Consider the following 115,343-nt stretch of genomic DNA (forward strand, 5'->3'; position numbering starts at 1 on the left):
TGACGCCGGTCGACGGGCTGATTGCCGCCGGCCAGAGCGCCAAGGCCGAGGTGTTGTCGCTCAAACAGGCGGATCAGACCTTTCAGTTGCTGCTCAAGGTCACGCTGGACAGCGGCCGCCAGACCACCGTGCAGGCAACCAGCAATCTGCCGCTGCCCCAGGGCACCAGCCTGGCGATCACCCAGCCGTCGGCGGGCAATCTGGCGATCACCGTGCAACAGGCCATCGCCAGCAGCGTCGCCACCCTCACCCGCATCGACACCGCGCAACTGCCGGTCGGCACGCTGCTGCAAGGCAAGGTGCTGACCGCTCAGGCCTTGCCACAGGTGCCGGGGCAACCGACGGTGTACCGCTCGATGGTCAGCCTGCTCAACACCGCGTTGAGCGGCAGCACCCTGAGCATCGACAGTCCGCAACCGTTGCGTATCGGCACCCTGCTGTCGGCGCTGGTGCAGGACTCGCAGACCTTGAAGTTCCTGCCGCTGAGCAATCGCCAGGAACAACTGGCGGTCAGCCAGCAACTGGTCAGTCAGCAAAGCCGCCAGGGCTCGCTCGACGGCTTGCTGAAAATGCTCCAGAGCCTGCCCCCCGCCACCGACCAGACCTCCCGGGACTTGCGCGCCGCCGTGGACAAACTGCTCGCCAACCTGCCGGACGCGCAGCAACTGAGCACTCCAAAGGGTCTGGCTCAGGCGCTGGCCAACAGCGGCGTGTTCCTGGAGACCAAACTGCTGACCGGGCAGAACCCGACGCTGGTCCCGGACATGAAAGCCGACCTGCTCAAACTGATCGCCCAGCTCACCCCCGGCCTGCCCGGCAACACCAACCTGAATGCAATCATCGCCGCCAACACACTGGCTCAGGCATTGCCAAGCTTCGTGCGCAACGCCCTCGGCATGCTCGGTCAGGTCAGCGCGAAACCGGTGCCGAGCAGTTTCCCGCTGCCCGACCGACTGCTGCAAAGCCTGGAAGGTGAAGGCGATCTGGAACATCTACTGCGCCTCGCTGCGGCTGCCGTGTCGCGCCTGCAAAGCCATCAGCTGTCGAGCCTGGAACAGACCGGCGTCACCGACGACGGCCGTCTGCTCAGCACCTGGCAACTGGAAATCCCGATGCGCAACCTGCAGGACATCGTGCCGTTGCAGGTCAAATTCCAGCGCGAAGAAGCCCCGGAGAAACAGGAAGCGAACGAACAGCGTCGCGATGAGCGGGAACCGAAACAACAACTGTGGCGCGTCGAGCTGGCGTTCGACATGGAACCGCTTGGGCCGATGCAGATTCAGGCACAGTTGATCAGCGGCAGCCTGTCCAGCCAGTTGTGGGCCGAGCGGCCGTACACTGCGAGCCTGATCGAAAGCAACCTGACCGCACTGCGCCAGCGCCTGCTGGATTCCGGGCTGAACGTCGGCGACCTCGACTGCCACCTCGGCACTCCGCCACAAGGCATCCAAACCCGCCTCGAACACCGCTGGGTCGACGAAACCGCATGAATGACACCACCGCTCCACGCCAGGCCATCGCCCTCAAATACGACGGCAGCCACGCCCCGACCCTCACCGCCAAGGGCGACGAAGAACTGGCCGAAGAAATCCTGCGGATCGCCCGCGACTATGAAGTGCCGATCTACGAAAACGCCGAACTGGTGAAGTTGCTGGCACGGATGGAACTGGGTGACAGCATCCCGGAGGAGCTGTACCGCACGATCGCCGAGATCATCGCGTTTGCCTGGAACCTCAAGGGCAAGTTCCCGGCAGGACACGTCCCGGATGCACCGATGGTCGAGAAAGACATCACCGAGCGTGGCGACGATTACTGAAGGCAAAAAAAAACGCAGTCATCGATGACTGCGTTCTTTCGCTGATTGTTCCCACGCTCTGCGTGGGAACACCCGCCCGTGACGCTCTGCGTCACCGTACACACGCGGAACGCGGAGCGTCCCAAGAGGCATTCCCACGCAGAGCGCGGGAATGATCACGGTGTGACAACTAGTTCTTGTGCAGCTTGCGCATCAACTCTGCCTCAGCCTGGGTCAACCCGCAGGACTGGGTCAGCTCATCGACACTCGCGCCCATCCCCACCAGTTTCGCCGCCTGGGCGAAAGACAGGCTCGAGGGGTCACGCTGTTCGAGCTGGGAAAGCTTGTCCGGAATCGGACTGACCACCGCGCGCAGCTCGTGCAGGGCTTCGCCCATGCGCACATTGCCGTTCTGGTAATCGTCGACACGCTTGGCCAGGTCCTTGATGCGCTGATCACGCAGCGCATCGCCCTGGGCCTGTTGCGCAGCGATTACCCGCTGCGCCTTGATGTACGCCAGAAACATTGCCAGCGTGCCTGCCCAGAACAGGAACAGGACAATGACCGCTACCTCGAGAATCAATCAGATGTTCTCCAGTTCCGACCATTCTTCTTCGCTCATCATCTTGTCCAGCTCGACCAGGATCAGCAACTCGTTGTTCTTGTTGCACACGCCCTGGATGAACTTGGCCGACTCTTCGTTACCGACGTTCGGTGCGGTCTCGATTTCCGACTGACGCAGATAAACCACTTCAGCCACGCTGTCGACCATGATACCGACCACTTGCTTGTCGGCTTCGATGATGACGATACGGGTGTTGTCGCTGATCTCACCGCTCATCAGGCCGAAGCGCTGACGGGTGTCGATCACGGTCACCACGTTGCCGCGCAGGTTGATGATGCCCAGCACGTAGCTTGGCGCACCCGGAACCGGAGCGATCTCGGTGTAGCGCAGGACTTCCTGAACGCGCATCACGTTGATGCCGTAGGTTTCGTTGTCCAGCTTGAAGGTCACCCATTGCAGGATCGGATCTTCGGAACCCTTTGCCGCCGTAGCCTTGTCGTTCATACCCTAGCCCCTCGAAAAACCGCGCCTGGCGGTGTGTGTTCTGTGCGCCGGCTTCAAGGGCCAGCGCCTGTCTGTTATGTAAGCGTTATGTCGGTTTGTGGTTCGGCTTACTGCCGGGCATGTGCTTTGCCCCACCGCTGGCGATCAACTCGGCCAGTGCGGAGACATCGAGCAAGGCGCACATGTGTTCAATCACCGTGCCGGCGAGCCATGGCCGCTGACCCCGGTGACTTCTCCATTTGATTTCATTCGGATCCAGGCGCAACGAGCGACTGACCTGATGCACCGCCAGGCCCCACTCGTAACCCTGCACCGAAATCACGTATTGCAGGCCCTGACGGAAATCATCGCGGTAACGGTCTGGCATGACCCAGCGTGCGGTGTCCAGCACCTTCAGGTTGCCAGCCTGGCTCGGCAAGATGCCGAGGAACCATTCCGGCTGACCGAACAGCGGCGTCAGTTCATGGCCGGCCAGCGAATAGATCGAACCCAGGCACACCAGCGGCACCGCCAGCGTCAGGCCGGCCACGTCGAACAACAGGCATTCGAACGCTTCCGAAGCCCAGGCCGGACGGCCGTCGGTGTCCACCGGTGGCGGCGTGTTGCTGGGCGGCAAGTGCACTTCGACCAGCGGCGCCACCAGGGTCGGTTCGGCCGGGGCTGGCGCAGGCGCTACAGGCTCGGGCTCTGGCTCTGGCTCTGCCGGAACCGGAGGCGTTTGCAGAAGTCGGGTTTGCAGCAGCGGCGCCAGCGTCGATACCACGCGCACCGGCTCAGGCTCTTTGATCAACGTCGCAGGTGCCTTGGCTACCACAGCGGCAGGCGCTGCAACCGGGGCCACCGGCCGGGCGGCTTTTTGCGCATCCCGGGCCTGCTCTTCAAGCACCGCGGCCTGGAATTCATCGAGTGCCGCAGCGGTCTCGACCACCTCGACCGGCGCAACGACTGGTTGCTCGACCTCGTCCGTCACTTCCTGCAGCAAGCCGTCCAGATAGGACTGCAGCGCCAGTTGCGGCTTGGACGTCAGCTTGATCGGCCGATTCATGCTCAAGCCACCTGCGGAACGAGTTGCTGCGCCAGCAGATGCTTGAGCAGCGCGCGATAAGCCAGCACGCCCCGGCTCTTGCCGTCGAACTGCGAAGGGGTGACACCGGCGCGACTGGCGTCGCGCAGACGGGTATCGACCGGGATGTAACCCTGCCAGATCTCGTCAGGGAATTTGTCACGCAGCACGCGCAGGGTGCCCATCGACGCCTGGGTGCGGCGGTCGAACAGGGTCGGCACGATGCTGAACGGCAGCGCCTGTTTGCGCGAGCGGTTGATCATCGCCAGGGTGTTGACCATGCGCTCCAGACCTTTGACGGCCAGGTGCTCGGTCTGCACCGGGATCACCAGTTGCTGACTCGCGGCCAGGGCGTTGACCATCAGCACGCCGAGCAACGGCGGGCTGTCGATGATCGCGTAATCGAAGTCCTGCCACAGCTGCGCCAGACTCTTGGCGATCACCAGGCCCAGGCCGCTCTGCCCCGGCGACTGGCGCTCGAGGGTGGCCAGTGCGGTGCTCGATGGCAACAGAGAAATGCGCTCGTCGCTGGTCGACAGCAGCAACTGGCCCGGCAAACCCTGCGGCACGCCGCCCTTGTGCAGAAACAGGTCGTAGTTGCTGTGCTCCAGGCTGTCGGGGTCGTAACCGAAATAGCTGGTCATCGAGCCGTGCGGGTCGAGATCGACCACGACCACGCGCTTGCCCGCCTCCGCCAGCAACCCGGCTAAAGCGATGGAAGAAGTGGTTTTACCAACACCACCCTTTTGATTGGCGACTGCCCAGACTCTCATTCGGATCGTTCCTCCCGGCCGGGATACTCGGCCGAGACATGGTTCAGCGTATTAATGCGGGCGACGGAGAATTGACGGCACTCTCGCGTCCCGGCGTCTTGACCGGGGTCGGTGCAGTTTGTGTGCCAGCACGCTTCAACGCGGCATCCGGTTGCGCGTGAGCGGTTCCGGTGCCCGTCAGGCTGCGGCGCACATCGAGATTGCGCGACACCACCAGCACCACACGACGGTTCTTCGCCCGGCCTTCGGCGGTGGCATTGTTGGCCACCGGCTGGAATTCGCCGTAGCCCACCGACGCCAGGCGCCCGGGGTTCACCCCCTGCATCGCCAGCATGCGCACGATGCTCGCCGAACGCGCCGAGGACAGTTCCCAGTTGGTCGGGTACTGCGCGGTGCGGATCGGCTGATCGTCGGTGAAGCCTTCGACATGGATCGGGTTGTCGAACGGTTTGAGGATCGCCGCGACCTTGTCGATGATGTTGAACGCGATGTCGCTCGGCATCGCATCACCGCTGCCGAACAACAGGCTGGAGTTGAGTTCGATCTCGACCCACAGCTCGTTGCCGCGCACGGTCATCTGGTTCGAGGAGATCAGGTCGCCGAACGCGGCACTGATGTCATCGGCGATGCTTTTCAGCGGATCACTGGCCCCGGCGATACCGGCGTCGACCTGTTCGGCGTCCTTGACCAGCGGCTTGGCCGGGGTCACGGTCTTCGGTCGTTCTTCACCGATCGGGATCGGCTTGAGCGCGCGGTCGGAGTCGGTGAAGACCCCGATCAACGCTTCGGAGATGATCTTGTACTTGCCTTCGTTGATCGATGAGATGGAGTACATCACCACGAAAAAGGCAAAGAGCAAGGTGATGAAGTCGGCGTAGGAAACCAGCCAGCGTTCATGGTTTACGTGCTCTTCATGCTGGCGACGACGTGCCATGAGGTCAGTCCCTTAATCCATGAAGCCCTGAAGCTTCAACTCGATGGAGCGTGGGTTTTCACCTTCAGCGATCGACAAGATCCCTTCCAACAACATTTCGCGATAACGCGACTGTCGCAACGCGATTGACTTGAGCTTGGCAGCCACCGGCAACAGGATCAGGTTGGCACTGGCCACACCGTAGATGGTGGCGACGAACGCGACCGCGATCCCGTTGCCCAGCTGCGACGGATCGGCCAGGTTGCCCATCACGTGGATCAGGCCCATCACCGCACCGATGATGCCGATGGTCGGCGCGTAGCCGCCCATGCTTTCAAAGACTTTGGCGGCTTCGATGTCGCGGGCTTCCTGGGTGTAGAAATCCACTTCGAGGATGCTGCGGATCGCTTCCGGCTCGGCGCCGTCGACCAGCAGTTGCAGGCCCTTGCGCGAGTAGGCGTCGGGCTCGGCATCCGCCACGCCTTCCAGGCCCAGCAGGCCTTCCTTGCGGGCGGTGAGGCTCCAGTTGACCACGCGGTCGATGCCGCCGGCCAAGTCGACACGCGGCGGAAAAAAGATCCAGGCCAGAATCTGCATGGCGCGCTTGAACGCGCTCATCGGCGATTGCAGCAGCGCGGCACCGATGGTGCCACCGAGCACGATCAGCGCCGCCGGGCCGTTGGCCAGCGCGCCGAGGTGACCACCTTCAAGGTAGTTGCCGCCGATGATGGCGACGAACGCCATGATGATCCCGATAAGGCTTAGAACATCCATCAGACGCACGCCTCGACGATGTGCTTGCCGATATCGTCCAGGCTGTACACCGCGTCGGCGAGGTCAGCCTTGACGATGGCCATCGGCATGCCGTAGATCACGCAACTGGCTTCGTCCTGAGCCCAGACCGTGCTGCCGCCCTGCTTGAGCAGGCGTGCGCCTTCGCGGCCATCGGCGCCCATGCCGGTCAGTACGACCGCCAGAACTTTGTCGCTGTAGGATTTGGCTGCAGAACCGAAAGTGATGTCCACGCACGGCTTGTAGTTCAGACGCTCGTCGCCCGGCAGGATTTTCACCGCGCCACGGCCGTCGATCATCATCTGCTTGCCACCCGGTGCCAGCAGCGCCAGGCCCGGACGCAGGATGTCGCCATCCTCGGCTTCCTTGACGCTGATGCGGCACAGCTTGTCCAGACGCTCGGCGAAGGCCTTGGTGAACGCTGCCGGCATGTGCTGGATCAGCACGATCGGCGCCGGGAAGCTGGCCGGCAACTGGGTCAGGACCCGTTGCAGGGCAACCGGGCCGCCGGTCGATGTACCAATCGCCACGAGCTTGTAGTTCTTGCGTTTCGGCGCCGGCGACGACGCGCTGGCTGCTGGCGCACGCGTCGGTGCAGGCGCAGGTGCCGGACGGGCCGCAGCGCTGCTGTGACTGCTGAAGCTCGACGGCGCAGGAGCCGCCGGCGCAGGCGTCGGTGCAGCGGCAGGCGCCGGCGCACTGTAGGCACTGAAACGACGGTTGCTGCGCGAGATGCTGTGAACCTTCTCGCACAGCAGTTGCTTGACCTTCTCCGGATTACGGGAGATGTCTTCGAAATTCTTCGGCAGGAAATCCACCGCGCCGGCATCCAGCGCATCCAGGGTGACCCGGGCGCCTTCGTGTGTCAGCGAGGAGAACATCAACACCGGCGTCGGGCAGCGCTGCATGATGTGCCGCACGGCCGTGATGCCATCCATCATCGGCATCTCGTAGTCCATGGTGATCACGTCCGGCTTGAGGGCCAGGGCCTGATCGATCGCCTCTTTACCGTTGGTTGCCGTGCCGACAACCTGGATGCTCGGATCCGCTGAAAGAATTTCCGAGACGCGGCGGCGGAAAAAACCCGAATCGTCCACCACCAGGACTTTGACTGCCATAAACACTCCATTAGGTGCGGCGGGACGTCGTCGCCCCGCCACCCCGGATTCAAATACGCCGTGCGGCGTAACGCTTGAGCATGCTCGGAACATCGAGAATCAGTGCAATGCGGCCGTCACCGGTGATGGTGGCGCCGGACATGCCCGGAGTTCCCTGGAGCATCTTGCCCAATGGCTTGATGACCACTTCTTCCTGACCGACCAGTTGATCGACGACGAAGCCGATCCGCTGGGTGCCCACCGAAAGGATCACCACATGGCCTTCGCGCTGCTCTTCGTGAGCGGCGGAGCTGACCAGCCAGCGCTTGAGGTAGAACAATGGCAGCGCCTTGTCCCGCACGATCACCACTTCCTGACCGTCCACCACGTTGGTGGTCGACAGGTCGAGGTGGAAAATTTCGTTGACGTTCACCAGCGGGAACGCGAACGCCTGATTGCCGAGCATCACCATCAGGGTCGGCATGATCGCCAGCGTCAGCGGCACCTTGATGACGATCTTCGAACCCTGGCCCTTGGTCGAGTAGATGTTGATCGAACCGTTGAGCTGGGAAATCTTGGTCTTCACCACGTCCATGCCGACACCGCGGCCGGATACGTCGGAGATCTCGGTCTTGGTCGAGAACCCCGGGGCGAAAATCAGGTTGTAGCACTCGGTATCGCTCAGGCGATCGGCGGCATCCTTGTCCATCACACCGCGTTTCACGGCGATGGCACGCAGGACGTTAGGGTCCATGCCTTTGCCGTCGTCGGAGATCGACAGCAGGATGTGGTCGCCTTCCTGCTCGGCCGCCAGGATCACCTTGCCGCCACGGGCCTTGCCCGAGGCTTCGCGTTCTTCCGGCGACTCGATACCGTGGTCGACCGCGTTGCGCACCAAGTGGACCAGCGGGTCGGCCAGGGCCTCGACGAGGTTCTTGTCCAGGTCGGTCTCTTCGCCCACCAGTTCCAGGTTGATCTCTTTCTTGAGCTGACGCGCCAGGTCGCGAACCAGACGCGGGAAGCGGCCGAAGACTTTCTTGATCGGCTGCATCCGGGTCTTCATCACCGCGGTCTGCAAGTCGGCGGTGACCACGTCGAGGTTCGACACGGCCTTCTGCATCGACTCGTCGCCGCTGTTCAGGCCCAGGCGCACCAGACGGTTACGCACCAGCACCAGCTCGCCGACCATGTTCATGATTTCGTCGAGACGCGCGGTGTCCACACGCACGGTGGTCTCGGCTTCGCTCGCCGGTTTTTCCGGTGGCGGCGTCGCCGGTGCACGGGCCGGAGCCGGTGCCGCAGCGGCGGCTGGCTTGGCCGGTTCGGCTTTCGGTTCAGGCGCTTTCGCAGCAGGTTTTGCCGCAGCGGCCGGGGCCTTCGCAGCCGGCGCTGCAACCGCCGAAGCGTTGCCGGCAGTCACGACGGCACCGGTGGCGACGTCAGTGAACTTGCCTTTGCCATGCAGATCATCGAGCAGCGATTCGAACTCGTGGTCGGTGATCAGATCGCTACCGGCCGCAGCGGCGGCCGGAGCAGCCGGCGCAGGCACCGAAGCAATCGCCGACTCCAGCGCATCGACGGCAAAGTTGCCCTTGCCGTGCAACTGATCGAGCAACGCTTCGAATTCGTCGTCGGTGATGTCCGAGCTGTCGCCCGCCGCCGGAGCAGCAGGCGCAGCGGCCGCCGGAGCCACGGCGTCGGCCGCGAACTGGCCTTTGCCATGCAACTGGTCGAGCAGCGACTCGAACTCGGCGTCGGTGATTTCATCGCTGGCCGCTTCGGCGGAAGCAGGCGCAGCGGCAGCCGCCGGGGCTTCGGCTTCGGCCTTGACGGCATTCAGCGAGTCCAGCAACTGTTCAAATTCGTTATCGGTGATGTCGCCCGAATCGCCTTCGACGACCAGCTCTTCGATCATCTCGGCAACCGGCGAAGCCGGGGCTTCATCCGCCGATTGCGGTTCGGCCAGACGCGCCAGGGCGGCCAGCAGTTCCGGGGTGGCGGCGGTGATCGGGCTGCGATCGCGGACTTCGCTGAACATGCTGTTCACCGCGTCCAGCGCTTCGAGCACCACGTCCATCAGTTCTGCATCGACGCGTCGTTCACCCTTGCGCAGGATGTCGAACACGTTTTCGGCGATGTGACAGCACTCCACCAGCTCGTTGAGCTGAAGGAAGCCGGCGCCCCCTTTTACAGTGTGGAAACCGCGAAAAATTGCGTTGAGCAGATCTGCGTCATCCGGGCGGCTTTCCAGCTCGACCAGTTGTTCGGACAGTTGCTCAAGAATCTCGCCGGCCTCAACCAGGAAATCCTGAAGGATCTCTTCATCGGCGCCGAAGCTCATTAATGGGGTGCTCCTACAGGTCTAAAAACCCAAAAAACCTAGAATTCCAAAACTCTAGAATCCAAGGCTGGATAACAAATCGTCCACATCGTCCTGACCGGACACAACGTCTTCTCGTTTATCGGCATGAATCTGCGGACCTTCACCCTGCGAGAGATGTTTTTGTGGATCTTTTTCAGCAAGCATCGCCGCACGGTCATGTTCGATGCCCGCAAAGCGGTCCACCTGGCTGGCCATGAGCACGAGCTTGAGCAGGTTGCTTTCGACTTCGGTGACCAACTGGGTCACGCGCTTGATCACCTGGCCGGTGAGGTCCTGGTAATCCTGGGCGAGCAGAATGTCGTTCAGATTGCTCGACACCGCGCGGTTGTCCGCGCTGCTGCGTGCCAGAAAACCGTCGACCCGGCGCGCCAGTTCACGGAACTCTTCAGCCCCGACCTCACGGCGCATGAAACGGCCCCAATCGGCGCTCAAGGCCTGGGCTTCGTTAGCCAGGCCATTGACCACAGGGGTCGCGCTTTCCACCAGATCCATGGTGCGGTTGGCGGCAGCTTCGGTCAGTTTGACCACGTAGCCCAGGCGCTCGGTAGCGTCGGTAATCTGCGACACTTCCTCGGCCTGCGGCATGTGCGGATCGATCTGGAAATTGACGATCGCACTGTGCAGTTCACGCGTGAGCTTGCCCACTTCCTGGTACAGGCCACGGTCACGGGTCTGATTGAGCTCATGGATCAGTTGCACCGCGTCGCCGAACTTGCCTTTCTCAAGGCTTTCGACCAGTTCGACCGCGTGTTTTTTCAGGGTCGACTCGAAATCGCCCTGTGAAGATTCGTTATGCTCCATAGCTCCCCCGCGCGTCATCAGCCGATGCGTTCGAAAATCTTCTCGATTTTTTCTTTCAGCGCCTGAGCCGTGAAAGGTTTGACCACGTAGCCGTTCACGCCGGCCTGGGCCGCTTCGATGATCTGCTCGCGCTTGGCTTCAGCGGTCACCATCAGCACCGGCAGGTGCTTGAGCTTTTCATCGGCGCGCACGTGGCGCAGCAGGTCGATGCCGGTCATGCCGGGCATGTTCCAGTCCGTTACCAGAAAGTCGATGCTGCCGCTGTTGAGCACCGGAATGGCAGTGGTGCCATCGTCGGCCTCGACCGTGTTGGTGAACCCCAGATCACGCAACAGATTCTTGATGATCCGCCGCATCGTTGAGAAGTCATCAACGATGAGGATTTTCATGTCTTTGTTCAATTCGACCTCCAAGCAGTCTTAAACGCGCCCAGCACCTGGACGCGCCATTTCAATCAATCCGGCAAAACACTCGATGACTGTCTGGAGCACAACAGAGCAAGACCGGTGCCGTTCACCACCGCACCAGCCTCGTTCACAGTGTCCCCACACTGCCTTCAGCGCGCTCGCCACTCCCCCAAACGCCCCCGCAAGCGGGCCGCGCACTGGCTGTGTAACTGGCTGACCCGCGATTCACTGACGCCAAGGACTTCACCGATCTCCTTGAGGTTCAGCTCTTCGTCGTAGTACAGCGCCAACACCAGTCGCTCACGCTCCGGCAAATTGGCAATCGCGTCCGCCAGCGCGGCCTGGAAACGTTCGTCTTCCAGATCGCGCGACGGCTCCAGATGAGCACTGGCGCCATCCTCGTGCAGCCCTTCGTGTTCGCCGTCCTGCAACAGGTCGTCGAAACTGAACAGGCGGCTGCCCAGGGTGTCGTTCAAAATCCCGTAGTAATCGTCGAGACTCAATTGGAGTTCGGCCGCAACTTCGTGATCTTTAGCGTCACGGCCGGTTTTAGCTTCAATTGCACGAATCGCGTCGCTGACCATACGGGTATTGCGGTGAACCGAGCGTGGCGCCCAGTCCCCCTTGCGTACTTCATCGAGCATCGCGCCGCGGATCCGGATGCCCGCGTATGTCTCAAAACTGGCGCCCTTGCTGGCGTCGTATTTGGTCGAGACTTCGAGCAGGCCGATCATCCCGGCCTGGATCAGGTCTTCGACCTGCACACTGGCCGGCAATCGCGCCAGCAAGTGGTAGGCGATGCGTTTGACCAGTGGCGCGTAACGCTCGATCAGCTCGTACTGCGCGTCACGCGCCGACTTCTTGTAGAAATTCATACCGCTGGCGGTCATAGCACAGGTCCTGCCGTTTGCTGCACGAGGCGCTCGACGAAAAATTCGAGGTGGCCACGCGGGTTGGCGGGCAGCGGCCAGGTGTCGACCTTCTGTGCGATCGCCTTGAACGCCAGCGCGCACTTGGAACGCGGGAAGGCTTCATAGACCGCACGCTGCTTCTGCACCGCCTTGCGCACGCTTTCGTCGTAGGGCACCGCGCCGACGTATTGTAGGGCGACGTCGAGGAAGCGATCCGTGACCTTGGTCAACTTGGCGAACAGATTGCGACCTTCCTGTGGGCTCTGGGCCATGTTGGCCAGGACGCGGAAGCGGTTCATGCCGTAATCGCGGTTCAGCAGTTTGATCAGCGCGTAGGCGTCGGTGATCGAGGTCGGCTCGTCGCACACCACCAGCAACACTTCCTGGGCTGCGCGAACAAAACTGACTACCGAGTCACCAATACCCGCAGCGGTGTCGATCACCAGCACATCGAGATTGTCGCCGATGTCACTGAACGCCTGAATCAGGCCGGCATGCTGGGCCGGGCTCAGGTGAACCATGCTCTGGGTGCCGGAAGCGGCCGGCACGATGCGGATCCCGCCGGGGCCCTGCAACAGCACGTCGCGCAGCTCGCAGCGGCCTTCGATCACGTCGGCCAGGGTGCGTTTGGGTGTGAGGCCCAGCAGAACGTCGACGTTCGCCAGCCCCAGGTCGGCGTCCAGCAGCATGACCCGACGGCCAAGCTCTGCCAGGGCCAGGGACAAGTTCACTGACACATTAGTCTTGCCGACGCCACCTTTGCCGCCGGTCACCGCGATCACCTGTACGGGATGCATGCTGCCCATGTTATTTCTTTACCTTGTCTTGCATAGACGGAGGCCACATTACTGGCTGCGCGTTCACAACCGGAACAATGCATGGCAGACCATCGATGTAGGTACAAAAACGGTTCATTACCTCAGCCAACCTGCTTGGTCGGACTGTGGTAGATATCAGCGAACATGTCAGCCATGGCTTCTTCGCTGGGTTCTTCCTGCATTTGCACACTGACGGCGCGGCTGACCAGTTGATGACGGCGCGGCAGATGCAGATCATCCGGAATACGCGGCCCATCGGTCAGGTAGGCGACCGGCAGTTCGTGACTGATTGCCAGACTCAGCACTTCGCCAAGGCTGGCCGTTTCATCCAGTTTAGTCAGGATGCACCCGGCGAGCCCGCAACGCTTGTAACTGTGATAAGCGGCGGTTAGAACCTGTTTCTGGCTGGTGGTTGCCAGCACCAGATAATTTTTCGACCGAATGCCACGACCGGCCAGACTTTCCAGCTGCATGCGCAGGGCCGGATCGCTGGCTTGCAGGCCGGCGGTATCGATCAGCACCACGCGTTTGCGCAGCAGTGGATCCAGCGCCTGCACCAGGGACTGGCCCGGATCGACGTGGGTCACCGAAACATTGAGGATACGGCCCAGCGTCTTGAGCTGCTCCTGGGCGCCGATACGGAAACTGTCCATGCTCACCAGCGCGATGTTCTGCGCGCCGTACTTGAGCACGTAGCGGGCGGCCAGTTTGGCCAGGGTGGTGGTCTTGCCCATGCCGGCCGGGCCGACCATGGCAATCACCCCGCCCTCTTCCAGCGGCTCGACTTCCGGTACGGCGATCATTCGTGCCAGATGCGCCAGCAGCATGCGCCAGGCCTGACGGGGCTCGTCGATCTCGGTGATCATCGACAGCAGATCGCGGGACAGCGGGCCGGACAAACCGATGCGTTGCAGACGACGGTACAGATTGGCCTGGGCCGGACGGCTGCCTTGCAGTTGGTTCCAGGCCAGGGTGCCGAGTTGCACTTCCATCAGCTCGCGCAGGCTGTTGAGCTCGAAACGCATCGAGTCCAGTGCACGCGGGTCGACGCCTGCGGCAGCCGGTGCAGGCGCCGGTACCGGACGGGCCGGCGCCTCATAGGTCGGTTCGGTCAACGGTTCGGCGGCGGTCAGCGGCAGGCCGGCCGTCAACGGCAGCCCGGCGAACAGCTGGCGATTGGTGTTGCCGTCGGCCTCGCCACGCAGACTCAGTTCGGCCTGGGCGGTAACGATGCGCGACTGGGTCTTGCGCAGCTCGTCCTCGAGCTCCATGTTCGGAACACGCGGGGCCAACGCCGACAGTTTGTAATCGAGCGCCGCCGTCAGCTCGACGCCGCCGGCGATGCGGCGGTTGCCAATGATAGCGGCATCAGCGCCCAGCTCATCACGAACCAGCTTCATGGCCTGACGCATATCGGCGGCAAAAAAACGCTTAACTTGCATAAACCACTACCTCAGCCGTTGGGCCCTACTGTCGCAACGATGGTCACTTGCTTGTTGTCCGGAATTTCCTGGTAGGCCAGCACATGCAGTCCGGGAACTGCCAGGCGACCAAAGCGCGAGAGCATCGCGCGAACCGGGCCTGCTACCAACAGGATCACCGGCTGACCTTGCATTTCCTGGCGCTGCGCCGCTTCGATCAGCGAACGCTGCAGCTTCTCGGCCATGCTCGGCTCCAGCAGAACGCCCTCTTCCGAGCCTTGTCCTGCCTTCTGCAGACTATTGAGCAATATTTGTTCCAACCTTGGCTCCAGCGTGATAACTGGCAGCTCCGACTCAGTCCCTACAATGCTTTGGACGATGGCGCGGGATACGCCGACCCGCACAGCGGCCACCAAAGCGGCGGTATCTTGACTCTTGGCGGCATTGTTGGCGATGGCTTCGGCAATGCTGCGGATATCGCGCACCGGCACGTGTTCGGCCAGCAACGCCTGCAGCACCTTGAGCAATTGCGACAGCGTGACCACGCCCGGCACCAGCTCTTCAGCCAGTTTCGGCGAGCTCTTGGCCAGCAATTGCATCAATTGCTGCACTTCTTCGTGACCGATCAGCTCGCTGGAGTGCTTGTACAGAATCTGGTTCAAGTGCGTGGCGACCACGGTGCTGGCATCGACCACGGTGTAACCGAGCGATTGCGCCTGAGCCCGCTGGCTGACCTCGATCCACACCGCCTCCAGGCCGAAAGCCGGATCTTTGGCGGTGATGCCGTTGAGCGTGCCGTAGACCTGACCCGGGTTGATCGCCAGTTCGCGATCCGGATAGATCTCGGCTTCGGCCAGGATCACGCCCATCAGGGTCAGACGATAGGCGCTCGGCGCCAGGTCGAGGTTGTCGCGAATGTGCACAGTCGGCATCAGGAAGCCCAGATCCTGCGAGAGCTTCTTGCGCACGCCCTTGATCCGCGCCAGCAATTGCCCGCCCTGGTTGCGGTCCACCAATGGAATCAGGCGGTAGCCGACTTCCAGGCCGATCATGTCGATCGGGGTCACGTCGTCCCAGCCCAGCTCCTTGGTTTCCATGGCGCGGGCCGGCGACGGCAGCAGTTCCTGCTGGCGCTTGACCTCTTCCAGCGCGATGACCTTGGCCACGTTCTGCTTCTTCCAGAACAGGTAAGCAGCACCGGCAGCCAGCGCAGCCATGCTCAGGAACGAGAAGTGCGGCATGCCCGGCACCAGGCCCATGACTGCCATCAGACCGGCCGCCACCGCCAGCGCTTTGGGCGAGGCGAACATCTGGCGATTGATCTGCTTGCCCATGTCTTCCGAACCGGAAGCACGGGTCACCATGATCGCTGCTGCTGTAGATAACAACAGTGATGGCAATTGCGCCACTAAACCGTCACCGATGGTCAGCAAGGCGTAGACCTTGCCGGCGTCGGCGAAGCTCATGTTGTGCTGGAAGATACCGACAGCAATGCCGCCGATCAGGTTGATGAACAGAATCAGCAAACCGGCGATGGCGTCACCACGGACGAACTTGCTGGCACCGTCCATCGAACCGTAGAACTCTGCCTCCTGGGCAACTTCCTGACGACGGGCCTTGGCCTGGGCCTGGTCGATCAGGCCGGCGTTGAGGTCGGCGTCGATCGCCATTTGCTTGCCGGGCATCGCATCGAGGGTGAAACGCGCGCTCACCTCGGAAATCCTCCCGGCACCCTTGGTCACCACGACGAAGTTGATGATCATCAAAATCGCGAAGACCACGACACCGACCACGTAGTTACCGCCGATCACCACCTCACCGAAGGCCTGGATCACCTTGCCGGCCGCGGCGTGGCCGTCCTGACCGTGGAGCATCACCACCCGCGTCGACGCCACGTTCAGCGCCAGCCGCAACAACGTCGCCACCAGCAGGATCGTCGGGAACACCGCAAAATCCAGCGGCCGCAAGGCGTACACGCAGACCAGCAGCACGACGATCGACAGGGCAATGTTGAAGGTGAAGAACACGTCGAGCAGGAACGGCGGCACCGGCAACATCATCATCGCCAGCATGACCAGCAGCAACAGCGGCACACCCAGATTGCCCCGGCTGAGGTCGGCAACATTCGAGCGAGCAGTGTTGAATAACTGAGAGCGATCCACCGGTTTTCCCCGTTCCTTTAAAGCAAACTTTTGACGCCCAGAGCGGGCGCAGGGCGGCTATTGCAAGAAGCCTTCCAACTTTTGCCAAGGCGTGAAACAGAGGGGGTGATGAATGCACAAAGGGGCGGCACGCACGTCGTGCGCCCGCCCCTATTCAGCGACGTTCAACGAGAAGAAACCCCGATAGTCAACTGGCTACCAGAATGTGCGCCGAAGTGATCGGACCGAAAGAGAGGGCCGCATTATCCAGATAGCGCGTACCCCTGAACACGCTGTGACCACCGACATCGACAACGTCCTCCTCCGTATACATCAGTACCACCATGGTGACAGGCGCGACATCAGCGGACTTCACATGACCTTCCATCAGGTTCAAGGCCCATTCGAAACGCATGAATGGCAGATCACTGATTTCGATCGGAGGCGCGCCCGCATCCAGTCGAAAGTACTGCCGCGTCGTGATGCGCAATTGGTTGCCGACCACCGTGAACGAGGGTTTTCCATATCGTCGCTCTACGGGCCCGCCATCACTCGCCCACTGGTCCATGTAATAACCAGGGTGGGTGAAGAGAGCGAACAACGACGGGTTATCGCTGATATTACCGGCCGCATCAAAGAAGTAGTTGTAGGAGTAGTGATACGCAAACCCGGCCAGTTCAGGCCGAATCGCATTGATGGGCTTATCCAGATAATTCGGAATGAACTGATTGGCCATGACCAGAAAGTTGAGAAAGTCCAGCTTCAGGTCGAACGTCACCTCATAGAAGATGGTCCGCTCGCCTGCGTCCCTTTCCAGCTTCCCTGAAACGAACTCCATCTCCATGCCCGGCAGTTTTCGGTAAACGCGCCTTGTCATGATCTACCCCGGATTTCCAGTGAATGAGTTATCAACCACTGCGTTCGCAGAGTGCGAATAGGCAACGGCGTGAATTCCGGGTTTATGAGGCGCCAGGGAACAACACGCGTCTACTGTCAGAACTAACAGGTGGAGGGACTTTTCAGACCGGCGGCACCAAGCGCTCCTTAAACTGCGGTGTTTAAAAGACACCTTCAGACACGCCTTCGAGGCTACGATTCCTTGCGCCGTTGCCTACAGCTACGCCAGAATCCGCCGGCTTGTGCGCCTTGGGGTCGGGTTCTATTGTGGATCGGTCGCTGACGAATCAGCGATCGGGTTTAGCGACTCGGTTCGAATTAAAGGTGCACCAGCGTTCCAGGCTTCGTTGCGGATCTGTATGTCTGCAATTTCGTTATGGTGGCTGTATGCGGGAGACCCTTGCGGTCTACCGGGTGCCTTTGACCGGTTCGCTAACCTGCGTACAGCCGCCACCCTTCCTGTTTAGCGACTGGACTTGGCGGCTTCACCCCAAAGGAGCTTCACCATGATCAAACCCACACCCAACCCACCCGTAACCGACCCCGCCTCGCCCTACGAATCCCTCGATTCCAGAAAGCTTCACGAAGCCGCCGACCGCGCCCTCGATCACTATCTCTGCCCGCCCGGCTCCACCCCACCACCGCGCAAGACCCGCAGAATGTATGCCGTCACCGCGGACTTCAAAAACGAAGAGCTGCTGGCCGATGCCTGCGAAACCCTCGCTTCGGCCAGAGCCATCGTCAATGACTTCGCCCACCTCATGCCCGCCCCGCAGCGCAGGACGCTGATCGGCATTGGGCAACTGATCATGCTCGGCGAGCTGGCAGCGAATCGGGTGCTGGATAATCTGGAAATACCGCCGTCGCAAACTTCCACATAAGGGCTGAGAGATGTGTCGTGGCGGTTGACGCCTGCTCGCGAAAGCGGCCTCACAGCCAACACATTTCATCAGGCCTGAAAAAACCGCCACCGGGTATCACCAGATGGCGGTTTTTTTGTTTCATCAGCATCAGGAATCGCGCCGCAGATCCGGCGGAATCGGCAAATCATCCTTGAGCGGTTCCGGGAACTTGCCCTTGCCTGCGCGGTGCTGGCGGATCTGGTAGACGTAGGCCAGGACCTGGGCGACCGCCAGGTACAGGCCGCCGGGGATTTCTTCTTCCAGTTCCGTGGAGTAATAGATCGAACGCGCCAGCGCTGGCGATTCGAGGAGCATGACGTTGTTGGCCACGGCGATTTCGCGGATCTTCAGCGCCAGGAAGTCGCTGCCCTTGGCCAGCAGCATCGGCGCCCCGCCCTTCTCCGCGTCGTACTTGAGTGCCACGGCGTAGTGGGTCGGGTTGGTGATGACCACGTCGGCATCCGGAATCGCCGCCATCATCCGCCGCTGCGACATCTCGCGCTGGAGCTGGCGAATGCGCTGCTTGACCTCCGGCCGACCTTCCTGATCCTTGTGCTCGTCGCGCACTTCCTGCTTGGTCATCTTGAGCTTTTTGATGCTTTCCCAGATCTGCACGGGCACGTCGACAGCCGCGATGATGATCAAACCGCACGCCAGCCACAAAGAGCTCCAGCCCACCAGTTGCAGGCTGTGAATGATCGCCCGGTCCAGCGGTTCGTGGGCGATGCGCAGCAGGTCGTCGATGTCCGCATTGAGCACCACCAGCGCCACGCCCAAGGTGATGAGAAACTTGGCCAGCGCCTTGAGCAGCTCGATCACAGCCTTCATCGAGAACATCCGCTTGAGGCCCGCCGCCGGGTTCATCCGGCTGAATTTCGGGGCCAGCGAGCCGGCGGCGAACAACCAGCCACCCAGCGCAATCGGCCCGAGGAAAGCGGCCAGCAACAAGGTGATCATGATCGGCTGAATCGCCAGCAATGCCTGCAACCCGGAGTTCATCAGGAACGTGGCCATGGAGCGCTCGTCCATGATCACTTCCCGCGACAGTGTGAAGTTCTGGCGCATCAGGTCCATCAACTCCTGCGCCAGCATCCCGCCAAAAACCAACAGCGCACCCGCACCGGCCATCATGACCGCCAGGGTATTGAGTTCCTTGGAGCGCGCAATCTCACCCTTTTCCCGGGAGTCCTTCTTGCGCTTCTCCGTGGGGTCTTCTGTTTTGTCCTGACCGCTTTCGCTTTCAGCCATGACTCAGCGCGCCTTTGCCAGTTCGCGTAAAAACTGCAAGGCCTCGGTGGCCAGCGGTTGATACTGATTGAGAATGTCCGCCAGCCCGACCCAGACAATGAACAGGCCCAGCACCAGGGTCAGCGGGAAACCGATGGAGAAGATGTTGAGTTGCGGTGCGGCGCGAGTCATCACGCCAAAGGCGATGTTGACCACCAGCAGCGCAGTGACCGCCGGCAGCACCAGCAATAACGCGGCGCCCAGCACCCAGCCGAGTTTGCCGGCCAACTCCCAGTAATGCGTGGTCATCAGCCCGCCGCCGACCGGCAGCGTGGTGAAGCTTTCGGTGAGCACTTCGAAGACCACCAGATGCCCGTTCATCGACAGGAACAGCAAGGTCACCAGCATCGTGAAGAACTGCCCGATCACCGCCACCGACACGCCGTTGGTAGGGTCGATCATCGACGCGAAGCCCATGCCCATCTGGATCGCGACAATCTGCCCGGCCACCACGAAAGCCTGAAAGAACAATTGCAGTGAGAAGCCCAGCACCGCGCCAACCAGAATCTGTTCGGCAATCAGCAGCAGACCGCTGAGATCCAGAGGGCTGACCGCCGGCATCGGCGGCAGGTTGGGCGTGATCACCACGGTGATCGCAAAGGCGAAGTACAGACGGATCCGCCGGGGCACCAGCGTGGTTCCGAAGACCGGCATCACCATCAACATCGAGGCGATGCGAAACAGCGGCAGCATGAACGTCGCCACCCAGGTACTGATCTGGGTGTCGGTCAGCTGAAGCAGCGATTGCATGGCTTAGCCGATGACCATCGGAATGTTTTTGTACAACTGGGTGATGTATTCCATGAACGTCTGCACCAGCCACGGGCCGACGACGATCAGCGTTACCAGCATCACCAGCAGACGCGGCAGGAAACTCAGGGTCTGTTCGTTGATCTGGGTGGCGGCCTGGAACATCGACACCAGCAGACCCACCAAAAGGCTCGGGACCACCAGGATCGCCACCATCATGGTGGTCAGCCACAGGGCCTCGCGGAAGATGTCGACCGCTACTTCTGGCGTCATGGCGATACACCTCCGAAACTGCTGGCCAGGGTGCCAATGATCAGCGCCCAGCCATCCACCAGCACGAACAGCATGATTTTGAACGGCAGGGAAATGATCAGCGGCGACAGCATCATCATGCCCATCGCCATCAGCACGCTCGCGACCACCAGGTCGATGATCAGGAACGGGATGAAGATCATGAAGCCGATCTGGAACGCGGTCTTCAGTTCAGACGTCACGAACGCCGGCACCAGAATCGTCAGCGGCGCAGCATCCGGAGTCGCGATGTCGGTGCGCTTGGACAGGCGCATGAACAGCTCCAGATCGCTGGAACGGGTCTGGGCGAGCATGAAGTCCTTGATCGGCACCTGCGCCTTTTCCACCGCCTGCTGGGCGGTCAGCGTTTCCGCGAGATAGGGCTGCAAGGCATCGTTGTTCACGCGGTCGAACACCGGCGCCATGATGAACAGCGTCAGGAACAGCGCCATGCCGGTGAGGATCTGGTTCGACGGCGTCTGCTGCAGGCCCAGGGCCTGACGCAGGATCGAGAAGACGATGATGATCCGGGTGAAACTGGTCATCAGAATGACGGCGGCCGGAATGAAGCTCAGCGCCGTCATGATCAGCAGAATCTGCAGGCTGACCGAATATTCCTGCGCGCCCTCGGCGTTGGTGCCCAGGGTGATCGCCGGGATCGACAACGGATCGGCGGCGAATGCCAGCGGCGCCGCCAACATCAACGCCAGGGTCAAGACGATGCGCAACGCACCCATTACTTCTTATCCTTCTGATCCTTGCCGAGGATCTTCAACAGATGCTGGGCAAATTCCGGAGTCGCTTTGTCGGCGGTGCTCGGCACCTCGACCGGCTCTTTGAGCACGTGCAGCGCAGTGATGGTTCCGGGGCTGAGGCCGAGCAGGATCTGCTCGTTGCCGACCTGCACCAGCATCAGACGGTCACGCGGCCCGAGCGCGCGGGAACCGATCAACTCGATCACCTGGCCCTTGCCGGCGGGACCTGCCTGCTGCACCCGGCGCAACAGCCAGGCGAGGAAGAAGATCAGCCCCAGCACCAGCAACAGCCCCAGCACCAACTGAGTCAGCTGTCCGGCCACGCCGCTGTTGACGGCCGGCGCAGCAGCGGCTGCGGTGGTCGCCACCGGCTCGGCCGCCAGCACGCTGAACGGCAACGCCAGTGCCAGGCCGAACAAAGCACCCAGAAGCTTTTTCACTCAGCGCAGCTTCTTGATGCGTTCGCTCGGGCTGATCACGTCAGTCAGACGGATGCCGAACTTTTCGTTGACCACGACCACTTCACCGTGAGCGATCAGGGTGCCGTTGACCAGCACGTCCAGCGGCTCGCCGGCCAGACGATCAAGCTCGATCACCGAACCCTGGTTGAGTTGCAGCAGGTTGCGGATGTTGATGTCGGTGCTGCCCACTTCCATCGAGATCGACACCGGGATATCGAGAATCACGTCCAGGTTCGGACCGTCGAGGGTCACCGGATCGTTGTTCTTCGGCACACTGCCGAACTCTTCCATCGGCAGACGGTTGGAGCTCGAAGCACCGGCATCGGCGGCCAGCAGCGCGTCGATGTCGGCCTGCCCGGCTTCACCGGTTTCTTCCAGGGCGGCAGCCCATTCATCGGCCAGTGCCTGATCGTCCTGGGTGTTCATATCGTCGTTCATCATTTGTCCTCGGCGGGCAAAAAACCGGTAAAAAAATCAGGGAATGAGGGCGCCGCTTCAGCGGCGCTCGATCGGCTCGATCACTTGCAACGCGAGGTTGCCTTTGTGCGAGCCCATCTTGACCTTGAAGGCCGGCACGCCGTTGGCGCGCATGATCATGTCTTCCGGCATCTCGACCGGGATCACGTCACCCGGCTGCATGTGCAGGATGTCGCGCAGCTTCAACTGGCGGCGGGCCACGGTGGCACCGATCGGCACGTCGACGTCGAGCACGTCCTGACGCAGGGCGTTGACCCAGCGCTCGTCCTGGTCGTCGAGGTCCGACTGGAAACCGGCGTCGAGCATTTCGCGCACTGGCTCGATCATCGAGTACGGCATGGTCACGTGCAGATCGCCGCCACCGCCGTCGAGTTCGATGTGGAACGTGGAGACCACGATCGCTTCGCTCGGGCCGACGATGTTGGCCATGGCCGGGTTCACTTCCGAGTTGATGTACTCGAAGTTGACTTCCATGATCGCCTGCCAGGCTTCTTTCAGGTCGACGAACGCCTGTTCCAGCACCATGCGCACCACGCGCAGTTCGGTCGGGGTGAATTCACGCCCTTCGATCTTGGCGTGACGGCCGTCGCCGCCGAAGAAGTTGTCCACCAGTTTGAACACCAGTTTGGCGTCGAGGATGAACAGCGCGGTGCCACGCAGGGGTTTGATCTTGACCAGGTTGAGGCTGGTCGGCACGTACAGCGAGTGCACGTATTCGCCGAACTTCATCACCTGTACGCCACCGACGGCAACGTCCGCCGAGCGGCGCAGCATGTTGAACATGCTGATGCGGGTGTAGCGGGCAAAACGCTCGTTGATCATTTCCAGAGTCGGCATGCGTCCGCGGACGATGCGATCCTGGCTGGTCAGGTCGTAGCTTTTGACACTGCCGGGTTCGGCAGCGTTATCGGTCTGTACCAGACCATCGTCGACGCCATGCAACAGCGCGTCGATTTCATCCTGGGACAGCAGATCCTGCACGGCCATGTCGTGTTCCTACTGCAGTACGAAATTAGTGAAAAGCAACTGTTCGATCACCACTTTGCCCAGCTCTTTCTGCGCCACTTCCTGGACGCTGGCCGTGGCCTTCTGGCGCAACATCTCTTGACCGACCGGGGTCGCCAGCGTGGCGAAATCCTGACCGGAGAAGAGCATCACCAGGTTGTTGCGGATCACCGGCATGTGCACTTTGAGCGCTTCCAGATCAGCCTGATTGCGCGCCAGCATGGTGATGCTCACCTGCATGTAGCGCTGACGGCCGTTCTGGTTGTAGTTGGCCACGAAGGCCGGTGCCATCGGCTCGAAAATCGCCGGTTGCTTGCCGACCGGGGCCGCGTCGGCGGCCGCCGCAGGCTTGCTCTGGGCACTGTGCATGAAGAACCAGGTCGCCCCCACGGACGTGCCGATCGCCAGCAACAGACCCAGCACGATCACGATGATCAGCTTGAGTTTGCCTTTGGTTGCGGGGTCTTTTACTGCTGCAGCTTCGCTCTTCGCCATGCCAATAATCCGTCACTAATCGGGTTTTCACAGTCGCACGGCAAGGCAAGAGCAAGTGTTATGCCAGAAGTGTCGGAGGGAGAAATCGGGCGCACCGCAAAGCAATGTGGGAGCGGGCTTGCTCGCGAATGCGGTTCAACATTCAACAGATGTGTTGTTTGTCTTACCGATTTCGCGAGCAAGCCCGCTCCCACAGGAGTACAGCGTCGTGTCAGGCGTAGTAGTCGACGGCGCTGCTGCCGATCACGCTAGTGGTTTGCGCGGCGGCTTCAGCCACGGCTGCCGGCGTCAACTCTTCTTCAGCCGAATCCAGGCGACCGCCGGCAGCGCTGGTGCGACCGCTCTGCCCCTGTTGCGCCTGCTCCTGACCTTGGCCCTGCCAGCCACGGTTCTGATCGGAAACGTTGACGTCGACCTGACCCATGCCTTGCTGGTTGAACATGTCGCGCAGGCGGTGCATCTGACCGTCGAGGGCTTCACGCACGCTCGGATGCGCGCTCATGAAGGTCACCTGGGTCTGCTGGTCCGGCACCATGTTCACCCGGATATCCAGACGCCCAAGTTCCGCTGGCTGCAACTGGATGTCAGCGGCCTTCAGGTTGTTGCTCGACAGGTACATGACCCGGTTGACCACTTCTTCGGTCCAGCCGTTCTGGTGCATGGCAATCGGCTGGTTCACCGGCACCGCGTTGGCGGTTTTCGGCGTGGCAGCCTGGGTCAGCGCCGCCAGACGGTTGGCAAAATCATCCACGCGGGTGTCGCTGGTGGCGGTCTTCAGGTCTTTCAGGCCGTCATCGATCAGACCGCTGAACGCCTTTTCGCCGCCCTGACTGGTGCTGTCCTTGTCAGCCTGCACATCGAGCATGCTGGCCATGCCGGCAGCGAAGTTCTGCGCCGAGGTCAATTCGCCGTCAGCCTGAGCCTGGGCCGAGGTGGCCTTGGGCTGGGACTGGCTGGAAGCAGAAATGTGGCCACTCTGCTCCATGGCCATGCGTACGGCGGGAAGCGAATCCAGCGGATCCGCTTCGGGGTCGAAAGCCGGATCGGTGGCCGGCGCCGGATCCTTGACCATACCCGGCAATGCCGCCACGGCAGGTTTGTCGGTTTCAGGTTGCGCAGCGGTCTCGACGACCGGCGTGACTACCACCGGTGCCGTGACGACGGGCTGCACCGCCGCCACCAGTGCCGGATCCACCGGCGCCGTATCGGCAACGGGAGCCGGCGCCGTTTCAGCCGTTTCGTCATCGGCAGTGGTCTTGCCGTCCGTTGCCGCCGTCGCCGGTTTGTCGGCGGGCAAGGCTTTGCCGCTATCGGCAACCGCCGGCGCCGGGGCGGCAGACTGATCCTTGCCGAGGTCTTTCTTGCCGCCGTTGTCGGCGACCTTGTCACGGGAAGGTTTTGCCGAATTGTCGACGGTCACCGAAGGCTTGTTCGGGCCTTGATCGGCGAACACCTGAGCGAAGCTGGAGGCCTTGTCCCCGGGCTCTGCGGCCACTGCCGATGATTTGGCAGAGGCGGCTTGCGCCTTGGCCTGGGCGGCGGTCTGAAGAAGAATGTTGGGGCTTGCAGGCATGGCACGGTCTCCGCTGCACTGGATCGTAGGTACAGTTGGGATAGATAACTGCAAGTGCCGGGCCAGTTTCGTCAGAACTTCGACAAAGCCGCCCGGCGGCAGGATCAGTGCATCAGCGAGCGCTGCCGCTCGGCGACATAAACGGGCCGCACATCGGCAAATTCGCTGTGAATATCGGCGACCAGTTTGATGATCTCAGAAGGACTTTTGTCTTTGGCGTGCTGCTCCAGCTCCTGGCACAGCACGGCAAGACGGGTCGCACCCATATTGCTGCTGCTGCCCTTGAAGCTGTGCGCAACGGAGGACAATGCGTCGGCATCGGCAGTCTGCTGCAACTCCCGCAGGCGATTTTCGGAATCGGCAAGAAAGGTATCCAGCAGTTCCGGATAGCTGTCTTCCATCACTTCCCGCAGCGCGCTCAGCGCCTCGTGGTCCACATGTGTATCAGCCACTTGTTCACTCCTTGATCAAGAATGCGCGGATTATGCCAGAGCCTCCCAGAAAAACTCCACGCGGGCACTGCGCCCATCGTCCGACCAGCTGGCATTTCTGCCCAACTGCCGGATCAGACTGACACCGCGTCCCGACAGACGGACTTCGTCAAGCGGCCGTTGCATCACGCGCGAGACGTCAAATCCCTGGCCGCTGTCCTCGACTTGCACCACCAGACAACCGCCCTCGCCTTCCGGCCGCACCTGCAAATGCACGCGCACGAAACCGTCCTGCAAGGCCTCGAGGCGCGCATTGCGCTGCTCATAATAACGGGCGAAACCTGGCGCATCGCGCTTGAGGCTCGAATCCAGCCCCAGCACGCCATGCTCCAGCGCGTTGGAATAAAGCTCGGCCAGCACGCTGTACAGTGCGCCACTCTGCGCCCGCAATCCATGTACTTCCAGCAGCAACTGCAACAGGTAAGGCAACGGATTGAAACGCTTGAGCGTGGCACCGCGAAATTCGAAGCTCACCGACCAGTCCAGCGGGCAGGACTGGCCGCTGTCGGAATACACCGGTGCCGACGGATGGATCTGCTCGGCCTCCAGCAGGCTGACCTCGACCATGCTCACATCGTCCCGGGCCTCCCCGCGAAAGTCCTGCAGCGCCTGTTCGATGTCCTCGAACAGCCGATCCGGCTGGCGATTGGCGGCGAACACCTTGTGCAAACGCTCGACACCGAACAACTGATCGTTGGCATCGCAGGTGTCGATGACCCCGTCCGAAAGCAGGAACACCCGATCGCCCACTGCCATCGGGTGAACCTCGGTGCGGTCATCGAAGTCCTGCGGGCTGAGCACCCCCAACGGCAGGTGACGGGCCGCCAGCGGTGTGCGCGTGCCCGTGGCGAGGCAATGCAGATAGCCGTCGGGCATGCCGCCATTCCAGACTTCCACCGAGCGCCGCTGAAAACTCAGGCACAACAGCGTCGCGCAGCAGAACATGTCCACCGGCAGGATGCGCTTGAGCTTGGCGTTCATTTCCCGCAGGGTCTCGGCCAGGCCGTAACCCTTGGCAGTCATGCCGTAAAACACCTCGGCCAGCGGCATCGCGCCGACCGCCGCGGGCAATCCATGACCGGTGAAGTCACCGAGCAACACGTGCATGTCGCCGGCCGGGGTGTACGCAGCCAACAGCAGATCGCCGTTGAACAGCGCATAGGGTGATTGCAGGTAACGGATGTTCGGCGCGCTCAGGCACCCGGAATGCGCGACCTTGTCGAACACGGCCTTGGCGACCCGCTGCTCGTTGAGCAGATAGTCGTGGTGTTTGGCGATCAGGTCGCGCTGCTGAAGAACCGTGGCCTGCAAACGCCGCAAGCGATCCATCGCCTTGATTTTGGCGGCGAGGATCACCTGGTTGTACGGCTTCGCCAGAAAGTCGTCACCGCCGGCCTCAAGGCAACGGGCCAGCGCTTCACTTTCCGTCAGCGAGGTGAGGAAGATGATCGGCACCAGATTCTCACCCGCCAGCCTCTTGATCTGCCGTGCGGCTTCGAACCCGTCCATCACCGGCATCATGGCGTCCATCAGCACCAGATGCGGCTTTTGCCGGATGAATGTCTCGACCGCCTCCGCACCGTGGGTGGCCGTCAGCACCTCGTGCCCCTGGCGACGGACGATGGTCGACAACAGCAGCCGGTCGGCGGCGCTGTCTTCGGCGATCAGGATCGTCAGCGGCTCTTGCGGCTGCATGGCCGTCAACTGATGTCGAACAGTTTGTCGAAGTTGGAGATGGCGAGGATTTTCTTCACGTCGGAACTGCTGTTGACCACGCGGATTTCCGAATCGTCACCGCCGACATGATCACGCAGCAGAAGCAGCATGCCGAGCGCCGAACTGTCGAGATAGGTCGCCTCCTTGAGGTCGACAATCACCGATTCGGGCTGCTCTTTTTCGTAGGATTGGCGAAATTCCTGATGCTTGGCGAAATCGAATCGCCCCTTGACCGAAATCGTCAGCTTTTTCTTGTCCGCGGACACTTCTGTAACGACTGACATTTACTGGCTTCCTTGTCATTGACGAACTTGTACAAGGTTTAGCACCTGCCGGGGCCATGGGCAAGGCGCGATGGCGTCGGGAGCTGTCAGAGATCGGCTCGTCAAAACACCTCGTGACGCGGCAAACGCTGGGACAATTCGTCCAGCAGCTTCTGTTCGCGCTTGTCTTCGGCACGCTGGGCCTCGTCGCGGTAGCGCTGGACAAGTTTGCGCAAACCTTCGACCCGGGCAAACGCCTGCTGCCAGGCATCGCGAGCCTTGTCCAGGTTGTTCTGGTGCCATTGCAGGCTCTGGCGCTGCTGATCGACGGCAGTGTCAAGTTGCGCCAGGAAGCCCTGAAAACCCAGCAGCCACTGACCGGTCACGCCGGTGCTGCCGCGCACGATCCACTGCTGCGAATAATCCAGACGAAAGGCGTTGAGGTCGGCGAGTTTGCTTTCGGCCACTTTCACCTGCCCCTGAAAGTAACCCAGGCGCTGCACGGCGGTTTTTTCGGCCTTCTCGGCCATGTCCACCACCGGCGCCAGGCGCGCGGCTCGACTCAGGGCCATGACCGGTTACCCGCCGGCCGCCGGGGCGAAAATCGTTTCGAGGTACGCCTCGCTTTCACCCAGGCTGATTTTGTCGTTGAGGCCCTGACGCAGGTATCTGACCAGTTGCGGCTGCAGGTTGATGGCAAGGTCCGTCTCGCGATCACCGCCCGCGACATAGGCGCCGACGCTGATCAGGTCGCGACTCTGTTGATAGCGCGACCACAGTTGCTTGAAGTATTGCGCGCGCTGCATGTGTTCCGGCGCCACGACGGCAGGCATCACCCGGCTGATCGAAGCTTCGATGTCGATGGCCGGGTAATGCCCCTCCTCGGCCAGCCGCCGCGACAGCACGATGTGCCCGTCGAGCACGCCCCGCGCCGAGTCGGCAATCGGGTCCTGCTGGTCATCGCCCTCGGACAGCACGGTATAGAACGCTGTGATCGAACCTCCGCCCTTCTCTGCATTACCGGCACGCTCCACCAGTTTCGGCAGTTTGGCGAATACCGACGGCGGATAACCCTTGGTTGCCGGCGGCTCGCCGATGGCCAGGGCGATTTCCCGCTGGGCCTGGGCAAAACGGGTCAGGGAATCCATCAGCAACAGGACGTTCTTGCCCTTGTCGCGGAAATATTCGGCGATCCGCGTGCAGTACATCGCCGCGCGCAGACGCATCAGCGGCGCGTCGTCAGCCGGGGACGCCACGACCACGGAACGCTTGAGGCCTTCTTCACCAAGAATGTGCTCGATGAATTCTTTAACTTCCCGACCCCGCTCACCGATCAGGCCGACGACGATGATGTCGGCCTCGGTGAAGCGGGTCATCATGCCCAGCAACACCGATTTACCGACACCGGTACCGGCGAACAGGCCCAGACGCTGACCGCGACCGACCGTCAACAATCCGTTGATGCTACGGATCCCGACATCCAGCGGCTCGCTGATCGGGTCTCGGTTGAGCGGGTTGATCGTCGGGCCGTCCATCGGCACCCAGTCTTCAGCCTTCATGCCGCCCTTGCCGTCCAGCGCACGTCCGGCGCCGTCGAGCACGCGACCGAGCATGCTCATGCCCATCGGCAAGCGGCCGGTGTCGGCCAGCGGCACCACGCGGGCACCCGGCGCAATGCCGGCCACGCTGCCGACCGGCATCAGGAACACCTTGCTGCCGGAAAAGCCCATGACTTCGGCTTCCACCTGGGACGGGTGATAGGTGTCGTCGTTGATCACCATGCAGCGAGTGCCCATGGCGGCGCGCAGGCCTTCGGCTTCAAGCGTCAGGCCGACCATGCGCAGCAGGCGCCCTTCGAGAATCGGCGCACCGGCGATTTCGGTGGCCTCGGCATAAGTGCTCAGGCGCTTGGCGAAGCTGGTGCGTTCAAGGCGCATCGGGGGCGTCCGCGAGCGGCTCGTCAATGACAGGGGCCGGTTTCGGCGTTTCCGGCAAGTCCAGGCTCAGGTCCGGCGCGGCCGGGTGCAGAGCCTGCTCGTGCAACTGGTCGAACAGCTTGGCCATGACCTGGCTGACGCGGGTTTCGATGCTGGCGTCGATCCGGCTATGGTCGGTCTCGACCCGGCAACCGCCTGGCAACAGGGTTTCGTCCTCGACGATGCGCCAGGTTTCCTCATGACGTTCGCGCAGGGCTTTGACCTGTTCGAAATCCTGCGGATTGACGTACAGCCGCACATTGCCCACGCCCAGCGGCAACAGCTTGAGGGCGTCGCGCATGACGTGTTCGATCTGCGTCGAGTCGATGGCCAGCTCGCGCTGAATCACCTGACGGGCGATGTGCTGCACGAGGTTGACCAGCGACTTTTCGATCTGGGTGTCTTGCTCGGCAATGGGCTCGAACAGGTGGCCCATCAGTTGCTCGAGGCTCTCGACCTTAGCCGTCAGGACCCCTTCGGCTTCCTGGCGCACCTTGAGGGTGGCGCTGTGAAAGCCTTCCTTTTCACCGATGGCGAAGCCCTCGTTGTAGGCCTCCTGACGGATGCTTTCGAGCTCTTCGAGCGTCAGTGGCTGGACTTCCTCCAGCGGCACTTCTTCCATTTCCGGCGGTTCAGGCTCCGGTTCCGGCTCGGGTTCCGGTGCCGGCGGATCGAAGCTTGGGATTGCCCAAGTTTCGAAACCGCGGACGTCCCGGGCACGGATCAGGTCCGTCACGTCGTCGTCATGCTTGTCCATGGGCTTAGATCATTTCCTCGCCGCCCTTGCCACCGAGCACGATTTCTCCGGCTTCGGCCATACGGCGGGCGATGGTGAGGATTTCCTTCTGCGCGGTCTCCACGTCGCTGACGCGCACCGGGCCTTTGGCCTCGAGGTCGTCGCGCAGCAGTTCGGCGGCACGCTTGGACATGTTCTTGAAAATCTTTTCCTTGACGCCTTCGTCCGAACCCTTGAGGGCCAGCACCAGCACGTCGGAGGAGACTTCGCGCAGCAGCGCCTGGATACCGCGGTCGTCGACATCGGCCAGGTTGTTGAACACGAACATGAGGTCTTCGATCTGACCGGACAGGTCTTCGTCGACTTCGCGGATCGAGTCCATGAGCTGGCCTTCGATCGAGCTGTCGAGGAAGTTCATGATGTCCGCCGCCCGCTTGATGCCACCCAGGGTGGTGCGCGAAGCGTTCGAGTTGCCGGAGAACTGCTTCTCGAGGATCTGGTTCAATTCTTTCAGTGCGGCCGGCTGTACGGTGTTCAACGACGAGACGCGCAGGATGATGTCCAGACGTACCTTGTGGTCGAAGTTGCCGAGCACTTCACCGGCCTGATCCGGGTCGAGGTACGCCACCACGATCGCCTGGATCTGCGGGTGCTCGTAACGGATCACGTCGGCAACGGCGCGCGGCTCCATCCATTTCAGGCTGTCGAGGCCGCTGGTGTTGCCGCCCAGCAGAATGCGGTCGATCAGGCCGTTGGCCTTGTCTTCACCCAGGGCCTGGGTGAGCATTTTGCGCACGTAGTCGTCGGAGCCGACGCCCAGGCTGGTCTGGTCGCCGACAATGTCGACGAACTCGCTCATGACCTGCTCGACCTGCTCACGGTGGACGTTGCCCATCTGGGCCATGGCCACGCCAACCCGCTGAACCTCTTTGGGGCCCATGTGGCGCAGCACTTGTGCGGCATCGGTCGAACCCAGGGACAGCAGCAGAATCGCGGCTTTATCGACCCGGGACAGTTTGGCGACGGCGGCTCGGTTATCACTCATCTGCGTTAATCCACTCTTTCACGACCTGGGCCACACGACCCGGGTCTTCTGCCACCAGACTCTTGATTGCGTTCAACTGAGCGTCATAGCCCTCGCTCGGGCTCGGCAGCAGGATGCTGGTCGGGCCGCCGAGGCTGACGCGATCGTTGGACAGTTCACCGTCCAGACCGCCCATGCCACCGAGTTCCATGTCGCCGCCCAGACCGGCCAGCTCCTTGCTTTTGCCGCCACCGGTGATGTTGTTGAGCACCGGACGCAGCACGCCGAACACCAGCACCAGGATGAACAGCACGCCCAGCACTTGTTTGACGATGTCCCAGAACCATGGCTGGGAGTAGAACGGAATGTCGGCGATCACTTCGCCGCGTTCGGCGGAGAACGGCATGTTGATCACGCTGACGCTGTCGCCACGGCTGGCGTCGAAGCCGACGGCGTCCTGTACCAGACGGGTGAAGCGCGCCAATTCGTCGGCGCTCCACGGCGCACGGGTGGTTTCGCCGTTGGCCGGGTTGATCTTGACCTGATCGTCCACCACCACCGACACCGACAGGCGATTCAGGCGACCCTGCTGCTGTTTGGTGTGGCTGATGGAACGGTCGAGCTCGAAGTTCTTGGTGGATTGTTGACGTTTGTCCGCCGGGTACGGCGCAAGCATTGGCTGGCCGGTGGCCGGGTCCATGATCTGCTGACCGTTGGCATCAACCAGTGGCTGACCTGGCTGCACCATGCTCGCCGGGGCGGCTGCGCCACCGGTGGTCTGCGGCGCCGAAGCCGGCGACGGCGGCTGGTTGCTCAGGGCACCCGGCACACCTTGCGGGCCATTGCTGGCGGTGCGTTGTTCGTTGACCGACTGTTCGCTGCGCAGGGCCGGTTGATCCGGGTTGAACTGCTCGGCTGTCGACTCGACGGCACTGAAATCGACATCGGCCGAGACTTCAGCCTTGTAGCGATCGTTGCCCAGTACCGGTTGCAGAATGTTGTGCACGCGCTGAGTGAGCATGCTTTCCATGCGGCGGCTGTAGTCGAACTGCTTGCCGGCCATGGTCATTTCGGAATTTTCCGCCTGATCCGACAGCAGGTTGCCCTTCTGGTCGACGACGGTGATCTGCGATTTGCTCAGCTCGGGAACGGAAGTCGCCACCAGGTTGATGATTGCAACCACCTGGCCCGGCTCCAGCGAACGACCGGAGTACAACTCGACCAGTACCGATGCGCTTGGCTTGCGCTCGTCACGGACGAACACCGAGCTTTTCGGGATCGCCAGGTGAACGCGCGCGCCCTTGACGTTGTTCAGGCTGGAGATGGTGCGGGCCAGTTCGCCCTCGAGGCCGCGACGATAACGGGTCGCTTCCATGAACTGGCTGGTGCCCAGCCCCTGTTCCTTGTCGAGGATTTCGAAACCGATGTTGCCGTCGCTGGGAGTGACACCAGCGGCCGCGAGCTTGAGCCGCGCACGGGACAGGTCATCGGCCTTGACCAGCAAGGCGCCGGAATTCGGTTCGACGGTGTAGGGAATGTCGGCGGAGGCCAGGGTGTCCATGACCTGCTTGGCATCCATGCCGGCAAGGCTGCCGTACAGAGGCCGGTAGTCCGGCTGCTGCGACCACAGCACCACGGCAAAGCCAATCGCCACGCTCGCGGCCAGGCCGACCAACAGGCCCACCTGACGCAGCACGGTCATCTCGGAGAGGTTTTCCAGGAAGGACAGGCCGAACAACGGCGGTTTGCCGTCTATCGGGGTGGCCTTGGCCGGAACGTTATCGGCGACTGCTTCTGCCATGACTCAATCTCGTCCTTAAACCGGCATCTGCATGATGTCTTGATAAGCCTGAACCAGCTTGTTGCGCACCTGGGTCAGAGCCTGGAACGACACACTGGCTTTCTGCGAGGCGATCATCACATCCGTCAGATCGACGCCGCTCTTGCCGATCTCGAACGCGTTGGCCAATTGGCTCGACGCCTGCTGGGTATCGTTCACTTTGTTGATGGCCTGACCGAGCATGTCGGAAAAGCTGCTGCCTGCCACTTCCGGGACGGCAGCAGTCGATTTCGGCTTCGACATGGCGTCCATTTGCATGGCCTTCATGTCCATCATCAACCGATTAAATTCAATACCTTGGCTCATGGTCTACTCTCTTGGGCGGCCCGCAATTTTTTGACACTCACTCGGCGGGTACTCAGGTGTTAGCAACAACGGTGCCAGCTCACGGGCACCGCTTTGAGAAAAGCCGTTTCAAACGTTTGCGCCACCGGTCAGGTGGCGAACAGGTAGCCTTCGACATCCATGCCCGCATCGCGCATTTGCGCCAGTTTGTAACGCAAGGTGCGCGGGCTGATGCCGAGCTTTTCCGCAGCTTCCTTGCGCCGGCCGCGCTCGGTACGCAGGGTGTCGATGATCATCTGGAATTCGCGGCGACGCAGGTCATCGCCCAGCGCACCGGCCGAATCCGCTTCGATCTCGACTTCGCGAATGACCGGAGCGACCGGCACCGTAGCCGGTAATGGAGCAAACAGCGCCGGCCCGGAGAGACAGAAATCCTGCGGCTGGATGAGGCCGCCCTGCTGCAGAATCAAGGCCCGCTGGACCGCGTTATCCAGCTCGCGCACGTTGCCCGGCCACGGATAAGCGATCAGGCACGCTTGCGCCTCGGGTGAGAACTTCGCCATCGCGTGCTTCATTTTATTGACGTGCTTGACCAGCAGACGCTCGGCCAGCGGCAGGATATCGGCGGTGCGCTCGCGCAACGGACGCCAGGCCAGCGGAAATACCGACAGACGATAATAAAGGTCTTCGCGGAACCGCCCTGCCGCGACCTCACCGGCCAGATCACGGTTGGTGGTCGCCACCACGCGAATATCGAGAGTGATCGGCTTGCGCGCCCCCACCCGCTCCACTTCCCGCTCCTGCAACACCCGCAGCAGCTTGGCTTGCAGGCCCAGAGGCATTTCGGAAATTTCATCCAGCAGAATGGTGCCGCCATCCGCCTGTTCGAACTTGCCGGCCTGGGCGGCGATGGCGCCGGTGAACGAGCCTTTTTCGTGACCGAACAAAGTGGCTTCGAGCATGTTGTCCGGAATCGCCGCACAGTTGATCGCAATGAACGGCTGACTGGCGCGATGGGATTGCTGGTGGATGTAGCGTGCCAGCACTTCCTTGCCAGTGCCGGACTCGCCGGAAATCAGCACGGTGGAATCACTGCGTGCGACCCGCGCCGCCAGTTCCAGCAATTGAGCACTGGCAGGTTCGACTGCGACCGGCCCTTCGGCATCACTGGTGCCGAGACTGCCCAAGGCATGACGCGCCACCAGATCCAGCAGAGCCTTGGGCTCGAACGGTTTGACCAAATAATCCGCCGCACCCTGGCGCATCGCATCGACCGCGCGCTCGACCGCGCCATGAGCGGTCATCAGCAGCACCGGCAACTGTGGTTGCCGCGCGCGCAACAGCCCGAGCAATTGATGGCCGTCCATGCCCGGCATGTTGACGTCGCTGACCACCAGACTGAACGCTTCGCGCTCCACGGCCTTCAGCGCCTCTTCGGCCGAACCCACCGCGTGATAGTCGTGACCGGCCAGCAACAGGGTATCGGCCAGCGCCTCGCGCAACGAGCGATCATCCTCGACCAGCAGAACCTTGATGCCCATGACCCTCACTCAACTCCCTGTACAGCGGAAAACAACGGCAGGATGACCTGCGCGCACGTACCGCGCCCGACCCGCGAACGCAGCTGCAATTCTCCCTGATGCGCACGCGCCACGGCCTTGACCACGGTCAGGCCCAGGCCGGTCCCGGTAACCTTGGTGGTGAAAAACGGCTCGCCCAGCCGCGCCAGCACTGCTGCATCAATACCGCTGCCGCTGTCACTGACGCACAAACGCAGGGTGTTGTCGCGGGTATAACAATGCACCTTCAGACGCACCTCACCGGCACTCGCCTGAATCGCGTTTTCAATCAGATTGAGCAGCGCCCCGACCAGCGTGTCGCGATTGCACAGCAACTCACCGGCATGGCTGTCGCACTGCCAGCGGATCGGCAGATCCTGCACGTGGGTCAGCGCCGCGGCCTGCAACGACTGCATCAAGGCATTCGGCGTGACACGGTCGGTCAGCGGCAACTCACCGCGGGCAAACACCAGCATGTCACGCACCTGATGCTCCAGCTCATGCAGGCGCTCCTTGAGGCGCCCGGCAAAACGCTGCTGGGTGGCGACCGGCAATTCCTGCTCGGTCAAATGGCTGGCGTACAGCAATGCGGCGGACAACGGCGTGCGGATCTGATGCGCCAGCGACGCGACCATCCGCCCCAGGGACGACAGGCGCTCGTGGCGCGCCAGTTGATCCTGCAGGTGACGGGTTTCAGTCAGGTCGTTGAGCAGCACCAACTGTCCTGGCTCGGCATCCAGCGAGCGAGTGGCAATCGACAGGCGTCGACCGTTTTTCAGGGAAATTTCGTGACCGTCGTCTTCACGGGGCGCGAAGCAACGGGCGATGACATGGCGCCACAGCTCGCCTTCCAACGGCAGGCCGAGCAATTCGATGGCGGCAGGATTGGCCTCGCACACAATGCCGTGACCGTCGATGACGATGACGCCACCGGGCAACAGATCGAGGAGGTTTTGCAGACGGTTGGCCAGGCGTTCTTTTTCCGCCAGTTCCTGCATGCGCTGGGCGCTGACCACGGCCAGCTCGCCCTTGAGCTCGGTGACCCGGGCTTCGAGCATGCTGTAGGAGTCGGTCAACTGGCTGGACATCTGGTTGAACAGGGCGAACGCCTGCTCAAGCCCCTGGCGGCTCGCCTGCTCTACGGACGGCAGTTGCCCCGAGGACTCGGGAACAGAAGACATCTGGGAGGCTTGGGGCATTGTGCTCTCTCGCTTGGCTGACCGTCAGTTAAACGGAACGTTGCGAGGGACGTAGCAATACCCGTGCCTAAAAAAAACCGCTTATAAATGAAGCGGTTGAAAAACAGGCGTCAATCATCCGCCTGTTCATCTCCTTCACGGCGGCTCATGCCGTACTTGCGCATCTTCTCCACCAGCGTGGTGCGGCGAATACGCAGGCGTTCGGCGGCACGGGCCACGATGCCGTTGGCGTCGTCCAGCGCCTGCTGGATCAGCCCCTGCTCCAGACCACCGAGGTAGTCCTTCAGATCGAGACCTTCCGGCGGCAGCATGGCGTTGGCGGTGAAGTCCGGCGTGTGGCCGTTGATCGCCACGCGCTCTTCCAGATCGCTGCGCAGGCTGTCGACCATTTGCTCGTCTTCGTCGTCGACGTAGCGGAATTTCTTCGGCAACTCGACCACGCCGATCACCCCGTACGGATGCATGATCGCCATGCGCTCCACCAGGTTGGCCAGCTCGCGGACGTTACCCGGCCAGCCGTGGCGGCACAGAGACATGATCGCAGCAGAGTTGAAGCGGATCGAACCGCGCTTCTCGTGCTCCATGCGCGAGATCAGTTCGTTCATCAGCAGCGGAATGTCTTCGACGCGCTCACGCAGCGGTGCCATCTCGATCGGGAACACGTTCAGGCGATAGTAGAGGTCTTCGCGGAAGGTGCCGATCTCGATCATGCTTTCGAGGTTCTTGTGGGTCGCGGCAATGATCCGTACATCGACGCTCTGGGTCTTGTTGCTGCCCACGCGCTCGAAGGTGCGTTCCTGCAGTACACGCAGCAGCTTGACCTGCATCGGCAGCGGCATGTCGCCAATTTCATCGAGAAACAGCGTACCGCCGTTGGCCAGTTCGAAGCGGCCGGCACGGCTGGTGATCGCGCCGGTGAAGGCGCCCTTCTCGTGACCGAACAGTTCGCTTTCCAGCAATTCGGCCGGGATCGCCCCGCAATTGACCGGCACGAATGGCGCGTCGCGGCGCTTGGAATGGTAATGCAGGTTGCGCGCAACCACTTCCTTGCCGGTCCCGGACTCGCCGAGGATCAGGACGCTGGCATCGGTGTCGGCCACTTGCTGCATCATCTGGCGCACGTGCTGGATCGCGCGGCTGGTGCCGACGAGGCTGCGGAACAGGTTGGGTTCGCGATGCCGGCCGCGTTCGCGGGCCTGGTCGTACATTTCGCGATAGACCTGGGCACGGTGCAGGGAATCCAGCAGTTTGCTGTAGCTCGGCGGCATTTCGAGGGTCGAAAGCACCCGGCGGCGCTGATCTTCGGGCAGGTCCACCGAAGAATTATCGCCCATCAGCAAAACAGGAAGGAACTCATCCCAGGTTGAGAGTGTCTTTAACAGGCCCAAAAGCGCACCAGGAGCATTGACCGTCCCGATCAGTACGCAAATGACCTCACGACTAGACGACAAAGAGCCGACTGCCTGCTGCCAGTCATGGCTTCCGCAGGGTAAATTTTCTTCGCCAAGAAAATTTAAGATCACCGCCAGGTCGCGGCGGCGGACGCTATCGTCATCGATCAGCAGAATTTTGGTTTCACGCCACATGCAATAGCAACTTCCCTAGTCAACTCAATGCCCAAAATGAGGGGCAAGCGAGACGCTTGCAGGACACCTTGTGCCTGTAGACGCCTGAAATCTGAAAACAGCCACTAGTTAAGTCAAAAAACCGTGCACAGTCAAATTTATGGCGCACATGTCTGGATTAACTGAGGGTTAACTAACCAAACAGATGGTAAACCTTTGCCGCATTCTGCGCTTGGGTGATCTGCGACATCTCGTCGACTATCGCCTGACGCTCACCCATCGCCACTTCAAGCAGTTGCTTGTAGACATGCAGCAACTCTTCAAGGTTATCGCGCAACGCGACCTCGTCCACCGAGGCTTCACTCAAGACATCTTCCATGCAGGAACGGCAATCCAGATCCAGTTGACCGATCGCCTCCCAGTTTCGCTCGGCCAGGGCTCCGACCAAGGCTACTCGGGTTTCTTCAATTCGCTGCAAAACAAGACTCATGGTGATCTCCTCAGAACTGCGGAGCGGGCGCAGGTGCGATCGCATCCCAGCCTTCCTTGACGGTGCTCAGCAAGCCGGCAACCTCATCAAGAATGCGCGGATCGCTGCTGATGTTCGCCTCGGCGAGGCGCTTCATCATGTAGATATACAGACCGTCCAGATCAGCCAGCGTATCGGCGCAGTTTTCCAGATCCAAACCTTCACGCAGTCCGCTGACGATGCCGATGGCCTTGCTGATCGACGTGCACTTGGCAGGAATGTCCTTGCGCTCGATCGCACCCTTGGCCTGGGCGATGCGGTCCAGGCCGCCTTCCATCAGCATTTGCACCAGGCGATGCGGGCTCGCTTCAGATGTCTGAGCGTGGGCACCTACTTTCTGGTATTGCCGAAGGGCTAACATCGGATTCATGTTCTACCTCATTTGCCACAATGACTCGTATGAACAGTGTATCGCCAGCGAGTCGAAAAACTTTAGACCACAAGACAAAAACCCGGCACACGCTCGAAAGCGTAGCCGGGTTTTTGTCGCTCTTGCATGTTACTTCGCGGATTGCTGAGCGTTGAGCGAGGCGAAGAACGATGTGATGTTGCTCGCCGTAGACTTCATCTGACCCACCAGCAAGTCCATGGCGTTGTATTTTGCAGTCAACGTCTTGGTCAGGTTGGCAACACGCAGATCGAGCGCCAGTTGCTGACTGGTCAGGCTCCTGGTGTTGTTGTTCAGGATGGCCATGCGCTGATCAAGCAAGCCTGTGGCGGTAGGGAGACTGCCGGCAGGAGGCTTCAGATACGGATCCACCGCCTTGCTCATGCGCGCCAAAAGACCGTTGGTGTCGGTGGTCCCCGTAAACATCTGCTGGACCTGACCGGTCATGCCCGGCGTGGACATGGTCTTGTTGAATGCAACAGTGTCAAATGTCAGGTTACCGGTGAGCTTGTCGGTCATCACCCCCAATTGCGACAAGTAGGCCATCGGACCGCTGCCGGTTCCGCTCGGCATGGTCAACTGGCTACGGATATCGGCAATCAGCGAACGCGGCAGGGAGTCACCGGTAAAAGCCGCTTGAACAGTCAGCTTGCCATCTTCGTCCGGCGTCGCCTTGGACAGACTGTCGATGGTGGTCTTCAGCGTGTTGTAGGCATCAACGAAAGCCTGGACAGACGTCTGCAGACCTTTGGTGTTGGCGTCGACACTCACCACAACAGGCGTGCCTGGCGGATTCGGGACAGTCAGCAGGTTCATCGACAAGCCACTGATGGCGCCGGTCACCGTGTTGCTCTTGCTGGTCACTGTCAGCCCGTCGATGGTCAGCGACGCATCTTTGGCGAGCCCGTTGACCGCTCCGGAATCACCCGCCGCCGGAGTGGCACCCATCGTTTGGGTGCCATCGATTTCCAGACCGGCAATGCCGCTGACGCTCAAGTCAGAGCCTGCGCCCGTCTTGCTCGAACTGATCACCAGACGTGAAGCACCGGTGCTGTCCGTCACAATGTTGGCGGAAATACCATTGACACCCTGAGCCGTGTTGATGGCATCACGAGTACTCTGCAGGGTCGCGTTGGCCGGAATCGTGACATTGTAATCAGTGCCATTCTGACTGATTTTCAGGGTACCACTCGGAATGGCACTGGCCGCACCGCCGGCAAAGGACGCACTGGCCACTTTCGAGCCGGTAGCCAGGTTATTCACAACAACACTGTAAGTACCCGAGACCGCGGTGTTATCTGAAGTAGCGCCCAGAACAGTCGGGGTACTCGAGGTCGCCGTATAACCGGCAAACGCTGGGTTGGTCTTGCTGCCAAGGTTCGTCATCGCTGTCTGGAATGCGGTCAATGCACTCTTCAACGTGCCGACACCGGAAATCTTCAGCGTGTTGGTCTTGGTCGCGGTATCGATCTGCGTCTGCTTCGGCGACTTGTCGGCGTTGACCAACGCAGTAACGATTGCACCGATGTCCAGGCCGGAACCCAGGCCCGAACCCGGTAAAATTGGACTTGCCATGTGCATCTCCCTTGGGTTGTTGCCAGTCTTTTGACCACTACCTGCGCCTAAAGAACTTCAAACACTATTCATGCCAGCTATCAGACTTTGGCGTCGAACAACACGTGACTCGCGTTGGCCAGACTATCTGCCAGCTTGAGCGCTTCTGCGGAAGGGATCTGTCGTACGACCTCGCCCGTCTCGCTTGCAATCACCTTGACGATGACCTTTCCGGAGTGCTCGTCGATCGAGAATTCCAGATTGCGCTTGATCGACTGAACGAACTTCTCGATCTCCTGCACCGCCAGCTTCAGCTTGGTTTCATCTGCTTCCTGGCTCTTTTTCGAGGCGGGAACAGCATCAACGGTCAGAGGCTTGGTCTCCGACGGCTTGTCGGTGACGGTATTGGCTGGCTTGGGAGCCGGATAAGACACGTTAAGCTTGACGCTCATGTCCATGCTCATCACCTCATAACGTAAAAAGCGAGAGAGCACGCAAGCGCACTCCCCCGCTAAAACTCATTCCGAAATTACTGAAGCAGCTTCAGTACAGCGGAAGGCAGTTGGTTGGCTTGAGCCAGAACAGAGGTCGAAGCCTGTTGCAGGGTTTGCTGTTTGGTCAGGTTAGCAGTCTCTGCGGCGAAGTCGGTATCTTGTACGCGACCTTGTGCAGCAGTGGTGTTCTCAGTGATGTTCTGCAGGTTGGAGATGGTGCTGGTCAGACGGTTTTGCGAAGCACCCAGGCTGGCACGAGTTGCACCGATGGCAGCGATAGCGGCGTCGATTGCGGTGATCGCGTTGTCGATGTTCTGCGAAGCAGAACCAGCACCAGTACCCGAAGTACCGGTCAGAACTACAGTGCCGCTACCTACGGACAGGCTGACGGCGTCGAACTTGGAGCTCAGTACCAGGTCGATGTGGTTAGCCGAACCGGTGTTTGCGCCCACTTGCAGGGTCACAGTACCAGCCGAACCGTCCAGCAGGTTTTTGCCGTTCAGGTTGGTAGCAGCCGAGATACGGGTGATCTCGTCGGACATCTGAGCGAATTCAGCGTTGGTAGCGGTCTGGTCAGCAGTGCCGTTGGTACCGTTACGTGCTTTAACAGCCAGTTCACGCATACGCTGCAGAATGTCGGTCGAAGCCTGCAGAGCGCCTTCAGCGGTCTGAGCAACGGAGATACCGTCGTTGGCGTTCTGGATGGCCTGGGTGTTACCGCGGATCTGGGAAGACATACGGTTGGAGATCTGCAGGCCAGCGGCGTCGTCTTTAGCGCTGTTGATTTTCAGGCCGGAAGACAGGCGCTGCATCGAAGTCGACAGAGCGTCGGAAGCGCGGTTCAGGTTTTTCTGAACGTTCAACGACGTGGTGTTGGTGTTTACTGTTAAAGCCATGACGAATTCCTCGTTGGTTGGGTACTGCGGCTTCCGGCCCTGGCAACCGCCGGGTATGGCCTAGAGAACCTTCGTAATAGTTATCGTCGGGTTTGCAGGTTGCTTGAGGGCTTTTTTGAAAAAATTTGCCATCACCCTGCCACCCCCTAGAAAACAAAGACTTAGCAGCACTTTCCCTTCGAAAAAATGACGTCATAAAACCGTCCGTGGCGCAAACCCGCGGGCCAGCGCCTTCGACCTTCTTCAGGTGGACGGTTCTTCCAGCAACTGGATCAACTCGTACTCCATGAAATCGGCAAGCCCCAACCAGTCCTGACGCTCCTGGCACTCGAGCATTTGCGTGAGCAACTGCGCCCAGACTTGCTGCGTCTGCGCGCCGGCCAACAGCAATGACTGCTGCGCGCCCTCGAACACATCGACCATGGTCAATGCCGCCTCGACATCGCGCCCCAGGCGGAACAGCCCGGCGCACTGGTGGCATTCGTCTACCCAGCGTTGCAGCGCACTCATTGCACGAACTCCTGATTGAAACCCGTCCCGGCAATCTGCGCACCCGCCCGGCTGCTGTTGAAAAACGCCACGTGCGGCTGACTGGCGATGTATCGCTCCAGCACACAGAGATAACCGCGAAAATTGAGCTGGGTACTGACGCGCTGACCATGCCCGTCACGCACCCAGTGCCGCGCCTGATTCACCGACGGCCCCAGGTCACCATCACTCCAGCCGGCATGGGTCTTGTTCATCGGAAAGGCAAAATCGGCGCCGAACAGGGTGATGCGTGCGGCGCCCATCTTCACCGCCAGATCCACGGCCGGGTGAATCACGCTGCCGCCCATATGCAACAGCGCCCGCGGGTACTGTTCACGCAATGCCGCATAGACCGGGCTGGCCGAGTAACCGCCATAACGCTTGCCCTTCCAGGCCCTGAGTACCTCAGGATCACTCATGGGCAGGTACACCAGCGGGATGCCGTCGGACGCCTCGGAAGGCAAATGCCGAAAGCTGATGCGCTGATCGATGCTCACCACATAGTCGGGTACGACCCCGTGCTCGCGCAGCGGTCGGTACGCGGTGTCGACACAAATGAACAAAGGACGCTCGACCCGCGCGCGGATCGCCGCCAGACGTTCGAAATGCTGTTCCAGCGTCGGCCCGGTGCCGATCACATAGATCTCCCGACCGGCACAGGTGCCGAACAAGGTCGCCACATCATCATCGGCGAGCAACACAGGCAAGCAGTCGCGCAGACGCTGTTGAATGAACGGTGACTGCGGATCGAATTCACGATTGTTGAAGCTCAGGTGCACTTCGCTGACCAGCCGATCACGAATCTTCGCGTTGAAGTCATCGGCCAGCAGCATCTCGGCGGGCAAGGCGAAAAACGGCGTGCAGATGTCGGACAGGTCGCCGGCGTAGAGCAATTCAACTCGCGGATCCTGCAGCCACTCGCGCTGATCGATCAATTGCAGCACCAGGGCGAACAGCGCGCCGTTGAGGATGTGCACATACAAGCGCTCAAGCCCGGTGCGCTCCAGCAGCACCGTGGGCAAGTCCCCAAGGCCGGTGCCGTAGACATGCAGTTGCGGCTTGTCCGCCGGCAGGCTGGCAGCCTGAATCTGCGCCTCGCGGACACGGTCATGCCGGCTGGTGAGCTGAATGCCGCCAATGCTCAGCGTCGAGCCCAGCCCCTGCGTCAGCTCAGCCTCGATCGCCGAACTGTCTTCGTTCAGCAATCGTGCGAACAGCGCTGGCCAGCGTTGCTCGATGACTTCAGCGTTGGCCTGGAAAAACTCACTCATGGCGCCTCGCGCTCCCTTCAGGCAAAAAAATAGCGTTCAAGGTTAACCCTTGAACGCTATTTTTGTATCCGTCGTTCTTGCCAGGTTCAAGGACGATAAATAATCGCTGAACCCCACGACAGACCGACGCCGAAACCACTGATCGCGATGCGGCTCCAGTCGGAATCCATCACGTGTTTTTCCAGCAGCAAAGGCACACTGGACGACACGGTATTACCGGTCTCGACCATGTCCTTGATGAACTTCTCCGGCTCGCCTTCGAAGCGCCGCGCCACGGCGTCGACAATCGCCGCACTGCCCTGGTGGATGCAGAAGGCATCGATGTCATCGGCCTTCAGGCCGGAATCGTCGAGCAGTTCGTGCAAGTGCGCCGGCACTTTGAGCAGCGCGAAGTTGAACACCTGACGGCCGTTCATGAAGAACACGCCATCGGTCACTTTCAAGTGCGGTGCGCCGGAACCGTCGGTGCCAAACTTGGCCTTGCCCAGCGCCCAGGTCGGGTCTTCACCCATCCAGGTGGCGGTGGCGGCATCGCCGAACAGCATGGTGGTGTTGCGGTCTTCCGGATCGACGATCTTCGAATACGGATCAGCAGTGATCAGCAGACCGTTCTTCAGACCGGCGGCTTCCATGAAGCCTTTGATCGCGTAAATGCCGTAGACGTAGCCGGAACAACCCAGGGAAATGTCGAACGCCGCGACATGGGTCGGCAGGCCGAGTTTGTCCTGGACGATGGCCGCGGTGTGCGGCAGGCCTTCTTCATCACCGTTCTGGGTGACGACGATCAGCGCATCGATGGATTCACGTTTCAGTTCAGGGTTGTTGGCAAACAGCGCATTGGCCGCTTCAACGCACAGATCGGAGGTTTCCTGTTCCGCGTCTTTGCGTGGGAGGAAGGCCGAACCGATCTTGCCGAGGATGAATTCTTCATCCTTCTCGAATTTTGCACCTTGTGCGTAATTGTCCACGCCGGCTACAGGAACGTAGCTCGCAATGCTTTTTATGCCAATCATTACGGCTTCCCAATAATAAACAGCCCAATACCACCGCTCGCAAGGATTCGAGGGGCGCCGACAAACAGAAAACGGCCGCCACAACGGGCAGCCACGGGGAGCGCAAAGGGCTATCACTGGAACCGAAAACGGGCCAGGCGCCATCTCCCCGGTCATTACAATACAGTGAAGATGCGCGTTATGACTCGCAGGTCACGCTATTTTGCCGAATCGGTGACAGATCGGGTCATTCGACCAATGACCAGTCCAGCGGCGTACCGCGTTTGATCGGCTGGCGCGCATGGCGCCCGAGGACCGCATCGGTGTGCTTGGGCGGCAGACCGAGACCGGGACGAATGGCGCGCACATTGGCCGCCGTGAAAGGTTCACCGGCCGCCATATCGGCCGTGACGTACAGCGACCGGCGGTAGACCAGCGACTTTTTCTCGGCCTCGGTCACCCCGTAATGCACCTGGCCCATGGCCTGCCAGGCGCGCTCGGTCTCGACCACCAGGCTGGCCAGTTCCGCCGGTTCCAGCGAGAAACTGGCGTCCACCCCACCGGCTGAACGGTCGAGGGTGAAGTGTTTTTCCACCACCGTCGCGCCCAGCGCCACCGCTGCCACCGACACGCCGACCCCCATCGAATGATCTGACAGACCGACCTCACAGCCGAACAACTCGCGCAGATGCGGGATCGTGCGCACGTTGCTGTTGATCGGGGTCGCCGGGTAGGTGCTGGTGCATTTGAGCAGCACCAGATCCTTGCAGCCGGCTTCGCGGGCAGCGCGCACGGTTTCGTCGAGTTCGGCGAGGCTGGCCATGCCGGTGGAAATGATCAGCGGTTTGCCAGTCGCTGCGACACGCCGGATCAACGGCAGATCGGTGTTTTCGAAACTGGCGATCTTGTAGGCCGGCACATCGAGGCTTTCGAGAAAGTCCACGGCGCTGTCGTCAAACGGCGTCGAAAACGCGAGCATGCCCAGCTCCCTGGCCCGGGCGAAGATCGGCGCATGCCATTCCCAGGGCGTGTGGGCCTTTTCATACAGGTCGTAGAGCGAGGTGCCCGCCCACAGACTGTTCGGATCCTTGATGAAGAACTCGCCTTGCGCCAGATCCAGGGTCATGGTTTCGGCGGTGTAGGTTTGCAGCTTCAGGGCGTGCGCACCGGCCTTTGCTGCCGCTTCGACAATCTGCAGGGCTACGTCCAGCGACTGGTTATGGTTGCCGCTCATTTCCGCGATGATGAACGGCGGCGCATCGGCACCGATCTGACGGTTGCCGATCTTGAAACTGCTCATTGACGGGATTCCTTCAAAACCTTGGTGAACGCGCAGGCACTCTGAGTGAACCCGGCGTCACGAAAAACATTCATCGAGGGCCGATTGGCCGGCAACACCTGAGCGGTGATGGCGGTCATTTGCGGCCAGTGCGCCGCCACAAAGGCTTCACCCTGCGCCAGCAGCGCCCTGCCCCAGCCGAGGCCGAAACGCCCCTCAAGCAGATACAGCGAAACCTCCGCCTCAAAGCCGCGCAAATCGTAGCGCAGGACACCGACCGGGCCGTCATCCGCCTCGGCCACCAGCAGCAACCGCTGAGGATTGCGCAGGCTCGCGCCCAACCAGTTCACATGCTGCGTCCAATCAATCGTCCCACTGTCCAGCGACCAGCGGCGCACCGTCTCGGCATTGCGGCCATCGAACAGCAACTGCGCGTCATCCGGCGTCGCCGGACGCAACTTGAGCACCGCGCCGGCCAGTGCCGCCGCCACCCGCAGCGCACCGCGTCCATCGACCAGTTGCCGCGAACGCTCGGCCAGGCTCTGGCGCAGATAAAAATTGCCCACGACAAAGCCGATGGCATCGCGCAGTTGCTCGACGCTGACCTGCTCCCGCGCGCCCATGAACACATGCGCCCCGGCCGCCGCCATCACCTCACCGTTGGCCTGCTGATTGTTCGACACCGCGATGCAGATCGTCGGCAGGCCCAGGGCCGCGCGCTCCCAACTGGTGCCGCCGCCGGCGCCGATAAACAGGTCGGCCTCGGTCATGCGCCGATGAAAATCGCTGACGAAACTGTGCAGGCGCCAGTGCGGCCGCGCTTCGGCCAGCGCCTGCATCTCTGCCCAGGCCGGGTTGTCGGCGCCGGCGACAAAATCCACTTCAAGCGCCGAAAAATCCGCCAGCGCCAGCATCGCGTGATGAGTCTGGCGCGCCGCATCGAAGCCGCCGAAATTCACCAGCACCCGGCGCGCCACCGGCTTGATGTCGATGGCCGGGCCACTGAACTCTTCGCGCAGCATGGCGAAGCGCGGGCCGAGCAGTGTTCGGCAACCGGCCGGCAGCAGCGGCTGATAGTTTTCGCTGAGCCCGGAGAGGTTCTGATTGAGCAGCAGGTCCACGCTGTAACGGCGGGTCCCCAGATCGTCGACGGCGGCGATCCGTGGGGCGAAGCGACGAGCTGCGGTCTGCCAGTGATGGTCGAGGCCGTAGTGATCGGCGATGACCCAGTCAAATCCGGGCTGCCCTTCCAGCTGCGCCGCCAGTGCATCGATATCCGCCTGCCACGGCAGCATCGATTCGATGGCCTGCTCCGGGTCTTCACCGGCATAGCGCTCCGGCAACGCGAAGGTCTCGAAGCCTTCGCTCTGCAACGCCTCGAGCCGATGGCCGGGTAGACGACGACAGGCGAACGCGACATGACTGCCTTGCGTGCGCAACACCCGCGCCAGCGTCAGGCACCGGGCGATATGGCCGCTGCCGATGGTCGGTGAGGCGTCGGCGCGGATCAGCACTCTCATTGCAGTTCTCCGCCGGCCTTGAGTGCCGCGTAAAGGTACTCGGCACGCTTCCAGTCTTCGACGGTATCGATGTCCTGCACCAGATACCGGGGCAGGATCACCGGCAGACTGACCGGCGAATACAGCACCTCGCCACCCAGCCAGGCCTCACTACGACCCCAATAGAACTGGCCGGCATCCTGAAAGGCAGCCGGCAGATCCTGCGAACGGGTATTGCGAAATTCGGGGTACAACGCCGTCAGGCCGCCCTGCCCGTCGAGGGTCAAGGCGCGCTGCACCGGAAAGCCGAAATCGGTGACCGAAAAAGCAAAGGACTTGTCCGGGTGTCGCTTCAGCAATTCAAAGCCCTGACGCAGAAACCGCGCCTGCAACAGCGGCGCCGTGGCGTACACACAGCAGGCGTATTCGAAGGCCGGCAGTTGCTGCAAGGCATGCACGATCACCGCCGCGGTGCCGGTGAAATCATCGGCCAGTTCCGCCGGACGTATGAACGGCACGTGAGCACCGTTGGCTCGCGCCACGTCTGCGATCTCTGCGTCGTCGGTGCTGACCACCACTTGCTCGAACAACCCGGAATCGAGGGCCGTGCGAATCGAACGGACAATCATCGGCACACCGTCGAACGGCGCAAGATTCTTGCGCGGGATGCGTTTGCTGCCCCCGCGGGCCGGGATGATTGCGACGTTGTTCAAGGACGTTTTTCCGGCAGGATCACCCATTACCATTTCCATCCACCGCCGCGACAATCATTCAGTCAACCGACGCAATTGCTCGACCACGTAATCCTGCTGCTGATCGCTCAGCAACGGGAACAGCGGCAGGCTGATCGCTTCGGCGTAATAGCGTTCGGCTTCGGGGAAGTCACCCTCGGCGAAACCCAGGTCACGATAGTACGGCTGCAAATGCAGCGGAATGTAGTGCAGGTTCACGCCGACGCCGGCGGCACGCAAGCCTTCGAACACCTGACGGTGGCTGAGGCTGATACGCTCGGTCTGCAAACGCACCACATAAAGATGCCAGGCCGATTCGGCCTCCGGCTGGAGGCTCGGCACGGTGACCGGCAAGTACGCCAGCAGACGGTCGTAACGCGCCGCCAGCGCCCGGCGCCGGGCAATGAATTCGTCCAGTTTGCCCAGCTGCGACAGGCCCAGTGCGGCTTGCAGATCGGTGATCCGGTAATTGAACCCCAGCTCGACCTGCTGGTAATACCAAGGGCCGTGGCTGGGTTCGGTCATCTGCTGCGGATCGCGGGTCATGCCGTGGCTGCGCAGGCGTTGCAGACGCTCGGCCAGTTCCGGGCGATTGGTCAGCACCATGCCGCCTTCGCCGCTGGTGATGATCTTCACCGGATGAAAGCTGAACACGGTCATCGCGGCAAATTCACCGCAGCCCACCGGACGCCCGGCATAGCTTGCGCCAACCGCGTGGGAAGCGTCTTCGATCACCGTGAAGTTGTAGCGCTCGGCCAGTTCGGCAATCCGCCGCATGTCGCAGCTCTGCCCGGAGAACGCCACCGCCACCAGCACTTTGGGCAGCGTGCCGTCGCGTTCGGCCGCATCGAGTTTGCTCGCCAGAACCTCGGCATCGAGGTTCCAGGTCAGCGGATCGATGTCCACAAAGTCGACGTCGGCACCGCAATAACGGCCGCAGTTGGCCGACGCGAGAAAGGTGTTGGGCGTGGTCCACAAACGGTCACCCGCTCCGAGCCCTGCCGCCAGACAGGCAATGTGCAGCGCCGCCGTGGCGTTGCACACCGCCACGGCGAAATCAGCCTGGCAACGCTCGGCCATCGCCTGCTCGAAACGTTCGATGGTCGGCCCCTGGGTCAACCAGTCGGACTGCAACACCTCGACGACCGCGTCGATGTCCGCCTGGTCGAGGCTCTGCCGACCGTACGGAATCATACCGACAGCTTCGCGTGCAGTTCGGCGATCTGCCCCACCGAGAGGAAGTGCGGGTTGGTGTCGGAGCGGTATTCGAAGTCTTCGCCGACCGGCACGCCACGCTCACCGAGTTTGTCCTCGGCAAAATCCACATCGACGCTGGTGAAGCGAATCGACGGCTGGATCGTGTAGTGATCGGCAAACTCCAGAGTCATCCGCGCATCGTCCAGCGGCACCATCAACTCGTGCAGTTTCTCGCCGGGACGGATGCCGACGTTCTTGTGCGGCAGGTGCTCGGCCATTCCCCGCGCGAGATCGACCACACGGATAGACGGAATCTTCGGCACGAACACTTCGCCGCCGTGCATCCGCGCAAAGCTGTCGAGTACGAATTGCACGCCGTGATCGAGGGTGATCCAGAAGCGGGTCATGCGCTCGTCGGTGATCGGCAGCTCTGTCGCGCCGTCAGCGATCAGCTTGCTGAAGAACGGCACGACCGAGCCGCGCGAACCGGCGACATTGCCGTAGCGCACCACGGCAAAACGCGTTTGTTGCTCACCGGCAATGTTGTTGGCCGCGACGAACAACTTGTCCGACAGCAACTTGGTCGCGCCGTACAGATTGATCGGGCTTGCGGCCTTGTCGGTGGACAGCGCGACGACTTTCTTCACCCCGTTGTCGATGGCGGCGGCGATGATATTTTCCGCGCCGTTGACGTTGGTGCGGATGCATTCGGTCGGGTTGTATTCCGCCGCCGGCACCTGCTTCAACGCAGCGGCATGCACCACGTAATCGATGCCGCGCATGGCCTGGCGCAGGCGATCGGCGTCGCGCACGTCACCGAGGAAGTAACGCATGCACGGCGCGTTGAACGTCTGCTGCATTTCGTATTGCTTGAGCTCATCCCGGGAGAACACCACCACGCGCTTGGGCTGGTATTGCTCGAGCAGGCGCGCGATGAACGTGCGCCCGAACGAGCCGGTGCCGCCGGAGATGAAAATCGATTTGCCGTTGAACATGTCTTGAGTCCTGTTCCTTGTGCGCCAGACCTAGGCGATCAGTTGCGCCCAATTCAGCGAAGCGCTGTCGTTCAGCACAAAGCCTTTGCCAGTCAGACTCAGGTTCGCGTTGTACGCCTGATCCCGGGCGAACGCCGCCGCCCATTTTTCCTGCAGCGCAGTCAGTGCCTGGCTGGTCTGTGCGATATCGCCCTGATGGATGACTTGCACCGATGGCGTCCAGACAGTCAGGTAGCCGGCCTCGCCGGCCCTCAGGCACAGATCGACATCGCTAAAGCCGGCAGCGAACGTGCTGTCGTCCAGACCGCCCAGCGCCTCGAACAGCTCTTTGCGTACCATCAGGCATATGTCGGAAACCGCCGAGTAGTTCTGGTCCACGGACAACCGATACAAATAGCCTTCGGCGTCGTGTTTCTCGCCGATGAATGCAGAGCCGACACCACCGTTCATGCCCAGGATCAGGCCAGCCTGGCTGACCTTGCCGTCGCGGTTGACCAGTTTGGGGCCGACCACACCGATTTCCGGGCGTAGCGCATGGTTGAGCAGCGAGTCGAGCCAGTTCGGATTGACCACTTCCGCATCCGCTGCCAACAGCACCAGAAACTCGCCTTGAGCCTGCTGGCTGGCCGCGTTGCACAGCGCAGCCGTGCTGAGCGATTGATCGGCGCGTAGCACGCTGACTTTCGGGTGCTGATAAGTCCCGAGCCAGTCATTGACCTCGGCCGATTGCGAAGCCGTGGTTGCAATCAGGATTTCGTACTTGTGATAGCGGGTGCGCAGCTGCACACCTTCCAGGCAGCGTTGCAGCGCAGACAGATCGTCCCCGGCCGGGATAACGATCGAAACCAGAGGGCGATCACTATGGTGATAATCGATCTGGTAGACCCCCGGCACCGCCGACGTGACCTTGGCCTTGTAACCGCGATTGCCCAGATGACGCAGCAATGCCAGACGCTCATGCGCATTCTCTTGCAGCTCCGGTGCCTGAGTGATCAGCAGCGGTTCATCGAGGTGCGCCAGACTGTTCAGGCCACCCTGCTCAATGATGCGCAGCAGCAGATCGAACTCCAGCGCCTTGCTGAAATCGGCACGGTAGCCGTCAACGTTCAGCAAAACTTCGCGACGGATCAGCCAATGCCGCGCCATCAACCCCGGCAGGCTCAGCAACAGGTCGAGATTGAAGCCCGGACGGAACACGTCCATCAGCGCCCCGTTTTCCCGCCGCTGTATCTCGTCCGTGGAAACGGCGCTGATACCGCCGGCATTCATCAGCTCCAGGCTGGCGCGCAACAGGCCGCCGGCGGTGAACTCATCCCCTGCCTCAGCCAGCAGCAACCAGTCGCAAGGCGACTGACGAGCACTCTGATTGAGTTTGTCGACGAGATTGTCAGGCGTCACGCGGACAAAGTGCAGGGTGTTCTGCGCAGTGGTCGCCACCGGTGCTTCACCGGTGGTGAACACGACAATGCGGAACGCCTTGCATTGACCCTCGAGCAGACTGTCGAGACTGACCTGCAACTTGTCGATATCGTTATCCATATCCAGCAGGAAGATGCCGAACTGCGGGCCACCACCGTTGACGGCCAGGTGCTCGGCAATCGACGCGATCTGCCCGGCATCGGCCTGACGCGACTCCAGCCACTTGAGCAGACGGCCGGACTGCATCTTGTCGAATACCGAGTGGTGATCGGCAACGGTCAGCGTTTCCAGGCGTGCGATCCAGTCACGCATCTTCTGCGCTTCTTCATGCTCGCCAGCCAGTTCCAGTTGCGCGGCCAGGCGTTTGGCGACCGTGCGGTTGAACGCATTGAGGTCATGGGCCTGCCACAGACGGTCGAGCACACTTTCAGGGGTGTCGTTGTTGCGCGCCTGGATCAGATGCGCCTGACGGGTCCACACCCCTTCCAGACCTTCGAGTTGAATACGCCCCGCCGGCATTGCGTGCAGCATGAATTCAAACTGTTCGAGGCGATCGAAGAACTCCTTGTTGTAGAACGGCATTTCGACATACTGCAGAGGTCCGAAACGGCGATCCGGATGTTTGAGCTCCTGGTTCCAGGTGGACTGGATGATCAGCTCGGCCGTCAGGGCCCGATTGGTTTGAAGGCTGTCGACCATCGCCTCGAAGCTTCTCAAGGCAAACGCCTTGCCCTGCTCCGGGTTCAAATCCTTGATACCGGTCGGCAACGATGCCAGGAATTCGGCGAAGGCCTCGCGCTCGGCCACCGATTTGGGATCGATATAGGTCAGCGAGTGATACACCTCGGTGCTGTGCTCGGAGGCGCCATAGTTGATCTCGCGCACCACATACGGGATCGGCAGGATCCGCGCCTTGGCACTGGCCAGCAGGAAGTACACGTGGCCGATTTCCTGCCACTGGAAACTGGTGCCCGGCGGCAATGCCGAATGCCAGGTTTTCATCAGGTCGGTACGGGTCACCGCGTAGAACGGCGGGATGTACTGACTCATGTAATCCACGACCCGGTCCTGCGCCCGCTCGGACGCGTAGTCCTCCTGCACTTTCTTGTCGCGGCGGTAGTAGCTCACGCCACCGGCCAGCGCCAGGTACATCATGCAGTAGCCATGGCACATGCCGTAGTCAGGGTTCGCCTGCAGGAAGCCCACCGACTCGGCCAGCGAATCGTGCAGGATGAAATCGTCGTCGGCTGCCAGCACCATGTACGGCGTGGTCAGTTGCTCCGCGCCATAGGCCAGCTTGGCCTGCATACCCCAGTAGGCGAACTGCGGCACATGGTGGTAATCGACCGCGGAAAAGTCGCCTTCTGGCCGCTCGGCGGTGGAGTCCAGCACCATGATTCTGCAGGGCAAGCTGCTGTAATACTTCACCGCCCGACGCAGGAACGCCGGACGATTGTGCGTAATCAGCACCACGGTCAACAGCTCGTTGAGCGGTAGCGTCAATTCAGAACTGAACTTGCCTTGCATAACTTTCTCCACAACCGGCGATCCGCCGAGATAACGCTTGGGTGATGTTGCGAATTAACGAACGCGGCGCAGATAGCCGTCCGGCGCCACGGTGATCAACAGCTTGTTCTGCAACTGAACATCGATCTCGAAATCCTTGCTCTCTTCCAGGTATTTCCACACGGCGGTTTTCGGGTTGTCGCCCGGGCCCCACGGACGATCCGGGAAGAAATCAGCCGGCATGTCTTCAACCACGGTGTCCATCACCACGCAGTAGCTGTCGACCGAAACCAGTGGCGCGTAGAGGCGCAGCTCTTCGAGCACGTGGTCGTGGGTGTGGTTGGAATCGAGCACCAGAATGACTTTCTTGCCTTCAGCGGCAGCGCGAACCTGAGCGGCGATGGCCGGGTCGATGCTCGAACCTTCGATCATCTTGATGCGCTTGCTCATCGGGTGGCTTTCGATGGCTTCGCGGTTGTGCGCACGGATGTCCAGATCGATGCCCAGCACTTCGCCGTGACCTTGCAGTTCCAGCAGGGAGGCGTAGTAGATAATCGAACCGCCGTGGGCGATGCCGCACTCGATGACCAGATCCGGCTTCACCTGCCAGATGATTTCCTGCATGGCCATCATGTCTTGCGGCAGCTGGATGATCGGACGGCCCATCCACGAGAAGTGGTAGCTGTACTTGTGCTTGGCTGATTCGTTGAAGAAATCGCGGGCCAGGCCGGTGAGTTTCTGGTCGTCACCCTGCTGGGCGATCTGCTCGCGGCATTCGGCTTCAAAAGCTTTGTTGATGCTGTTGTCGGTCATTTTCAAAATCTCAAGGGTCACTGGAACGAAGCGCTGTCGACGGCGTGATAGACGTAACGTCCACCGGTCATCCGCTTGATCTCTTCGAGGTAATTGGAATTCATCACAAACAGGTTGGCGCCCTCGGGCAAGGCGTCCATCGCCTCTTGCGGCGAGGACACCCGGGCGCCGCTCAGGGGCAGGTAACGCCCCTGCTTGGCCGGGTTGATGTCGACCACCCGATCCACCGCCACGCCGGCGCGTTGCAGGAACAGCGAATAGATCACGCCTTTGGACGAGGCGCCCCAGATCGCCGAACCCTGCTCGGGCGCGCCCTGGATGATCTGCACCGCGCGCTCGAGGCTGGCGGTGAAATCGTCCGGCAAGGCCAGGCGTGGCACCGGTTGTTCCGGAGTCAGGCGCAACGTGGCGAGGTCAGCGACGATGTACAGGTACTGGCCACCGAACAGGTGACCGGCCTCGTGCACCGTGCCGAACATCCGGCGCAGGTCGTCGAGGCGGAAATAATTGACGTGCTCGTAGAACAGGTCGAACCAGGCGCGGTGTTCGAGGATCCAGTCGAAGCACGGCACTTCGATGTAGATCTGCCCGCCGCCCTGGTTGGCTTCAGCAATCACCGCCAGAAAGCTCAGCGGATCCTGAATGTGTTCCAGCACATGACGCAGCACGATGGCGTCCGCCGCAAGGCCCAGGCCTCGGGTGAACGGGGCCTTGATCACGTCGGCGTTCTCGCCTTCGTAGGCCGGGTCGATGCCGGTGATGTGGTAACCCAGGCCCTTGAGCAGCTCCAGGAAATAACCTTTGCCGCAGCCGACTTCGATCAGTTCCTGGCCCTTGAAGTGCCGGGCAATGATGCCTTCGACATCGCTCAGGTGTTTCTGGAACTGGCCGGAATGCGCCTGCTCGTTCTGGTAATCAGCGTCATAGCTGAGCTTGTCGGCGTCGAACGCCGCATTGAAGATCAGACCGCTGCGTTCATCCTGCACCAGCAACATGTCGGCGCTGGCCGAGGCCTTCGCCGATTCGGGATCGGCAAAGGTGCGGTTCTGCAACACCGGCAAGTCGGTGACCCGATACAACTCGTGCCTCATTGCGGCTCTCCCAATAACTGTTGCAAGCGCTCGGTCACCGCCCAGAACGCCAGCGGTTCGTGGGTCGGATACGGGTAGTGGCCGAGGTTCAGGCCGATGGTCGCGCCGCGTTCACGTACGCGCAGCTCAACCAGTGCCCGCACCGAAACCGGCTGGCCGCTGGCGCAGTTGATCGTGCCGTCGAAGTCGCGTTTGTGCAGGATCGCGGCGAGGTACGCGGTAGCCGTTTCAATCGCCAGGAAGTCCCGCAGCTGTTCACCGGCCGACATGTTGAACGTCGCATCGCCGGCATCGATGGCCCGGTCCAGCGCCGCCAACAGACTGCTGGGGTTCTGCCCTTCGCCGTGCAAATAGAACAGGCGCGCCCACTGCAAAGTGAATGGACGCTCCTGCTGCAGATGCTGCAGAAACAGGTGCAGGGTGTGCTTGGCCAACCCGTAAGGATTGCTCGGCTGCGGCGCCGTGCTTTCGCTGAGCGGGCCGCTCTGCATGCCGTACTCGAAGCAGGTGCCGGTCACCAGCACCTGCTTCACGCCCGCCTCTACCGCGCCTTTGATGAAGCGGTAGTCGGCCATCAGGTTGTGCTCGAAATGGAACAGCGCCCGATAGTTCGGCAACCCCGGCCAGGCCAGGTGCGCGAGTGCATCGACCCCTTCGGTGAGCGCCGCGACATTCAGATCCGCCGCGTGAATATCCGCGCTCACGAACTCGACGTCCTTGATCCACGGCATGTCCGCGGCTTTCTGCGCGTCGCGTGCAACCGCCCGCACTGTGCAACCACGGGCCAGCAACGCTGCGACCAGATGCCGACCGACGAAGCCTGTGGCACCGGTGACCAACACCTTCACAGCACGCTCAACTCAGGCACGGCGATCACGAAGCGGCCATCCCACTGACGCACCTGAGCCAGCTGCTGACTGACTTCGTGCAGCAGGTTCCATGGCAGCACCAGCACGTAATCCGGTTTCTCGATATCGATCTGCGCTGGCGCGACAATCGGAATGCGGCTGCCCGGCAGAAACTTGCCCTGTTTGTGCGGGTTGGCATCGGCGACCCAGGCCAACAGATCCGGCTTGACCCCGGCGTAGTTGAGCAGAGTGTTGCCTTTGGCAGCAGCGCCATAACCGACCACACGCTTGCCGTCGGCTTTGGCCTGCAACAGGAAACGCAGCAGGTCGTGCTTGATGCGTTCGGCGGCGGGCGCCAGCGTCGCGTAGTAGTCGGTGGTTTTCACGCCTGCGTCGAGTTCGGCCTGCAATTGCTGTTGCACCGCTGGCTGCACGGCGCGGCGTGCACCGTCCTTGCGCTGCACGAACACCCGCAGCGATCCGCCATGGGTGGACAACTGGCTGACGTCAAACACTTCCAGACCATTGCGTTCGCACAGTGACTGCACGGCGGTCAACGACAGGTAGGAATAGTGTTCGTGATACAGCGTGTCGAACTGCGCGCCCGCCATCAGCGTCAGCAGTTGCGGGAATTCGAAGGTGGCGACGCCGGTCGGCTTGAGCAGGGTGGCGAAACCACCGAGGAAATCGTTGATGTCCGGCACATGGGCCAGCACGTTGTTGGCGGCCATCAGGTCGGCGGCCCAGCCTTCGCTTTTCAGCTGGGCGGCGGTGTCGCGACCGAAGAACAGTTCACGGATCTCCAGGCCTTTTTCCCGTGCCGCCTGCGCGGTGCTGCGGGTCGGCTCGACGCCCAGGCACGGGATGCCGCGACCGGCCACGTATTGCAGCAGGTAGCCGTCGTTGGCCGCGACTTCCACCACGCGGCTGTCGGCGGTCAGGCCAAAGCGCTCGACCATCTCGGCCACGTAGCGCTCGGCGTGAGCCAGCCAGGTACTAGAGAACGAACTGAAGTAGGCATAATCGGCGTCGAACAGGCTGTCGGCCGAGGTGTAATCCTCGGTCTGCACCAGCCAGCATTGCTGGCACACGGCGACCTTCAGCGGCACCCATTGTTCGGCCTGCTCCAGCCGATCGGCATGCACGTAGGCGTTGGACGGTGGCGAGGTGCCGAGGTCGATCAGCGGCAAGCTCAGCGGTGCAGCGCACCCACGGCAGTTCATAGACGCACTCCAGCAAAGTGTTGATCAAGCGCGGGATGGCTGGAATCCCGGGCTGACAAATTATTGACAGGCAACGGCCAGGCGATCGCCAGCCGTGGATCGTTCACCGACAGCCCGCCCTCGTGCTCCGGCGCGTAATCGGCGCTGTGCAGGTAAAGCAGTTCAGCGTCGTCGGTGAGGGTCTGGAAACCGTGGGCGAAGCCGGCCGGAATCAACAGGCTGCGTCCGTCGCCGGCCTTCAGGTGCTCGGCGTGCCAGTGCAGGAAGGTTTCCGAGTCCGGGCGCAGATCCACCGCCACGTCCCACACTTCACCGCGCAGGCAGGTGATCAACTTGGCTTCCGGGGCGTTGGCGTCCTGATAATGCAGACCGCGCACGCTGCCCTTCTCGCGGGTGCAGGAATGGTTGATCTGGCGAATGTGAAATTCACTGCCGAACGCCTTCAGGCTGCCCTCGCAGAACAGCCGGGCGAAATGGCCGCGCTGATCTTCGAAGCGTTTGTGCTGGACGCTGAACAATCCGGCCAGCGGTAGCTGTTTCAAGGAAAACTCGCTCACAGCGCGCCCCGGTACAGGTTCAGTTGGCCGAGGGTCACGGTGCGCATGTCGTCGCCGTTCTGCCACGCCAGGTGCCAGTCGAGGGTCTGGGTCAGGCATTGCTGCAACGTCCAGCGCGGTTGCCAGCCCAGCACCTGACGGGCGCGGCTGCTGTCCAGGCGCAACAGGCCGGCTTCGTGCAGGTCACTCTTTTCGAGGCGCAGGCCACGGGCCTGAGGCCAGCGATTGGCGAGCAGTTCGACCACTTCGCCGACGCTGCACATGTCCGCCTCGCCCGGGCCGAAGTTCCACGCTCCGGCGTATTCCGGGCCTTGTTCGTAGAGCCCGGCGGCCAGTTGCAGGTAGCCGGCCAGTGGCTCCAGCGCGTGCTGCCACGGGCGCACGGCTTGCGGGTAACGTAGCGTCACCGGCTCGTCTGCCGTCCAGGCTCTGAGCACGTCGGGGATCAGACGCTCAGGGGCGAAGTCGCCGCCGCCCAACACATTGCCGGCGCGTGCGGTGGCCAGGGCCAGACCGTGCTCGGCGTACTTGTCAGCCGGGAAGAACGACGCCGCGTAAGACTGCGCCAGCAACTCGCAGCAGGCCTTGCTGCTGCTGTAAGGATCGTGGCCACCGAGGGCTTCGTCCTCGCGGTACGGCCACAGCCATTCCTTGTTGGCGTAGACCTTGTCGGTGGTCACCAGCACACAGGCGCGCACGCAACCGACCTGACGAATCGCTTCGAGCAGGTTGAGGGTGCCCATGACGTTGCTGGAATAGGTGCCCAGCGGATCGCGATAACCTTCACGCACCAGCGGCTGGGCCGCCAAATGCAGGACGATCTCCGGTTCGGTGTCGGCGATGATCTCGAGCAAGGCGCCGAGGTCCCGCAGGTCGCCGCGCTGATCGTTGATGCCTTCGCTCACGCGCGCCAGTTCGAACAGGCTCGGCTCGGTCGACGGGTCGAGGGAAAAGCCGCTGACTTGCGCACCGAGGCTTTGCAGCCACAGGGTCAGCCAACTGCCCTTGAAACCGGTGTGCCCGGTAATCAGAACCCGCTTGCCGCGCCAGAACTCAGGACTCAGGCCCATTGCTTCCATGGGGCCTCCCCGCTCTGCCACAGCGCTTCGAGATGATTCTTGTCGCGCAGGGTGTCCATCGGATGCCAGAAACCTTCGTGTTCGAAGGCTTTCAGCTGTTCATCCTCGGCCAGTCGAGCCAGCGGTTCGGCTTCCCAGGTGGTTTCGTCGCCCGCGATGTACGACAGCACTTTCGGCGACAGCACGAAGAAGCCGCCATTGATCCAGCCGCCGTCGCCGCGCGGTTTTTCGGTGAAGCCGAGGACCTGATCACCATGCCGTTCAAGGGCGCCGTAACGGCCCGGCGGCTGCACGGCGGTGACGGTCGCCAGACGGCCGTGGCCTTTGTGGTAGTCGACCAGTTGCGCAATGTTGATGTCGGAGACGCCGTCGCCGTAGGTGAAGCAGAACGCCTCTTCATCCTTGAGGTAACGACCGGCCCGCAACAGACGGCCACCGGTCATGGTTTCCTCGCCGGTGTCGATCAGGGTGACGCTCCACGGCTCGCTGTAGTTCTGGTGAACGTCCATGCGGTTGTTGCGCATGTCGAACGTGACGTCGGAGGTGTGCAGAAAGTAGTTGGCGAAGAAGTCCTTGATCGCGTAGCCCTTGTAACCAAGACAGATCACGAAGTCGTGGATTCCGTGGGCGGAATACTGCTTCATGATGTGCCAGAGAATTGGCTTGCCGCCGATCTCGATCATTGGCTTGGGCTTGAGGTGCGACTCTTCACTGATGCGCGTGCCGAGGCCACCCGCCAAAATAACTGCCTTCATCGTCTCCCCTCTTCTACGTCACAGGGCTTGGCCTCGCTGTTGCAGGCCTTTGCGGCTGAACCTTTGCCAGTCCGGGCGCGGGTGAATGACCGCGAGCGCTCGTTTTATGGCGATTTGAGGGGGACTTGCAGGAAACGCGCCAGCTCCGTCAGCCCCGCGTCGGCGGGAGTTCAAGGCATGAAAAAAGGATGAGTCCGTTGCGGGACTCACCCTTTTCATCAAGCTTCTTCAATGAATGGGACGGATCAGCCAAACATCGCGAATCCATCGACCGTGGCCGGCAGGTCGTAGACCTGGCCGTCAGCGGTCTGCAGATGCTCGATGTTGTTGTACCCGGCGTACCAGCCCTGCAGCTTCACGCCACTGTCGGGAACGCCAGTGCTGCCGTCGTTGGCACCATGCAGATAGGCGTCGTCACCGATGCGGGTGACGTTCAAGTGGCTGAGATTGGCGATGGTGTTCAGGATCAGGGTGTCATTGATATCCCAGCCCTCGTCCTGAATCGATACCAGCCCGGTGGTGTTCACCACGTAGGTGTCATCACCCGTACCGCCATAGGCACTGCCGCCAGAATGCAACTGACCGGCAAGATTGAGGATCAGCAGATCATTACCCTCATCGCCGGTCAGCAGGTAGTTGCGCTCTGCGCCCGTCAGGACATCGTTACCCGCCCCGCCGCGAGCATCCCCGCCGAACACTGTAATGGTGTCATTACCCTCGTCGCCACTGGCGAGGGTGTTCGTATCATGGGAATCGCTGATGATGACGTCGTCACCGGCGCCCCCCGACAACAAATCGGAGTTGTAGCCTTGCTCATCGAGACCGGACGCCAGACCGCCATAAATGCGGTCGTTGCCATCCCCACCAAAAATGAAGTCGAAGCCAGCGCCACCCTCAAGGATGTTGTTACCCGAGTCACCGTACAGGTGATCATCAAACCGGCTGCCGCGCAGGCCTTCGATATCGATAAAGGTGTCACCGAGGGCGATGCCGGTCTGCATGCTCCAGTTCAAAACAGCGTACAACCCTTCAGTGCTGTCGTCGTAGCTGACGATGTCGATACCCGCACCACCTTCGAAGCGATCCGCACCTGCACCACCTGACAGGACGTCATTGCCGGCACCGGAGATGATGGTGTTTTCCAGGTCGTTACCATACCCGGTGAAGTCTGCAGTACCGGTATACGTCATGTTCTCGACGAACGCTGCCATATGCATCGACGACACACTGGTGTTCAGTTGATCGGTGCCACCGGGGAAATTCTGCTCGACGATGATCACATCCTCGCTGTTGATCGTGTAAACGTCATCGCCCGCCCCACCCACCAGGGTCAGACCGCCGACGTTGGCGGTGAGATGGTCGCTGAACCAGGTGCCGATGACCTTCTCCACATTCAGCAGTCTGGCGTCAGTTGTTCCGCCGCCATTGCCGATCTGGATGTCGACCCCGTCAAAGGCGTTGAGATAACTCACAATGTCATAACCATCGGCGCCATCGACGATCATCGCACCATCAAACAGGTACAGGGCGTCGTCGAAGTTTGAACCCTGAATCGCTTCAATGCTGGTGAAGCTATCGCCATAGGCGATGCTCGACCCGTCGTTAGTCCAGTCAGAAATCCTCACACCTTCAAGGCTGTCGCTATAGCTGACGGTATCGAAGCCATCGCCACCCACGAAGTGATCAGCGCCGGCGCCACCCCACAGCCAGTCGTTGCCGGCGCCACCGATGATCTCGTTGTCGCTGGCATTGCCGTAACCCTTGAAATCGCCCGTGCCGGTAAAGGTCAGCTTCTCGATGAACGGGTCCATCTTGATGGTGTTGAGACTGGTGCGCAGCTCGTCGTAGCCGAGATAGTTTTCCTCGATGATCGTCACACCCTCGCTGCCGACGATATACACATCGTCACCTACACTGCCTTCCAGCGTCACGCCGGCCACATTGCTGGTGAAGGTGTCATTTTGAAAAGTGCCGAAGACCTTCTCCACGCCGATCAGCGTATCGACCTTGCCGTCAGCGGCAGTGACGGTCGTCGAGGTATCGTTGAACTCGACGCTAACCCCCGAGGACAAGGCGTAATAATTCGCCGTATCAAAACCTTCACCGCCATCCAGCACGTCTGATCCCGCAGTGGCGAACAGCAGATCATCCGACTCCAGTCCATAGAGTTCGTCATTGCCATCGGTGCCCCACAGGCCGTCCGCATCACTCGTTCCATTCACTACTGACATTTGCGTCTTCCTTGCGTTGTTGTTGAATCGGGAAACCTGCCTCACGGGCACAGGCCGATCACGCCAGCAGCAACCGTCCGAGGTCAGCGAATAGAGAAGTATCGACAGGGAAATCGCGATGCTTGAGGCTCTGCGGTAAAAAAGTGTCGATACTGATACAAACAGGATATTGAAGACGCAAAAAAGGCGACTCGAAAGTCGCCTTTTTCAGCAGTGCCGGTCAGTCCGCCAGCCAGCCGTTTTCCCAGTACCGCAGGTTGTCGCCCCGCAGTACGTAGTCGCGCAATACGATTTCTCGCAGTTCATCGCCCATGCGATAGCTCGCATCGGGATCGGCCAGGTGCATGCGGATTGCCTGCAGCCACTCGTCCGTGGAGTTGGTCTTGACCCGGGTGCACGGCAGGTAACCCTGATAGGCCTCGGTGTCGGTGCAGACCACCGGATAGCCGCACGCGCCGTACTCCAGCAGGCGCAGGTTGCTCTTGCAGTCGTTGAAGATGTGGAACTCCAGCGGTGCGAGGGCCAGGTCGAGGTTGAGGCTGGCCAGTTTCGCCGGATACACATCCAGCGGGATCACGCCGTGAAACTCATGCATGTACGGGCGCAAGTCATCCGGGCACATGCCGAAAAACACCCAATCGACCTCGTTTGCCAGCTCACGGACCACATCGGCAATCACCGCCAGATCTCCGTGGTGACTGGTGCCGCCACCCCAGCCGACCCGCGGCTTTTTCGAGGTGCGACGCTGGCTGTGCAAGTCAGTCCACAAGTGCCGCGACAACATGTTCGGTACCACCCGGATGTCGTGATGCATGTCCGACAGAACGTTGGCCAGCGGCTGGGTAGACACCACCACACGATCGCACAGACCGATCGCCCGCCGCACCAGCCGCTCCATTTCCTGCTTGTTCGGCATGTTGCGGATGTGCGCGTTGCGATGAGGGACATCGATGACATAGTCGTCAAGTTCGTAGATCCGCCGGGCGTTGAAAAAGTTTTTCAACGGCGGAATTTCCTCGATGGCACCTTCCGAGTAACGCCCTTGCAATACGATCACGTCGGGCGACTGACGCTCGATATCGATGATCGAAGGCAAGCCATAGCAAATCCGCCCTTCGGCACGATTGGCCGCCTCCAGCTCGATCATCGGCTGGCTGATGCGATAGTGGCCGATAGCGGAAGCGTTGATCGGTACCGCCAGCACATTCGGCAGCTGCGTGCACGAAAACGGGCTCCAACCGGTACGCAGGCCCGGCTCCAGACTGAAGCTGGTCGCACCGACCCCCTGCACCGCCAGATTGACGTTAAACGCAGGATCGCGCGCAATCACTGGCAACCAGCGCTTGTAGAACGTTTCGTGCTCCTGAATCTGCAGTTGCTCTTCTTCTGCCGTGGCCTCGGCCGTCGGCCGCGCGCCCAGGGCCAGCATGGCATAAGGTGTCCAGACCACCAAGTAACCTTCCCGGCCGACGCGCAGACACAGATCCGCCACATTGAGGGCCTGCGCCAGATCCTGTTCGTCGAGCCCGTCGACAGCTTCGTAGACAGTCTTGCGAATCATCAGGCAATCACCGCCGACCGCACTCAGGTCATGCACCGCCTGCAAGCGGAACATGTACCCGTCCGCCTGCAGCGACTGACCATAGAAGGGCAATCCCACGGCGCCCTGCATGCCCAGAATCAGGCCGGCATGCAGCACGCAACCGTCCGGATTGTACAACTTGGCGCCGACGACCCCGACTTCCGGACGCTGCGCATGATTGAGCAGTTCGTCCAGCCAGTCGGACTGGGTAATCACCGCAAAGGTATTGAGCATCAGCACGTATTCGCCGCGGGCCTGCCCTACCGCAAAGTTGTGCGTGGCGGCGGCATTGCCCTGCTGCGCAAAGCTCAGCACGCGAACCCGGTCACTGCCCAGTTGCGCCATGCCGTCCAGCCAGGCCAGCGCTTCGGCGCTGGTGCTGCCGTTATCGACCAGCAGCAGCTCGTATTCGGTGTAGGCAGTTTTTTCCAGCAGCGTCTCGACACAGCGCTGCAAGGCGGCGGTCTGGTCTTTGGTCACGATAATGATCGAGACCAACGGACGCCGTGCGTGATGATAGTCGACGCGATTGAGCAGTTCGGAGCTGCCACGGCGAATGTCATGGGCCAGACCGAGCCGTTGCAGATGCGCCTGGAGCACCCGCGGATTCTGTTCGAGGACGCCCGGGGCCACGAGCCATCTGGACAGGTCAAAAGGCGATTCCAGCATGACCTCGGCGATGTGGCCGACAACCTGTGTGCCGTCGTTCTCGACCAGTCGCCACAACACATCGTGCGGCGCCAGCTGAGCGAAGTCAGGAGCGAAACCACCCAGCGCCAGAAAACGCTCACGCTCGAATGCCAATGCCCGACCGACATAGGGGTAGCTGCGCATCAGGTCGAGGTTGAAATCCGGCTTGAATGCAGGCTCTGCGGACTCCCCGTTACGCAAGCTGCCCTCGTCGCTGTACAGACATTTCAGTGACGGGTAATGCACGATGCGCTCGGCCATGACCAGCAATGCCGGTGCCACCAGCCGATCACCGGCCTGCAGCAGGTAAAACCAGTCGGCTCCCGCCAATTGTGGCAGCAGCGTATTGATCTGTTCCATGCCGTCGTCTTGCAAAGGCATGCGGAACACCCGCCCGTCCAGCTCGGTTTCGGTACACGAGGCGGACAGGACAAGGATCAGCTCCGGCGGATAATCCTGGGCGGCAAGCGATGCCAGCGTGCGTTCGACACCGTCACGACTGCCCTGCCCGTCGATGACGATCGGCACGATCCGGGGTTGATGCGACCAGCCGGCCAGGGTTTCCGGCAACAACGTGCGCTGACCTTCGGTCAGTACCCGGCAATTGAGCCACTGCGCGTAGAGTTCGGCAAAACTCCAGCTGTCGATGCCGACACTCCACTCCTGGCGGCTCTGCTTGGAGCCCAGAGTGCGACTCAGCGGCAGTTCCTCCCAGACCCGGGGAGACTCGTCGGCCTTGCTCAGCGGAACATAGCGAACCCATCCCGGCGCCGGCGCTGCTTCGCCGCTGCGCGATTTGAGCATCTGCAGCATCCACTCACGCTCGACCTCGAGCGCGTCTTTCATCGACTGTTGCGCACTCAGGCGTTCCGGGTACAGCCGCTCGGCGCTGAGCACGTTGTTGGACACCGCCAGATTGCCGCGCCGCAGCAGGCAGACGTACAGAGCAAAATCCAGCGAAGCGATGAAACAGTGACCTTCCTGAGTCAGCGCCGGCAACAACGCTTCAACGTCGGCACGCCGGAACATCGCGTTAGTAAACCCGCCGAGGACATTGACCGGGAATTTCTCGAAGATGCCCAGCAAGTCGTCGCCCTTGAACAGACCGCTGTGCGGCGACAACGATGTGTTTTCCAGGCGCGCGGGCAGGATGATGTCCTGCGCATCCCACAACAGTCGCTGGGCCAGTACCAGACTGACCTCTTCACGCATCATCTCCTGGGCCTGCTGCCGGATGCAGTCGGCATACAAGTGATCGTCGTCGCACAGGAACTTGATGAACTCACCCCGCGCCTGACTCAGGCACGCCTTGAGGTTGCCGATCATTCCCAGAGTGCGCGGATTGCGCACATAACGTACCTCGACGCCGGACTGCTCGATGACCGAGGCTACGATGCGTTCGATCTCGGGACCCCGACTGTCATCGCAGACGATAATTTCCAGAGGGCTGTAAGTCTGGCTGACAGCACTGTTCAATGTCCGCTCGAAAAAGCGTGGATTGAAGGCAGGAATGACGACGCTGACAAGGGGAAGTGAATTCACGGCGGACTCGCAAGCGGCGGGAACCCGCCCGGAACAGCGAGCCCTTTGAAACCGCAGAAAAAGACAAAGGATACAGAGCGATCGGAGCAAGCGGGCGCTTGCGCGCCCGTTCAGGCTTCAGATCTTGTTGAACAGACCCAACTGAGAGATTTTGCTGAACGCCAGTTGCGAGGCCTGCAGCATGGTCTGCTGCAAGGTCAGGCGGGTCATCACTTCGGCCGGATCCGAATCACGGATCGTGCCCTGGGTGCTGGCGTTTGCCAGTTGCAGGCTCTGGTTGGTGGTGCTCTGGTCATCCAGCGACTGCCCGCGGGCACCGATGGACGTCACCGCACTGCCGATCTGGTTGGCGGCGCTGTCAATGTTGCCCAGCGCCGACTCCATCGCCCCCTGGAATTTCTGCTTGGCCACCGGATCACCGTCGATCGGGGTGTTCAGCGCCGTGACCATCTGGCCCAGGGTGTCGAGCACGTTCTGAGTCTGATGGTTGTTGGACTGGATCGAGAACTGGTCACCGGCCGCTGGCGTGCCACCGAGGGCAAAGGTCACGCCTGCTGCCGTGGCGTTGCCGCCGGCCACAGTACCCGACGAGATCGGCTTGCTGTCGGCGGTGACAGGCGCCGCGTACAGGTCGAAGTCCGTGGCGCTGGTGAATTTCAGCACCGCGCCGCCGCCGGACGGGAAGGCCGACGTGTAGGCTGCCTGGTTGGTCACGCTGGAACCGGTGATGACCGCCGTCGACGGGTTGCCCGGGCTGCGTGAGGTGGTGAACGAATCCGGCGAAGCCGACAGCTGGAAGCTGTGACCGGCAATGACTGCGTCCGGGTTGGTGTCACCGGCCTTGAGGTTGATGTTCAACTTCATGTCGACGCCACGGAAGCTGACCGTCTGGTTGGCGCCGTTGCTGTTGCTGATCAGACCGTTCTGGCTGGCTTCGGCCGTCACATCGTTGCCCAAGGCATCGGTGATCTTCAGCTGAGTGCTGCTGATGAAGTCCACGGTGTACGGCTGGCCGGCCGTGAACTTGGCGTTATACGTCGCGGCGGTGCCTACGATACCGTTGGTCAACACCACGCGACCGTCATCAACGGCCGGAGCCGTCATATTGGTCTGGGTGCGGGCAGTATTGATGGTCTGCTGGAAAGCATCCCAACCGGTGGTGTTGGTGGCCACCGACAGGCCGTCGCCAATGCCCAGGTTGATCTGGGTCTGGTCACCGTTGTAGGTGTAGGTGCCGTCGGCATTCTGCGAGTACGGCGCGGTATCGGTTTTCGAACCGGAGAACAGATAGTTGCCGTTGGCATCCTTGGAGTTCATCAGCCCCAGCACCTGTTGCTGGATCTGGCTCAGTTCGGCGGCGTAAGCCTGGCGGTCCTTGTCGGTGGCGATGCCGTTGTTGGCTGCCAGCCCGATTTCCTTGGCGCGCTGCAAGGCGTCGGTGATGGCCGTCAGCGTGGACTCCTGAACGGTCAGCGAGCTCTTGGTGGTGTCGATGTTGCCTTTGTACTGATCAAGCATCGCGGCTTGCTGACCCAGGCGCAGCAAACGACCCGCTCCGATCGGATCGTCGGCGGCGGTGTTGATGCGCTGCAGGCTGCTGGCTTCGTTGGCGGTCGCGACCGTCTTGCTGTAGTTGCGCTGATATTGGGCAGCTTGCGTCGCGTAATACTGGGCGGTGGAAATGCGCATGAATTACGGCTCCTTAAAGACTGTTGATCAGCGTGGCGAAGGTTTCCTGCGCAGCTTTGATGATCTGCGAAGACGCTGTGTAGTACTGCTGATACTTGACCAGGTTGCCGGTCTCTTCGTCCAGGTTGACCTGGGACAGCGAGTCCCGCGCCCCCTGGGCCTGATCCAGGATCACCGTGGTGGCCGCGCTGTCGGACTTGCCCTGGGCGGCCTGGGTACCGACGTTGGTCACCAGTTTGTTGTAGGCGTCGGTCAGGCTGATGCCCTTGCTCGCCGTGCCGGTGTCCACGGTCTGCTTGGTCTGCAAACCGACCAGCGCCTGGGCGTTGCGGTTGTCTGAAGAAGCTGCGCCGGTCAGGTTGATGGTGAAGGTTTCGCCGGACTTCGGCGTCGCGCCCACGGTGGTCTGCACGGTGAAGGTCTTTTGCACGTTCGGAATGACGGTGGTGTCCATCACCGGAGCACCGGTGGAATCGACCATGCCGATCTTCAGGTTCAGGGTGTTCGCCTGACCAGGAACGATGACGCCGGAGCCGATCGTGGCGCCCTTGGCGTCAACCATGTTGTAAGTCTGACTGCCGCTGGTGGTGGCGCCGAATACCAGTTTGACCGGGGTCGAATACTTGAGCGCGTTCTGCAGCTCCGCCTGGGCCGCCGGGTTGTAGATGTCGACAACGTCGGTCAGCGTCGGCTGAGTGTAGGTGCCCGAGTTGTTGGCACTGGCCACGCCGGTCAACGGTGCGGCTGCGGCGATTTTCTTCGGGTCGGTGAGCACGGTCTGGATGCTGGCCGCCGCGTTGCGGGTCGGGGTGATCTTGAACGTGTCGCCGGCGCTCAGGGCACCACCGTTGAGGGCCAGGGTAAAGCCGTCGATCACCGGAGGCGGTGTGGTCGTGGTGCTGAACGAACCCATGTCGGTGCCGTCGGAGCGCTTGACCGTGTAGTTGGTCGCGCTGGTGAAGGTGACCTGGTAGTCGCTGGTGGTCAGCTTGCCGGTGTCCTTGATGGTGACGTCAAGGTTGCCCGAACCTGCGCTGTTGCCGGACTGGGCAATACTGCGCTGGCTGATCAGGGCGGCACTGTTGATGTCGTTGAAAATCGCCGCGCCAAAGTCACCGTTCTTGTCGATGCCCTGGGCTTGCTGGCGGTTGATCTGGTCGGCAACGACCAGCGCCACACGGCCCAGTTCATTGAGTGCAGGATCGAGCACTTCCTTGCGATAGGTCAGAAGGCCGCCGATTTCACCACCGGTCATCGCCGAGGTGATGTCGATGGTGCTCGAACCACGATCCATCTGAATGCCCATGCGCGACGGGTCACCCTTGACCGGCACGGTGCTCAGGGTATTGGTGGTATTGCCGATGACCAACGGCTGGCCGCTGCCGATGTAGATGTCGAAGCTGGTGCCACGTTCAACGACTTGCGCGCCAGTCAGCTCGGAGAGCTGACGCACGGCTTCGTTACGGCTGTCGAGCAGATCGTTCGGCTGGCCGCCGCTGGTGGAGATCTCGCCGATCTTCTGGTTCAGCGTGGCAATCGAGGTTGCCAGTTTGTTCACCTGGGACGCCATGTCGGACAGGTTGCCATTGAGCGTGGCGTTCTGATCGTTCATCTGCTTGGCCAGCGCATTGAAGCGACTGGTCAGGGCCTGCGCGCCGGTCAGCACCGACTGGCGGGAAGTGTCGTCGGTGGCCGAGGTCGATACGCCTTGCATCGACGTGAAGAACTTCTGCAGCACACCGGTCAGGCCGGTATTGGTGTCGGACAGCGAGCCGTCCAGCGCGGTCGCCTGCGCACCGAAAGCGGCGGCTTCGCTATTGAGCGACGTGGCGGTACGCAGCTGAGATTCAAGGTAGGAGTTGTACACCCGGCGCACGTCGGCCAGGGTCGTACCGGTACCGATGAACACGTTGCCATACTGGATCGAGGACTTGGTGCCCTGCACGGTTTGCTGGCGTGAATAACCGGCGGTGTCGACGTTGGCAATGTTGTTACCCGTCACAGCCAGAGAGGACGAACTCGCGGCCAGTCCCGACATCCCGATATTGAGCAAACTCATGATTCAAACCTTACCTTGTGTTTATAAGGGCGTCGTTGAAACGCCGGCCGCAGCGTAGTTCTGATTGACCGTCATCTGCCTGGCAATCTGCGAAATCTTCGTCGCGTAGTTCGGGTCGGTCGCGTAACCGGCCTTTTGCAATTCGCGTACAAACTGTTCTGGGTTATCGGCCGACTTCAGCACATCTTGATAGCGATTATTGCTCTGCAGCAAAGTCACCAGATCGTGGAAGCTGTCCTTGTACGAGGCGTAGGAACGGAACTCGGCCGTCTCCTTGACCATCTGCCCGTTGCGGAATTCGCTGGTGATCGCCCGGGCCGAATCGCCCTTCCAGTTGCTGCTCGCCTTGATGCCGAACAGGTTGTGACTGCTGCTGCCGTCCTGGGCGCGCATGACCGATTTGCCCCAGCCGGTTTCCAGCGCAGCCTGAGCCACCAGGTAACGCGGATCGACGCCAATTCGCGCGGCGGCTTCCTGCGCCATCGGCAGCATGGTGTTGACGAACTGGTCGGCGTTGCTGAATGCGCGCTTGGCGGGCGCCAGCGGGATCTGCGCCATGGCTCGGCCGTAAATCTGCATCTGCCCGCCGGAAGCCTTGTCTGCCTCGGCACGGTCCAGCCAGTCGCCGTTGTACAGCGGGCCGGAACCGGTAACAGCGGCAGTCGTGGCGCGTTGCGGCAGTTGAGTGGTCGCTGCCGGCGTGGCCGACGGCACCAGACCGGCGAGCAAGCGATCCGCCAGTTTCGGCGGCAATGCCAGACGACGCTGGTTGATCATTTCCATGTCATTGCGATGGGTCAGTTCGGTGTTCGGCGCATGCACCGAACGCGACGCCCACAGTGGACGCTCGCCGTTGAGTCGCGACAACGGGCCATTGGTGGCCACGGTGCCGGCGGCAATCGGCGTGGCTACGGCAGCGGCCTTGGCTTTGGCTTCTTCCTGCTTGGCGGCGGATGCGGCCGCAGCCTCGCCTGGCGCCATCGGTTTGTTCTTCGACATCTGCTTGATCAGCACGTCGGCCAGACCGATACCACCGCCCTCGCGGGACATGGAAACCGCCAGTTGCTGGTCGTACATTTCCTGATACTGCTTGGCGGCCGGCGTGTTGAGCGGGTTGTCCTGGCCCAGCGCTTCGGTGGCCGAACGCATCGACTTGAGCATTTCACCGAGGAACAGCGATTCGAATTCCTGCGCGACCTTGCGCATGTTCGCATCGCTGTTCTTGTCGCCGACCTTGAGCTGGTTCAGACGATTGAGGTCAGAGTACGAACCCGAATCGCTGCTGCTGACCAGACCGCTTTTGCGCATATCCATGGTCGCCGTCCTCAGATCACGATCAGGTCGGCTTGCAACGCGCCGGCCTGCTTCAGTGCTTCAAGGATGGCCATCAGGTCACCCGGCGCGGCGCCGACCTGGTTCACCGCACGGACGATCTCGTCGAGGGTGGTGCCCGGGCCGAACTTGAACATCGGCTTGGCTTCCTGTTCGGCATTCACCCGCGAGCGCGGCACCACGGCGGTCTGACCGTTGGACAGCGGGCCCGGCTGGCTGACGATCGGGTCTTCGGTGATGGTCACGGTCAGGCTGCCGTGAGTCACGGCGGCCGGCGACACCTTCACGTTCTGGCCGATGACGATGGTGCCGGTACGCGAGTTGATGATGACTTTCGCCACCGCCTGACCCGGATCGACTTCGAGGTTTTCCAGGATCGACAGGTAGTCGACGCGCTGGCTCGGATCGAGCGGCGCGGTCACACGGATCGAACCGCCATCGATGGCCTGGGCCACGCCCGGGCCGAGCATGTCGTTGATCTTGTCGACGATGCGCTTGGCGGTGGTGAAGTCGGAGCGGTTGAGGTTCAGCGTCAGGCTGTTGCCCTGGTTGAAACCGCTCGGCACCGAACGCTCGACCGACGCCCCGCCAGGGATGCGACCGGCCGACGGAACGTTGACGGTGATCTTCGAACCATCACGACCTTCAGCATCGAAACCGCCGACCACCAGGTTGCCCTGGGCGATGGCGTAGACGTTGCCGTCGATACCCTTGAGCGGGGTCAGCAACAGGGTGCCGCCGCGCAGGCTCTTGGAGTTACCGATGGACGACACGGTGATATCGACCTGCTGACCCGGTTTGGCGAACGCCGGCAGATCGGCACTCACCGACACTGCCGCAACGTTTTTCAGCTGCACGTTGCCCGATCCCGGCGGCACCTTGATGCCGAACTGCGAGAGCATGTTGTTGAAGGTCTGCAGGGTGAACGGGGTCTGCGTGGTCTGGTCGCCGGTGCCGTTAAGACCGACCACCAGGCCGTAACCGATCAACTGGTTGGAACGCACGCCGGAAATGCTGGCGATGTCCTTCAACCGTTCGGCTTGTGCATTGAAGGCCGCCGACAACAAAAATGCGGCCACCATGAGGCTTCTGAAATTCAACGTAGCCACCTAGAAAGGGAACAGCGGGCTGAGGAAGAAACGGTCGAACCAGCCTGGCTGACTCGCATCGGCGAACGAGCCGGTGCCCGAGTAGGTGATGCGCGCATCGGCGACCCGGGTCGAAGACACGGTGTTGTCGGTGGCGATGTCATCGGCACGCACGAGACCGGCGATCCGCACCAGCTCGTCGCCGGTGTTGAGGGTCATCCACTTTTCGCCACGCACGGCGATGATGCCGTTGGGCAGCACGTCGGCGACGGTCACGGTGATCGAGCCGGTCAGGGTATTGCCCTGGGCCGCCTTGCTGTCACCCTTGGTCGCGCGGTCGCCTTCGTAGCTGGCGCTCAGGCTCAGGTCATTGCTGCCGATCGGGTTGTTGGTGGTTGCACTGCTGCCGAACAGCGACGTCAGGCCGATGCCGGTCTTGCTGTTCTTGGCCACCTGCGAGTTGGCGTTCTTGCTGGCCTGGGTTCTTTCGTTGAGGGTGATGGTGATGATGTCACCGACCCGAAAAGCCTTGCGGTCGCTGTACAGGTTCTGCTCGAAACCGGCCTGATAGATCGAGCCGTTGTTGGCGGCCGACGGCAACGGTGTGCGCGGCAACACCGGGGCGTAGTAAGGATCATTGGGCTTGGGCGTCGGAGCGACGCAGCCCGCGAGCGAGACGACCCCACTCAATGCCACAACAGATACAAAGCGCTTCATGACCCTTACCTCACGGTGTTGCAGGCGACCTCATGGCCGCCTCATAGACTTGATTACAGATTCTGCGTTACGAACGAGAGCATCTGGTCGGCGGTGGAGATCACCTTGGAGTTCATCTCGTACGCGCGCTGGGTGGTGATCATGTTGACCATCTCTTCCACGGTGCTGACGTTGGAGGTTTCCAGGGTGTTCTGCAGGGTGGTGCCGAAACCGTTCAGGCCCGGCGTGCCGACTTGCGGCGCACCGGAAGCGGCGGTTTCCAGGAACAGGTTGTTGCCCACCGCTTGCAGACCGGCCGGGTTGATGAAGTCGGCGGTTTGCAGGTTGCCGATCACTTGCGAAGCGGCGTTGCCGGCAACGGTGATCGACACGGTACCGTCGCGGCCGACCGTGAAGGTCTGGGCGTTGTTCGGGATGACGATGGCCGGCTCCAGGGCAAAACCGCTGGCGTTGACGATCTGGCCGTTGGAGTCGAGGTGGAAAGTACCGTCACGGGTGTAGGACGTGGTGCCGTCCGGCTGCAGAATCTGGAAGAAACCGCGCCCGTCGATGGCCATGTCCAGCGGCTGCTCGGTGGTTTGCAGGCTGCCGGCGGTGAAGTTCTTCTGAGTGCCGACGATGCGCACACCGGTCCCCACTTGCAGACCCGACGGCAGTTCGCTGTCCTGGGTCGACTGGGCGCCTGGCTGACGCTTGATCTGGTACAGCAGGTCCTGGAACTCGGCGCGGTCACGTTTGAAACCCGTGGTCGACACGTTTGCCAGGTTGTTGGAAATGGTGGTCAGGTTGGTGTCCTGGGCGGACAGACCGGTTTTGGCAACCCATAGAGCCGGAAGCATTCGATTCTCCTCGTGCGCCTGTTTTACGGCGCGACGTTCTGATAATTAGCTGATCTGCAAGACCCGAGCCATGGCCTGGTCGTCGTCTTTGGCGGTGTTCATCATCTTGACGTGCAACTCGAACTGCTTGGCCAGGGCCAGCACCGACGTCATCTCTTCCACGGCATTGACGTTGCTCGACTCCAGGAAACCCGACACCAGCTTGACGTTGGCATCGGCCGGCGCAGGCTGGCCGTCCTTGGTGTAGATCGAACCGTCCAGGCCCTTGTTCATGTTCTTGATGTCCGGGTTGACCAGCTTGATCCGGTCGACTTCAGCCATGACGCGCGGGCCTTCGCCCATCGCACGAATGCTGATGGTGCCGTCTTCACCGACTTCCACCTGCTGCTCCGGCGGTACGGCGATCGGCCCGCCATTGCCCATGACCGGCATGCCGTTGCCGGCACGCAACACACCAAGGGCATCGATATTGAGGCTGCCGGTGCGCACATAGCTTTCACCGCCGTTGGGGTTCTGCACGGCGATCCAGCCATTGCCCGACACGGCGACGTCGAGGTCACGGCCGGTCTGCACCAGCGAACCCGGCGTGAAGTCGGTGGCGGGCCGTTCGCTCATGGCAAACGCACGCGCCGGAAAGCTGTCACCGAACACCGGCATCGAACGCGCCTGCTCCAGGTCGCGCTGAAAACCATTGGTGGAGATGTTCGCCAGGTTGTTGGCATGAGCCTTTTGCGCCAGTGCGTTCTGGCTGGCGCCGGTCATTGCCACATAAAGGTACTTGTCCACACTCTTTCCTCTGCATGCCGGACGTTTGCCGCCCACCGCTGTACTGCTGAGCCATAAGCAATTTGCAGACCAACTTTTTTCTGGCGGCCGACACCCCGGTAAACAAAGGACTTGAGGGGTTTTGCGCAAAGGAGGGAAATGTATCGAAGACGAAAAACCGGCGGTGTCATGCCGCTTGGCGGCAAACACCTGACCCTGATCGCGGATCGTTCCCACGTTGAAGCGTCGAACCGTCCGCGTGGGAATGCAGCCCGGGACGCTCCGCGTCCCAAAGCGGACGCAGAGCGTCCATTGAGGCATTCCCACGCAGAGCGTGGGAACGATCAGCGTGGGTGTGATCAGGCGCTGCCTGACTCCTTACCGACTTCGTACTCACGCAACTTGTTGGCAATCGTGGTGTGAGAAACCCCCAGCCGCTTGCCCAGTTGCCGACTGCTCGGGTGCTCGGAATACAAACGCTCCAGCACCGCCTTCTCGAAGCGCCCGACAATCTCGTCGAGCCCGCCTTCGAGGGAAAAATCGCCAAGCGGCTGACGCACACCGTAATCCGGCAAGCGAATGTGCTCGGCCTTGACCGTGCCGCCGTCGCACAGCGAAACCGCCTGAAACAGCACGTTCTCCAGTTGCCGCACGTTGCCCGGCCAATGGTAGTGACTGAGTCGGTCCATCGCCGCTGGCGCCAACCTCGGCAGCGCGCAGCCGATCTGCCGGCTGGCCTGATCGAGGAAATGTTCCACCAGCGGCGTCAAACCGTCGAGGCATTCGCGCAGGGGCGGGATATGCAGCGACAGCACGTTCAAGCGGTGATACAAATCCTGGCGAAACTCGCCTCGAGCGCACAGCTCCGACAGGTCCACCTGGGTTGCGCAGATCACCCGCACATCCAGATAAACCTCTTCATCACTGCCCACCCGCCGGAAGCAGCCGTCCTGCAGGAAACGCAGCAATTTCACCTGCAAGCGCGGGCTCATTTCGCCGACGCCATCGAGAAACAGCGTGCCACCCGCTGTCAGCTCCAGCAGCCCGAGCTTGCCTTCGGCCCGCGCCCCTTCAAAGGCACCGGGGCCATAGCCGAACAGCTCGGTCTCGGCCATCGACTCCGGCAACCCCGCGCAGTTGAGCGCCATCAACGGTGACTGCCCACGCGGGCTCGCCAGGTGACAGGCCCGCGCCAGCAATTCCTTGCCGGTGCCGGTTTCACCTTCAATCAGCAGCGGTGCATCCAGCGGCGCCATGCGTCGTGCTTCGCGCACCACCGCCGCCATCACCTTGGAGCTCTGAAAGATGCTGTCGAAGCCACGCAATTCCTGCTTGCGCACGTTGTAGATGCGCTCGCCGACGCGGTCCGCCCGGTGCAAGGTCAGCACGGCACCGGCCATGGCCTCACTGTCATCGTGCTCCGATTGCAGCGGCGCGATGTCGGCCAGAAAGATGTCGCCCTTGACCTTGACCCGCATGCCGTTGATTCGCGATTTGTTGGCGCGCACCAGTTCCGGCAGGTCGAAATCCTCGGCGTAACGCGACAGCGGAATCCCCGGCACCTCGTCCACCCGCACCCCGAGCAACTGCGCCGCCGCCCGGTTGGCGGCGACGATGGAGCCGCCCATGTCGATCGACAGCACCGGAAACTCCAGCGCACCGAGCAGCGCATTCAATTCCATGTGCCGCCGCTCGCTGGGCATCAGCCCTACCCGCTTGACGCCAAAGACCCCGGCAATCGCCTCGAACTTGGGCCGCAGCGCCTGGAACTGAATGTTGATCAGGTTCGGGCAATGCAGGTAGATCGCGTTGCCATGCTCACCACCCACCTCGCCACGGGCGACGTTGATCCCGTACTCCACCAACAGATTGAGAATGTCGCGCAGGATGCCGATGCGGTTCTGGCAGTGGACTTTGATACGCATATAAAGGCCCGAAACAGGTGAGGAGACGGTCTGACACCGGAATTTTCTGCGCAGCGCGCAAGATAGTCGTCAAGATTATGTGACAGCCATCGACCTTTTCAAACCCGACAGTCACCGCAAACAGGACTTAACGCACAAAGCGTAACGAAAACTTTACGAATTAAAGAGATTTTTCCTACTCAACCGATCATCAACCTGCTGCAACAACGAACGCGCTGGGGTATTTCTCAGTCCATCGCAGGACATAACAAGAACGAAATTCCCCTCGCAGGAGAGCAGTATGAAGCAGACGCAATACGTGGCCCGCGAGCCCGATGCGCAAGGTTTTATCGACTACCCCGCCGAAGAACATGCGGTGTGGAACACGCTGATCACCCGCCAGATGAAAGTGATCGAGGGGCGCGCGTGCCAGGAATACCTGGACGGTATCGAAAAACTCGGCCTGCCCCACGACCGCATTCCGCAACTGGGCGAAATCAACAAGGTGCTCGGCCAGACCACCGGTTGGCAGGTCGCCCGCGTCCCGGCGCTGATCCCCTTCCAGACTTTTTTCGAATTGCTCGCCAGCAAGCAGTTTCCGGTGGCCACGTTCATTCGCACCCGTGAAGAACTGGATTACCTGCAAGAGCCGGACATTTTCCACGAGATCTTTGGCCACTGCCCATTGCTGACCAACCCCTGGTTTGCCGAATTCACCCACACCTACGGCAAGCTCGGCCTGCAGGCGACCAAGGAAGAACGCGTTTATCTGGCGCGCCTGTACTGGATGACCATCGAGTTCGGCCTGGTCGACACCCCGCAAGGCAAACGCATCTACGGCGGCGGCATCCTGTCCTCGCCGAAAGAAACCGTTTACTCGCTGTCGGACGAGCCCGAGCATCAGGCCTTCGATCCGCTGGAGGCCATGCGCACGCCGTACCGCATCGACATCCTGCAACCGCTGTATTTTGTCCTGCCGAACCTCAAGCGCCTGTTCGACCTGGCCCACGAAGACATCATGGCCATGGTCAAGCAAGGCATGCAGCTGGGTCTGCACGCTCCGAAGTTTCCGCCTAAACCGAAAGCCGCGTGACCCGCGACTTTTGCTTACAAGTGAGCCTGTCAGTCGTCGCCACTTTGGTTTAGCGTGGCGACTTTGACGGCCAATATAAAAAAACACCTTCAGATTTCAGGAAGTCCACCATGTCCACGTTGAACCAAGCCCATTGCGAAGCCTGCCGTGCCGATGCTCCACAAGTCAGTGACGAAGAATTGCCGATCCTGATCAAGCAGATCCCTGACTGGAACATCGAAGTGCGTGACAGCATCATGCAGCTGGAAAAAGTGTTCCTGTTCAAGAATTTCAAGCACGCGCTGGCTTTCACCAACGCCGTCGGCGAAATCTCCGAGGCCGAAGGTCACCACCCGGGCCTGCTGACCGAGTGGGGCAAAGTCACCGTGACCTGGTGGAGCCACTCGATCAAGGGCCTGCACCGCAACGACTTCATCATGGCCGCGCGCACTGACGAAGTGGCCAAGACCGCAGAAGGACGCAAGTAATGCACTTCGACGCCATCGGCCGGGTGCCCGGCGACCCGATCCTCGGCCTGATGGAGGCCTACGCGCAGGACCCCAACCCGCGCAAGTTCGACCTCGGCGTGGGCGTCTACAAGGATGCCCAGGGCCTGACACCGATCCCCGAGGCGGTGAAAATCGCCGAGGCGCGGCTGGTCGAAAGCCAGGACACCAAGACCTACATCGGTGGCCACGGCAATCCGCTGTTCGGTAAAGTCATCAGCGAATTGGTGCTCGGTGCCGATTCGGCGCTGATCGCCGAGCAACGCGCCGGCGCCACCCAGACCCCGGGCGGCACGGGCGCCCTGCGCCTGGCAGCGGATTTCATCGCGCAATGCCTGCCGGGCAAGGGCGTCTGGCTGAGCAACCCGACCTGGCCGATCCACGAAACGATTTTCGCGGCCGCCGGGGTCAAGATCAGCCATTACCCGTACGTTGGCAGCGACAACCGCCTCGACGTCGATGGCATGCTCGCCGTACTCAACGAAGTGCCGAAAGGCGATGTGGTGCTGCTGCATGCGTGCTGCCACAACCCGACCGGTTTCGACCTGAGCCACGACGACTGGCAGCGGGTGCTGGACGTCGTTCGTCGTCGCGATCTGCTGCCGCTGATCGATTTTGCCTACCAGGGCTTTGGCGACGGTCTGGAGCAGGATGCGTGGTCAACCCGGCTGTTCGCCGCCGAGTTGCCCGAACTGCTGATCACCAGTTCCTGTTCGAAGAACTTCGGCCTGTACCGCGACCGCACCGGTGCGTTGATCGTCAGCGCGAAAACCGCTGACAAGCTCATCGACATCCGCAGCCAGCTGGCGCACATCGCCCGCAACCTGTGGTCGACGCCACCGGATCATGGCGCGGCCGTGGTCGCCACGATCCTCGCCGACCCGGAGCTGAAACGCCGCTGGGCCGACGAAGTCGAAGCCATGCGTCTGCGCATCGCCCAGTTGCGCAGCGGTCTGGTGGAAGCGCTGGAACCGCACGGTCTGCGCGAGCGTTTTGCGCACATTGGCGTGCAACGCGGGATGTTCTCCTACACCGGCCTGTCGCCGGAACAGGTGAAAAACCTGCGCGAGCATCACAGCGTGTACATGGTCAGCTCGGGCCGGGCCAACGTTGCCGGGATTGATGCGACGCGCCTCGACCTGCTGGCCGAAGCGATCGCCAACGTCTGCCAATAACTCCCTCCTGGTCTTGATCGTTCCCACGTCGAGGCGTCCGCGTGGGAACGATCATCGCGAGCAGGCTCGCTCCTACATTTTCCCTGCGTCACCCTGTCGCACTTGTCTAGACAATCCCGCCCGTCGAACCAAATGGATTTAAAAGTCTGATTGTCATTTTTCTTGCTGTATCCTGCTCAAGCTTTCTGAAAGCGCGGATCTACCAGATCTATCAACAGACTTAGCGAGGAGCGCAACCATGCACGAGATTCCGAATCTCCCCTTCCCAAGCCTGCACGAAACTGAGCAGACGACCACGCAACAAGCCGGTGCCCAACAGCCCGAGCCGAAAGAAGCCGCCGAGAGCCGTCCGGCCGACAGCGAAGAGTAAGCAACACCCGCCGTACAGACCGTGTGGAAAGCGCTAACATGCGCTTTCCACACTGCCTGAAACCTGAGTTGCCATGTCCAGAGAATTCGATGAACAACAGGCCGAGATCCTGATCGGTGCCACCGAAAAGATGATCGAGATCTGGAGCCGCCTCTCGCCCGAGAAACAGGCCGCCCTGCTCGCCCGTTTCGGCAGCGAAGAAAACGCGCTGGCCGCCCTGGTCACCACACAATTGGTCGCCCCGGCCAAATAGTTTTACTTTTCCCCGCCCCAGACCCGTCTGCATCGGTATCATGAGCAGCCTATCCAATCTGCTCTTCCCGTGGATCGTTATTCATGTCGCCCTCTATGCCAGAACCCCAGCGCCCACTGGCGGTCACGCTGCAAGTCGTTTCCATTGTCCTGTTCACCTTCATCGGCTACCTGAACATCGGCATTCCGCTGGCGGTGTTGCCCGGCTATGTGCACAGCGACCTGGGCTTCGGCGCGGTCATCGCCGGGCTGGTGATCAGCGTGCAATACCTGGCCACCCTGCTCAGCCGCCCGTATGCCGGCAAGATCATCGACAACCAGGGCAGCAAACATGCGGTGATGATCGGTCTGGCCGGTTGTGGCTTGAGCGGCGTATTCATGTTGATTTCGGCGTGGACACCCCACCTGCCGCTGCTGAGCCTGATCAGCCTGTTCGTCGGCCGCCTGGTGCTGGGCAGTGCTGAAAGCCTGGTCGGGTCAGGCTCGATCGGCTGGGGCATCGGCCGGGTCGGCGCCGCCAACACCGCCAAAGTCATCTCGTGGAACGGCATCGCCAGTTACGGCGCGCTGGCGATCGGTGCGCCGCTTGGAGTGTGGCTGGTCAGCCGTTTTGGTCTGTGGAGCATGGGCGTGAGTATTCTGCTGCTCGCCACGCTGGGGCTGTTGCTGGCCTGGCCGAAGACCGCCGCGCCGATCGTGGCCGGTGAGCGTCTGCCATTCATGCACGTTCTCGGCCGCGTCTTCCCGCACGGCTGCGGGCTGGCGCTGGGCTCGATCGGTTTCGGCACCATCGCCACGTTCATCACCCTGTATTACGCCACGCAGCACTGGGATAACGCGGTGCTGTGCCTGAGCCTGTTCGGCGCCAGCTTCATCGGTGCGCGACTTTTGTTCGGCAACCTGATCAACCGCCTCGGCGGCTTTCGCGTGGCGATTGCCTGCCTGACGGTGGAAACCCTGGGCTTGCTGCTGCTGTGGCTGGCGCCGGACGCGCATTGGGCACTGGCTGGCGCAGCACTGAGCGGTTTCGGTTTCTCGCTGGTGTTTCCGGCGCTGGGGGTGGAAGCCGTGAACCTGGTGCCCGCCTCCAGCCGTGGCGCGGCGGTCGGGGCTTATTCGTTGTTCATCGACTTGTCGCTGGGCATCACCGGACCGCTGGCGGGAGCCATTGCTGCGGGCTTCGGTTTTGCCTCGATCTTCCTGTTCGCCGCCCTCGCAGCGCTGAGCGGCCTGGCCTTGAGCGTCTATCTCTACCGCCACACGACCAAGTACCGCGAAGGCTAGAAATCCACCTTGCCGCGCCCGGCCTTGATACTGCCGCGCTTGGTCTTCAATTCGAGCCGACGCTTTTTTGAACCCAGTGTCGGTTTGGTCGGCCGGCGCTTCTTCTCGACTTTAGTGGCGCTGAGGATCAGCTCGGTCAGACGCTCCAGCGCATCGGCGCGATTCTGTTCCTGCGTGCGGTACTGCTGGGCCTTGATGATCAGCACGCCGTCACCGGTGATGCGACTGTCGCGCAGCGCCAGCAGTCGTTCCTTGTAGAACTCGGGCAAGGACGAGGCCGGAATGTCGAAGCGCAAGTGCACGGCGCTGGAGACCTTGTTGACGTTCTGCCCACCGGCGCCCTGGGCGCGGATGTACGTCAGTTCGATCTCGGCATCCGGCAGATGCACGTTGTTGGAAATCACCAGCATGGAAACTCTACCTTCAAGTCGCTAAGCGACAGACAATCCCAGTTCCGACAACAGCATCGACGCCTGGGCCCGGGAAATCAGCGCCCCTTTGAACAGTTTGGCATCGTTGAGCCGAAAACCGCTCAGATCGGCACCGCGCAGATCAGCATCGGTAAACCTCGCGCCGTTGATACGTGCGTGAGCCAGGCTGCACTCGACGAACTCGGCCTTGCGAAAGTCCGCATCGCTCAAATCCGCATCGGAGAAATCCAGGCCGTTCAATGTCGTGCGGGCGAACGACATACCGGCCAGAAACGCGCTGTTGAGCCGGGTCTCGCTGAACGACAGCCCCAGACTGGACGTGTGACTGAAGTTGGCGCCGGTCAGCTTGCAACCCGTGAAAACAACCTGCGCCAGTTTCGCCCGCTGCCAGCGTGTGTTGTTCAAATCGCAGTTGCTGAACGAGGCCTCCAGCAACTGGGTCGCCTCGAATACTGCGTGAGCCCCACGACAGCCCTTCCATTGAGTCTCCTCCAGGCGAGCCCCCAGCAATAGCGTGCGCAGCAGAATGCAGCGCTGGAACTCGGCGCGATCCAGTTTCAGGCGCGACAGATCGACATCGGTGAAATCCACCCCGATAAACCGCAGCGGCAAGCGCTGGGACGCGATCAACGCCTGCACCTCATCGCGCGTCAACGCGCCCCCCTCGATCTCGCAGTGTGTTTGCACCTGATCCATGCCGACTCCTTCGATTCATTTGGCGCCGGCAGTCTATCGTCACTTCGCGTAGGACCGGGCACAAAAAAGCCGGCAGAAGCCGGCTATTTTGTTGTCATCCGTTGCCTACTTGGCCGCGGCCGAGAGCAACGCGCGTTGATCGCTGCGCTTGTTCTTGATCACGTAGCAGACCCACATGAACACCACCCACACCGGAATCGCGTACACCGAGACCTGAATGCCCGGAATCAGCAGCATCACACCGAGGATGAACAGGACGAACGCCAGGCAGATGTAGTTGCCGTACGGATACCACAGCGCCTTGAACAGCGGCTTCTGGTGGGTCTTGTTCATGTGCTGGCGGAACTTGAAGTGCGAGAAGCTGATCATCGCCCAGTTGATCACCAGCGTCGCAACCACCAGCGACATCAGCAGTTCCAGCGCGTGTTGCGGGATCAGGTAGTTAAGCAGCACGGCCACCAGAGTCACTGCCGCCGACGCCAGGATCGAACGCACCGGCACGCCGCGCTTGTCGATCTTCGCCAGCGCCTTCGGCGCATCGCCCTGCTCGGCCATGCCCAGCAGCATGCGGCTGTTGCAGTAGGTGCCGCTGTTGTACACCGACAAGGCCGCCGTCAGGACCACGAAGTTGAGGATGTGCGCGGCGGTGTTGCTGCCGAGCATCGAGAACACCTGCACGAACGGGCTGCCGCTGTAGGAATCGCCCGAAGCGTTAAGCGTTTCCAGCAGGCTGTCCCACGGGGTCAGCGACAGCAGGATCACCAGTGCGCCGATGTAGAAAATCAGGATCCGGTAGATCACCTGATTGATCGCTTTCGGGATCACGGTTTTCGGCTTGTCGGCTTCGGCTGCGGTGAAACCGAGCATTTCCAGGCCACCGAAGGAGAACATGATGATCGCCATGGCCATCACCAGACCGCTGACGCCGTTCGGGAAAAAGCCGCCGTGGGACCACAGGTTGCTCACCGCCGCCTGCTCGCCACCGTGGCCGCTGACCAGCAGGTAGCTGCCCAGGGCGATCATGCCGACGATCGCCACGACCTTGATGATCGCGAACCAGAATTCGGCTTCACCGAAGACTTTGACGTTGGCCAGGTTGATCGCATTGATCAGCACGAAGAATGCGGCTGCAGTGACCCAGCTCGGGATCTCCGGCGCCCAGTAGTGGATGTATTTGCCGACCGCGGTCAGCTCCGACATGCCCACCAGGATGTACAGGATCCAGCAGTTCCAGCCCGACAGGAAGCCGGCGAAGCCGCCCCAGTATTTGTGTGCAAAGTGACTGAAGGAACCGGCCACCGGCTCTTCGACAATCATCTCGCCGAGCTGGCGCATGATCATGAAGGCGATGAAGCCGCAGATGGCATAGCCGAGGATCATCGACGGCCCGGCGGATTTCAGCACCCCGGCAGAGCCGAGGAACAATCCGGTACCGATCGCGCCACCGAGGGCGATCAGTTGAATATGGCGATTTTTCAGGCCGCGTTTCAGCTCGCCTGATTGCGAGTTTTGTCCACTCATGAAAAAGGTCTCACGCAAGGTTTGATGATGTTCAGTAGACGTTGCTGCAAGGTTGCGATTTCAGCCAACCCTGATCAAACCCCAGCGCAGGCACCAGGAATTCAGCTTTTTTACAACGGTCATGCGTCACCTGTTTGTTTTTATCTGTGACGAAATCGAACCCGACACGCTTGTGACGCGGCGGAGTGAACAAGGCGGATAAACCTTGAGGTTTGCGCGATTACGCAGAGGGTCACAGTTAAAACGCGGCGCATTGTACACCGCTAACCCCCTGCTGCCAGACCTCGCCGGATCAGCGTGTCGGTTGCCGGGATTGCGTGTGTCCACCCCGGGAGGCCCGGGCGGCTGCAAAAATTGAGTCAGGCCTTTGCAGGCCTTCGGCGGGGACGATGGAAAATCCGCCCCACGTGGAGAAGTGGAAATGGATAACGGCGTTCATTGCGCCTCCTTTTTGTTATGCACCTGCACGACAGGCATGCAGCGCATCTCACCTTCCAAACGACGCTGAAACAAGCGCGCCAGCGCACTGCGCAAGGCCCGGCGCGCCTGGCTGCGGCAGATTTTCCTTACAGCCGGACAACGCCACCTGATTCACGGGACCACGGCGGCTTTTTCGTAAATATTCACTGACAGTGCGTAACGAAAAATTTCCACCCCAGACCGATCGAAGCCGCGCTTGTGATTGACGTTAGCTGCCTAACTATTTGAAAGGCGGTGAGTTTTTTTGTTTTAAAACAAGAAAACACACCCAAAAAAAGAAATAAAAAGTCCAAAAAAAAACGCCAACCCTGAGGTTGGCGTTTCTGTTTTCAGCCTGGAGCTTACCGCTCGAAGCTTACAACGGCCTTATTCCGGCTTCTTGCGACCGAAACCCGGACGCTGGCCGGAACCGGCCGGTGCGCCACGGCGCTTGCCCGACGGCTTGTCATCGTCAGCCAGCTTGATGCCTGGACGCTTCGGCGCCGGCTTGGCCGGGCGCTTGGTCTCGGCTGGACGATCGGCCACCGGCGTACCGCGACCTGCGCCACGCTCGGTACGGCCATTGGCCGGACGCGGCGTGCGTGGACCGCGCTCGCCATCCGGGCGCGCTGCCGGCTTGCGACCCGGACGCTCGCCTTCGATCTGCGGCTCGCGGACCGGACGCGAACCGGCGCCAATCGGTGCACCGTTGGCCGGACGCAGGGTACGCACGCGCTCGGTACGGGCCATCGGACGCGACGACTTGCGCTGCATCCGGTCGAGCTTGTCTTTGCTCTTGGCGTTCAGTTGCGGCATGGCTACCGGGGTCAGGCCAACTTCGGCGCTCAGCACGTCGACTTCGTACTGGCTCATTTCGCGCCAGCGGCCCATCGGCAGGTCGGAGTTGAGGAACACCGGACCGAAACGCACGCGCTTCAAGCGGCTGACCACCAGGCCCTGGGATTCCCACAGGCGACGCACTTCACGGTTGCGGCCTTCCATCACCACGCAGTGATACCAGTGGTTGAAGCCTTCGCCGCCCGGTGCCTGTTGAATGTCGGTGAACCGCGCCGGACCGTCTTCCAGCACCACGCCGGCCTTCAGGCGCTCGATCATCTCGTCATCGACTTCACCACGGACACGCACCGCGTATTCACGGTCCATCTCGTAGGACGGGTGCATCAGGCGGTTAGCCAGCTCACCGTCAGTGGTGAACATCAACAGACCGGTGGTGTTGATGTCGAGACGACCGATGTTGATCCAGCGGCCTTCTTTCGGACGCGGCAGCTTGTCGAACACGGTCGGACGGCCTTCCGGGTCGTCACGGGTGCAGATCTCGCCATCGGGCTTGTTGTACATGATGACGCGGCGAACCGACTCGGCGGCTTCTTCACGCTTGATGACCTTGCCATCAATGGTGATGGCGTCGTGCATGTCGACACGCAGGCCGAGGGTGGCGTCTTTGCCATTGACCTTGATCCGGCCCTGGCTGATCCAGGATTCGACGTCGCGGCGCGAGCCGACGCCGATACGGGCGAGGACTTTCTGCAGTTTTTCGCCTGCTGGGCCGATTTCCTGGTCGTCTTTCTGATTGATGTCACTCATCTGGGCACCTCCCGGTGTGGTCTGTTCAGTGGCGCTGAATTGAGCCGCTGAAACGTTGAAATCTGGGTTTTCGGGCGAAGGGATCGCCGAAGGGTCGCGAATCATACGCGGATGTGGCCGCGCGCGCATCAGAGACTAGTCGATCAGGGCAAGGTTATTTCTTTTTCCGCCGACCGGTGGCCCCGAGCTTGATCAGACGCAGCGCGGCTTCGGCCAATACAGTGCGCTTGTCGTCCTTGTCGAGTTTCTTCCAGGCCCGGATCTCACGCTTGCTGCGTCCGCAGCCGAGGCAAATGTCATCGCTGAACTTGCAGACGCTGATGCACGGGTCCTTGGTCGAGCTCATGCTCAATCCTCGAACTCGCGGCGTTCGGCTTCGATGGCTTCGGCCAGGGCGCGGGCCTCGGCTTCTTCTTCGCTCAATTCTTCCTCGGCAGCAGGTTGTGGCGCAGACTGTTCAAGCCGGGCGACGGCGGCCAGCAGTTTTTCCCGGGCTTCGGCCACGCCGAGCACATCGTCTTCCTGCTCGGGCTCTGGCTCAAATACAGACTCACTCTCAGTCTCAAATTCAGGCTCAAATTCAGGTTCTGGCTCATCCTCCTCCGGCGGCTCGACCGGATCGGATTCCACCCCACCCGGCAGCGATTCGCCGTCCACCCCGTCACGCAGCAAGTCGTCGAAGTCGGTCTTGATCCCCTCCTCCATGCTGTCCAGCTCCAGCAGCAGCGTATGGAAACTGGTTTCCTCCTTCGGTTCTTCCGGCTCGGCGCTGGCGTCGGCCAGTTCCTGCAAGCCCGGCGGCACGGGAGCGTCGTCGAAGTCGAGCACCGGATCCGCCTCGATCTCGCGCAGCTCGGCCAGCGGCGGCAGGTCGTCGAGGTTCTTCAGGTTGAAGTGGTCGAGAAACGCCTTGGTGGTGGCGAACATCGCCGGTTTGCCCGGCACGTCACGGTAGCCGACGATGCGGATCCACTCGCGCTCGATCAGCGTTTTGACGATGTTGGTGTTGACCGCCACGCCCCGCACGTCCTCGATCTCGCCCCGGGTGATCGGCTGGCGATAGGCGATCAGCGCCATGGTTTCCAGCAGCGCGCGGGAATAACGCTGCGGACGCTCCTCCCACAAGCGACCAACCCACGGCGCGAACTTCTCGCGGATTTGCAGGCGATAGCCGGAGGCGACTTCCTTGAGCTCGAACGCCCGGCCCTCGCAGGACTTGCCAAGCAGGGTCAGGGCTTTCTTGAAGACCGGCGGCTCCGGGCGCTCACCCTCTTCGAACAATTCATACAGGCGCTCCAGGGATTGCGGCTTTCCCGAGGCCAACAGAAAGGCTTCAAGCAGGGACGCCAGCTCGCGGGGTTCAGTCAGGTTCATATCGGGACTCGTTATTCGGCTCGGGCTCGCACGTGGATCGCGGCGAACGGCTCATTCTGCACCAGCTCGATCAGGGATTCCTTGACCAGTTCAAGGATCGCCATGAAGGTCACCACCACCCCGAGCTTGCCCTCCTCGGCGGTGAACAGCTCGACGAACGGCACAAAGCCGCCGCCCTTGAGCCGCTCCAGCACGTCGCTCATGCGCTCGCGGGTGGACAGCGCCTCGCGGCTGACCTGATGGCTTTCGAACATATCGCCGCGGCGCAGCACTTCGGCCATGGACATCAGGATTTCCTCCAGCGCCACGTCCGGCAACAGCTTGCGCGCGCGGGCTTCCGGGGCGTCGAGCTTGGGCACGATCACGTCGCGACCGACCCGGCTCAGGCCATCGATGCCTTCAGCGGCAGCCTTGAACCGCTCGTACTCTTGCAATCGACGGATCAGCTCGGCACGCGGGTCTTCCTCTTCGTCCTCGACGGTTTCGGCTCGGGGCAGCAGCATCCGCGACTTGATCTCGGCCAGCATCGCGGCCATCACGAGGTATTCGGCGGCCAGTTCCAGGCGCACCGACTGCATCAGTTCGACATAGCCCATGTATTGACGGGTGATTTCCGCTACCGGGATGTCGAGAATGTTGATGTTCTGTTTGCGAATCAGGTACAGCAGCAGGTCGAGCGGGCCTTCGAAGGCTTCGAGGAAGACTTCCAGCGCGTCCGGCGGGATGTACAGATCCAGCGGCATTTCCGTGACCGCCTGGCCATAGACCATGGCAAACGGCAGTTCCTGCTGGGCACCGGCCTGGGGATCAACGGTTTCCACTGCGGACATTCAGGCCTCGACCATGAATGGAGCCGGATCGCCGCAACCGACGCGGATCACTTCCGGATCATCGCCTGTGAGGTCGATCACGGTGGAGGCCTTGATGCCGCCGGAACCGCCGTCGATGATCAGGTCCACCTGATGCTCGAGCAACTGGCGCATTTCGTACGGATCGCTCAACGGGTCTTCATCGCCCGGCATGATCAGGGTCACGCTCATCAGCGGCTCGCCCAGTTCGGCCAGCAGCGCCAGCGCGATCGGATGACTCGGCACCCGCAGTCCGATGGTGCGCTTCTTCGGATGCAGCAACAGGCGCGGCACTTCGCGGGTGGCGTTGAGAATGAAGGTGTACGGCCCCGGCAAATGGGCTTTGAGGATTCGAAACGTCCCGGTGTCGATCTTGGCGTAATTGCCCAGTTGCGACAGGTCGCTGCAGATCAGCGCAAAGTTGTGTTTTTCGTCGAGCTGGCGCAGGCGTCGAACGCGCTCGATGGCGTTCTTGTCGCCGATCTGGCAACCGATTGCGTAGGAGGAGTCCGTTGGATAGACCACCACCCCGCCCTTGCGGATGATCTCGACCGCCTGTTTGATCAGGCGCGCTTGCGGGTTTTCCGGATGAATCTGGAAAAATTGACTCACATTCTCTACCTGTTCAGACGGCGGCAATAACTGGGTCATGTTTGAACCGACCCCACAGGGGTGGAAGGTCCTCCGGCACCGGCCGGTACTGGCCGATCTCGGACCAGCCACCAGGGCCATGGAAATCACTGCCGGCGCTGACCAGCAGACCGAACTCACGGGCAAGGATCGCGAGGCTGCCCACCTGTTCCGCAGGCTGATGACCATTGACCACTTCGATCGCCTGCCCGCCCGCTTGAATATAGTCGGCAATCAGCTTTCGGCGCTTGCTGCGGGTGAAATCGTAGTGCCACGGATGCGCCAGGCTGACCCAGGCCCCGGCGGCGCGCAGCGTGCCGACGGTGTCTTCAAGGGTCGGCCAGTGCAGCTTGACGTCTCCCAGCTTGCCGGCGCCGAGCCATTTGCGAAACGCCTCGGCGCGATCCTTTACAAAACCTTCACGCACCATCCAGTCGGCGAAGTGCGGACGGGCCGGCGCGTTGCCGCTGTCGCCCAATTCCTGCTGGATCTGCCGCGCGCCGTCGAGCGCATTCGGCATGCCCTTGAGGGCGAGCTTGCGGCTTATTTCTTCTGACCGCAGCCAGCGGCCGTCGTGCAACTTAGCAATCGCCTCGACCAACGGCGCGGCATTGACGTCGAAACCGTAGCCGAGCACATGAATGGTCGCCCCGCCCCAGGTGCAGGACAGTTCGACGCCGTTGACCAGTTGCATGCCCAGCGCCTCGGCGGCCGTGCGCGCTTCGGCGAGGCCTTCAAGGGTGTCGTGATCGGTCAGGGCCAGGACTCGCACGCCGTTCTCGAACGCACGCGCAACCAGTGCCGCAGGCGCCAGGGCGCCATCGGAGGCCGTGCTGTGGCAGTGCAAATCAACATTCACGGGGATGTGTTACCTCAAATCAGCTGGCGCTATCGCGCGCCCATATGTTTGTTATTATGCCGCCACATCCAGCTTCTGGCTCTCACTGTGAAACAATTCATCGATTTCATCCCGCTTCTGCTGTTCTTCATCGTCTACAAACTCGATCCACGCACCGTCGATGTTGCCGGCCATGAACTGACGGTAGGCGGCATTTACAGTGCCACCGCCATGCTGATCATCAGTTCCCTGGTGGTGTACGGCGCGCTTTTCATCAAGCAGCGCAAGCTGGAGAAAAGCCAGTGGCTGACCCTGATCGCCTGCCTGGTATTCGGCAGTCTGACTCTGGCCTTCCACAGCGAAACCTTCCTGAAATGGAAGGCGCCGGTGGTCAACTGGCTGTTCGCCCTGGCCTTCATCGGCAGCCATTTCATCGGTGACCGCCTGCTGATCAAGCGCATCATGGGCCACGCGCTGACCCTGCCGGATCCGGTCTGGACCCGACTGAACATCGCCTGGATCGCCTTTTTCCTGTTCTGCGGGGCCGCCAACCTGTTCGTCGCCTTCACCTTCCAGAGCATCTGGGTGGACTTCAAGGTGTTCGGCAGCCTGGGCATGACCGTGCTGTTCCTGGTCGGTCAGGGCATCTACCTGTCCCGTCACCTGCACGACGCCGATACCACAACGCCAAAAACCGAGGACTGACATGCTCTACGCCATCATTGCCACCGACGTTGCCAACTCTCTGGACGCCCGTCTCGCCGCACGTCCGGCACACCTTGAACGCCTGCAGGTGCTCAAGGGCGAAGGCCGCATCGTGCTGGCCGGCCCGCACCCGGCGGTCGACAGCAATGATCCGGGCGCAGCAGGTTTCAGCGGCAGCCTGATCGTCGCCGAATTCGATTCCCTGAGCGCGGCGCAAGCCTGGGCCGATGCCGATCCGTACGTCGCCGCCGGCGTCTACGCCAGTGTTGTCGTCAAGCCGTTCAAGCAAGTCCTGCCGTAACCTCCCCCGCAAAAGCCCTCCGCGCGATGAACCTTGTCGGTTCATCGCGTTCTCAATCGCTCATTATTCTCGTTTGCCGGCCGACAACCTGCCCAATATCCATTTGGAAACAGGAGTCGCGATGCGCAAGGGTCCGTTGTGTCTGATGTTGGTCACGTTGTCGATCATGGCGCCCGCCCATGGTGACGAAAGCACCGAGGGCGGCAGCTCCACGCCGCTTTCATTGAGCGCCGGCAGTCAGATCACCGAGTTGCAGCAGCGCCTGAAGGCCAGTGAGCAGCAACGGGAAGAAATGAGCAAACAACTGCAAAATGCCGACAACACCCGCGAAAGCGCCCAGCTCGCCCGGTTGCGCCAAGAGAACCAGCGCCTGAAGCTGCAACTCAAGGAAGCCCAGGCCAGTCCGCTGCCGCGCCTGCTGACCGAACAGCAGCAATGGTTCGTAACCGGGGCCGGGGTAGCGCTATTGGCGCTGCTGTGCGGTATCTTTGCCAGTGGAGCAAGCCGAAAACGTCGGCAATGGCTAAATTGAGTGAGTCATGAGCGAGCTGTTACTGATTGATGATGACCAGGAGTTGTGTGAACTCCTGAGTAGCTGGCTGAGCCAGGAAGGCTTTCAGGTCCGGGCCTGCCACGATGGTCAGAGCGCCCGCAAGGCGCTGGCCGAAACCGCGCCGGCGGCTGTGGTGCTGGACGTGATGCTGCCCGACGGCAGCGGTCTGGAACTGCTCAAGCAACTGCGCAGCGATCACGCCGACCTGCCGGTGCTGATGCTCTCGGCGCGGGGCGAGCCGCTGGACCGGATCCTCGGCCTGGAACTGGGCGCCGACGATTATCTGGCCAAACCCTGCGATCCGCGTGAACTGACCGCCCGCCTGCGCGCCGTGCTGCGCCGCAGTCATCCGGCCGCCGTGTCGACCCAGCTCGAGCTGGGCGACCTGAGCTTCAGCCCGGTGCGCGGCGTGGTCAGCATCGACGAAAAGGAATTCACCCTCACCGTCTCCGAAAGCCGCCTGCTCGAAGCCCTGCTCAAGCAACCGGGCGAGCCGCTGGACAAACAGGAACTGGCGCAGATCGCCCTCGGTCGCAAGCTGACCCTGTACGACCGCAGCCTGGACATGCACGTCAGCAACCTGCGCAAAAAGATCGGCCCGCACCCCGACGGTCGCCCGCGCATCGTGGCCCTGCGCAGCCGTGGCTACTACTACAGCCTCTGAACGTCTGTCAGTTTTGTCAGGTCGGCGCGAAAACGTGTTTACCCAAGCTTTACACAGCGCTGACCGCCGCTGACCTTGATCTCCGTAATCTGTACTCATCCGGAACGTACCGGGAACGAGACAAAGGAGATTCACCATGCGCAAGACTCTTATCGCTCTGATGTTTGCCGCCGCCCTGCCGACCGTCGCCATGGCCATGCCACAGGATGATGGCCCGATGGGTGGCCCGCTGGACGGCCCGCGCCATGGCGGTCAGATGCACGGCATGCACGGCAAAGGCCCGTACAGCCAGTTGGACCTGTCCCGCGAACAGCGCGAGCAGATCCGCAAGATCATGGGCGAGCAGATGCACGAGCGTAAGCAGACGGTTGAAAAATACCTGGAGAAACTCTCGCCAGCCGATCAGAAAGCCATGAAGGACGAGATGGCGGCCAACCACAAGAAAGCCGAATCCGATGTCCGCGCCGTCCTGAAACCGGATCAACAGAAGAAATTCGACGAGATCCAGAAGAAACAGGCAGAGCGTCGCGCCGAATGGGCCGAGTTCAAAGCCTGGAAAGCGCAACAGCCGCAAAAGGCGCAATAATGTTCTAGCGTCACGCCCCGACCCAACGGCTCACCGCCGTTGGGTTTTCTTTGTTTGAGGATTTTCTGTGCGTTCATTGTTCTGGCGTATCCTCGCCAGCTTCTGGCTGGCCATCGCTCTGGTTGCAGGGCTTTCCATTCTGTTGGGGCACATGCTCAACCAGGACGCGTGGATCCTCAGCCGCCATCCGGGCCTCAACACCCTGGCCGCCGAATGGACGCAGACCTACGAAGCCCAGGGCGAAGACGCCGCCCAGGACATCCTCGAACAGCGCAAGCGCCAGTACCACATCGACGTGCAAGTACTGAACGAAACCGGCGACCCGGTGGTGCGCGGCACCTTCCCCCGGCGTGCGGCAGCCTTCGAGGCGCGGCAGAACAACGACGACCGACGCCTGCCCTGGCGCCGTCTGACCGACGAATTCACCAGCGACAAAAGCGGCGACACCTACCTCTTCATCTATCGCATCCCGCACCCGGAACTCGACGCCTGGCACCGCGAAAGCCTGCTCTGGCCGTTGAGTGCACTGGGCATCGCGCTGGTGGTGCTGACCCTCTTCAGCCTACTGGTGACGTTCTCCATCACCCGCCCGCTCAGTCGCCTGCGCGGCGCGGTGCACGACCTCGGCCAAACCACCTATCAGCAGAACAGTCTGGCGCAACTGGCCAACCGTCGCGATGAATTCGGCGTGCTGGCCAATGACTTCAACCGCATGGGTGCACGCCTGCAAAGCCTGATCGGCAGTCAGCGCCAGTTGCTGCGCGACGTCTCCCACGAATTGCGTTCACCGCTGGCACGGCTGCGCATCGCCCTGGCCCTGGCCGAACGGGCAAGCCCGGAAGAACGGGAAAAACTCTGGCCGCGCCTGACCCGCGAGTGTGATCGCCTGGAAGCGCTGATCAGTGAAATTCTGGTACTGGCGCGGGTCGATGCCGACAACGCCAGCGCCGAAGAAGTGGATCTGAATGCCTTGCTCGCCACCCTGCAAAAAGACGCGCAACTCGGCTCGCCGGAGCAGACCGTGCGCCTGGAGACCGAGCCCGCGCTCACGCTGACCGGCTGGCCGACCATGATCGAACGCGCCGTGGACAACCTGCTGCGCAATGCCCAGCGTTTCAACCCGGTCGGGCAGGCAATTGAAATGCAGGCGTCACGTCAGGGCGAGCGGATCGTGGTCAGCGTGCGTGACCATGGGCCGGGGGTGCAGGCCGAGCATCTGGGCCAGTTGGGCGAACCGTTTTATCGGGCGCCGGGGCAGACCGCTGCCGGGCATGGCCTGGGACTGGCGATTGCCCGACGGGCGGCGGAGCGGCATGGCGGGACGCTGTTACTGGCCAATCACCCACAGGGCGGGTTTGTGGCCAGTCTTGAATTGCCGCTGGTGCCGGGGGCTGTTGTTCAGCCCTGATGGTGTCAGGCCTTTACCGGCCAGGCGCTGACAAACTCAGCCAGATCAACCTTCTCGGCCACCCGCGGTTCTTTCTGCGGCGTGCCGAGGTACAGAAAGGCGATCACTTCCTCGTCATCCGTCAGGCCCAAACCCTTGGCGACATGTTTCGAGTACGCCAGATCACCGGTGCGCCACACCGCACCAATCCCCTGCGCGTAAGCCGCCAGAAGAATGCCATGAGCGGCACAGCCTGCAGCCAGCAACTGCTCGGCCTTCGGGTATTTGACGTGATCCTGCAATTTCGCAATCACCACGACCACCAGCGGCGCCCGCAGCGGGCCGTTGCGCGCTTTGTCGATCATCGCTTCGGTGACTTCGCCTTCCTGCATTTTTGCAGCTTGCGCCAGCAACTCGCCCATCTGCTCACGCGCCGCGCCTTCGACGGTCAGGAAGCGATACGGCTGCAAATGGCCGTGATCCGGTGCGCGGGTCGCGGCGGCAAACAGCACTTCGCGCTGTTCGGCGGTGGGGGCCGGATCGATCAGTCGTGGAACGGAAACACGGTTGAGCAAAGCGTCGAGAGCCTGCATCGGCCACCTCCTGAAAAAAATGTCCGGCTATTCTAGCTGCAAGTGATCCAGACGCGTCGGTTTACATGCCTTGCACCGCAGGTAGAATGGCGCCCTTCCCACATCAGCCCGAGCGGACTTCATGGCGTTGCCGACCTTACGGATCATTGGTTTCATCATCGGCATCTTCCTGATCACTCTGGCCATCGCCATGGTCGTGCCCATGGCCACCCTGGTGATTTTCGAACGCACCGGCGATCTGCCGTCGTTCCTCTGGGCAAGCATGATTACCTTCGTCGCCGGCCTCGCGCTGGTGATTCCCGGTCGTCCGGAACAGATTCACCTGCGCCCCCGGGACATGTACCTGCTGACCGTCAGCAGCTGGCTGGTGGTGTGCATTTTCGCCGCGCTGCCGTTTTTGCTGACCCAGCACATCAGCTACACCGACTCGTTCTTCGAAAGCATGTCCGGCATCACCGCCACCGGAGCGACCGTGCTCAACCGCCTGGACGACATGTCCCCCGGCATCCTGATGTGGCGCTCGCTGCTGCACTGGATCGGCGGCATCGGCTTCATCGGCATGGCGGTGGCGATCCTGCCGCTGCTGCGCATCGGTGGCATGCGACTGTTCCAGACCGAGTCCTCGGACCGTTCGGAAAAGGTCATGCCCCGCTCGCACATGGTGGCGCGGCTGATCGTGGCGGCCTACGTCGGCATCACGATTCTCGGCAGCCTGGCGTTCTGGTGGGCCGGAATGAGTCCGTTCGATGCGATCAACCACGCGATGTCGGCGATTTCCACCGGCGGGTTCTCGACCTCGGACCAGTCCCTGGCCAAGTGGACGCAACCGGCGGTGCACTGGGTAGCGGTGGTGGTGATGATTCTCGGCAGCCTGCCGTTCACCCTGTACGTGGCGACCCTGCGCGGCAATCGTCGGGCGCTGATCAAGGATCAGCAGGTGCAGGGCTTGCTCGGGATGTTGCTGGCGACCTGGCTGGTGCTCGGCACCTGGTACTGGTGGACCACCAACCTGCATTGGCTGGAGGCGCTGCGGCATGTGGCGCTGAACGTGACCTCGGTGGTCACCACCACGGGCTTTGCGCTGGGCGACTACAGCCTGTGGGGCAACTTTTCGCTGATGCTGTTCTTCTATCTGGGCTTCGTCGGTGGCTGTTCCGGTTCGACGGCGGGCGGGATCAAGATTTTCCGTTTCCAGGTCGCCTACATCCTGCTCAAGGCCAACCTTAACCAACTGATTCACCCGCGCGCGGTGATCAAGCAGAAGTACAACGGTCATCGCCTCGACGAAGAAATTGTCCGTTCGATTCTGACCTTTTCGTTTTTCTTCGCGATCACCATCTGCGTGATCGCCCTGCTGCTGTCGCTATTGGGCGTGGACTGGATGACCGCACTGACCGGCGCCGCCAGCACCGTGTCCGGCGTCGGCCCGGGTCTGGGCGAGACCATCGGCCCGTCCGGCAACTTCGCCAGTCTGCCGGATGCGGCCAAGTGGATCCTGTCGTTCGGCATGCTGCTCGGCCGACTGGAGATCATCACGGTGTTTGTATTGTGTATTCCGGCATTCTGGCGTCACTGATCGCCTTCGGCGCGTCGAGCAGGCGCGCCCGGTAATCGCCAGGCGTGGTGTCGAACCAGCGGCGGAAGGCGCGAAAGAAATTGCTTGGATCGGCAAACCCCAGCAGATAGGCAATCTCCAGCAAAGTCATGCTCGGCTGCGCCAGATATTGCTCGGCCAGTTCGCGGCGGGTGTCGTCGAGCAACTGCTGAAAACTGGTGCCCTCCTCCTGCAAACGACGTTGCAAGGTGCGCTGCGACAAGTGCAGGGTCTGCGCCACCGTGTCGCGCTTGGGTTCGCCCTGCGGCAGCAGGCGGCACAACACCTGACGCGCCTTGTGGGTCACGCGGCTTTCGGAAAACCGCGCCAGATACTCCCCGGCGAACCGGTCGTGCAGCAGCGCCATCGCCTCGTTGGCGGTGGGCAGCGGCGCTTCCATGTCGGCCCGTTCGAAGATCAGCGCGTCGTACGGCGCATTGAACACCAGCGGTGCATGGAAGGCTTGTTTGTAAGGTTCAAGATCATCCGGCTCATCGCCCTGCACCAGCACCTTGCGCGGGTGCAGCGTGCGCCCGGTCAACCAGCCGCACAGCGCCAGCGCGCAGGCCAGCGAGGCTTCGGCACTCTGGCGGGTCGGCGGCAGATGATCGCCGTGCACCGTCAGGATCAGCGCATAACCTTCGTCGAGCAGGCGAAAACTCAGGTCGGCACTTTCGGCGATGATTCGCTGATAACGCACCAGTCGCTGAAAACCTTCCGCCAGCGTATTGCTGGACATCAGCGCATAACCCGCGACATGGAACGACGCCGGCCGCACCACCTTGCCCATGTTCAGGCCGATCGCCGGATTGCCGGACAGCTCGACCGCCCGTTGCCAGAGTCGGGTCATGGAGTCCTGTGGGAAGCGTGCATCCGGATCCTCCAGCGCCGCGTAGTCGAGCCCCAGCTGTCTGAACAGAACCCGGCAATCCAGGCCGTCCATTTCCAGTGCCTTGACAATCCCCATCGCCCAGCTTGCAGAAGTCGTTCGTTCGCTCATGGCGTTTTTTCTTGGATGACATGGTGAGCCGCATACTACGGCCGATTTCCCAAGGATAGTAAAGTGGCGCCGATTGTCACTGGCCGACGCCATTGATCACTCTAGACTCAAATAAGCTACCCGCCGAACAACTTGCAATCAGAACAATAACCACAGAGATCGCAGTCGTGGAAACCCTCAAGCCTTTCAACAGCTTCGCCGAGTTCTATCCGTATTACCTCAGCGAGCACAGCAACAGCACCTGCCGTCGCCTGCATTTCATCGGCACGACGCTGGTGATCTTCATTCTCGCCCTGACCATCGCCAAGGGCGCCTGGCTGCTGTTGCTCGCCCTGCCGCTGGCCGGCTACAGCTTTGCCTGGGTCGGCCATTTCTTTTTCGAGAAAAACCGCCCGGCCACCTTCCAGCACCCGTTCTACAGCCTGCTTGGCGATTTCGTCATGTACCGCGACATGATCCTGGGCCGCGTGCCGTTCTAAAAACTCCGACCAAGAGGACTGCCGATGAATGCCACGGCCCGTTTCACCCACATGAAGGACGGCACCCAGGAAGACTGGGCGATCATCGCGGCGGATTTCAGCGCCTACGCCCGCCAACTGCCGGGACGGATCGTGGCGCACCTGAAACTGCTCGAAGGCGATTTCGGCGGTTTCCCGGTGGATCGCCTGACTCACTCACTGCAAACCGCGACCCGCGCCTTTCGCGACGGGCGCGACGAGGAATACGTGGTCTGCGCCCTGCTCCACGACATCGGCGACACCCTCGGCTCCTACAATCACCCGGACATCGCCGCCGCCATTCTCAAGCCGTTCGTCAGCGCCGAGAACCTGTGGATGGTGGAAAAGCACGGGATCTTCCAGGGCTACTACTTCTTCCATCACCTGGGCATGGATCGGCACCTGCGCGAACAGTTCAGCGATCACCCGCAGTTTCTGCCGACCGCAGAGTTCTGCGCCAAATATGACGCGGCGGCGTTCGACCCCGAGTACGACACCCTGCCGCTGAGCTTCTTCGAGCCGATGATGGAAAGGCTGTTCGCCCAGCCGAAAAATTCGATTTACAAGGCGGCGATGGAAGAGCACGCCCCGGCCTGAGTTGATTTGAAGGCTCAGACCAGCTCGGCAACCTTCGCCGCTTTCAGTTCGGCCTCTCGCGCCTGTGCATCCGCCAGGCGATACAGTTCGATCGTGCCGTCCCAGTGCTCGATCAGCGCCGTGCACGACTCCACCCAGTCGCCACAATTGAGGTAATCCACCTCGCCGACCTTGCGGATCTCGGCGTGGTGAATGTGCCCGCAGACCACCCCGTGCAATTCGCGCTTGACGCATTCGTGGGCGATGGCTTCTTCGAAGTCGCTGATGAAGCTGACTGCGGTCTTCACCTTGTGCTTGAGATAGGCCGACAGCGACCAGTAGCCGTAGCCGTATTTCGCCCGCCAGTGATTGAGCCAGCGGTTGAGGGTCAGGGTGAATTCATAGGCCGAATCGCCGAGGAACGCGAGCCAGCGGTGGTAACGGGTGATCACGTCGAACTGGTCACCGTGAATCACCAGCAGGTGCCGGCCATCGGCGGTGACGTGCACGGCTTCGTCGACCAGCTGGATATTGCCCAGAATCAGTTTTGAATAGCGGCGCAGAAACTCATCGTGGTTGCCGGTGACGTAGATCACCTCGGTGCCGCGCTTGCTCATGGTCAGCAAGCGGCGAATCACGTTGGTGTGCGCCTGGGGCCAGTACATGCCACCGCGCAGTTTCCAGCCGTCGATGATATCGCCCACCAGATAGATCTTGTCGGCGTGATAGCCCTTGAGAAACTGCGACAGGTGCTCGGCCTGGCAATCCCGCGTGCCCAGGTGCACATCGGAGATCCACAGGGTGCGCACCCGTTGTTTACGGCTGGGTCTGGCGAGCTCGGCGCTGGTCATGGGCAACCCTCTGCGATGTTTTCGCCACTGTGCACGTGTCCGGTGAATCGACCATGACAGGCGTACGTCAGTCTTGTGACAAACGCCTCGCCCCCGCGCCGGTGTAGACTGGCGGCTCGCCCGGAGACCGCCATGCAACCGATCCTGACCCTGCGCCATTACAGCCACGACCTGATCGCCCACAGCCACGACCACGCCCAACTGGTGTTCGGCCTGTCCGGCGCGCTGGAATTCGAAGTCGAAGGGCGCGGCAGCCAGGTGTTGCAGCAGAGCTTCGTGGTGATCCCCGCCGGCGCGCATCATGCGTGCGGCAGTCCCAACGGCAGCCGCTGTCTGGTGCTGGATGTGCCCGACGAGCAATGGCTGACACGTTCGCTGGGTGATCACGCCGATGCCAGCCGTCGCCTGCTGGACAACGCCGCGCGGTTGTCGCTGGATGCCGGGCAAGGTCAATTGGTCAACTGGCTGGCGAACAGTCCGGTAGACGATCCGTTGATCGCGCAACAGGGCGCGGTGCTGTTGCTGGCAAGCCTGAACCACGCGCCACCCACCGAGATCGTCGCGCGCCGCCTGCCCTACGCGGCACTCGATGCGCACATCGAGCAGTACGCGGCCTATCCGCTGCAAGTCGCGGATCTGGCGCGCGTCGCCGGATTGTCCAGCGCCCGATTGCATGCGCGATTCGTCGCCGAATGCGGGCAAACGCCGATGGACTACATTCGCAGTCGCCGGCTGCATAAAGCCGTGGCGCTGTTGCGCAACACCACGCTGCCCGTCGGTGAAGTGGCCAGCCGTGTCGGCTACAACTCGCAAAGTGCCTTCGCGGCCGCCGTCCTGCGTGAATTCGGTACCTCTCCTACACAATTGCGACGCGAGGCTGACGACAAAAGTCGATAGCCTGCCGACAGACTTCTGCGCCGTGACACGCTTCAATGTGTGCCTGAAATGGTGTTTGGAAAAAGGACTGCAATGACTCCCCGTACCGCCCTTGGCGCTCTCCATATCGGCGCACTGATGTTCGGCCTGACCGGCGTCTTCGGCAAACTCGCGGCTGCGACGCCCGCCGTCATCGTGTTCGGTCGCGCCGCGTTTGCCGTGCTGGCCCTGGCATTTTTCGCCCGCTTCGCTCAACAGGGCGGCTGGCAGAAGCTGCAGGCCGTGGACTGGCGGCGACTGGCCCTGAGCGGCGTGCTGCTGGCCGGGCACTGGGTGAGTTTCTTCATCGCGGTCAAGGTCGCGGGCGTCGCCATTGCGACCCTGGGCTTCGCCAGTTTCCCGGCCTTCACGGTAATCCTCGAGGGGCTGATTTTCCGCGAACGCATCCGCGTCAACGAAATCGTGTTGGTGGCGCTGGTCAGTGTCGGGCTGGTGTTGGTGACCCCCGCGTTCGATCTGGCCAGCGGCGCGACCAACGGCCTGCTCTGGGCGATCCTGTCCGGCCTGCTGTTTTCCCTGCTGTCCCTGACCAACCGCGCCAGTTCCGGGCGCATCCCGGCGGTGCAGGCAGCGCTGTGTCAGAACGTGGTGGTGGCGTTGTGTCTGCTGCCGGTGGCGGCGCCGCAACTGAGCGAAGTGCGGGCCATCGACTGGTTGTGGATCGGTCTGCTCGGGGTGTTCTGTACCGGCGTCGCCCACAGCCTGTTCGTTGCCAGCCTTGCCGTAATCAAGGCGCGCACCGCAGCGGTGGTGTTCACCATGGAACCGGTGTACGGGATTACCGTGGCATGGCTGCTGTTCGATGAAGATCCGACCTTGCGCATGTTGATCGGCGGTGCGCTGATCATCGTCGCCATCGTGGTGTCGAGCAGGATGTCAGGCAGCAGCGACAAGAAAACCGTCGTGGCCGAAGCGGCGTCTCACTGAGTTCGGTCGTTGTGGCCGAGGTCGCGCTCAGGATCGATCTGATCGCGCACTCGCTGCTTGAGCACCTTGGCCTCCGGGAAACCGCCATCGGCCTTGCGCTCCCAGATCTGCACATCGTTGCAGATGATGTGGAACACCCCGCCGGTGCCCGGCACCAGTGACACTTTGCCCAAATCGTCGCCGAAGGTGCTGAGCAGCTCTTGCGCGAGCCACGCGGCGCGCAATAGCCATTGGCACTGCGTGCAATAAGTGATGACGATTTCCGGTTTTGTGGCAGTCATGATCGCTGAAACTCCTGAGCCAGAGGGCGCCGCTATAATAGCCGGCTTTATCGCTCGCCCCGAGACTCACGATGCGTCGTCTTCTGATCTGCCTGTTGCTTGGTTTCCTGCCGTTGCTCGTCCATGCCAGTGAGGCAACACGCCCGAAAGTCGGTCTGGTGCTATCCGGTGGCGCGGCCCGTGGGCTGGCACACATCGGTGTGCTCAAGGCCCTGGAAGAACAAGGCATCAAGATCGATGCGATTGCCGGCACCAGTATGGGCGCGGTGGTCGGCGGGCTGTACGCCTCGGGGTACAAGATCGACGAGCTGGAAAAACTCGCCCTGACCATCGACTGGCAACAGGCATTGTCCGACGCCCCGCCACGGGAAGATGTACCGTTTCGGCGCAAGCAGGACGACCGCGACTTTCTGGTGAAACAGAAACTGAGCTTTCGTGACGACGGCAGCCTCGGCCTGCCGTTGGGCGTGATTCAAGGCCAGAACCTCGCACTGCTGCTGGAAAGCCTGCTGGCCCACACCAGTGACACCCGGGATTTCGACAAACTGCCCATCCCGTTCCGTGCCGTGACCACCGATATTGCCAGCGGCGAAAAAGTGGTGTTCCGCAAGGGCCATCTGCCGCAAGTGATCCGCGCCAGCATGTCGATCCCGGCGGTGTTCGCCCCGGTCGAACTCGACGGTCGATTGCTGGTGGATGGTGGCATGACCGACAACATTCCCCTCGATGTGGCCCGTGAAATGGGCGTCGACGTGGCCATCGTGGTCGACATCGGCACCCCGCTGCGCAATCGCAAGCAACTGGTGACCGTGGTCGATGTGCTGAACCAGTCGATCACCCTGATGACCCGGCGCAACTCCGAAGAACAACTGGCGAGCCTCCATCCCGACGACGTGCTGATCCAGCCGCCGCTGGCCAGTTTCGGCGCCACCGACTTCGGTCGAGGCCAGGAGATGATCGACGCCGGCTACCGAGCAACCAAGGCTCTGGACGTGCGCCTCGCCCACCTCAAACCCCTGCAGTCGCAGGACGCCGAGCTCAATGCCGCTCGAGCGCCGGGCCAGCGCACGCCGATCATCACCGCGATCAAGGTCGAGAACGATTCGAAAGTCGGCGATGACGTGATCCGCTACTACATCCGCCAGCACATCGGCGCACCACTGGACCTGGGCCGCCTGCAAACCGACATGGGCACCCTGTACGGACTCGATTACTTCGAGCAGGTGCAATACCGCGTGGTACACAAGGGCGCGGATCACACGCTGGTGATCCGCGCCCGCGGCAAACGCACCGGCACCGATTACCTGCGGGTCGGCCTCAACCTGTCGGATGACATGCGCGGCGACAGCGCCTTCAACCTCGGCGCCAGTTACCGCATGAACGGCATCAACCGCCTCGGCGCGGAATGGCTGACCCGGGCGCAGATCGGCGATAGACAAGAGTTGTACAGCGAGTTCTATCAACCACTGGACGTGGGCTCTCGCTACTTCGTCGCGCCTTATGCATCGTTTGCCGCGCAGAACGTCGACTCGGTGCTGGACAACGATCCGATCGCCCAGTATCGCGTCGAACGCTACGGCTTCGGCCTCAACGTTGGCCGGCAGATCGGCAACAGCGGCGAAGTCCGTTTCGGCGTCGGCGAAGCCTGGGGCAAGGCGGATGTGCGGATCGGCGATCAGGACCTACCGAGCGAAAACTTCAACGAAGGGTTCTATGCGCTGAAGTACTCGTTCGATTCGCTGGACAACGTCTACTACCCCCACGAAGGCGAAGACATCGGCCTGACGCTGGTGCAGTTCGAGCCGAGCCTGGGTTCCGACACACGCTACCGGCAGTGGGAATTCAAACTGGACAAGGCCATGAGCAGTGGCCCGGACACGCTGATTCTGGGTGGCCGTTACGGCCGTACGCTGGACGATGCCAATGTGGTGACGTCCAGTTTCCTGCTTGGCGGCGCCCGGCAATTGTCCGGTTTCCGCGAAGACGCGATCTCGGGACAAAACGTCAGTCTGATGCGTGCGGTGTATTACCGCCGCCTCACCCCGCGTTCGTACCTGCCGCTGGACTTCCCGCTGTACGCCGGTGCCTCGCTGGAACGTGGCCGGGCATGGAACAACGACAACGCGTTCGACAGCGGCTACATCAACGCCGCCAGCGTGTTCATCGGCTTCGATACGCCACTGGGGCCGTTGAATTTCAGCTATGGCCTGAACGATGCGGATGAACAGGCGGTGTACCTGAACCTCGGCCAGACCTTCTGACAGCGGTCAGCGAATCCCCGCCAACAGCGTGCGCGCCGTTTGCTTGAGGGGTTCGTCGGCTTCCTTGAGCAGTTCGTTGAGCAAGGCAATGGCGCTGTCGAGATCACCGTCGTCGATGCAGGTCTGGGCCTGTTCGAGTTTGCCGGCGTTGGCGGCGTCCGAGGGTTCGGGTTCCAGGGCATGCAGCGCCAGTGGTTCCAGCGACAGCGTCGAGCCGGGATCGCCAAACTCGTTGAGAAAGTCCTCGTCCAGCGGCTGCGCTTCAGGTTCGGCGATCCACTCCAGTTCGGCGGTCTCGGCATCGTCGGTCAGGGTTTCCGGCAATTCGAAATCCTGTGGCAATACCTGCAGATCGGAACCCAGTGTTGATGGGGCCTGTTCGGGTGCAGGGCGAGTTTCCTCAAGATCCCAACTGGAGGCCATCGAGAGCTGATCCAGGTTCAGCTCGAAATTGTCTTCGGCTACCGGCTCCACAGGCGCGCAGGGTTCGATCGGCAGCGCAGCAATCACTGGGACTGCCGCAACTGCAGGTGCGGCGCTGACCAGTTTCGGATAGCGGGCGCGAATGTCCTGCAAGCGCTGATCCTCGACCCCGAGCTGGCGCAGGTGGCTTTCCTGCTCGTCATAGGCCGGCGTTTCGCCTTGACGCCCCAGCACTTCGAGCAACTGCACGCCAAGGTCGATGCGCTCCGGCTCCCGCTGCAACGCATCGCGCAACAGACCGGCGGCCTCGCCCAAGCGTCCGTAAGCCAGATAAATGCCGACCGCTTCCAGCACATCGCCGCTGGCGTGCTCCTCGCGATCCTCGACAGCACTTTGAGCGGTGCTCGGCTGCATCGGCTCGACGTCGTCGACCGGGGGTGCGTTTGGTATTGGCAGGAACGGCATCGGCGCCTCAGCCCCCTGCGCCTGCTGGCGTTGCCGACGCACGTACAGCCCCGCCACCAGCAATCCCAATAACAGCAGCAGCCCGCCGAGCAGCGGCCAGTTGAGTGAATCCTCTTGCGCCTCGATCGGGGCAATGACCGGTGCCGGCACAGGCGCCACGGGGGCCGCGGATACGGGGGGCGCCTGTTGCACTTCAATCAGACGGGCCTGCAAATCACCGAGCTGTTTCTTGCCGTCAGCGATCAGCACTTCCTGGGCCTGAAGCTTCACGTTCAATTCATCGATGGTTTTTTGCAGTTGCTGGTTCTGCACAAGGCTCGCCGCCAACTGCTCGGCCTGCGCGTCGGCGACCGGGGCCGGTGGCTGGACCGGCGCAGCAGGTTTGGCCGGCGTTGTTGTGGAGGGAGCCTCGGGGGTGGGGAATTCCGACGATTGCGCACGCACATCCGGTTCGTCGGTGGCCGGGACAATGCCCGGCGAACCCGGCGGGTCGATCAATACGGTGTATTCGCGCAGCAGGTGGCCATTGGGCTGATCGAGCCGCACCAGAAAATTCAGAAAGGGTTCGTTGACCGGTTTGCTGGACGTCACCCGGATCATGTTGCGATTGCCGCGCAGGATCGGGGTGAATCTGAGGTCATTGAGAAAGAACACGCGCTCGACACCGGCGCGGCCAAACTCGTCCGCCGAGGCCAGACGGACCGCCAGTTCGCTCTCGCTGAGGCCCCCGACATCCACCAGGGCAATGTCAGCCTTGAGCGGCTGATTGAGGGCTGAATGCACGGTGATCTCACCGAGCCCCAGCGCCAATGACGCGGTGGACCAGGTGAGAACACCCGCCACCAGCAACGAGTTTGCGCAACGCAGTACCACGTGCCGACTTCCGAGCATGAGCATCCCTTAAATAAGCAAAACCGACTTCTATGGGTTCGCACATCCGGTACGAACACGATATTGCCCAGTAGTTCTTATAGTCTGCCCAGCGTGATCCCTCAAAAAAACGGCACGCGGTTATGCCTCAAGACTTTTCCAGGTTGGCCAGAATGTGCCCGTGAACCCGCATGCACACCCTCATATCGGCCTCATCGATGCCTTCGAACAACTCCTTGCGCAGTTGCGTGGCAATGGTTTCGATCTGTTCGATCAACGGAAGGGCCGGTGCGCACAGCACGATTTTTTTCGCCCGGCGATCTTCCATCACGGACTGGCGTTGCACCAGGCCCTGGCTTTCCAGGCTGTCAAGCAGACGGGCCAGGGTCGGCCCTTCGACGCCGACGCTTTGCGCCAGCTCCCGTTGGGTCGGCGCCTCTTCAAAACGCGCCAGGTGCAGCAGCACCAGCCAGCGTGCCTGGGACAACCCCAGGCCGGCCAGCCGGCGATCCAGTTCGGCACGCCAGCCGCGAGACATCTGGGCCAATTGCATGCCAAAGCGGTGTTGATCGGTTAACGGCATAAGACACTCATGATCAGACTGAAGAAATAGAGAAAAACTAATTATTAGTCAGCTAAGCATGACATTTGCCTATAGGCAAGAGCCGTCCTGTACTGAATCGTTACAACCGTAACGGTTGGCACAAACGCCCTCTTACATTTCAAACTCCGATTGCAGCGCAGCCCGCACGCAATACAGCACGCCTTCCGGTACCCGACCGGCAAACAGCTCGGCCACTTCCGCGACCGACGGCAACTCGCCTTCGCCGTCGAGGAACGCGTCCTGGACTTCGCCCATCAGGTCTTCCGGCAGATCCAGCGCCTGTTCCAGCGACAGCTGCTGCTTGCCGATGGCTTCGGCGAGCAAGGTGTAGACGTTCTTTTCCGAGCACTGCAACTGACCGGAGATCTGCAACGGCGTCATGCCGGCGCGGGCCAGGGTGATCAGTTCGTGACGCACGTCGGCCACCACTTTCGGCGCCTCGGCCTCGCCGCCGAGCACTTCGAGGAAGGCCTCGCCGTAACGCTCCAGCTTGCGTGCGCCGACACCGCTGACCCGGGCCATGTCCGCCAGCGAGGTCGGCTGGCTGCGGAGCATTTCCAGCAAGGTCGAGTCGGGGAAGATGACGTACGGCGGCACGCCGTGTTCTTCCGCCAGTTTGCGCCGCAGGGCACGCAACGCTTCCCACTGCTCGCGTTCCTCAAAGCGCACCAGCTGGCTGGCCTGGCTCTTGCTGCCGTTCTTGGCGGTGACTTGCGGCTTGAGGTCGCGGCGCAGCTCCAGGCTCACTTCGCCCTTGAGCAGCGGTCGGCAAGTGTCGCTCAGGCGCAGCCCACCGTAGCCTTCGTGATCGACATCGGCCAGGCCGCGAGCAACCAACTGCCGGAACAACGAGCGCCATTCGCTCTCGCTCAACGCCTTGCCGACCCCGTACACCGACAGGTGCTGATGGCCGAAGCTGCGGACTTTTTCGTTGTCCTTGCCCAGCAGCACGTCCACCAGATGGCCGACGCCGTAACGCTGGCCGGTGCGATAGATCGCCGACAGTGCCTGACGCGCAGGCTCGGTAGCGTCCCAGGTTTGCACGCCGTCGGTGCAGTTGTCGCAGTGACCGCACGGCTCGGGCATGTCTTCGTCGAAATACGCCAGCAGCGCCTGACGACGGCAGCGGGTTTCCTCGCAGAGCGAGAGCATGGCGTCGAGCTTGTGCTGCTCCAGACGCTTGTGGCGCTCGTCACCCTCGGAGTTCTGCAGCATCTGCTTGAGCATCACCACGTCTTGCAGACCGTAGGCCATCCACGCGTCTGCCGGCAGGCCGTCACGGCCGCCGCGTCCGGTTTCCTGGTAATACGCCTCAAGGGATTTCGGCAGGTCGAGGTGAGCGACGAAGCGCACGTTGGGTTTGTCGATGCCCATGCCGAAGGCCACGGTGGCGACCATGATCAGGCCTTCCTCGTTGAGGAAGCGCTTCTGGTGATAGGCGCGCAGATCGTTGGGCAGACCGGCGTGGTACGGCAGCGCCGGGAAGCCTTGTTCAGTCAGAAACGCGGCCACCTCCTCCACCTTCTTGCGCGACAGGCAGTAGACGATGCCGGCGTCGCTGCGCCGCTCGGCCAGGAACGCCAGCAACTGCTTGCGCGGCTGCTCCTTGGGCACGATGCGGTAAAAGATGTTCGGCCGGTCGAAGCTCGACAGGAAACGCTCGGCGTTCTGCAAATGCAGGCGAGTGACGATTTCTTCGCGGGTACGCTTGTCGGCAGTGGCGGTCAGGGCGATGCGCGGCACGTCGGGGAACATTTCCGCCAACTGCCCCAGTTGCAGGTATTCCGGGCGGAAGTCATGGCCCCATTGCGATACGCAGTGCGCTTCGTCGATGGCGAACAGTGCGATGTTCAAGCCTTGCAGAAACGACAGCATGCGCGGCTGCACCAGACGCTCCGGCGCCAGGTAGAGCATTTTCACTTCGCCGCGCTTGATCCGGTTGGCGAGGTCGCGCTGTTGTTCGGCACTCAGTGTGGAGTTCAATGCGGCAGCGGCCACGCCCAGCTCTTCAAGGGTGGCGACCTGATCGTCCATCAGCGCGATCAGCGGCGACACCACCACCGCCAGGCCGTCGCGCAGCAGCGCCGGCACCTGGAAGCACAGGGACTTGCCACCGCCGGTCGGCATCAGGACAAGGGCATCACCGCCACTGGCCACGCGCTCAATGATTGCACCCTGACGGCCACGGAAACTGTCGTAGCCGAAGATGTCCTTGAGGACGCGTTGAGCCTGTTCGAGCATAAAAACTCCAAAAATCCACCGAAACATCCCTGCACAGGCTGGTTCAAGACAGCCGAGGCTGCTTTAAACAAAACGTAAGGGCGCATTGCATGACGCCGTACAGATTCAGCCGCGACACCGGCAGGGATCGCAAAGCGCGGCAGTATACCCGAGCCCTCCCCGGCAAAGGGCACCGCCGATAAGAAGCTTGTACGGGCAAATCTGCCGTGCGGCTGGCTTGAGGGCTCAAGAAGGCCTAGAATTCCCGCATTGTTTATTCCCCCAAGGTAGCCCTTTAATGTCCTTCGCCGAGCAACTAACCCGCCTGCAAGTCTTCCTCGACGCCGACGAGCTGCATGAAGAGGCGCTGGACTACGTGGCCGCTCACGGTTACCTGACCGCGCTGTCGATCTGCGCCGACGTGGTGCCGGACCGTGAGTGGATCGATGCCCTGTTCGCCGAAGAGCCGCATTACAGCAGCGAAGCCCAGCGTGAAGAAATCGAAGCCACGCTGATCGGCCTCAAGGCCCACATCGCCCGCCAACTGGCGTCGGATGAAGAATTCGAGCTGCCGTGCGAACTTGACCTGGGCGACGACCCGGACGATTCCGAACTGCGCGGCTGGTGCATCGGCTTCATGGAAGGCGTGTTCCTGCGCGAAGCGGCCTGGTTCGAAACCGCCGAAGAAGAAGTCAGCGAAATGCTCCTGCCGATCATGGTCGGTTCGGGCCTGTTCGACGAACAGCCCGAGTTCGAAGACATCGCCAAGGACGCCAACCTGATGGACGACATGATCGTCCAGATCCCGGAAGCCCTGACCGCGCTGTACCTGCTGTGCCAGGCGCCCGACGAAAAGCCGGCGATCCTCAAGCCACGTCACCACTAAGATCCGGCCTATGGACAACCCCATAGGCAACCGCCCCCTGATACTGCGCTACAGCCTGCTGGCCATCGGCTGGCTGAGCGTGGCATTAGGGGTGATCGGAATTTTCCTGCCTGTTCTCCCCACCACTCCCTTCCTTCTGCTGGCAGCCGCCTGCTTTGCCCGCAGCTCTCCGCGTTTCTATCAATGGCTGGTCGAGCATCCCCGGCTCGGGCCATGGATCCGCGATTACCTCGACGGCAACGGCATTCCGCTCAAGGGCAAGGTCTACGCGATCGGGTTGATGTGGGCGAGCATCCTGTTCTCGTGCTACCTGGTTCCGCTGCCGTGGGCGCGAGGGTTCATGTTGACCAGTGCGGTGTTGGTGACGGCTTACATCTTGCGGCAAAAAACCCTGCCCAAACGCTGAACTCTCAGCAACCGCTGGTCGGAAAACCCTACGCACCTGTCAGATCTGACAGTGGGCAAATCATCGATTCCAACTCATAAATCACTCCATCGCCCATCTCTCGACGGAGTGCCTGCCATGTTGAAAAAACCTGCGAAAAAAATTCCCGTCCTGGCGCTTGTCGAGCCGGATATTCCCGACAAGCAACCCGAACTACTGCCTTCCGGTGAGTGGGGGATCAATCTGGCGGCTGCGATGGGAGTACATCCCGAAAAAGGCCTGCAAACTCATATTTCCCCATGGACCGTGATGGGCGTCGGCGACAAGGCCGAACTGTTATTGGATGATAATGTCGTTGATCAGCTCACCATCAAGGACGCTGCCGAGGTGGGGCAGCGTGTAACGCTGTTCGTCGCCCCCCGGCACGCACAGACAGGCTCGCATACCCTCTCTTACCGCGTTACCCGGCTCAATCAAGCGCCGGAAACCCAGACACCTCCGACCAAGATATACGTAAAAATCGAGATTCCGGGTGGGCAGGATACGGATCCGGATCCGGGTCATTCCGAACTGTTCATGTATATCGATCCGAAAATCGTCAACGGCGTCGTGGACAAGGAAATAGCAGAAGACGGTGTTTTGATTGTCATCCGTCCCGAGTCTGGCACCGGCTTGCCTTACCCCAATGCAGCAATAGGTGATGTGATCATTGGGACCTGGGGGGGCGTAATCGTGGAGTCCGAACCTCTGACTCCCGAACAAATCAATGACCCAGACAACCACCCGATCGAGATCCTGATAGAAAAAGAAATCATCGAAGAGGCCGGCGATACCGATGATGCAGGTCTGGCTGTGAGCTTCATTACAAAAGACAAGGTGAACAATTTCGCAGAAGACTGGTGCAAGGAAACCCGAATCAGAGTCTCTTTGGGCGTCAACCTCCTGCTCGCCCCAATTGTCGAGCAGGCCACCAACAACGTGCTTAATCTTGAGAAGCTGGGTAATGAGAAAGTCATCGTCCAAGTGGTGGCCAGGAGTCCAGACTTCAAACATGGCGACGAAATCGAACTGATGATGCGCGGCACCACAGTAGATGGCGATCTGATCGAAGCCATCGCTCCCTTGGTGGAAATTGACAACCTGCCACACACCTACGAGTTGGCTATCCAGAACTCGGATGCACGCAAACTTGCAAAAACCCAGGTCAGTTTTCTTTACCGTCTGAAACGCCCCGGCAGTACCGAGCCACTGCGATCCAAAGGCCAGTTCGTGCAAATCGAAGGTGAAGCCGATCAACTGGCCGCCCCGATTTTCGACGATGAGAAAGATGGCGCTATTCCCCACGACCTCCCCAGGACCGCTTTGCGGATTCCACACAACCCGATCATTGAAGTCGGCATGGCAATCGAAGTTGTGTGGTTCGGCAAGCGCCCCGATGGCTCCATCTATAACCCAGGCTTCGAAGAAGATTGGTATTTCCCGGACAAGTCCGAAGTGGAGAATCCGGAGGGTTTTGTCATTTTTATCGACGGCGAACACATTCACATCCTCAACGGCGGAAATGTAGTCGCGTCCTACATACTGCTGATGGACAAAGACGGCGAAATCATCAAACGCCGCTCTCGATCGGCGGCCCCCATCAACATCGGCAAGCCGCAGTTCGAACTGGTCAAACCCGACGTTCTGGGACATGAGAATGGTGGTCTGGAACCCGGCGACCTGCCCGCAGGCGCCAGCAAACTCACTGCGCCAAGACCCACTGGCACGCCAAGCAAATCTGGCGACAAAGTCACCTATACGTGGGATGGCGAGGTCACAGGCAAGAAGGAAGACTTCGTCGACCTGAACGCCCTCTCGGCCGACAAGAATGTGCATTTCACACTGGATGCCGCCTTTGTAGCGGCACACATTGAACCCAACCGCGGAAAAAAGGTAACTGCCACTTACCGGATCTGGCGCAAGGAAACCGATACCACCAGCTATTCCAATCCGTTGACCTTTGTCGTCGGCAGGGCGGAGCAACCACTGCTGGATCCAGCGGAAGTGGTGCAAGCCCCCGATGGAATCCTCGACCCCGCCAATGCCCCGGACGGTGCAACCGTCAGAATTGCCGCCAACCGGCCAGAGAATACCGGCGATCACTTCTACATGAAGTGGGCCACGACAGACAGCGTGACAGTACACACGGACGACAAACCCATCAGCGGAAACAACAAGGGCAAACCCGTTGAGTTCACGGTTGACCAGGCCATTGTGCTGGCCTGCCTGAACAAGGATGTGGTGATCAGTTATAAAGTGGAGCTGTTCGAGGGTGGCGAAGTCCCCGGTGAGGACTATCCGCTGAGAGTGGAGACGACAGAGTTCAATCTGCCAGAGGCCACTTTCAAGGAAGCGACCGGGCCGCAAAAGGATCAGTTGAATCCCGATGATGTTCACCCGCACGGCGCAACGGTGGTGATACCGGCCTCTGCCCTTCTGAAGACAGATGACGAAATCACGGTAACGGTAGAGGGGCAAACCATTACCACGTATCCGCATACCGTGCTGCCCGGCCAGGCCGACATGGAGCTGTCTGTGATCAAGGTGCCGCATAGCGTGATCAACGCCAATGAAGGCAGGAGCATCGCCTTGAGCTACGAAATCGAACGCAAGGCCGGCGGTACCGATGGTCCTTCCGACCCGACAGTCTACGATGTGCGCAAGGTGATCGGCAGTGGCAAGTTGCTGGTCATGGGAGCCCGCTACAACAAGGGGATCTATCGGGAGTCCAGCTCCAGCTGGCTCATTTCTGCCTTTAATGCAGACACCCTGCAACGCGTACAGGCAGAGTGGAAATACGCCAGCGATACCTCCTGGACGAAAGCGGAGACATGGTCTGATACCCAACCGTACGAACCTTTGCAGGTTCGCACCAGTGACGACCAGGTCAACCTGAACAGAGTGAATATATTTGGCACAGGCGGCCCGGGAGCTACCGCCAATGATGGGGCATTCGTTGCGCTGCGGGATAAAAGCAATGTAGTCGGCTGGGGTAATCGATCGTTTGGCGCAGCCATTCCTGCGACCTTTCAGACTTTCACCGATATTGCCCGAATTTCATGTTCCGGCAGCTCTTATGCAGTGAATCGCACCAACAACTTCACTGTTGCCTGGCCCGGGCTTGCAAATCAGGGTGGAGAAATGGGCAACGTCGATCCTCAGAACTTCGTTCGGCTCGCTGGCAACAGCGTTGCTATTGCAGGCATCAAATCCGATGGATCAGTCCATGCCTGGGGTACCGCTGCCAAAGGCGGAACCCCTTCTGCCGAGATACTGGCCTTGAGAGATGCCGTCGAACTGGCGCCGGCCGGAGATGCTTTCGCCGTCCTCAGAGCGACCGGTCAGGTGATGGCCTGGGGAGGCGGAGCGGGGTTTGGCGGTGTTGTTCCTCCAGAGATATCCAGCCTCACCGATATCAAACACGTGATCGGCAACGGCTTCGCTTTCGCCGCACATCGGGAAAACGGCAGCGTGGTCGCCTGGGGTGATCCTCTGAAAGGGGGCGCCGTATCCGACGAGGTCGCCGGCCTTACCAACATCCAGGCGCTTGCCTGCGCAAATGCTCAGGCCTTTGTCGTCATGCTCACCACTGGACAAATTGCGAGCTGGGGCGCAACTGCGTATGGCGCAACAATTCCTGCGGAAATCCGCTCCCTGACGGATATCGACTCGGTCGTCGCCAGTTCGGATGCGTTCGCAGCGCTGCGAAACAGCGGCTACGTCGTCGGATGGCCCGCCGCCAACTCTGGCGGTCTGATCCCTGACACGATCGCCGGTAGGGATGACCTTGTTCAATTGGCTGCCACCGCCAAAGCTTTTGCGGCTTTGTGCAGAGATGGAACCGTGGTGGCTTGGGGCGATCCGGCGCTCGGCGGAGATACCACGCCCGTCGCCGCCAAACTGGTAAACGTCACCGCAATCTATGCCAACCGTCATGCTTTTACGGCACTCACTCGCGACGGCGAAGTGGTGACCTGGGGGGCAGCTCTCGCCGGCGGCGACAGCAGCACCGCTCAAGATCGGTTGAAAGGCCAGGTGTCGTACTACGCCAATGCGGTCACCCGCGGTCTTGCACTCAAGGCCAGTCGCTTGGCCTGGCTCACCCCCCCCTGACACCTTCGACGATGCCTTCCTGTGCGGCACTCACTCGAGTGCCGCCTATCTGACGTCGGGAGAGAGTGACATGAGCCAGACCAAAGACAATCTGCGGGCGCCCGCCGTGGACGAAGCGCCCGACGGTGTCCTGGATCCGCAAACGCTTCCACCCGGGGGAGCGACCGTCAGAATAAAACCCTGGACGTCCATGATGTACCGCGATCACGTTTACTTGTTCGTTGGCGACACCTACACCGATGACCTGCCAATCAGCGCCGGCGCGGTCAACAAGGATGTTTTGTTCAATGTTGACGCCCGGGAATTTGTTGCTGATGAGAATGACATCGTACCGATCCGCTACGAAGTGCAGTTTTATCAGAGCGACCGAGAACCATCGGACGCTCTGGATCTGAAACTGCAAGCTGCTTTCGAAGCCGCTGCAACACTGGATTTGAGTAGTGAAAATTACGTCTCCTCCGTCGACAAGCCACCACCTGTGCCTCCCCCGGCGGCGCGCATGACCCGAGAAGCCAATTGGGGCAGCGCTCCCTTCACCTATGAGAGCACCGATCGGAAGATTGCCAGTGTCGATGCACGATCAGGCGAGGTCACCGCTCTGCGCAACGGCACCTGCTGGATCCGCGCAACCGATAGTCAGAACCAGAGCCGCGAGTATCCGCTCACCATCAAGGGTATTGAGCACGTGTATTTCCTCAGTGCCAGCGCGGACTGGGAGGGCATGAACAGGATCTGTGCCGCTGCGAAGCTGCAAGCCATCACTCTCACCCAGGCCAGACGCCTGTGGACGCTGTATTTCCCCGACGCCGGCCCCGTCGCGGAGTTTCTGGAATGGCTGAACTACCCGGTGTGGACCGCCGATCTTTTGGGCGCCGGCACCGCATGGACGTATGACCTCAATGGATCGTCAGTGAACGACAACGCCAGCAGCCAGGACATCGCCTCGTTCTGTCAGGTCCTGGGTGTCTCCCGGGAATAAACGTTGTCAGCCAAGACTTACGGAGAGCACCGTGCAAAGGACCCTGCCAATCAAGATGCTGCTGTTTGCCTTTTTACTGTTCAGCAGTGTCGGCCAGGCGGCAACTGGTCCGGAGATCGCCCATCTGCTCAACCAGCGCTATCAAAGCACCCCCAGCCAGTGTCCGGGCAAGAACCCGGCGTATTTTTGCAGCGGTGTATGGGTGCTTGGCAGCGATGGAGCGCGAAAGTTCTGGGAACACAGTACACCCGCCACTCAGCTCGGCGCACAGGGCTTGAACTACCTGCGCGCCGATCTCGATACCCGGACACTGACTCAAGCCTACGGCGCAGTGTTCAGCGATCAATTCACCGCCATCGGCCTGGGCAAAGCGCTGGATGTACTGTGCGTCTACCCCTTCGAATTCCAGATACCCGCAATCAGACCGCAATCGGGCTGTGGCTGGGCAGCCGCGGCGCTGAATCTTGCACAGGACATCAGCTCTTGCACGGCGCTGGGCGTGACTGACGCGCAAGGCTGGCTCGCGCACTTCGCACAACAGGGTACCCGGCCTGTCGCACAATGCTCACTGAGCAGCCACAATCCGGCGCAGTTCATGGCGAGCCTGCTCGCCCATCAAGGTATCGATGCGAGCTGGTCAGGACTGCCAACGCTGGTGCAAGTCCGCAACTGGGATGAACAGGCACCCGCGAAGCTGCCGCTGCAAGCGTTGTTCCACGATGTGAACAAGACCGGGTCATTACTCGGCGCACAGAAGGATCAACGCGACTATTTCAACGCCACCGGTGACTGGCCGCCGATCCTGCGCATGGATCTGAATCAGCCGGCGGACCGGATTTTCGGCTTCAATCAACAGGATCAACTGTACATTGGCTATCAGATCGCGACGAAACTGAATGCGCGGTATAACGATAAACGAATGGCTTGTCCCGGCAATGGTGCCGCGTATAGGTGCAACGGTGTTCTGGTGCGTACGACCAGTGCGACGCCGGAGTACCACGCATGGAACCCCAGCCCGGGTTCTATAGAACGGGACGGGGTGTCCTTTTCTTATTTACGAGACGATATTCATCTGCCCGTCCTGCCGTGGTCAAAGCCCCAGGGGTTGATCATGAAGGAGCTGGAGGCGCCGACGGCCTATCCTCTGACATTGCGATGCGCCTGGCCTTTCGATGGCGCCACTTTTCATCGAAGCAACAGCTGCAACGCGCATTCTGACTCTCCAACCGCAAGCCGACCTTGTGATGAGCAGGGCATCACCACCGTTGATGCCTACATCGAACACTTCTACAAGCAGCCAAGCCGCTATCACGGCTGCAGCCTGAAAGGCAACCAGGCCTCCTTCGCCGTAAGCATCGAAGCACGCTCCAGGCTGACGGCAGCGGATCAGCGGATACATAACGAAATCATCATTGCCGACTGGCCCCAGGACATACCGCAGCAACTGCCCCTCGAAGCGTTCTTCTATGTCGCCGTCACTGGAAAGTCCAGTGCACGTTATTTCCAGCGCGATTATTTTCAGCAAACCGGCCAGTTCCTTCCGGTGGTGCACCTGACATCCAACGTGACAAGA

The 115,343-nt window shown here is 61.3% G+C and carries 109 protein-coding genes (1 of these 109 running past the window's edge); 26 read left to right on the forward strand and 83 right to left on the reverse strand.

The features are described from left to right. The coding region (gene fliK / locus L6D81_RS19955; protein ID WP_236181601.1) for a flagellar hook-length control protein FliK at positions 1-1,490 on the forward strand (1,490 nt) is incomplete at its 5' end. Beyond that, on the forward strand, positions 1,487-1,816 hold the full coding sequence (locus L6D81_RS19960; protein ID WP_236181602.1) for an EscU/YscU/HrcU family type III secretion system export apparatus switch protein: 330 nt from the start codon (positions 1,487-1,489) through the stop codon (positions 1,814-1,816). The genes fliK and L6D81_RS19960, both read left to right, overlap by 4 nt. A 169-nt stretch (positions 1,817-1,985) precedes the next feature. Here the strand turns inward: L6D81_RS19960 and L6D81_RS19965 are convergent, their stop codons facing one another. The 15 genes from L6D81_RS19965 to L6D81_RS20035 form a co-directional block, all read right to left on the reverse strand. After that, on the reverse strand, positions 1,986-2,378 hold the full coding sequence (locus L6D81_RS19965) for a DUF2802 domain-containing protein (protein ID WP_236181603.1): 393 nt from the start codon (positions 2,376-2,378) through the stop codon (positions 1,986-1,988). Next, entirely contained in the window at positions 2,379-2,864 is a 486-nt protein-coding gene (locus tag L6D81_RS19970; protein WP_007959223.1) for a chemotaxis protein CheW, read from the reverse strand. It abuts the gene before it with no gap. Between the two features lie 85 nt (positions 2,865-2,949). Beyond that, positions 2,950-3,909 carry a CheW domain-containing protein gene (locus tag L6D81_RS19975; RefSeq protein ID WP_236181604.1) on the reverse strand — a complete coding sequence of 320 codons (960 nt, stop codon included), beginning with the start codon at positions 3,907-3,909 and terminating at the stop codon, positions 2,950-2,952. A gap of 2 nt (positions 3,910-3,911) precedes the next feature. Then, positions 3,912-4,700, reverse strand: coding sequence for a ParA family protein (locus L6D81_RS19980; protein ID WP_011333076.1), 789 nt, complete (start codon positions 4,698-4,700; stop codon positions 3,912-3,914). A gap of 43 nt (positions 4,701-4,743) precedes the next feature. After that, positions 4,744-5,634 carry a flagellar motor protein MotD gene (motD, locus tag L6D81_RS19985; RefSeq protein WP_011333075.1) on the reverse strand — a complete coding sequence of 297 codons (891 nt, stop codon included), beginning with the start codon at positions 5,632-5,634 and terminating at the stop codon, positions 4,744-4,746. 12 nt (positions 5,635-5,646) lie between these two features. Further along, positions 5,647-6,387, reverse strand: a complete 741-nt coding sequence (locus L6D81_RS19990) for a flagellar motor protein (protein ID WP_039769734.1) — start codon at positions 6,385-6,387, stop codon at positions 5,647-5,649. Continuing rightward, positions 6,387-7,523, reverse strand: coding sequence for a protein-glutamate methylesterase/protein-glutamine glutaminase (locus L6D81_RS19995; RefSeq protein ID WP_236181605.1), 1,137 nt, complete (start codon positions 7,521-7,523; stop codon positions 6,387-6,389). The genes L6D81_RS19990 and L6D81_RS19995 overlap by 1 nt, the downstream gene beginning before the upstream one ends. 49 nt (positions 7,524-7,572) lie before the next feature. Continuing rightward, complete coding sequence (locus tag L6D81_RS20000) at positions 7,573-9,843, reverse strand: chemotaxis protein CheA (RefSeq protein WP_236181606.1); 2,271 nt, start codon at positions 9,841-9,843, stop codon at positions 7,573-7,575. Positions 9,844-9,897: 54 nt separating this feature from the next. After that, positions 9,898-10,686 (reverse strand): protein phosphatase CheZ, encoded by a 789-nt coding sequence (locus tag L6D81_RS20005; RefSeq protein ID WP_236181607.1) that lies wholly within the window; start codon positions 10,684-10,686, stop codon positions 9,898-9,900. Between the two features lie 17 nt (positions 10,687-10,703). Further along, positions 10,704-11,075 (reverse strand): chemotaxis response regulator CheY, encoded by a 372-nt coding sequence (locus L6D81_RS20010; protein WP_003183998.1) that lies wholly within the window; start codon positions 11,073-11,075, stop codon positions 10,704-10,706. Between the two features lie 167 nt (positions 11,076-11,242). Further along, positions 11,243-11,983, reverse strand: a complete 741-nt coding sequence (fliA, locus tag L6D81_RS20015; RefSeq protein ID WP_115077011.1) for an RNA polymerase sigma factor FliA — start codon at positions 11,981-11,983, stop codon at positions 11,243-11,245. Next, positions 11,980-12,810, reverse strand: a complete 831-nt coding sequence (gene fleN / locus L6D81_RS20020; RefSeq protein WP_003222917.1) for a flagellar synthesis regulator FleN — start codon at positions 12,808-12,810, stop codon at positions 11,980-11,982. Before fleN ends, fliA begins: the two co-directional genes overlap by 4 nt. A gap of 113 nt (positions 12,811-12,923) precedes the next feature. Next, the gene (gene flhF / locus L6D81_RS20025; RefSeq protein ID WP_236181608.1) at positions 12,924-14,264 is read right to left on the reverse strand and encodes a flagellar biosynthesis GTPase FlhF; all 1,341 of its coding nucleotides are present in this window, start codon (positions 14,262-14,264) and stop codon (positions 12,924-12,926) included. A gap of 11 nt (positions 14,265-14,275) precedes the next feature. Next, on the reverse strand, positions 14,276-16,405 hold the full coding sequence (flhA, locus tag L6D81_RS20030) for a flagellar biosynthesis protein FlhA (protein ID WP_236181609.1): 2,130 nt from the start codon (positions 16,403-16,405) through the stop codon (positions 14,276-14,278). Positions 16,406-16,592: 187 nt separating this feature from the next. Beyond that, positions 16,593-17,261: a hypothetical protein gene (locus L6D81_RS20035; RefSeq protein ID WP_236181610.1), complete on the reverse strand. Its 669-nt coding sequence runs from the start codon at positions 17,259-17,261 to the stop codon at positions 16,593-16,595. 526 nt (positions 17,262-17,787) lie between these two features. On the opposite strand from L6D81_RS20035, the gene L6D81_RS20040 reads away from it, so the two are divergent. Next, a complete protein-coding gene (locus tag L6D81_RS20040; RefSeq protein ID WP_236181611.1) occupies positions 17,788-18,162 on the forward strand; it encodes a DUF6124 family protein in 375 nt (124 codons plus the stop codon). A gap of 129 nt (positions 18,163-18,291) precedes the next feature. Here L6D81_RS20040 and flhB read toward each other — a convergent pair whose 3' ends face one another. The 52 genes from flhB to L6D81_RS20300 form a co-directional block, all read right to left on the reverse strand. After that, on the reverse strand, positions 18,292-19,431 hold the full coding sequence (gene flhB / locus L6D81_RS20045; protein ID WP_236181612.1) for a flagellar biosynthesis protein FlhB: 1,140 nt from the start codon (positions 19,429-19,431) through the stop codon (positions 18,292-18,294). A gap of 3 nt (positions 19,432-19,434) precedes the next feature. Continuing rightward, entirely contained in the window at positions 19,435-20,220 is a 786-nt protein-coding gene (fliR, locus tag L6D81_RS20050) for a flagellar biosynthetic protein FliR (RefSeq protein ID WP_236181613.1), read from the reverse strand. Between the two features lie 3 nt (positions 20,221-20,223). Continuing rightward, complete coding sequence (gene fliQ / locus L6D81_RS20055; RefSeq protein WP_236181614.1) at positions 20,224-20,493, reverse strand: flagellar biosynthesis protein FliQ; 270 nt, start codon at positions 20,491-20,493, stop codon at positions 20,224-20,226. Next, positions 20,490-21,248, reverse strand: coding sequence for a flagellar type III secretion system pore protein FliP (gene fliP, locus L6D81_RS20060; protein ID WP_236181615.1), 759 nt, complete (start codon positions 21,246-21,248; stop codon positions 20,490-20,492). Before fliP ends, fliQ begins: the two co-directional genes overlap by 4 nt. After that, the gene (gene fliO, locus L6D81_RS20065) at positions 21,248-21,706 is read right to left on the reverse strand and encodes a flagellar biosynthetic protein FliO (RefSeq protein ID WP_074687540.1); all 459 of its coding nucleotides are present in this window, start codon (positions 21,704-21,706) and stop codon (positions 21,248-21,250) included. The genes fliP and fliO overlap by 1 nt, the downstream gene beginning before the upstream one ends. Further along, the gene (gene fliN / locus L6D81_RS20070) at positions 21,707-22,165 is read right to left on the reverse strand and encodes a flagellar motor switch protein FliN (RefSeq protein ID WP_007951948.1); all 459 of its coding nucleotides are present in this window, start codon (positions 22,163-22,165) and stop codon (positions 21,707-21,709) included. A gap of 57 nt (positions 22,166-22,222) precedes the next feature. Beyond that, positions 22,223-23,191: a flagellar motor switch protein FliM gene (gene fliM / locus L6D81_RS20075; protein WP_003222890.1), complete on the reverse strand. Its 969-nt coding sequence runs from the start codon at positions 23,189-23,191 to the stop codon at positions 22,223-22,225. Positions 23,192-23,200: 9 nt separating this feature from the next. Continuing rightward, complete coding sequence (gene fliL, locus L6D81_RS20080; protein ID WP_236181616.1) at positions 23,201-23,704, reverse strand: flagellar basal body-associated protein FliL; 504 nt, start codon at positions 23,702-23,704, stop codon at positions 23,201-23,203. A 211-nt stretch (positions 23,705-23,915) separates the two neighbouring features. Continuing rightward, positions 23,916-25,277 (reverse strand): flagellar hook-length control protein FliK, encoded by a 1,362-nt coding sequence (locus L6D81_RS20085; RefSeq protein WP_236181617.1) that lies wholly within the window; start codon positions 25,275-25,277, stop codon positions 23,916-23,918. A gap of 104 nt (positions 25,278-25,381) precedes the next feature. Continuing rightward, the gene (locus L6D81_RS20090; protein ID WP_236181618.1) at positions 25,382-25,729 is read right to left on the reverse strand and encodes an Hpt domain-containing protein; all 348 of its coding nucleotides are present in this window, start codon (positions 25,727-25,729) and stop codon (positions 25,382-25,384) included. A 30-nt stretch (positions 25,730-25,759) separates the two neighbouring features. After that, positions 25,760-27,463 (reverse strand): ATP-binding SpoIIE family protein phosphatase, encoded by a 1,704-nt coding sequence (locus L6D81_RS20095; RefSeq protein WP_236181619.1) that lies wholly within the window; start codon positions 27,461-27,463, stop codon positions 25,760-25,762. 5 nt (positions 27,464-27,468) lie between these two features. Further along, positions 27,469-27,768: an STAS domain-containing protein gene (locus tag L6D81_RS20100; RefSeq protein WP_011333053.1), complete on the reverse strand. Its 300-nt coding sequence runs from the start codon at positions 27,766-27,768 to the stop codon at positions 27,469-27,471. Positions 27,769-27,869: 101 nt separating this feature from the next. Beyond that, positions 27,870-28,319: a flagellar export protein FliJ gene (fliJ, locus tag L6D81_RS20105; protein ID WP_039765596.1), complete on the reverse strand. Its 450-nt coding sequence runs from the start codon at positions 28,317-28,319 to the stop codon at positions 27,870-27,872. A 6-nt stretch (positions 28,320-28,325) separates the two neighbouring features. Next, positions 28,326-29,684 carry a flagellar protein export ATPase FliI gene (gene fliI, locus L6D81_RS20110; RefSeq protein WP_039765593.1) on the reverse strand — a complete coding sequence of 453 codons (1,359 nt, stop codon included), beginning with the start codon at positions 29,682-29,684 and terminating at the stop codon, positions 28,326-28,328. Then, the gene (fliH, locus tag L6D81_RS20115) at positions 29,674-30,480 is read right to left on the reverse strand and encodes a flagellar assembly protein FliH (RefSeq protein WP_236181620.1); all 807 of its coding nucleotides are present in this window, start codon (positions 30,478-30,480) and stop codon (positions 29,674-29,676) included. The genes fliI and fliH overlap by 11 nt, the downstream gene beginning before the upstream one ends. 4 nt (positions 30,481-30,484) lie before the next feature. Next, a complete protein-coding gene (gene fliG, locus L6D81_RS20120; RefSeq protein WP_007958288.1) occupies positions 30,485-31,504 on the reverse strand; it encodes a flagellar motor switch protein FliG in 1,020 nt (339 codons plus the stop codon). After that, positions 31,497-33,284 (reverse strand): flagellar basal-body MS-ring/collar protein FliF, encoded by a 1,788-nt coding sequence (gene fliF, locus L6D81_RS20125; RefSeq protein WP_007958290.1) that lies wholly within the window; start codon positions 33,282-33,284, stop codon positions 31,497-31,499. The genes fliG and fliF overlap by 8 nt, the downstream gene beginning before the upstream one ends. A 15-nt stretch (positions 33,285-33,299) precedes the next feature. Then, positions 33,300-33,629, reverse strand: coding sequence for a flagellar hook-basal body complex protein FliE (gene fliE / locus L6D81_RS20130; RefSeq protein ID WP_065260774.1), 330 nt, complete (start codon positions 33,627-33,629; stop codon positions 33,300-33,302). Between the two features lie 128 nt (positions 33,630-33,757). Further along, a complete protein-coding gene (locus L6D81_RS20135) occupies positions 33,758-35,149 on the reverse strand; it encodes a sigma-54-dependent transcriptional regulator (protein ID WP_236181621.1) in 1,392 nt (463 codons plus the stop codon). Between the two features lie 5 nt (positions 35,150-35,154). Next, positions 35,155-36,366: a sensor histidine kinase gene (locus tag L6D81_RS20140; protein WP_373874322.1), complete on the reverse strand. Its 1,212-nt coding sequence runs from the start codon at positions 36,364-36,366 to the stop codon at positions 35,155-35,157. A gap of 110 nt (positions 36,367-36,476) precedes the next feature. Beyond that, positions 36,477-37,952, reverse strand: a complete 1,476-nt coding sequence (locus L6D81_RS20145; protein ID WP_003222863.1) for a sigma-54 dependent transcriptional regulator — start codon at positions 37,950-37,952, stop codon at positions 36,477-36,479. A 172-nt stretch (positions 37,953-38,124) separates the two neighbouring features. After that, entirely contained in the window at positions 38,125-38,421 is a 297-nt protein-coding gene (gene fliT, locus L6D81_RS20150) for a flagellar protein FliT (RefSeq protein WP_039765621.1), read from the reverse strand. A gap of 10 nt (positions 38,422-38,431) precedes the next feature. After that, complete coding sequence (fliS, locus tag L6D81_RS20155; RefSeq protein WP_236181622.1) at positions 38,432-38,830, reverse strand: flagellar export chaperone FliS; 399 nt, start codon at positions 38,828-38,830, stop codon at positions 38,432-38,434. A gap of 129 nt (positions 38,831-38,959) precedes the next feature. Beyond that, positions 38,960-40,423 (reverse strand): flagellar filament capping protein FliD, encoded by a 1,464-nt coding sequence (fliD, locus tag L6D81_RS20160; protein WP_236181623.1) that lies wholly within the window; start codon positions 40,421-40,423, stop codon positions 38,960-38,962. 80 nt (positions 40,424-40,503) lie between these two features. Further along, positions 40,504-40,860 (reverse strand): flagellar protein FlaG, encoded by a 357-nt coding sequence (locus tag L6D81_RS20165; protein WP_236181624.1) that lies wholly within the window; start codon positions 40,858-40,860, stop codon positions 40,504-40,506. Positions 40,861-40,931: 71 nt separating this feature from the next. After that, entirely contained in the window at positions 40,932-41,792 is an 861-nt protein-coding gene (locus tag L6D81_RS20170; protein WP_016771090.1) for a flagellin domain-containing protein, read from the reverse strand. Between the two features lie 243 nt (positions 41,793-42,035). Next, positions 42,036-42,302, reverse strand: coding sequence for a hypothetical protein (locus L6D81_RS20175; protein ID WP_236181625.1), 267 nt, complete (start codon positions 42,300-42,302; stop codon positions 42,036-42,038). Next, the gene (locus tag L6D81_RS20180; RefSeq protein ID WP_236181626.1) at positions 42,299-43,591 is read right to left on the reverse strand and encodes a motility associated factor glycosyltransferase family protein; all 1,293 of its coding nucleotides are present in this window, start codon (positions 43,589-43,591) and stop codon (positions 42,299-42,301) included. Before L6D81_RS20180 ends, L6D81_RS20175 begins: the two co-directional genes overlap by 4 nt. An 86-nt stretch (positions 43,592-43,677) precedes the next feature. After that, the gene (locus L6D81_RS20185; protein WP_236181627.1) at positions 43,678-44,604 is read right to left on the reverse strand and encodes a ketoacyl-ACP synthase III; all 927 of its coding nucleotides are present in this window, start codon (positions 44,602-44,604) and stop codon (positions 43,678-43,680) included. 226 nt (positions 44,605-44,830) lie between these two features. Then, positions 44,831-45,883 (reverse strand): pseudaminic acid synthase, encoded by a 1,053-nt coding sequence (pseI, locus tag L6D81_RS20190; protein WP_236181628.1) that lies wholly within the window; start codon positions 45,881-45,883, stop codon positions 44,831-44,833. Beyond that, positions 45,880-47,382, reverse strand: a complete 1,503-nt coding sequence (gene pseG / locus L6D81_RS20195) for a UDP-2,4-diacetamido-2,4,6-trideoxy-beta-L-altropyranose hydrolase (RefSeq protein WP_236181629.1) — start codon at positions 47,380-47,382, stop codon at positions 45,880-45,882. The genes pseI and pseG overlap by 4 nt, the downstream gene beginning before the upstream one ends. Further along, the gene (pseF, locus tag L6D81_RS20200; RefSeq protein ID WP_236181630.1) at positions 47,379-48,074 is read right to left on the reverse strand and encodes a pseudaminic acid cytidylyltransferase; all 696 of its coding nucleotides are present in this window, start codon (positions 48,072-48,074) and stop codon (positions 47,379-47,381) included. Before pseF ends, pseG begins: the two co-directional genes overlap by 4 nt. 54 nt (positions 48,075-48,128) lie before the next feature. Then, on the reverse strand, positions 48,129-49,286 hold the full coding sequence (gene pseC, locus L6D81_RS20205) for a UDP-4-amino-4,6-dideoxy-N-acetyl-beta-L-altrosamine transaminase (RefSeq protein WP_236181631.1): 1,158 nt from the start codon (positions 49,284-49,286) through the stop codon (positions 48,129-48,131). Next, positions 49,283-50,284, reverse strand: coding sequence for a UDP-N-acetylglucosamine 4,6-dehydratase (inverting) (pseB, locus tag L6D81_RS20210; RefSeq protein WP_236181632.1), 1,002 nt, complete (start codon positions 50,282-50,284; stop codon positions 49,283-49,285). Before pseB ends, pseC begins: the two co-directional genes overlap by 4 nt. A gap of 30 nt (positions 50,285-50,314) precedes the next feature. Beyond that, entirely contained in the window at positions 50,315-53,230 is a 2,916-nt protein-coding gene (locus tag L6D81_RS20215; protein ID WP_236181633.1) for a glycosyltransferase family 2 protein, read from the reverse strand. A 54-nt stretch (positions 53,231-53,284) separates the two neighbouring features. Beyond that, complete coding sequence (locus L6D81_RS20220) at positions 53,285-54,022, reverse strand: cephalosporin hydroxylase family protein (RefSeq protein WP_039765554.1); 738 nt, start codon at positions 54,020-54,022, stop codon at positions 53,285-53,287. 17 nt (positions 54,023-54,039) lie between these two features. Continuing rightward, positions 54,040-55,113, reverse strand: a complete 1,074-nt coding sequence (locus L6D81_RS20225) for a class I SAM-dependent methyltransferase (protein ID WP_236181634.1) — start codon at positions 55,111-55,113, stop codon at positions 54,040-54,042. After that, complete coding sequence (locus L6D81_RS20230; RefSeq protein WP_236181635.1) at positions 55,110-55,961, reverse strand: NAD-dependent epimerase/dehydratase family protein; 852 nt, start codon at positions 55,959-55,961, stop codon at positions 55,110-55,112. The genes L6D81_RS20225 and L6D81_RS20230 overlap by 4 nt, the downstream gene beginning before the upstream one ends. Beyond that, positions 55,958-57,184 carry a class I SAM-dependent methyltransferase gene (locus L6D81_RS20235; protein WP_236181636.1) on the reverse strand — a complete coding sequence of 409 codons (1,227 nt, stop codon included), beginning with the start codon at positions 57,182-57,184 and terminating at the stop codon, positions 55,958-55,960. Before L6D81_RS20235 ends, L6D81_RS20230 begins: the two co-directional genes overlap by 4 nt. Beyond that, on the reverse strand, positions 57,181-57,741 hold the full coding sequence (gene rfbC, locus L6D81_RS20240) for a dTDP-4-dehydrorhamnose 3,5-epimerase (protein WP_236181637.1): 561 nt from the start codon (positions 57,739-57,741) through the stop codon (positions 57,181-57,183). Before rfbC ends, L6D81_RS20235 begins: the two co-directional genes overlap by 4 nt. Next, complete coding sequence (gene rfbG / locus L6D81_RS20245) at positions 57,738-58,820, reverse strand: CDP-glucose 4,6-dehydratase (protein WP_236181638.1); 1,083 nt, start codon at positions 58,818-58,820, stop codon at positions 57,738-57,740. Before rfbG ends, rfbC begins: the two co-directional genes overlap by 4 nt. After that, a complete protein-coding gene (rfbF, locus tag L6D81_RS20250) occupies positions 58,802-59,575 on the reverse strand; it encodes a glucose-1-phosphate cytidylyltransferase (RefSeq protein WP_236181639.1) in 774 nt (257 codons plus the stop codon). The genes rfbG and rfbF overlap by 19 nt, the downstream gene beginning before the upstream one ends. A gap of 245 nt (positions 59,576-59,820) precedes the next feature. Further along, positions 59,821-61,806, reverse strand: coding sequence for a calcium-binding protein (locus L6D81_RS20255; RefSeq protein WP_236181640.1), 1,986 nt, complete (start codon positions 61,804-61,806; stop codon positions 59,821-59,823). A gap of 220 nt (positions 61,807-62,026) precedes the next feature. After that, a complete protein-coding gene (locus L6D81_RS20260) occupies positions 62,027-65,620 on the reverse strand; it encodes a glycosyltransferase (RefSeq protein WP_236181641.1) in 3,594 nt (1,197 codons plus the stop codon). 117 nt (positions 65,621-65,737) lie between these two features. After that, positions 65,738-67,309 carry a flagellar hook-associated protein 3 gene (locus tag L6D81_RS20265; protein ID WP_236181642.1) on the reverse strand — a complete coding sequence of 524 codons (1,572 nt, stop codon included), beginning with the start codon at positions 67,307-67,309 and terminating at the stop codon, positions 65,738-65,740. 13 nt (positions 67,310-67,322) lie between these two features. Continuing rightward, entirely contained in the window at positions 67,323-69,368 is a 2,046-nt protein-coding gene (gene flgK, locus L6D81_RS20270) for a flagellar hook-associated protein FlgK (RefSeq protein WP_236181643.1), read from the reverse strand. A gap of 21 nt (positions 69,369-69,389) precedes the next feature. Beyond that, complete coding sequence (gene flgJ / locus L6D81_RS20275) at positions 69,390-70,682, reverse strand: flagellar assembly peptidoglycan hydrolase FlgJ (protein WP_236181644.1); 1,293 nt, start codon at positions 70,680-70,682, stop codon at positions 69,390-69,392. 11 nt (positions 70,683-70,693) lie between these two features. Next, positions 70,694-71,782, reverse strand: a complete 1,089-nt coding sequence (locus L6D81_RS20280; RefSeq protein WP_039765528.1) for a flagellar basal body P-ring protein FlgI — start codon at positions 71,780-71,782, stop codon at positions 70,694-70,696. A gap of 27 nt (positions 71,783-71,809) precedes the next feature. Next, positions 71,810-72,505 (reverse strand): flagellar basal body L-ring protein FlgH, encoded by a 696-nt coding sequence (gene flgH, locus L6D81_RS20285; protein WP_085605729.1) that lies wholly within the window; start codon positions 72,503-72,505, stop codon positions 71,810-71,812. Between the two features lie 53 nt (positions 72,506-72,558). Further along, positions 72,559-73,344: a flagellar basal-body rod protein FlgG gene (flgG, locus tag L6D81_RS20290; RefSeq protein WP_007958342.1), complete on the reverse strand. Its 786-nt coding sequence runs from the start codon at positions 73,342-73,344 to the stop codon at positions 72,559-72,561. Between the two features lie 45 nt (positions 73,345-73,389). Continuing rightward, on the reverse strand, positions 73,390-74,130 hold the full coding sequence (locus L6D81_RS20295; protein WP_007958343.1) for a flagellar basal body rod protein FlgF: 741 nt from the start codon (positions 74,128-74,130) through the stop codon (positions 73,390-73,392). Positions 74,131-74,468: 338 nt separating this feature from the next. Further along, positions 74,469-76,034, reverse strand: coding sequence for a sigma-54-dependent transcriptional regulator (locus tag L6D81_RS20300; protein WP_236181645.1), 1,566 nt, complete (start codon positions 76,032-76,034; stop codon positions 74,469-74,471). Positions 76,035-76,314: 280 nt separating this feature from the next. On the opposite strand from L6D81_RS20300, the gene phhA reads away from it, so the two are divergent. The 6 genes from phhA to L6D81_RS20325 all read left to right on the forward strand — a co-directional run bounded on the left by phhA (position 76,315) and on the right by L6D81_RS20325 (position 80,672). Then, positions 76,315-77,106 carry a phenylalanine 4-monooxygenase gene (phhA, locus tag L6D81_RS20305; RefSeq protein ID WP_236181646.1) on the forward strand — a complete coding sequence of 264 codons (792 nt, stop codon included), beginning with the start codon at positions 76,315-76,317 and terminating at the stop codon, positions 77,104-77,106. Between the two features lie 110 nt (positions 77,107-77,216). Then, positions 77,217-77,573 carry a 4a-hydroxytetrahydrobiopterin dehydratase gene (locus L6D81_RS20310; RefSeq protein WP_003222798.1) on the forward strand — a complete coding sequence of 119 codons (357 nt, stop codon included), beginning with the start codon at positions 77,217-77,219 and terminating at the stop codon, positions 77,571-77,573. After that, the gene (locus L6D81_RS20315) at positions 77,573-78,766 is read left to right on the forward strand and encodes an amino acid aminotransferase (protein ID WP_236181647.1); all 1,194 of its coding nucleotides are present in this window, start codon (positions 77,573-77,575) and stop codon (positions 78,764-78,766) included. Before L6D81_RS20310 ends, L6D81_RS20315 begins: the two co-directional genes overlap by 1 nt. 238 nt (positions 78,767-79,004) lie before the next feature. After that, positions 79,005-79,136: a hypothetical protein gene (locus L6D81_RS29535; protein ID WP_007958347.1), complete on the forward strand. Its 132-nt coding sequence runs from the start codon at positions 79,005-79,007 to the stop codon at positions 79,134-79,136. Positions 79,137-79,209: 73 nt separating this feature from the next. Further along, entirely contained in the window at positions 79,210-79,389 is a 180-nt protein-coding gene (locus tag L6D81_RS20320; RefSeq protein ID WP_236181648.1) for a hypothetical protein, read from the forward strand. Between the two features lie 95 nt (positions 79,390-79,484). After that, entirely contained in the window at positions 79,485-80,672 is a 1,188-nt protein-coding gene (locus L6D81_RS20325) for an MFS transporter (protein WP_236181676.1), read from the forward strand. On the opposite strand, the gene arfB is transcribed toward L6D81_RS20325, so the two are convergent. From arfB to L6D81_RS20370, 9 genes are all read right to left on the reverse strand, one after another. Further along, positions 80,669-81,082, reverse strand: a complete 414-nt coding sequence (gene arfB, locus L6D81_RS20330; RefSeq protein ID WP_236181649.1) for an alternative ribosome rescue aminoacyl-tRNA hydrolase ArfB — start codon at positions 81,080-81,082, stop codon at positions 80,669-80,671. The genes L6D81_RS20325 and arfB overlap by 4 nt on opposite strands. A 21-nt stretch (positions 81,083-81,103) precedes the next feature. Continuing rightward, positions 81,104-81,799: a pentapeptide repeat-containing protein gene (locus L6D81_RS20335; protein WP_236181650.1), complete on the reverse strand. Its 696-nt coding sequence runs from the start codon at positions 81,797-81,799 to the stop codon at positions 81,104-81,106. Between the two features lie 105 nt (positions 81,800-81,904). Then, on the reverse strand, positions 81,905-83,320 hold the full coding sequence (locus L6D81_RS20340; protein ID WP_236181651.1) for an amino acid permease: 1,416 nt from the start codon (positions 83,318-83,320) through the stop codon (positions 81,905-81,907). Positions 83,321-84,166: 846 nt separating this feature from the next. Then, on the reverse strand, positions 84,167-85,384 hold the full coding sequence (rluB, locus tag L6D81_RS20345; protein ID WP_236181652.1) for a 23S rRNA pseudouridine(2605) synthase RluB: 1,218 nt from the start codon (positions 85,382-85,384) through the stop codon (positions 84,167-84,169). Between the two features lie 154 nt (positions 85,385-85,538). Continuing rightward, complete coding sequence (locus L6D81_RS20350) at positions 85,539-85,730, reverse strand: DUF1289 domain-containing protein (protein ID WP_007958358.1); 192 nt, start codon at positions 85,728-85,730, stop codon at positions 85,539-85,541. A gap of 2 nt (positions 85,731-85,732) precedes the next feature. Then, positions 85,733-86,758: an SMC-Scp complex subunit ScpB gene (gene scpB, locus L6D81_RS20355; RefSeq protein WP_236181653.1), complete on the reverse strand. Its 1,026-nt coding sequence runs from the start codon at positions 86,756-86,758 to the stop codon at positions 85,733-85,735. An 11-nt stretch (positions 86,759-86,769) separates the two neighbouring features. Continuing rightward, positions 86,770-87,468, reverse strand: coding sequence for a segregation and condensation protein A (locus tag L6D81_RS20360; protein ID WP_236181677.1), 699 nt, complete (start codon positions 87,466-87,468; stop codon positions 86,770-86,772). 120 nt (positions 87,469-87,588) lie between these two features. Then, on the reverse strand, positions 87,589-88,218 hold the full coding sequence (locus tag L6D81_RS20365) for an L-threonylcarbamoyladenylate synthase (protein WP_108563655.1): 630 nt from the start codon (positions 88,216-88,218) through the stop codon (positions 87,589-87,591). A 13-nt stretch (positions 88,219-88,231) separates the two neighbouring features. Then, positions 88,232-89,095: a PHP domain-containing protein gene (locus tag L6D81_RS20370; RefSeq protein ID WP_236181654.1), complete on the reverse strand. Its 864-nt coding sequence runs from the start codon at positions 89,093-89,095 to the stop codon at positions 88,232-88,234. 87 nt (positions 89,096-89,182) lie between these two features. Between L6D81_RS20370 and L6D81_RS20375 the strand changes: the two genes are divergently transcribed. The 6 genes from L6D81_RS20375 to L6D81_RS20400 all read left to right on the forward strand — a co-directional run bounded on the left by L6D81_RS20375 (position 89,183) and on the right by L6D81_RS20400 (position 93,291). Then, positions 89,183-89,779: a septation protein A gene (locus L6D81_RS20375; RefSeq protein ID WP_011333003.1), complete on the forward strand. Its 597-nt coding sequence runs from the start codon at positions 89,183-89,185 to the stop codon at positions 89,777-89,779. A 1-nt stretch (position 89,780) separates the two neighbouring features. After that, a complete protein-coding gene (locus tag L6D81_RS20380; RefSeq protein ID WP_236181655.1) occupies positions 89,781-90,080 on the forward strand; it encodes a YciI family protein in 300 nt (99 codons plus the stop codon). 121 nt (positions 90,081-90,201) lie between these two features. Further along, a complete protein-coding gene (locus L6D81_RS20385; protein WP_236181656.1) occupies positions 90,202-90,612 on the forward strand; it encodes an SH3 domain-containing protein in 411 nt (136 codons plus the stop codon). Between the two features lie 7 nt (positions 90,613-90,619). Continuing rightward, positions 90,620-91,297 (forward strand): response regulator transcription factor, encoded by a 678-nt coding sequence (locus tag L6D81_RS20390; protein WP_007958370.1) that lies wholly within the window; start codon positions 90,620-90,622, stop codon positions 91,295-91,297. A 136-nt stretch (positions 91,298-91,433) separates the two neighbouring features. Then, positions 91,434-91,883, forward strand: coding sequence for a Spy/CpxP family protein refolding chaperone (locus L6D81_RS20395; RefSeq protein WP_236181657.1), 450 nt, complete (start codon positions 91,434-91,436; stop codon positions 91,881-91,883). 67 nt (positions 91,884-91,950) lie between these two features. Then, positions 91,951-93,291, forward strand: a complete 1,341-nt coding sequence (locus L6D81_RS20400) for a sensor histidine kinase (RefSeq protein WP_236181658.1) — start codon at positions 91,951-91,953, stop codon at positions 93,289-93,291. A gap of 5 nt (positions 93,292-93,296) precedes the next feature. On the opposite strand, the gene L6D81_RS20405 is transcribed toward L6D81_RS20400, so the two are convergent. Next, complete coding sequence (locus L6D81_RS20405; protein WP_236181659.1) at positions 93,297-93,863, reverse strand: nitroreductase family protein; 567 nt, start codon at positions 93,861-93,863, stop codon at positions 93,297-93,299. 121 nt (positions 93,864-93,984) lie between these two features. On the opposite strand from L6D81_RS20405, the gene L6D81_RS20410 reads away from it, so the two are divergent. After that, the gene (locus L6D81_RS20410) at positions 93,985-95,439 is read left to right on the forward strand and encodes a TrkH family potassium uptake protein (protein WP_236181660.1); all 1,455 of its coding nucleotides are present in this window, start codon (positions 93,985-93,987) and stop codon (positions 95,437-95,439) included. On the opposite strand, the gene L6D81_RS20415 is transcribed toward L6D81_RS20410, so the two are convergent. Further along, positions 95,396-96,457 carry an AraC family transcriptional regulator gene (locus L6D81_RS20415; RefSeq protein WP_236181661.1) on the reverse strand — a complete coding sequence of 354 codons (1,062 nt, stop codon included), beginning with the start codon at positions 96,455-96,457 and terminating at the stop codon, positions 95,396-95,398. The genes L6D81_RS20410 and L6D81_RS20415 overlap by 44 nt on opposite strands. A gap of 167 nt (positions 96,458-96,624) precedes the next feature. Here L6D81_RS20415 and L6D81_RS20420 point away from each other — a divergent pair, with 167 nt between their 5' ends. Beyond that, the gene (locus tag L6D81_RS20420; RefSeq protein ID WP_041475173.1) at positions 96,625-96,936 is read left to right on the forward strand and encodes an Mpo1-like protein; all 312 of its coding nucleotides are present in this window, start codon (positions 96,625-96,627) and stop codon (positions 96,934-96,936) included. A 24-nt stretch (positions 96,937-96,960) separates the two neighbouring features. Continuing rightward, on the forward strand, positions 96,961-97,551 hold the full coding sequence (locus tag L6D81_RS20425; RefSeq protein ID WP_236181662.1) for an HD domain-containing protein: 591 nt from the start codon (positions 96,961-96,963) through the stop codon (positions 97,549-97,551). Positions 97,552-97,565: 14 nt separating this feature from the next. Here L6D81_RS20425 and L6D81_RS20430 read toward each other — a convergent pair whose 3' ends face one another. Further along, a complete protein-coding gene (locus tag L6D81_RS20430) occupies positions 97,566-98,381 on the reverse strand; it encodes a UDP-2,3-diacylglucosamine diphosphatase (protein WP_039765488.1) in 816 nt (271 codons plus the stop codon). 132 nt (positions 98,382-98,513) lie between these two features. Between L6D81_RS20430 and L6D81_RS20435 the strand changes: the two genes are divergently transcribed. Both L6D81_RS20435 and L6D81_RS20440 read left to right on the forward strand, forming a co-directional pair. Beyond that, positions 98,514-99,278, forward strand: coding sequence for an AraC family transcriptional regulator (locus L6D81_RS20435; protein WP_236181663.1), 765 nt, complete (start codon positions 98,514-98,516; stop codon positions 99,276-99,278). A 72-nt stretch (positions 99,279-99,350) separates the two neighbouring features. Further along, positions 99,351-100,244 (forward strand): DMT family transporter, encoded by an 894-nt coding sequence (locus L6D81_RS20440; RefSeq protein ID WP_236181664.1) that lies wholly within the window; start codon positions 99,351-99,353, stop codon positions 100,242-100,244. Here L6D81_RS20440 and L6D81_RS20445 read toward each other — a convergent pair. Further along, positions 100,238-100,525, reverse strand: a complete 288-nt coding sequence (locus tag L6D81_RS20445) for an Rdx family protein (protein WP_236181665.1) — start codon at positions 100,523-100,525, stop codon at positions 100,238-100,240. The genes L6D81_RS20440 and L6D81_RS20445 overlap by 7 nt on opposite strands. 71 nt (positions 100,526-100,596) lie before the next feature. On the opposite strand from L6D81_RS20445, the gene L6D81_RS20450 reads away from it, so the two are divergent. Beyond that, complete coding sequence (locus L6D81_RS20450; RefSeq protein ID WP_236181666.1) at positions 100,597-102,786, forward strand: patatin-like phospholipase family protein; 2,190 nt, start codon at positions 100,597-100,599, stop codon at positions 102,784-102,786. 6 nt (positions 102,787-102,792) lie between these two features. On the opposite strand, the gene L6D81_RS20455 is transcribed toward L6D81_RS20450, so the two are convergent. The 3 genes from L6D81_RS20455 to recQ all read right to left on the reverse strand — a co-directional run bounded on the left by L6D81_RS20455 (position 102,793) and on the right by recQ (position 107,389). Next, on the reverse strand, positions 102,793-104,565 hold the full coding sequence (locus L6D81_RS20455) for a motility hub landmark protein FimV (RefSeq protein WP_236181667.1): 1,773 nt from the start codon (positions 104,563-104,565) through the stop codon (positions 102,793-102,795). A gap of 127 nt (positions 104,566-104,692) precedes the next feature. Next, positions 104,693-105,127, reverse strand: coding sequence for a MarR family transcriptional regulator (locus tag L6D81_RS20460; RefSeq protein ID WP_236181668.1), 435 nt, complete (start codon positions 105,125-105,127; stop codon positions 104,693-104,695). A gap of 132 nt (positions 105,128-105,259) precedes the next feature. Then, complete coding sequence (gene recQ / locus L6D81_RS20465) at positions 105,260-107,389, reverse strand: DNA helicase RecQ (protein WP_236181669.1); 2,130 nt, start codon at positions 107,387-107,389, stop codon at positions 105,260-105,262. A gap of 277 nt (positions 107,390-107,666) precedes the next feature. On the opposite strand from recQ, the gene L6D81_RS20470 reads away from it, so the two are divergent. From L6D81_RS20470 to L6D81_RS20490, 5 genes are all read left to right on the forward strand, one after another. Next, the gene (locus L6D81_RS20470; protein WP_007958400.1) at positions 107,667-108,254 is read left to right on the forward strand and encodes a UPF0149 family protein; all 588 of its coding nucleotides are present in this window, start codon (positions 107,667-107,669) and stop codon (positions 108,252-108,254) included. A gap of 10 nt (positions 108,255-108,264) precedes the next feature. After that, positions 108,265-108,660 carry a YbaN family protein gene (locus L6D81_RS20475; protein ID WP_236181670.1) on the forward strand — a complete coding sequence of 132 codons (396 nt, stop codon included), beginning with the start codon at positions 108,265-108,267 and terminating at the stop codon, positions 108,658-108,660. Between the two features lie 117 nt (positions 108,661-108,777). Further along, a complete protein-coding gene (locus L6D81_RS20480) occupies positions 108,778-112,791 on the forward strand; it encodes an RCC1 domain-containing protein (protein WP_236181671.1) in 4,014 nt (1,337 codons plus the stop codon). A gap of 70 nt (positions 112,792-112,861) precedes the next feature. Beyond that, positions 112,862-113,770 (forward strand): Ig-like domain-containing protein, encoded by a 909-nt coding sequence (locus L6D81_RS20485; protein ID WP_236181672.1) that lies wholly within the window; start codon positions 112,862-112,864, stop codon positions 113,768-113,770. Positions 113,771-113,801: 31 nt separating this feature from the next. Further along, positions 113,802-115,343: the 5' portion of a hypothetical protein gene (locus L6D81_RS20490; RefSeq protein ID WP_236181673.1), read on the forward strand. Its footprint extends 60 nt past the window's final position; the window shows 1,542 of its 1,602 coding nt (coding positions 1-1,542); the start codon lies at positions 113,802-113,804; its stop codon lies off the right edge, out of view.

The sequence above is a fragment of the Pseudomonas sputi genome (genome assembly GCF_021603585.1).
GTDB lineage: Bacteria > Pseudomonadota > Gammaproteobacteria > Pseudomonadales > Pseudomonadaceae > Aquipseudomonas > Aquipseudomonas sputi.

Bases quoted from the DNA above. Each gene is read 5' to 3' on its own strand.
- L6D81_RS19960 (WP_236181602.1), top strand. From the start codon at position 1,487: ATGAATGACACCACCGCTCCACGCCAGGCCATCGCCCTCAAATACGAC.
- L6D81_RS19970 (WP_007959223.1), bottom strand. From the start codon at position 2,864: ATGAACGACAAGGCTACGGCGGCAAAGGGTTCCGAAGATCCGATCCTG.
- L6D81_RS19975 (WP_236181604.1), bottom strand. From the start codon at position 3,909: ATGAATCGGCCGATCAAGCTGACGTCCAAGCCGCAACTGGCGCTGCAG.
- L6D81_RS19980 (WP_011333076.1), bottom strand. From the start codon at position 4,700: ATGAGAGTCTGGGCAGTCGCCAATCAAAAGGGTGGTGTTGGTAAAACC.
- motD (WP_011333075.1), bottom strand. From the start codon at position 5,634: ATGGCACGTCGTCGCCAGCATGAAGAGCACGTAAACCATGAACGCTGG.
- L6D81_RS19990 (WP_039769734.1), bottom strand. From the start codon at position 6,387: ATGGATGTTCTAAGCCTTATCGGGATCATCATGGCGTTCGTCGCCATC.
- L6D81_RS19995 (WP_236181605.1), bottom strand. From the start codon at position 7,523: ATGGCAGTCAAAGTCCTGGTGGTGGACGATTCGGGTTTTTTCCGCCGC.
- L6D81_RS20000 (WP_236181606.1), bottom strand. From the start codon at position 9,843: ATGAGCTTCGGCGCCGATGAAGAGATCCTTCAGGATTTCCTGGTTGAG.
- L6D81_RS20005 (WP_236181607.1), bottom strand. From the start codon at position 10,686: ATGGAGCATAACGAATCTTCACAGGGCGATTTCGAGTCGACCCTGAAA.
- L6D81_RS20010 (WP_003183998.1), bottom strand. From the start codon at position 11,075: ATGAAAATCCTCATCGTTGATGACTTCTCAACGATGCGGCGGATCATC.
- fliA (WP_115077011.1), bottom strand. From the start codon at position 11,983: ATGACCGCCAGCGGTATGAATTTCTACAAGAAGTCGGCGCGTGACGCG.
- fleN (WP_003222917.1), bottom strand. From the start codon at position 12,810: ATGGGCAGCATGCATCCCGTACAGGTGATCGCGGTGACCGGCGGCAAA.
- flhF (WP_236181608.1), bottom strand. From the start codon at position 14,264: ATGCAAGTTAAGCGTTTTTTTGCCGCCGATATGCGTCAGGCCATGAAG.
- L6D81_RS20035 (WP_236181610.1), bottom strand. From the start codon at position 17,261: ATGACAAGGCGCGTTTACCGAAAACTGCCGGGCATGGAGATGGAGTTC.
- L6D81_RS20040 (WP_236181611.1), top strand. From the start codon at position 17,788: ATGATCAAACCCACACCCAACCCACCCGTAACCGACCCCGCCTCGCCC.
- flhB (WP_236181612.1), bottom strand. From the start codon at position 19,431: ATGGCTGAAAGCGAAAGCGGTCAGGACAAAACAGAAGACCCCACGGAG.
- fliR (WP_236181613.1), bottom strand. From the start codon at position 20,220: ATGCAATCGCTGCTTCAGCTGACCGACACCCAGATCAGTACCTGGGTG.
- fliQ (WP_236181614.1), bottom strand. From the start codon at position 20,493: ATGACGCCAGAAGTAGCGGTCGACATCTTCCGCGAGGCCCTGTGGCTG.
- fliP (WP_236181615.1), bottom strand. From the start codon at position 21,248: ATGGGTGCGTTGCGCATCGTCTTGACCCTGGCGTTGATGTTGGCGGCG.
- fliN (WP_007951948.1), bottom strand. From the start codon at position 22,165: ATGAACGACGATATGAACACCCAGGACGATCAGGCACTGGCCGATGAA.
- fliM (WP_003222890.1), bottom strand. From the start codon at position 23,191: ATGGCCGTGCAGGATCTGCTGTCCCAGGATGAAATCGACGCGCTGTTG.
- fliL (WP_236181616.1), bottom strand. From the start codon at position 23,704: ATGGCGAAGAGCGAAGCTGCAGCAGTAAAAGACCCCGCAACCAAAGGC.
- L6D81_RS20085 (WP_236181617.1), bottom strand. From the start codon at position 25,277: ATGCCTGCAAGCCCCAACATTCTTCTTCAGACCGCCGCCCAGGCCAAG.
- L6D81_RS20095 (WP_236181619.1), bottom strand. From the start codon at position 27,463: ATGCAGCCGCAAGAGCCGCTGACGATCCTGATCGCCGAAGACAGCGCC.
- L6D81_RS20100 (WP_011333053.1), bottom strand. From the start codon at position 27,768: ATGTCAGTCGTTACAGAAGTGTCCGCGGACAAGAAAAAGCTGACGATT.
- fliJ (WP_039765596.1), bottom strand. From the start codon at position 28,319: ATGGCCCTGAGTCGAGCCGCGCGCCTGGCGCCGGTGGTGGACATGGCC.
- fliI (WP_039765593.1), bottom strand. From the start codon at position 29,684: ATGCGCCTTGAACGCACCAGCTTCGCCAAGCGCCTGAGCACTTATGCC.
- fliH (WP_236181620.1), bottom strand. From the start codon at position 30,480: ATGGACAAGCATGACGACGACGTGACGGACCTGATCCGTGCCCGGGAC.
- fliG (WP_007958288.1), bottom strand. From the start codon at position 31,504: ATGAGTGATAACCGAGCCGCCGTCGCCAAACTGTCCCGGGTCGATAAA.
- fliF (WP_007958290.1), bottom strand. From the start codon at position 33,284: ATGGCAGAAGCAGTCGCCGATAACGTTCCGGCCAAGGCCACCCCGATA.
- fliE (WP_065260774.1), bottom strand. From the start codon at position 33,629: ATGAGCCAAGGTATTGAATTTAATCGGTTGATGATGGACATGAAGGCC.
- L6D81_RS20135 (WP_236181621.1), bottom strand. From the start codon at position 35,149: ATGGGCATCAAGGTTCTGCTGGTCGAGGATGATCGCTCGTTGCGCGAG.
- L6D81_RS20140 (WP_373874322.1), bottom strand. From the start codon at position 36,366: ATGCCCCAAGCCTCCCAGATGTCTTCTGTTCCCGAGTCCTCGGGGCAA.
- L6D81_RS20145 (WP_003222863.1), bottom strand. From the start codon at position 37,952: ATGTGGCGTGAAACCAAAATTCTGCTGATCGATGACGATAGCGTCCGC.
- fliT (WP_039765621.1), bottom strand. From the start codon at position 38,421: ATGAGTCTTGTTTTGCAGCGAATTGAAGAAACCCGAGTAGCCTTGGTC.
- fliS (WP_236181622.1), bottom strand. From the start codon at position 38,830: ATGAATCCGATGTTAGCCCTTCGGCAATACCAGAAAGTAGGTGCCCAC.
- fliD (WP_236181623.1), bottom strand. From the start codon at position 40,423: ATGGCAAGTCCAATTTTACCGGGTTCGGGCCTGGGTTCCGGCCTGGAC.
- L6D81_RS20165 (WP_236181624.1), bottom strand. From the start codon at position 40,860: ATGGACATGAGCGTCAAGCTTAACGTGTCTTATCCGGCTCCCAAGCCA.
- L6D81_RS20170 (WP_016771090.1), bottom strand. From the start codon at position 41,792: ATGGCTTTAACAGTAAACACCAACACCACGTCGTTGAACGTTCAGAAA.
- L6D81_RS20175 (WP_236181625.1), bottom strand. From the start codon at position 42,302: ATGAGTGCGCTGCAACGCTGGGTAGACGAATGCCACCAGTGCGCCGGG.
- L6D81_RS20180 (WP_236181626.1), bottom strand. From the start codon at position 43,591: ATGAGTGAGTTTTTCCAGGCCAACGCTGAAGTCATCGAGCAACGCTGG.
- L6D81_RS20185 (WP_236181627.1), bottom strand. From the start codon at position 44,604: ATGATTGGCATAAAAAGCATTGCGAGCTACGTTCCTGTAGCCGGCGTG.
- pseI (WP_236181628.1), bottom strand. From the start codon at position 45,883: ATGAGCAGTTTCAAGATCGGCAACCGTCAGATCGGTGCCGATGCGCCG.
- pseG (WP_236181629.1), bottom strand. From the start codon at position 47,382: ATGAGAGTGCTGATCCGCGCCGACGCCTCACCGACCATCGGCAGCGGC.
- pseC (WP_236181631.1), bottom strand. From the start codon at position 49,286: ATGATTCCGTACGGTCGGCAGAGCCTCGACCAGGCGGACATCGACGCG.
- pseB (WP_236181632.1), bottom strand. From the start codon at position 50,284: ATGTTCAACGGCAAATCGATTTTCATCTCCGGCGGCACCGGCTCGTTC.
- L6D81_RS20215 (WP_236181633.1), bottom strand. From the start codon at position 53,230: ATGCAAGGCAAGTTCAGTTCTGAATTGACGCTACCGCTCAACGAGCTG.
- L6D81_RS20220 (WP_039765554.1), bottom strand. From the start codon at position 54,022: ATGACCGACAACAGCATCAACAAAGCTTTTGAAGCCGAATGCCGCGAG.
- L6D81_RS20225 (WP_236181634.1), bottom strand. From the start codon at position 55,113: ATGAGGCACGAGTTGTATCGGGTCACCGACTTGCCGGTGTTGCAGAAC.
- L6D81_RS20235 (WP_236181636.1), bottom strand. From the start codon at position 57,184: ATGAACTGCCGTGGGTGCGCTGCACCGCTGAGCTTGCCGCTGATCGAC.
- rfbG (WP_236181638.1), bottom strand. From the start codon at position 58,820: ATGGAAGCAATGGGCCTGAGTCCTGAGTTCTGGCGCGGCAAGCGGGTT.
- rfbF (WP_236181639.1), bottom strand. From the start codon at position 59,575: ATGAAGGCAGTTATTTTGGCGGGTGGCCTCGGCACGCGCATCAGTGAA.
- L6D81_RS20255 (WP_236181640.1), bottom strand. From the start codon at position 61,806: ATGTCAGTAGTGAATGGAACGAGTGATGCGGACGGCCTGTGGGGCACC.
- L6D81_RS20265 (WP_236181642.1), bottom strand. From the start codon at position 67,309: ATGCGCATTTCCACCGCCCAGTATTACGCGACGCAAGCTGCCCAATAT.
- flgK (WP_236181643.1), bottom strand. From the start codon at position 69,368: ATGAGTTTGCTCAATATCGGGATGTCGGGACTGGCCGCGAGTTCGTCC.
- flgJ (WP_236181644.1), bottom strand. From the start codon at position 70,682: ATGGATATGCGCAAAAGCGGTCTGGTCAGCAGCAGCGATTCGGGTTCG.
- L6D81_RS20280 (WP_039765528.1), bottom strand. From the start codon at position 71,782: ATGGTGGCCGCATTTTTGTTGTCGGCGGCCTTCAATGCACAAGCCGAA.
- flgH (WP_085605729.1), bottom strand. From the start codon at position 72,505: ATGAAGCGCTTTGTATCTGTTGTGGCATTGAGTGGGGTCGTCTCGCTC.
- flgG (WP_007958342.1), bottom strand. From the start codon at position 73,344: ATGCTTCCGGCTCTATGGGTTGCCAAAACCGGTCTGTCCGCCCAGGAC.
- L6D81_RS20300 (WP_236181645.1), bottom strand. From the start codon at position 76,034: ATGCGTATCAAAGTCCACTGCCAGAACCGCATCGGCATCCTGCGCGAC.
- phhA (WP_236181646.1), top strand. From the start codon at position 76,315: ATGAAGCAGACGCAATACGTGGCCCGCGAGCCCGATGCGCAAGGTTTT.
- L6D81_RS20310 (WP_003222798.1), top strand. From the start codon at position 77,217: ATGTCCACGTTGAACCAAGCCCATTGCGAAGCCTGCCGTGCCGATGCT.
- L6D81_RS20315 (WP_236181647.1), top strand. From the start codon at position 77,573: ATGCACTTCGACGCCATCGGCCGGGTGCCCGGCGACCCGATCCTCGGC.
- L6D81_RS29535 (WP_007958347.1), top strand. From the start codon at position 79,005: ATGCACGAGATTCCGAATCTCCCCTTCCCAAGCCTGCACGAAACTGAG.
- L6D81_RS20320 (WP_236181648.1), top strand. From the start codon at position 79,210: ATGTCCAGAGAATTCGATGAACAACAGGCCGAGATCCTGATCGGTGCC.
- L6D81_RS20325 (WP_236181676.1), top strand. From the start codon at position 79,485: ATGCCAGAACCCCAGCGCCCACTGGCGGTCACGCTGCAAGTCGTTTCC.
- arfB (WP_236181649.1), bottom strand. From the start codon at position 81,082: ATGCTGGTGATTTCCAACAACGTGCATCTGCCGGATGCCGAGATCGAA.
- L6D81_RS20335 (WP_236181650.1), bottom strand. From the start codon at position 81,799: ATGGATCAGGTGCAAACACACTGCGAGATCGAGGGGGGCGCGTTGACG.
- L6D81_RS20340 (WP_236181651.1), bottom strand. From the start codon at position 83,320: ATGAGTGGACAAAACTCGCAATCAGGCGAGCTGAAACGCGGCCTGAAA.
- rluB (WP_236181652.1), bottom strand. From the start codon at position 85,384: ATGAGTGACATCAATCAGAAAGACGACCAGGAAATCGGCCCAGCAGGC.
- L6D81_RS20350 (WP_007958358.1), bottom strand. From the start codon at position 85,730: ATGAGCTCGACCAAGGACCCGTGCATCAGCGTCTGCAAGTTCAGCGAT.
- scpB (WP_236181653.1), bottom strand. From the start codon at position 86,758: ATGAACCTGACTGAACCCCGCGAGCTGGCGTCCCTGCTTGAAGCCTTT.
- L6D81_RS20380 (WP_236181655.1), top strand. From the start codon at position 89,781: ATGCTCTACGCCATCATTGCCACCGACGTTGCCAACTCTCTGGACGCC.
- L6D81_RS20385 (WP_236181656.1), top strand. From the start codon at position 90,202: ATGCGCAAGGGTCCGTTGTGTCTGATGTTGGTCACGTTGTCGATCATG.
- L6D81_RS20390 (WP_007958370.1), top strand. From the start codon at position 90,620: ATGAGCGAGCTGTTACTGATTGATGATGACCAGGAGTTGTGTGAACTC.
- L6D81_RS20395 (WP_236181657.1), top strand. From the start codon at position 91,434: ATGCGCAAGACTCTTATCGCTCTGATGTTTGCCGCCGCCCTGCCGACC.
- L6D81_RS20405 (WP_236181659.1), bottom strand. From the start codon at position 93,863: ATGCAGGCTCTCGACGCTTTGCTCAACCGTGTTTCCGTTCCACGACTG.
- L6D81_RS20410 (WP_236181660.1), top strand. From the start codon at position 93,985: ATGGCGTTGCCGACCTTACGGATCATTGGTTTCATCATCGGCATCTTC.
- L6D81_RS20415 (WP_236181661.1), bottom strand. From the start codon at position 96,457: ATGAGCGAACGAACGACTTCTGCAAGCTGGGCGATGGGGATTGTCAAG.
- L6D81_RS20425 (WP_236181662.1), top strand. From the start codon at position 96,961: ATGAATGCCACGGCCCGTTTCACCCACATGAAGGACGGCACCCAGGAA.
- L6D81_RS20430 (WP_039765488.1), bottom strand. From the start codon at position 98,381: ATGACCAGCGCCGAGCTCGCCAGACCCAGCCGTAAACAACGGGTGCGC.
- L6D81_RS20435 (WP_236181663.1), top strand. From the start codon at position 98,514: ATGCAACCGATCCTGACCCTGCGCCATTACAGCCACGACCTGATCGCC.
- L6D81_RS20440 (WP_236181664.1), top strand. From the start codon at position 99,351: ATGACTCCCCGTACCGCCCTTGGCGCTCTCCATATCGGCGCACTGATG.
- L6D81_RS20445 (WP_236181665.1), bottom strand. From the start codon at position 100,525: ATGACTGCCACAAAACCGGAAATCGTCATCACTTATTGCACGCAGTGC.
- L6D81_RS20450 (WP_236181666.1), top strand. From the start codon at position 100,597: ATGCGTCGTCTTCTGATCTGCCTGTTGCTTGGTTTCCTGCCGTTGCTC.
- L6D81_RS20455 (WP_236181667.1), bottom strand. From the start codon at position 104,565: ATGCTCGGAAGTCGGCACGTGGTACTGCGTTGCGCAAACTCGTTGCTG.
- L6D81_RS20460 (WP_236181668.1), bottom strand. From the start codon at position 105,127: ATGCCGTTAACCGATCAACACCGCTTTGGCATGCAATTGGCCCAGATG.
- recQ (WP_236181669.1), bottom strand. From the start codon at position 107,389: ATGCTCGAACAGGCTCAACGCGTCCTCAAGGACATCTTCGGCTACGAC.
- L6D81_RS20470 (WP_007958400.1), top strand. From the start codon at position 107,667: ATGTCCTTCGCCGAGCAACTAACCCGCCTGCAAGTCTTCCTCGACGCC.
- L6D81_RS20475 (WP_236181670.1), top strand. From the start codon at position 108,265: ATGGACAACCCCATAGGCAACCGCCCCCTGATACTGCGCTACAGCCTG.
- L6D81_RS20480 (WP_236181671.1), top strand. From the start codon at position 108,778: ATGTTGAAAAAACCTGCGAAAAAAATTCCCGTCCTGGCGCTTGTCGAG.
- L6D81_RS20485 (WP_236181672.1), top strand. From the start codon at position 112,862: ATGAGCCAGACCAAAGACAATCTGCGGGCGCCCGCCGTGGACGAAGCG.